This window comes from Rhizobium sp. L9, assembly GCF_002531885.1.
In the GTDB taxonomy this organism is placed as follows: Bacteria; Pseudomonadota; Alphaproteobacteria; order Rhizobiales; family Rhizobiaceae; genus Rhizobium.
Genome location: NZ_NWSZ01000009.1, coordinates 172,521 through 278,732 on the forward strand (window position 1 = coordinate 172,521; position 106,212 = coordinate 278,732).

Sequence of the window (106,212 nt, forward strand, 5' to 3'; positions counted from 1 at the left end):
CTCTCCGGTCTGCAGGGCTTCGGTAAGCGAGCCCCAGAAACCGTATAGCCGGGCATTGGCCATTTCGAGGATGCCGCCGATATAGGATGGCTTCGCCTTGTCGAGGAAGAGGTCCGCATCGGTGGCATTGCGATAGCTGCCGTCCTCGCGTTCGAGCAGCTTCAGGGCCACCAGGGCGTCGAGGAAGTCGCGGGCCGAACGGGGATGCAGTTTCAGCCTGGCCTGAAGGTCGGTCAGGTCGGCCGGGCCGGCTGCGAGCTCGGTGAAGACGCCGAGCTCGACCGCGCTGAGCAGGGCTTTGGAGGCCCAGAACCCCATGCCAAGCTGCATGATGTTGTCCGGCGTCGTTGCGCCCATCGCTCGTCTCCTCGTAGGTCGTGTCGTCGAACGGCACCTGGAATTGGTGCGATAACCGAAGTGGCCGACGGCGCTGCGAAGCCGAGGACGTTCCGTCTCGTCGAGGCACCCTCCAAGTAAAACTAAAGCGTTTTATGATGGGGGGCAATTAATCAAGATTCACTAGCCAAGAGCCCAACGGCTGAGCGGCGATACCGACAGCTGACTTTCACAGCGAAGTTGAGTCGCAATGTACGAATTCAAATTGGTGCGGTTGCGAACACCTAAACCGGCATGAGCCCGGCGCCGAGGGCGAATGCTGCGCCGTGCCTATTCCGCAGACGCCTGCGACGCCTCACAAAGTTCGTCGCCTTCTGGAGCAATCCGTTGTCTAGATTGTTCCCGCGCGGTTTCTTTTGCGCCACTCTTCGTACTCTGTGCGGGCATCGTCGTGCAGCGGATAGTAGCGCTGCAACGACCCGCCCTCCATAAGCTTCGCTCGCGAGAACTCCTCCCAATCGTGATGCTTTTGGGATTCTTCGATGACCTTCGGTGCCATTGCGACTGGAAGCACCACCACCCCATCATCGTCGGCGACGATGATGTCTCCGGGGATTACCGTGACATCGCCGCAGGCAATCGGGACGTTGACGGCGTTGGGGTAGATGCTCGTCTGTACATGGTAGTTGGGCGTCCAGCCGCGCAGCCAGAGGGCGAGATCGAGCTTCTCGACATTGGGCCGGTCGCGCATGCACCCATCGATCACGATGCCAGCGCCGCCTCTGCCTTTGAAATAGGTCGACATCATATCGCCGAAGACGCCCGAGCTCATATCGCCGCGCGCGTCGACCACGACCACATCGCCCTCCTGCACGTGATAGAGCACGTGCCGGTGCAGCTGCGTCTCCGGATCTGCATATTCTCCCTCGTTGAAAAGGTCCGGACGCTGAGGCAGGAACTGGAGCGTCAGCGCCGGGCCGACGATCGACTTGCCGCGGCTCTGCGATACCGGGCCGACCATATGCGGATTGCGGAAGCCCATGTGGCCGAGCGTACCGGCAATGGTCGCGGCGCCGATCTCCTTCAGCGCGTCGATCAAGTCTTTGGACGGTCGCGTGATATCGGGCGTATGCGTCATTTTAGGCTCCGGTGGATGAAACTACCAGTTGGTGACAGAACCGTCGCGGCGCTTCAGGTGGGGCGCCTCCCAGAAACGAAAGCTCTCCGCCTTGACCGCCTCTTCGTTGACCTCGACGCCGAGACCCGGCAGATCGCTGACCGGATAGTCCGTGCCGTCGAGCCGCGGTTGCACGGGGAAGAAGTCGGAATTGTCGAAGCCGAGCTTGGCTTCGGGCGCCCTGGTCTCCAGCCAGGCGAAATTCGGCACCGCAGCGGCGAGATGGATGGTCGCGGCCGTGCAGACTGGACCAAGGGGATTGTGCGGCATCAGGTCCACATAGTGCGCCTCGCTCCAGCCAGCGACCTTCATCGCTTCGGTAAGCCCGCCAACATTGCAGACATCGAGCCGGTTGAACTGATGGATGCCGCGCTCGATATATGGCAGGAACTGCCACTTGCTGGCAAATTCCTCGCCGATGGCGAAGGGGATGTCGGTCATCATGCGTAGGGATTCGTAAGCCCCAGGTGTTTCGTCTCGGATCGGCTCCTCGAGGAAATCAAGCACACCACGGCCGAGCTTGTTGCAGAAGCTCGCCGCCTCTGCCACCGACAGCCGATGATGGTAGTCGATGCCGAGAACGACGTCATCGCCGAGCGCCTCGCGCGCGCTGTTCAGCATCCGTGCGGTAGGCCCGATCGACTCCCGCGGCTCGAAGATGTCCTTGCTGCTTTGCCCGATGGGGAAGAAACGGATCGCCTGCCAACCCTGTGCGCGCAGTTCGCGGGCGCGGTCGATGGCGACATCGCCCTCGGCCTCGTCGCCGGTCGAGGCGAAGGTCGGAATGCGGTCGCGCTGCTTGCCGCCGAGCAGTTCGTAGGCTGGAACCCCCAGCGCCTGGCCCTTGATGTCGTGAAGGGCAATGTCGATCGCGGAAATCGCCGCCTGCAGAACGCGCCCGCCTTCGAAATATTGGCTGCGATAAATTTCCTGCCAGATCCGACCAATCTGCATCGGGTCGCGGCCGATGAGAAACTCGCGATAGTGCTCGATCGCGCCGGCCACGGCCTTCTCGCGGCCGCTCAAGCCGCTCTCGCCCCAACCGAAGATACCGCTATCGGTCTCCACCTTGACCAGCATCTGGTTGCGTGTTCCGACCCATGCAGGATAGGGCTTGATTTCCGTGATTTTAAGCTTCGCAGTCATCCACGCCTCGTTTCACACGCATCCGCCATGAGTCAGTTGGCCTTCAGCGCCATTTCCGTTTCGCCGTCAAACAGATGCATCCGCTCCTGATCGAATTCGAGCCAGATCTGTTCGTCGGGCGTGACCGCAACGGTAGGCGGCACGCTGACATTGACGATGGCGCCGGACAGGAACGCCTGCACGAAGGTGACGTCTCCGGTCGGCTCCACCGTATAGGCCTTGGCAGGGATGCTTCCAGGAACCGCGCTCTTGTGCAGCTTGACCGTCGAGTGGCGTGCGCCGAGCACGATCTTCCTCGTGGATGACCTTGCAACTTTCTGGGCGTTTTGCGGCGAAAGCTCGAGGCGCCAGCCCTCCGCGCTGGTCAACACGGTCTCGCCGCCTGCCGTGGACACCTCCAGTGGGATAAGGCTCATCGCCGGGCTGCCGACGAAGCTGGCGACGAACATGTTCACCGGATGGGCAAAGACCTGCGCCGGAGTATCGTATTGCTGCAGATAGCCGCCGTTCATCACAGCCATCCTGTCGGCCATGGTCACCGCTTCGAGCTGATCGTGCGTCACATAGATGATCGTCGCCTTGAGATCCTGATGGAAACGTTTGATCTCCGACCGCATCTGCACGCGCAGTTTTGCGTCGAGGTTGGAAAGCGGTTCATCCATCAGGAATACTGCCGGATCGCGAACGAGCGCACGGCCGAGCGCCACGCGCTGCTGTTGGCCGCCCGAAAGTTCGCGTGGCTTGCGCTCGAGCAGCTGCGTCATGTCGAGCACGCGCGCTGCTTCCCTGACCTTCTTGTCGATCTCGTCCTTTGGCAGTTTGCGCATCTGCAGCGGAAACGCCAGATTCTTGTAGACAGATTTCTGCGGATAGAGCGCGTAGTTCTGGAACACCATTGCAATGTCCCGGTCCTTGGGGTCGAGGTCGTTGACCACCCGGTCGCCGATGACGATGTCGCCGGAAGTGATGGGGATAAGCCCCGCCACAAGATTGAGCGTGGTTGTCTTGCCGCAGCCTGAAGGGCCGACGAGCGCAACGAATTCACCGTCATTGACCGTCAACGAAACATCGTTGACAGCTTTGAAGGCGCCATAGGTCTTGACCAGATCTTTGAGGACCACGTGGGCCACCGGCAACTCCCTAGTGCTTGACTGCGCCTTCGGTGAGGGCGCGTACGAAGTATCGTTGAAGGACAAGGAACAGGACGACGACGGGCACGCTCATCATGAAGCTTGCCGCCATCAGGCCCGGAAAGTCCGTCGTGTTTTCCGAGAAGAAGCGCTGGATGCCGACCGGCAGCGTCAATTGCTCGTTCTTGGAGAGAAAGGTGTAGGCGTAGATGTACTCGTTCCACGCGCCGATGAAGGAGTAGATCGCCGTGGCGATGATGCCCGGAGCCGAGAGCGGCATGACGATCAGGAGAAAGGCCTGGAACCGCGTTGCACCGTCGATGCGCGCGGCCTGCTCGAGTTGCACCGGGATGTTGTCGTAGAAGCCCTTGAGGAGCCAGATTGCCAGCGGCAGACCGAAGGTGAGGTAAGTGAGGACGAGCGACCCATGCGTGTTCACCAGCCCGATGGCGCGCATCAGGATGAAGAGCGGCACGAGAAAGATCACTGCCGGGAACATGTTGCGAAGCAGGACGGCGAAGAACAGAAAGTTCCGGCCCGGGAAGGTGAAGCGCGAAAACGCGTAGGCCGCAGGAACTGCCACGATCACCGAAAGGATGGTCGTGGCGGTGGAGACGAAAAGGCTGTTCCAGAAGAAGCGCAGGAAGTCCTGGCCGACGCTGTTTTGCGGATCGAGCAGCTTCTGGTAGCTGGCGAGGGTGGGTTGGTCCGGCCACCATTGCGGCGGAAATTGCATGGCCGCGAAGCCGGACTTGATCGAGGTGATCAGCATCCACACCATCGGTAATGCGGTGTAAAGCAACATGAACACAAGGAAGATGCGTCCGCCCCACCGCCATCCATCGATGCGCGCACGGCGACGCGCCTGGCTTCGATGAGCAGTCTCGGCAATCGCGCTCATTCGCTTCCACCCCTCTGTTCGTTACCGCTCAGAGCACGGACGTAGAAGTAGCCGAGCGCCATCAGGATCAGGAACAGCAGCACCGAATAGGCCGATGCCACCCCCCAGCGCTGGCGGCCGAAGGCAAGCTCATAGATGTGGGTGATCCAGATATGCGATGCGTTCGAGGGTCCGCCGCCGGTCATGATCCAGGGGATGATGAAAGAATTGAAGTTGGCCACTGCGAGCAGAAGGATCGTCACCGTCGAGACGTTTCTCAAATGCGGAAAGGTGACGTGCCAGAACCGCTGCCAAGCATTGGCTCCGTCGACCTTTGCGGCGCGCAGCAACTGGTCGGGAACCGTCTGCAGGCCAGCCATCATCATGATCATGGCAAACGGGAACTCGCGCCAGATGTTGACGACGATCAAGGAGGGCAGCACTGTGCTGACGCTGTCGATGAAGTTCGGCGGCCGATCGGCCCATCCGAGGCCGACCAGCACCGCGCCGATTATCCCGAAGTCCGAATGGTAGATCCACTTCCAGATATAGGACGCGGCCACAGCGCTGATGACCCAGGGGATGATCAGGATGGCGCGCAGGATGCCGCGGCCGACAAAGTCGCGATGGAGCGCCAGGGCGCAGGCAAATCCCAGGACAAATGAAATGAGAGTGGATCCCAGGGTCCAGATGAGAGTGTTCGAGGTGACCTTCCAGAACACCGCACTTGTGAGGATGGCGGTGTAGTTGTCGAAACCGACGAAGATCTTGTCCCGGAGCTGCAGGCCAGGCGGTGTGTTGAAGAACGACAGTTCGATTGTGTAGTAGATCGGGTAGGCGATGACGATGAGCATCACGGCGATCGCGGGAAGCACGTATGCATAGTCAGCGCGATGCTCCAAGATGTTTCGCAGCACGCCGAGCCGATCGGATTGCAGTCTGCGGTGAGCCTCGGCCTTGCCAGTCAAGATCGTCACTGTGCGGTGCCCCTATTCTTCGGAACAAACCGGCTGCAATCGAGGTGCAGCCGGTCAGATCGTCAGGATTGACTAGAGTCCGCCGTCCATCAGGTCGTTGACCTTCTTGGCTGCGTCGTCCGCTGCTTGGTCGACCGTCATGGCCCCGGTCAGGGCATTCTGCAGCATGTCCGGGATGATGATGTTCATGATCTCGGGCGACTGTGGCAGTGCCGGGAACGGGATGCCGTAGGGCAGCATCGAAGTCGTGACATCAAGAAACTTGATGTTATCGAGACGCTCCTTCATCCACTTGGTCTTGAAGCCGTTCAGGTTGCCGGGGTTCGAACCGGCATAGGCCATCTTCAGCGACCATTCCGGGCTCGTCCACATGCAGATGATGGCCTTTGCAGCCGGCTCGTCTACCTTGCCGCCCTCGACATATTCGGGCTTCAGGATGTGAATGTTGGAGCCGCCAAACACGACGGCACGCTTGCCGTCGGGGCCGGTCGGAATGAGGCCGTAGCGCATGTTGTCGATGACGGTCTGGGCTTTTTCCTTGTCGCTGCCCGTCGTCTTCTTCTGCAGGTCGAGCATGACGTTGTAGTCGGACGGGTGCGAGATCATCATGCCGAGCTGGCCAGCGAGGAACAGGGGCTGATTGTCGGCCTGCTGGTTGGTGAGCGCCGAAACCGGAACCGACTTGTCGCGAACATACATGTCGTAGGAGGCTTGCAAGGCCGCCTTGCTCTGCGGGCTATTGAGCTGGACCTCCTTGTAGGTCGGGTTGGCGGTCGCTTCGTCGAAGACGCCGCCGCCATAGGCCCATAGCTGCGGCATGAAGCGGTATGGCGTATTACCCGCATTCTTTCGAGCCACGAGGCCGTAACCGGCAATACCAAGCTTGTCGTGGATCTGCTTGGAATATTTGACGACATCATCCCAGGTTGCCGGAGCCTTGTCCGGATCGAGGCCCGCACGCTTGAAGACATCGGCGTTCCAGATGAATGCCATCGTCTCGTTGTTGGTTGGAATACCGTAGGTCACTCCCTCCCACGTCACCGCCTTCATGGCGCCTGGCCAGAAATCCTCGGTCGAATAGCCTACATCCTCGGGCTTGAGCGGCTGCAAATAACCCTTTGAGGCGAACTCGGTCCCGCCGAGGATTTGTAGGCGGACCGCCATGGGCGCCGCATTGCCCAAAAGTGCGGTCCGGAACTTGTCCAGAAGGTCGTTATAGGTGAGGGCTTGTTCCTCAAGCTGGATGTTTGGATAGGTTTTGCGGAAGGTCTCGAAGAAGTCCTTGTAATACTGGCGCAGGAGGTCGGGGTCGCCCTCGAACACGCCCTGATACCAGAATGTCAGCCGGCCCTTATAGTCGAGCGGGGTGACCTTGGCGCAACCGGCCGCCGTGTCGAACTCCTGCGTGCCGGCGATTGAGCGCACATATTGCGGTGACCACTGGCTCAAGTCGACCGGCGCACTGAGCGCAGGCACGGACATCAACGATACCATCAAAGCAGTGGATATAGTGCCGCGTACAACGACACCGCCGAGCGAAAGACTCGTCATAGGTACTCTCCCAGGTTTTCTCCCAAGCCGCTCTCAATCGAGGCGGTCTTGCTCCCAGGTCGTGGGATTCTCCCACTTAATGTATCCCTTCGACCTTATCATACGTTTTCACGCCGAAGATTGTCTGTCAACTCAAGAAAATCGTACATTGTTTTAGGAAGTTTTGCGTGATATCCCGGAAATGTGTGTATGGATTGGGGACAGTCTTGGCTGAAACAAGCGAATTTAAAGCACAGCCGCCCGAGGGGATCGACGCTACTGGGGCCTCGAGCGAGGGCGCGTCTGTTTACCAACTGATCAGGGACGACATCATCGAAGGGCGGCTCGCGGCCAACGAGCGGCTCGTCATCACCGATCTCGCCCGGCGCCACGGCACTTCGACCAACCCCGTGCGGGAGGCTTTGCAACTGTTGCGCGGCGAGGGCTTTGTCACCTTCGTTCCCAACCGCGGAGCGCGCGTCCGGCCCATCGATCAGGACTTTGTTCGGGATATCTACGAGATAGGCGTCTTGATCGAGCCCTCACTGACGCGCTGGTTCGTAAATATGGCGACGGTGGAGGACATTGCTGAACTCGAACGCATCCAAAGCCTCATTGAAGAGAACAACTTTGCCGACACGCTAAGGCATAGCGAACTCGACACCGCCTTTCATACCGTCATGTACCGGAAGCACTACAATCGCCATGCCGCCGAGCTTTGGTGGAAGCATCGCGAAGTGCTTCGAGCCGTGAGCCGCCGCTTCGATTTTACGCTTGCCCGGCGTGCGGCGATCCTGAGCGAGCATCGCGAGCTTATCGCGCATGTCAAAGCCGGAAGGGCGAACGAGGCAGCCGAACTTATTGCACGCCATGTCGAAGGCTCGGGGCGGCACATCCTCGAACACATGCGTGCGCGTAACGCCGCTCGCGCGGGATAAAGTGCATACCCGGAACACTTCAGGTAGAGGCAGTTGAGATGAAAATCACCAGCGTTCGGCCGTGGCTGATCAAGTCCGATGCTTCCTATTGGGGAGAGTTCCTGTTCGTCGAAGTGACGACCGACGAAGGGGTGAGCGGCTGGGGAGAGATCACCACCACGACAAGGCTCGCCAATCGGGCCCTGTGCACGATCTTGCGGCAGATCGGCGCTGCTTTGACGGGTGAGGATCCGGCCCGCATCGAGTATCTGTGGCACAAGAAATTCCGCAGCTTCACCTATATGGGCAGTCGCGGCGCCGCCGTCGAATGCGTCAGCGCCATCGACATAGCCCTTTGGGACATCCGGGGCAAAGTCCTTGGCAAGCCGATATACGAGCTCCTGGGCGGACCGGTACGCGATCAAATTGCGCTCTACACCCATCCCAACCAGGCCAAGTTTACAAGCAAGGAGGCGGTGGTCAGGGAAATTCGAGACATCGTCGAGTCCGGTCACACCGCGCTCAAGTTCGATCCTTTCCCATACCAGGGCATCGCCTCTGGTGGACTGGCTCGCGAACAACGAAACGGCTACCTCGATGGCAGCATGACGCGCAAGGATGAGCGTGAGGCCGCCGAACTCACCGCTCTGATCCGCGAAACGGCGGGTGCTGACGTCGACATCCTCATCGATGCGCATGGCCGGTTCGACGTTCCCACCGCCATTCGCCTTTGTCGGAGCCTCGAGGAAGCCGGTCAGATCGACTGGTTCGAGGAGCCCTGCCCACCGGAGAGCCTCAACGCTCTCAGGCAGGTCCGCGAGAAGGTCAGCGCCCCCATCTCATGGGGCGAGCGCGGCCACACGAAATGGGATTTCGTGCCGGTGCTCGAAAACAGGCTCGCCGACTACATCATGCCCGATGTCACCTGGACCGGCGGCATTACCGAACTCAAGAAGATTTCTGCCCTGTGCGAAGCCTATTACATCCCCGTCTCGCCGCATGACGCCTCAGGGCCGATCAACGTGGTTGCCGGAGCGCAGGTGATGATGACCGTTCCGAATTTCTACAAGCTTGAAACGTCAGAGTGGAACCTCGGCAAATACGATCACCTGATCGACACACCACTCGATGTTTCTAACGGCAGCCTCACGCTTACGTCCAAGCCGGGTCTCGGCGTTGAGATGAACCGCGAATACCTTCAAGACCATGAAATAGAGTTCGACTAGCCAGCAACGCTCTCGGCCGCCCCAACGTGCGCGGCGATGGGCTCCCCACCAGAACGAGGAACAGTCATGCCAGAGGCATATTCGGCCGACGAGGCGCTCAATCGGGTGAACACGCATTCCAGGCCGTCAGACCTTCGCATCACCGACATGCGGGTAGCCGAAATTACCGGCGCGCCTTTCGCCTCGGTGCTGCTCAAGATTCACACGAACCAAGGCATCGTCGGGCTGGGCGAAGTGCGCGACGGTGCAAGCGCCACCTACGCACTGATGCTGAAGAGCCGGTTGCTTGGCGAAAATCCTTGCGACATCGACCGCCTGTTTCGCCGGATCAAGCAGTTCGGTGGCCACGGCCGGCAAGGTGGCGGCGTATCGGCGGTTGAAATCGCCTTGTGGGATCTTGCCGGAAAAGCCTATGGCGTCCCGATCTACCAGATGCTTGGCGGGCGTTTCCGGGAGAAAGTGCGCCTCTATTGCGATACCGACGCCGCTGTGGCGAGCGGCACCGCAACCGGCAGGCGCCTCAAGCAGCGCATGGAGCTCGGCTTCACCTTCCTCAAGATGGATCTGGGTCTGATGCAGATCGCAGATGTGCCCGGTGCGGTCGTCTTTCCTGCCGGTTCACTGGAAGGGTACCGAACCAGTCCCGTTCGGGGGCCGCTGAAGACCATAGAAGAGCGGCGGATCCGCAACGCTTCGTACGATCTGCATAACGTCCCGCACCCGTTTACCGGTCTGCACTTTTCGGACAAGGGCCTCGATCTGCTCGAGCAATACATCGCCGAGGTCCGTGAGGTCATCGGCATGGATGTACCGCTGGCGATCGACCATATCGGACATATTTCGATGCAGAATGGCATCCGCCTTGCCAGGCGGATCGAAAAATATGTGCCGGCCTGGCTGGAGGATGTGATCCCATGGCAGTACACCGAGCAATACCGACAACTCCAGGACGCCACCACGGTGCCGATCTGCACCGGCGAGGATATATATCTCAAGGAGGGCTTCGAGCCGCTGCTGAACAGCGGCGGTGTCTCCGTTATCCATCCTGACCTGCTCACCAGTGGAGGCATCCTAGAGACCAAGAAGATCGGCGACATGGCGCAGGACCGGGGTGTCGCCATGGCCATCCACATGGCAGAAAGTCCGATCGCCGCGATGGCCGCCGCACATGTCGCGACCGCGACCGAAAATTTCATGGCGCTCGAATACCATTCCGCCGATGTCGACTGGTGGGACGATATCGTCACCGGCCTTCCCAAGCCGCTGGTGACAAATGGCTTCATCACTGTTTCGGATAAGCCGGGCCTGGGGATCGACGACGTCGTCGACGAGGTGATCTCGCAGCATCTGCAGCCGGGCGTCGCCGGCATCTGGCAGCCGACGGATCACTGGGATGATGAGTATTCCTGGGATCGCACCTGGAGTTGAGGCTGATGGAACTGAGATGAAGATCACCGACCTGCGCTGTGCCGTTATCGGCAGACACCCGATCGTCCGCATCGTCACCGACGAGGGCCTCTATGGCCTGGGCGAAGTCGAATTCACCAAGACCTATCTCAAGCCCTTTGTGCTGCATTTTCGTGAGGCGCTGATCGGCGAGGACCCGACCGACGTCGAAAGAGTGATGCTGAAGATCCGCCAGCGTGGCTCCTTCAAGCCGTATGGCGCGGCGGTGAGCGCGATCGAGCATGCGCTGTGGGATATCGCCGGCAAGGCTGCGGGCGTGCCGGCCTATAAACTGCTCGGCGGCAAGGTGCGGGACAAGGTGCGCGTCTACAACGGCTCGGTCCGCCAGAAACGCACCGGCGACCGGCCGGAGGATTACGCCGCTGACGTCAAATGGATGATGGAGCAGCCGCAGAACTTCTTCATGATCAAGCAAGGAATTTCTTTCCATTCCAACATGAAGGACACCATCGAGGGTTTCCACTACGGCGTGACGCAGAAGAAGGCCGGCTATCACGGTGCCATGGATCAGGGCGTGATCAGCGAGCGTGGGTTCAACCATATGCTCGACTGCGTGATCGCAATGAAGGAAGTGCTGGGCGACAAGGTCAGCCTGGCGCTCGACTGCGGCCCGGGCTGGATGCTGCCGGATGCGATCAAATTCGCTCGCGCGGTCGAGAAGTACAATTTGATGTGGCTCGAGGACATGCTGACAGGCGACTACGTGCCGTGGGTCAACCCGCAGGCCTATCGGGAACTGACAACCTCGACCTCGACGCCAATCCACACCGGTGAGCAGATCTACCTCAGGCACAATTTCAAGGAACTGATCGAGACGCAGGCGGTCCGCGTCATTGGCCCCGACCCGGCCGATATCGGCGGCATGGCCGAGCTCAAATGGGTCGCCGAGCACGCCTACATGCATTCGATCCTGATGGCACCGCACGGCACCGCCAACGGCCTGCTCGGCCTCGGCGCACTGATCAATGTCTGCGCCACGCTGCCGGCAAACTACGTCGCCTTCGAATATCCGACGGCTTCGGACCCCTGGTGGGAGGATCTGGTCATCGGCCTGCCGCCGCAGATCGTCAAGGACAGCATGGTGGATCTGCTGGAAGCGCCGGGGCTGGGGCTCGACATCGACGCCGAAGGAGCCAGGAAATATCTCATGGAAGAGGATGCGGGCTTTTTCGACTGAACCTCTCTCCACCTGCCGTGCCTATCTTGTCGGTCGCCAGGAACAGGGCCCGTCGAAGCCGCAGGACGATTGTAGGTGGCTGCCGAGTCTTCAAATCCCCGACCCGTCGAGCTCCTCGTCTTCGTCGCCTTCCCAGGGCGAAGGCATCGTGGCCGAGGGCATCGGCATCCAGCACTTCAACTCGGGTTCGGCATATTCGATGATGTGCCCGGGCGAAGAATCCGAGGCGCGCCAGCCTTCGGCGCCGAACTGGTCGCCATGCGACCAGTAGGCAAGGTCGACTTCCGCCGGCCCCTGTTCGGATGCTCGGATCGTCACCAGGATGCGGCTGCCGTCTCTCGGTGCGCTTGCCATCTGGCGCCAGCGGTCTTGCTCGTCCATCATGTTCCTCCTGCCTTGCTGCTGCTCAACTGTCGCCTCGCCGCCGAAAGCGGTCAACCCAAACTTTGCGAGCGCCCGTGGGTGCGATTTGTGCCCGCCACCGCAATACTCGTCGCCGGATCGTTTTTTCTGGCTTCGTGGGCCAACAATTCTCCCCTGCTTGCCAAAAAACCACAATTGCCTCACTTAGTTCATACATCCACCCTCGGCATTAAGAATTGGATCAAGACTGAATGCGCATAGCCTATGTTTTTCTCGGTGCATTTCTTGCACTCGCCCCGTCCGCCTATGCCGAGGTCGCAGCGCCACCCGTCTTGAAGCCGCTGACGCGGCAGGCCCAGGCGGCTGAATTGAGCGCGCAATTTCTGTCGCGATACAGCTACAAGCCGGTTCCCCTCGACGATGCTCTCTCGGCGAGGGTGATGGATCAGTTCATCAAGTCGCTTGATCCCGACCGCATGCTCTTCCTGCAGGCCGACATCGACAAGTTCATGGCTGACCGCAACGAGATCGACGACGCCATCGAGCGGCAGGACCTGAAGATCCCCTTTGCCATCTTCAACGCCTATGAACGGCGCGTCGTCGACCGCATGACCTATGCGCGCAGCCTGCTCAAGCAGGGCTTCGACTTCAGCGGCAAGGAAGATTATGCAGTGCTGCGCGACAAGGCGCCCTGGCCGCAGTCGGAAGCCGAAAGCAACGATCTCTGGCGCAAGCGCGTCAAAAACGATTGGCTGCGGTTGAAGCTCGGCGGCAAGGACGATGCGGCCATTCGCGAGACGCTCGACAAACGCTATGAGAACACGCTCGAGCGCGCTTACAAGTTCAAGAGCGACGACGTCTTCCAGTCCTTCATGGACGCCTATTCGAATTCGATCGACCCGCACACGGATTATTTCGGTGCGACTGCTTCGGCCGATTTCAACGTCTCGATGAAGCTGTCGCTATTCGGCATCGGCGCGGTTCTGCAGGAGCGGGACGATTATACGACGATCCGCGAACTCGTGCCCGGGGGGCCGGCGCAGCTCTCCGGCAAGCTCGCCGTCGGCGACCGCATCACCGGCGTCGGCCAGGGCAAGGACGGGCCGATCAAGGAAGTGGTGGGCACCCGTCTCGATGAGGTCGTGCAGATGATCCGCGGCAAGAAAGGCTCGGTGGTGCGGCTCGACATCCTGCCGGCCGATGCCGGCGCCGACGGCGTGCATCGCGTCGTCAGCCTGGTGCGCGACAAGATCAGCCTCGACAAGCAGGCCGCCAGGAAGACCGTGCTGTCGGTGAAGGCGGGCGAGACCACGCGCAAGATCGGCATCATCACCCTGCCGGTCTTTTATGAGGATTTTGAAGCCAAGAACAAGGGCGACAAGGATTACAAGAGCGCCAGCCGCGATGTCGCCAAGCTTCTCGGCGAACTGAGCGAGGAAAAGGTCGACGGCGTTCTCATCGATCTTCGCAACAATGGCGGCGGTTCGCTTGATGAGGCGATCGATCTCACCGGCCTCTTCATCGGCAAGGGCCCGGTCGTTCAGCAGCGCGCCGGCAACGGCAAGATTGAGGTCAAGAGCGCCGACCTTAAAACGCCTGCCTGGACGGGCCCATTGGGCGTTCTGATCAACCGCGGCTCGGCTTCGGCTTCGGAGATTTTTGCCGCGGCAATCCAGGATTACGGCCGCGGCGTGATCATCGGCGAGCCCAGTTTCGGCAAGGGCACGGTTCAGACGGTCGTCGATCTCGACCAGGTGGTCCACAACAGCAAACCCGAATTCGGCGAGCTGAAGGTGACGATCGCCCAGTTTTTCCGGATCAACGGCGGCACGACGCAGCTGCGCGGCGTTACCCCCGATATCAGCCTGCCGGGACTGTCGGATCTGGCGAACTTCGGCGAGACCAGTTATGACAATGCCCTGCCATGGGCGGAGATCAAGCCGGCGAAATATGCGCCGGAAGGTGATGTTACGGCATTGCTGCCGGCTTTGCAGAGCCGCCATGAAGCGCGGATCAAGGGCGATCAGGATTTCCAGCGTCTGCTGCAGGACATCGCCGATCTGAAGGCGCAGCGCGAGAAGGGCGTCGTTTCCCTGAACGAAGCCGAACGCCGCAAGGAAGCGGCCGCCCGGGAAGCACGGTTCAAGGCGCGCGCCGAAGCCGGCGATGGCGACGATCTTGCCGGCGACGACGGCCTGCAGGCGGATGAGCGCAGCCTGAGCGCCGATATCGCCATGGAAAATGCCCGCAAGAAGGCGAAGGACGTCCTGCTCGACGAGGCCGCCGCCATTGTCGGGGACGAGGCGGATTTGCAGGGCGGCGCTGTAGAGGCAGCCACGAAGCCGTCGGGAAAGGCGGAGCAGAAATAGGCGGCGCCGATAAACTGCACTATGTCGTTTGGAATGCCCTAACCGTTGATGATGCGAGATGTCCGTTTAACGACAGTTCGAATCCGCTCAACTGCAAGTCATTCTAAGGGGGCTGGAACTGGAAGCGGAAGCTTTATCAACTCGATCGATCTGCCAATCCCGGCCGCGCGGTGGTATCGTTTGCTTCATACTGTTTTCTCTTCCAGTATTCTGACGGGCCGGTCCCACTGGATGAGGACGACGCAGCCGGTTTCGCTCCAGACCGAGTGCTCGGTGCCGGGCCCGTTGACGATGTAGCTGCCGCGGCCGTAATCGCCCGCTTCATCCGATTGCACGCCGTCGAGCACGAGAATTGTTTCGAGCCCATCATGCCGGTGGCGGGGAACGCCGGCGCCGGCTTCATATTTCAGCAGCGCTACTCCTGGCTGATCACCCTCAAAGGGTCGGATCCAGTGGATCGTCACCTGATCGCGGAAGGGGCCGAACTCGAGATCCTTCCAGCCACCTGAGGTCAGCAATTCGCGGGTTGTTTCAGGCATGGGCGATGCTTTCCAATATGGCGTCGACATGAGCCGTCCAGCCGACGATTGCACCCTGGGCGCGGATCATGGCGATGGCTGCGGCCTTGAACTCCGGAAAATAGCTTTCCGTGGCCTCCTCGGCGAGCAGGCATTCATAGCCGCGGTCGTTGGCCTCACGCATGGTGGTCTGCACGCAGACTTCGGTCGTCACGCCTGCGAAAACCAGCTGTTTGATACCTTTCTGCTGCAGCACTTCGCCGAGCTTGGTCGCATAGAAGGCGCCCTTGCCCGGTTTTTCGATGACGACCTCGCCTTTGACCGGAGCAAGCTCCGGCAGAATTGCTGTGCCGGGCTCGCCGGAGATCAGGATGCGGCCCATGGGGCCTTCGTCGCCGATCCTGAGTGTCGGATTGCCGCGGTCGCGTTTCGCCGGCGGCAGATCCGAAAGATCGGGCCGATGGCATTCCATCGTGTGAATGACCGGCAGCCCGGCATAACGAAAGCCCTGGATGAGTCGTTTGACATCGGGCACGATCCTGGTGATGCGGCTGACATCATTGCCGAGGCTGGCGCCGAAGCCGCCGGGCTCGGCGAAATCACGCTGCATGTCGATGACGATCAGGGCGAGCTGGTCGTGCTTCACCGGAAAGGCGAAGGGTTCTGCCTTGATCTCCGCCATCAGTGATGCCCCGCCATATGGGCGCCGATCACGCCGATGTCGGCTGAGCGGGCCGGCGTTTCGTAGACCAGCCTACCTTCGGAAATCACCATGATGCGATCGGACATCTCCAGCAGCTCGTCGAGGTCCTCGGAGAGCAGCAACACGGCAGCGCCAGCATTGCGCGCTTTCATGATGCGGGCGCGGATTTCGGCGACGGCCGAGAAATCCAGGCCGAAGCACGGGTTCGAGACGATGAGCAGATCCACCTTGCCGGTGAGTTCACGGGCAAGCACGGCGCGCTGCACATTGCCGCCGGAAAGTGCCGCGATCGGCGAGGCAGACGAGGCTGTCTTCACCTTGAAATCGAAAATCAGCGCCGCGGCGCGCTTCCTCATCTTGCCCTTGTTCAGCCAGATCGCGTCCTTTCCATCTGCCTTGAGGTCAAACGTTCGAAAGGCGAGATTTTCGCTGACCGTCATGCGCGGCGCACAGGCATTCTGCAGCGGCTCCTCGGGAATAAAACGGACATTGTTCTTGCGCGTCTCGGGCCGTGTCGCGCGGTAGGCGTCGCCGTTGACGATAACGCGGCCGGTCTCCGTTGGGCGCTGGCCGGCGAGGATTTCGGTCAATTCCTTCTGGCCATTTCCTGATATCCCGGCGATGCCGACGATCTCGCCGGCGTGAACCATGAGCTCGTCGATTTCGATGGTCTTGAGACCCGAGCGGTCAGGCGCCTTGACCTGCTCGACCTTGAGGACCGGCTTGACGCTCTGCGGGGTGGGAACGCGGCTGTCGAGCTCGGCGAGCTTGACGTCGCCGATCATCATCGTCGCCATCTCGGCCGTGGAGACTTCCCCGACTTTTCCAGAGCCGACAAGCTTGCCGCGCCGCAGAATCGATACGGCATTGGCAAACTTCGTCACCTCATGGAACTTGTGGGAGATCATCAGCACGGTCAGTTCGCCGCGCTCCGTCATCCCGCGCACGAGGCCGAGCATCTCGTCGGCTTCTGCGGGCGTCAGCACCGAGGTCGGCTCGTCGAGGACCAGAAAGGAGCGGCCGAGATAGAGCTGCTTGACGATCTCGAGCTTCTGTTTCTCGCCGGCGGCCAGTTCGCTGACCGGGCGATCCAGCGGAATCTGAAAGGGCATGCGCTCCATGAAGGCGGCGAGATCCTTCCGCTCCTTCGCCCAGTTGATGACAGCAGGGACTTCGGCGCGGCTGATGACGAGGTTTTCGGCACCCGTCAGCGACGGGACCAGCGTGAAGTGCTGATAGACCATGCCGAGGCCATAGGTCGCCGCGTCCCTGGGCGATGCGATCGCCACTTCGCGACCATCGATGGAGAGCGAGCCCGCTGTCGCGTGATAGAAACCCATGATGCATTTGACGAGCGTCGACTTGCCGGCGCCGTTCTCGCCGAGCAGCGCATGGAAACTACCGGCTGGCACCTTGATCGAGACATGGTCAAGCGCGGTGAAGCTGCCGAAGCGCATTGTCATGTCTATCGTATCGATGCCGACGGCCTTGCCGGCCTGCGGAAGGGGCGTGTCGCGGATCGTGCTCATGGCAGCTGGCTCACGAGCGTTGCGGAATTGGAGACGGAGCCGAAGACGCCCCCCTGCATCTTCACCATCTTGATGGCAGCGAGATGATTGCCGTAATCGGTCGCGCCGCAGCAGTCCTCCAGCAGCAGGCATTCGAAGCCGCGGTCGTTCGCCTCGCGCATCGTGGTTGAAACGCAGACGTCGGTGGTGATCCCGGTGAGGATGATGTTCTCGATGCGCTTCTGGTTGAGGATCAGCTCCAGGTCGGTGGCGCAAAACGAGCCCTTGCCGGGCTTATCGATGATCGTCTCGCCTTCGATCGGGTAGAGTTCAGGAATGATGTCCCACCCGGGTTCGCCGCGTGTGAGGATGCGTCCGCACGGGCCAGGATCGCCGATGCCTGCGCCAATGCGCTGTGAACGCCAGCGCTTGTTGGCCGGCAGGTCGGCGAGATCGGGGCGATGACCCTCGCGGGTGTGGATGATGTGATAGCCCTTGGCGCGCATGGCGGCCAGCACGCGCTTGATCGGTTCGATCGGCGCCTGAACCAGCGACAGATCGTAACCCATGTGATCGACATAACCGCCCTTGCCGCAGAAATCGGTCTGCATGTCGATGATGATGAGGGCCGTATTGTCCGGGCGCAGTGCGCCGTTATAGGGCCAGGGATAGGGATCGGCGTCGATATAATGTCCTTTGGTCTCAACCATGGCGTCCATCGTCTTCTTCTCCTATTCACCCGGAAGTTTGAATGTTTTGCTGCCGCGGTTCGACCGTTTCGATCCGTTCAATGCGCCGCGGTTGGACATCAGTTGCTCCCGCCTCACTTCGTCAGCGAGAGCGCCCCCGGCGCACCGGCAAGCGAACGTGTCGGTGAGGAGGTCGCGATCATGATGGCGAGGGTGAGCACGTAGGGCGCGGCATAGAAGAGATAATAGCCCTGGGTGACGCCGATCGATTGCAACGCCGGCCCGAGCGCACCGGCGCCGCCGAATAGCAGCGCGGCGAGGAAGCAACCGATTGGGTTCCAGCGGGCGAAGATGACGAGTGCGACGGCCATCAGGCCTTGGCCCGAAGAAATGCCCTCGTTCCACGATCCGGGATAATACAGCGATAGGTAGGCGCCGCCGATCGCCGCCAGCGACCCGCCGACGGCAGTGGCCAGCAGGCGGACCCGATCCGGATTGATGCCCATGGCGCGCGCCGCATCCGTGCTGTCACCGACGACGCGCAGGATGAGGCCCAGCCGCGTATTCCGGAAGGCCCACCAGAGGGTGAAGGCCAGCAGGGCCCCCAGGATGAAGAGAACATTGATGTTCAGCGCTGCCTGGATCTGCGGCAGGCTCGACCAGAAACCGAAGGGAATCGACGGCAGATGCGGCGCTGCAGGCTGAATGAAGGACTTGCCGAGGAAGAAGGCGAGGCCCAAGCCGAACTGCATCATGGCGATGCCGATCGCGATGTCGTTCACCTTCGGCCATTTGCAGATCCAGCCGTGAACGAGACCGAAGATGGCGCCGGTCGCCATGGCGGCGAGCACGCCGAGCCAGGGCGAGTTGGTCATGACGGCTACGGCGTAGGCCGTCATCGCACCGAAGACGAGCGTCCCTTCCAGGCCGAGATTGATGCGGCCGGAGCGCTCGGTGATCGTCTCGCCGAGGCTGACGAAGATGAAGGGGGTGGATACGCGGATGGCGCCCGCCAGGATCGCGAGCGGCACGCCCCAGATGCCGATGCCCGTCTCTTCCATCAGAGGCTCCTTTTCCAGAGGTCGGGATTGAAGATCTTGAAGCGCCCGTAGAAGGTCTCGCAGAAGAGGATGATGATGAAGAGCGTACCCTGCAGCACCAGCACCGTGGCATCGGGCAGGCCCATGCGGCGCTGGATGAGGCCGCCAGAAGCATCGATGCCCCCGAGCAGGATCGCGACCGGGATGATCGCCAGCGGATTGTGGCGGGCGAGGAAGGCGACGAGGATGCCGGTATAGCCATAACCCGCGGCGAGCGAGGCATTGGCGCTCCCCTGGACGGCCACGACCTCGATCATGCCGGCAAGACCTGCGAAGCTGCCGGCGATCGCGGAAAAGCCTGCGATCAGCCTGCCGACCGGCAGACCTTGGATCTGGGCGGCGCGCACATTGCCGCCGGCGATGCGTGCCGCAAAACCGAAGCTCGTCACCTCGATCAATATCCAGGAGAGGATGCAGGCGAGCATGCCGATCACGAGGCCCCAATGCACATCCATGCCGGGAATGTTGCCGAGCATGTATTCGGGCGGCAGCGGCTTGGTCGAGGGCTTGTTGAGACTGGCCGGATCGCGTAGCGGCCCCTCGACGAACTGGTTCATCAGGGCGATGGCGATATAGGAGAGCAGCAGCGAAGAAATGGTTTCGTTGACGCCGCGGTAATGGCGCAGGAAGCCGGCAAAGCCGATCCAGATGCCGCCGACGACCATGGCGGCAATCGCCATCAGAACAAGAGCGGGAAACACGGGGGCCGCGCCGACAAGCGGCATGGCCATGGCTGCGGCGGCAACGCCGCCCAGCACGACCGCTCCTTCCCCGCCGATGATGACGAGGCCGAGGCGGGCGGGCAGGGCGACGCAGAGTGCCGTCAGGAGAAGGGGTGCGGCACGGCTTAAGCTGTTCTGCACCGAAAACCAGCTGCCGAAGCCGCCGGTATACATGAGCTGGAAGAGCATGGCCGGCGATTTGCCGATCGCCAGGATGAAGAGGGAGAAGAGCCCGAGCCCGATCAGGATGGCCGCAAGGCCGATGACCACAGGTTCGGCCCTGCGTGCGATCCATTCGAGCAGGGGGCGCAGCGCGGCTGGGTCGTCGGAAGCGACTGATATTGCGGGATCATTGGCCTGAACGGTCATGGCGCTTCTCCCTCACGCGGTTTACGCCGTGGACCCGACGACACCCTCGACCAGATAGTTCATGCTTTCGAGCTCGATCGCGTCTTCCGCGTAGCTCTTGTCGGCCGCGACGACGGTGTTGCCCTTGTTATCCTTCAGCGGCCCCTTAAAGACCGAGAAGCCGCCCTTCATCATTTCGGCATGCGTCGCCTCGAATGCCTTGCGGCCCGCCTCGGAAACGCCGGGGCCGAGCGCACTCATCTTGACGAAACCGTCCTTCAGGCCGCCACGCACGAAATTGCCGAGCTCTTCGCCGGCCTGCGCCTTCTTGACGAAGTCGCCATAGACATTGCCCCAGGCCCATTCAGCGCCCGTGAGGTATTTCTCCGGCGCAAGCGGGCTCTGATTGGCGTGGTAGCCGCAGACGAAGGCGCCGCGGCCGGCGGCGGTTTCCACGACCACCTTTGGACTGTCGACATGGCAGGTGATGACGTCCGCGCCCTGATCGACCAGCGCGTTGGTGGCTTCCGCCTCCTTGACCGCAAGCGACCATTCGCCGGTGAAAATTACCTGGCAGGTAATGGTCGGATCGACTGCGCGTGCGCCGAGGAGGAAGGCATTGATGTTCTGCAGCACCTGTGGGATCGGCTTGGCCGCGACGAAGCCGATCTTCTTGCTCTTCGTCGCATGGCCGGCAGCGATGCCATTCAGATACTGCCCCTGGAAAATATAACCGAAATAGGAGCCGGTATTGGCGGGGTGCTTGCCCTCCTGCCAAAGCCCGCCGCAATGGCGGAACTGGATATCGGGATGTTTGGCGGCCATGGCCAGCATATGCGGATCGAAATAGCCGAAGGAGGTCGGGAAGAGCAGGGTGGCGCCATCGAGATTGATCATCGATTCCATCGTCTTCTGAACGTCCACCGTCTCGGGCACGTTCTCTTCCTCGACGACAGTGACGCCGGGCACCGCCTTGACGGCGGCAGCACCCTCTGCATGCGCCTGGTTGTAGCCATAGTCATCCTTGGGACCGACATAGACGAAGCCGACGGTCAGGGCCGTCTGCGCGAGCGCGCGGGAGGAGAGGAGACCGGGCGCCGCGCCGACGAGAGTGGCGGCGGCGGAAGCCTGAAGAAAATGACGTCGTTTCATGGAAAGGAGTCTGGTCATCGGAATGCTCCCCTGACGGCGGTTTTGCCGTTTTCGATTGGTTACAGAAAAGTGTATGCAATGGTCATGCCAGATTTTATTATGTTGATTTCACGAGTGAAATTGTCACGGCTGCGGCCAACATCCAAGAAGTGCATGCAATTTCATCTTGAAATTAGATGAAAAAATATGCATAGCCTATAAAATCGTCCGACATCTCGGTCTTTGGGTCGGAAGTGCTGGGAATCCGATGGTGCAGAATACATTTTTGCTAGACAAATCAATCGTGTATACTGATGTTTGACTTTGCCAGCTTGAGCGGGCATGTGTATGCAATCATAAAAATGTAGAATCATTCCTTGAAGCAAATCAGGCGCAGAGAAATCATCAGAGCGGGGACGACCGTCGAGCAGATGGTGCGGGCGATCGCGGACATGATCGTGACTGGACAGATGCTGCCGGGCGAGAAGCTTGATGAGGTCTCGCTGGCTGCTCGTTTCGAAGTCTCGCGCACACCGGTGCGCGAGGCGCTCCGTGAACTCGGGGCGATGGGGCTTGTCGACCGGGAGCCGAACCGCAGCGCCGTCGTCACCACCGTGACCGAAACCTATCTGCATTCGATGTTCGAGGCGATGGCGGAACTTGAAGCGATCTGCGCCAAGCTCTCGGCCGAGCGTATGACAGTCGACGAGCGGCGCACGCTGGAGTTGGAGCATAAGGCCTCAATGGGGCTCGTGCATGCCGGCGCGGAAGAGGAGTATTCGGCGCATAACACGGAGTTCCACACCCGCCTTTATCGCGGGGCGCATAATGATCACATCTTTGAGATGGTGACGCAGACACGGGCACGGCTCGCCCCATTTCGGCGGGCGCAGTTTCGGCTGCCCGGTCGCTTGGCAAGGTCCTACGAGGAACACGGTCGGATCGTGATGGCCGTCATGCGAGCGGATGGCATCGCTGCCGCACAGGCAGCTTATTCCCACGTGGTGATGGTCAGCGATGCGAGCGCGGTGTTTGCAACAACCGGAGAGCCGAGCGCGCGAGGCACCTGAAATCTTGCAGATCGTCTGCGACAAGGGGACAGCGATGGCCGCCGCAACTGCAGCGGCTGGCCTTTGTCCATAACGCAGCGAACTTCTTGTTCGCGATCGTCCTCAGGCGTCGAAGCAAAAATTATAGCAAATGCGATATCGTCTCGACCCCGCCTTGTCATGAAATCCTGCGGTGGCCGAACCGCCTTGAAGCACTTCGTGCCTCAAGGCCCGCAAGTATCGCCAGCAGGATTTTTTTGAGACGATGCTTCATGCTTTTTTCATTTGATCTGAGACGTAGGCGCGCCAGCCCCCCAATTCCGTGATTTCGCGCGCGCCTTCGATGGCATGAGCCTCGCAGAGAAAACCGGGAATCTGGGAACCGTCATCGAGCGTTACCTTGCCGATGCCGAGCGGGGCCGGGATGTTCTGGACAAAGCGCCCGAAAGCCTCCGGAGTGACTTTCCACACCTCGACTTCGAGACCCTTGCCGTCAAAACCGGGTTCACGGATCAGGCCTGGCTTCGGCGGGACGGTGCCCGGCAGAACGAAGAGGCGGTAATCCGGTGCAGTACGGCAGGATTTGATGCGCCTGCCGCCCGGTCGCGTCAATTCGTGGTTGAGAGGCATGCCGCTCAGATGCGCCCCGACGACGACAATTGGCACCAAGCCGTCATCTTCCGACGGCACGCGGATCGCCTCGGGGATTGCCGAGAGGCGGTCCTTGCCCATGCCGGCGTTCGCGGCACGGTGCATGGCATCGGCGAAGGGGCCGAGAGCGTCATCGGTAAAGGCCGGACCAATCAGAGTCACGCCGGCCGGGAGATGACCGTCGGCGTCGAAGCCGACTGGAACGGCGATCGCGGCGCAGCCGAGAAGATTGGCGAAGTTGGTGTACCGTCCGAAATGGCCGTTTTTCACAATCGGATCCGCCATCATCTCGTCGACCGTGTAGGTGGTCGGCGAGGTCGGCAGCATCAGGATATCAGCCTTTTCCCATTCCTTCACGGTCTTCTGACGCAGCGCCTCGAGCTTGTATCTGCCTTCGAAAGCGGCAACGGCGTCATAGGCTTTCGCGCCCTCGATAATGGTGCGAACCGTCGGATCGAAGTCCGGGCCATTCGTGGCCAGAAAATCCTTCACCGCCGCCAGCCGCTCGGCGACCCAGGGACCGTTGTAGAGCAGCTCTGCTGCCTGCCGAAATGGTGCATAGTCGAAGGGAACGATGGTGGCACCGAGCGCGCGCGCCCTTTCGATCGCGGCGTCATAGAGAGCTTCGACTTGCCTGTTGCCGAAGAATTCCCGCTCGGCTCCGTCGAGCACACCGATCCGCAGACCGGAGGCTGGCAGGCTGGCCGGAACCGCCTTGCGCGAGAAGGGATCGGCGGCATCGTAACCTTCCATCACCTTGCGGATCGCGACGCCGTCGCCGACCGTCGGGGCAAAGATGGTGACGACATCGACGCTGCGGCAGGCCGGCACGACCCCGACATTTGGCACCAGCCCCGGAGTCGGTTTGATGCCGACGAGATTGTTGAAAGCCGCCGGCACGCGACCGGAGCCGGCCGTGTCAGTGCCAAGCGCGAAGCTTGCCAGGCCCGAGGCGACGGCAACCGCCGAGCCGGAACTCGAGCCGCCCGACACATAGTTCTTGTCGAAGACCGAGCGTGGGGCTCCGTAGGGCGAGCGCGTGCCGTTAAGACCGGTGGCGAACTGGTCGAGATTGGTCTTGCCGATGACGATCGCGCCTGCAGCCCGCAGCCTCGCGACGACGGTTGCGTCCGTCTCCGGCCGGTAGGAAAAGGCAGGGCAGGCGGCTGTCGTCGGCAGTCCCGCCACGTCAATATTGTCTTTCACCGCGAAGGGAATGCCCCAAAGCGGCAGGCTGTTGGGATCAGGCGCCCGTTCCATCAGAGCTCGTGCCTCGGCCCGCATGGCTTCATCAGGCGCCGGCGTGATGAAGATAGCGGGATCCGTCGCGTCATTGCGACGGGCAATGACGATCTCGATAATATCGAGCGGGCTTTTGCCTGCCTCATAGGCTGCGCGAAGGCTGGTCAGATCAAGAATGGTCGGCAGCATGGGTCAGCACTCCTCCAGAACAACAATGATATCGCCCGCTTTGACGTTTCGTCCGGGCCCGGCGCGCAGATCGCGGACACGGCCTGGCGCATGTGCGGTGACGTTGATTTCCAATTTCATGGATTCGATGATGGCAAGCGTGTCGCCGGCCGCAACCGGTGCGCCCGGCTCGACCAGCAGTTTCCAGATATTGCCGGGAACGGCGCTTGCAACGCCGAAGCAGCCTTCAGGGATGTCTCCAGCCGGGCTTTCGCCGGTGCCTTCGTCGGTAACGAAGCTGTCGAGACCGGCCTCCTTCCAGCGCTGGCGTTCGGCGTCGAAGGCGGCCTGCTGGCGTGCCTTGAAGGCCGCGATCGAGGCGGCATTCGCCTGCAATTCCTGCTCATAGGCGGCGTAGGAAAATTCCGTCTCCTCGATCTTGACGGGATAACCGCCATGCGGAAAGGCGCTGCGGGCTTCCGCCAATTCCTGATGGCTGACCGGGAAGAAGCGGATCTGATCGAAAAAGTCGAGCAGCCACGGCTTGCCCTTGGCAAAGACCGGCGTCTGGCGCCAGGTATTCCAGACTTGGATGGTGCGCCCGAAGAGCTGGTAGCCGCCGGGTCCTTCCATGCCGTAGATGCACATATAGGCCCCGCCGATGCCGACGGCATTTTCAGGCGTCCAGGTGCGGGCGGGATTGTACTTCGTCGTTACCAGCCGATGGCGCGGATCGACCGGGGTCGCCACCGGTGCGCCGAGATAGACGTCGCCGAGGCCGAGCACGAGGTAGCTCGCATCGAAGACGACGTCGCGCACGGCCTGTTCGTCTGCCAGCCCGTTGATGCGGCGGATGAACTCGATGTTATCAGGGCACCAAGGCGCATTCGGCCGCACGAGTTCCTGATATTTGCGCATCGCAAGTTCCGCGTCCGGGTCGTTCCAGGAAAGCGGCAGATGCACGATGCGGCTCGGCACGGTGACGTCCTGGGCCGCCGGCAGGCTCGCTTCGATTTCGGCCAGCAGGCCGAGCAGGCGCTTGCGGGTTACCGTCGTGCCGTCATAATGGATCTGCAGCGAGCGGATGCCGGGCGTGAGATCGACGATGCCGGGCAGACGGGCCTGCGAGACGGCCTTCATGAGCAGATGCACCCTCAGCCGCAGGGCGATATCGAGCGTCATCGGCCCGTATTCGACCAACAGGTTGTCATCGCCCTGGCGGCGATAAACGACGGAGACAGGCCCGTTGTCACGTTTACCGACGATAGGCGAGCCGGCATCCTGTTTCGCCCGATGCACCGCCGGGCCGGCGATGGGATCTTCGGACCGAGCGACGGGATGAAAGCGGATGCGATCACCCGGCTTGAACTGGCCCATCTTCCATTGTTCGTCTCGGGCGATCACCGCCGGGCAGACAAAGCCGCCGAGGCTCGGGCCGTCAGGCCCCAGAATGATCGGCATGTCGCCGGTGAAATCGATCGCACCGATTGCATAGGCATTGTCATGCAGGTTGGAGGGATGAAGGCCAGCCTCGCCGCCATCGCTGCGCGCCCATTTCGGCGCGGGACCGATCAGCCGAACGCCGGTGCGGGCGCTGTTGAAATGCACCTCGTAGCTGGTCGAAAACAACATCTCGATATCGCCGTCCTGAAAGAAATCAGGCGCGCCATGCGGGCCGTAGACGACGCCAACCTGCCATTCGCGCGTCAGCTCTGCCGGCTCCGTCGCCGGCTTCGGCACTTCGGCCGCCGCCTGGCGGGCAAGATGTAGCACATGCCCGGTTTTCAGCGTGCCGGTGGCATTGCCGCCGAACTGGCCGAGACCGAAAGTGGCACGCGAGCCGAGCACGACGGGGGCGGCAAAGCCGCCTCCTACGGCAAGGTAAGCCCGCTGCCCCGGTCCATCGATGCTGCCGATTGCGAGGATCTGGCCGGCGCGGATAGTCACCGCCTTGCCATGCGGCAGATTCACGCCGTCGATGCTCATCGCCATCCTGGCGCCGGCAAGGGCAACCGTCGTATCGGTATGGAATTTCAGCATCGGGCCGGAAACCGTCAGCTCCAGGGCTGCGACCTTGTCGCCATTGCCGACGAGACGGTTGGCGTGGCGGAAGGAACGCTCATCCATCGGACCGCTCGGCGGCACGCCGACATGCCAGAGGCCAAGCCGGCCCGGCAATTCCTGAATGCTCGATTGCGCGCCCGGCGCAATCACCTCGATGACATCGGGGACGAAGGAAAAATCACGTAGCGCCGTCGTCGCCACCTTGCCGCTCGCCAGAAGCTCGGAGCTGGCGATGGCCCTGAGATAGTCGAGATTGGTTTCGATGCCCGATATCGATGTTTCGCCAAGTGCCGCCTTCAGCTTTTCGATCGCCGCCGTTCGGTCCTCGGCTGACACGATCACCTTGGCGAGCATCGGATCGTAGAAGGGCGTGACCTCCGTGCCGGTCTCGATCCAGCCGTCGATGCGCCCATCTTGCGGGAAGGACACCTCCGTCAGCAGGCCGGCGCTCGGGCGGAAATCTGCATGCGGCATCTCGGCATAGACACGCACTTCAATCGCCGCTCCCTTCGGCTGCAGGGCCTCGGCGCCCGAGAGCACGTCCTCGCCGGCCGCCTGACGGATCATCCATTCGACGAGATCGATGCCGAACACAGCTTCGGTGACGGGATGTTCGACCTGCAGGCGGGTGTTGACCTCAAGGAAGTAGAATTCATCGCGCTGGGGATCGTAGATGAATTCCACGGTGCCGGCGGACTCGTAGGAGACCACGGCACCAAGATCGACGGCCGACTTATGCAGGCGGGCGCGGGTCGCGGCCGAAAGTCCGGGGGCCGGGGTCTCCTCGACCACCTTCTGGTTCCGCCGCTGCAGCGAGCAATCGCGCTCGCCGAGCGCGATGACCTTGCCTTGGCCGTTGCCGAAGATCTGCACTTCGACATGCCGTGCCTCGGCCACGAAACGCTCGATATAGACGCGTGCATCGCCGAAGCTTGCCCGCGCCGTACGCTGCACGCTTTCGAAGGACGCCTTCAGGCTTTCGGCATCGGCACAGAGCTGCATGCCGATGCCGCCGCCGCCGGCCGTGCTTTTCAGCATCACGGGATAGCCGATTTCTTCGGCCGCAGCGAGCGCTTCATCGGCGCTCGAAAGCAGGCTCGTGCCGGGCAACAGCGGCACGCCGCTCGCATTGGCGAGTTCGCGGGCCGTATGCTTCAGGCCAAAGGCAGAGAGGTGCTCGGGCCGGGGGCCGATGAAGGTGATGCCTTCGGCGGCAAGGCGCTCGGCAAAACCGATATTTTCCGACAGGAAGCCGTAGCCCGGATGCACTGCCTCGGCCCCCGTCGCCTTGCAGGCGGCAATGACGGCGTCGACATTCAAATAGCTTTCGCTGGCCGGCGCCGGCCCGAGACGGATCGCCTCATCCGCCATCATAGCGGGCTTGGCGAAGCGGTCGGCATCGGAATAGACCGCGACGGAGGCAATGCCCATCCGTCGCAGCGTCTTGATAACCCGCACGGCGATTTCGCCCCGGTTGGCGATCAGGACTTTCTTGAACATGCTCAGTCCTCGCCGTCCCAGATCAGCACCCGGATCGGCGTCGGATCGAAGCCGTTACAGGGGTTGTTGATCTGCGGGCAATTGGAGATGACGCAGAGCACGTCAATTTCCGCGACGAGTTCGACATAGTCGCCAGGCGCCGAAATACCGTCGACGATGGTCATCTCGCCATTCGGCTTGATCGGCACGTTCATGAAGAAATTGATGTTGGGCACGATGTCGCGCTTGCCCATGCCGTGTTTGCTGACCTCGAGGACGAAGTTGTCGCGGCAGGCATGCAGGTATTTCGTGCCATGGCCGAAGCGCACCGTATTGCTCTCGCAGGAACAGGCGCCGGCAGACGTGTCATGGCGGCCGCAGCTGTCAGCCGTCATGGTCAGCATAACATTGCCTTCATTCGATATGATCTTCGTGCCGATGCCGATATAGGCAGCGCCCTGCATGCGCATCGTATCCTGATTGGAATAGCGCTCGGCGAAATCGTCGGCACGATAGAAGAGCGTGTCGATCGCCTGCTGGCCAAGACTGTCCTCGATGCGGATGGTCTGGCCCTTGCGCACGACGCCGGACCATGGGGCTTCGGCCGGAATGAAATGATCCTGCACAGCATTCTGAACAGTACGGGCAGGAGAGGTCTGGATGAAATCGGACATCGTCTTCTCCTCAGGCCTGCATCAGGGCGTTGTTCTCGAAACCGCGCACGGCTTCGGCCGTTGCCGCGCGGCAAAGATCATCGGCAGCCGGGACTGCCGCCTTGTAGCGGGTGATGACGACGGGCTTCGGCTGATAGGTTGAATCGGGATCGAGCGGATGCGGGCAGGTGGAAAAGCCGACCAGCATGTCCATCTCGGCGCGCAGTTCGACGTAATCGCCGCTGTTAGAGCGCTTGCCCTGCCAGCCGAAACCACCGGCCTCGGCCAGGCGGACGGGTGCGAAGAGGTTGAGGATGCCGGGTATATCGCGCCTGTCGAGGCCGAGCTTGACGGCGATGAGGATCAGGTTGTCGCGGGTGTTGCGCGTTTTTTCGCCGGGATATTTCGCGGCGTTCGACGCCGCCGTCGAGCCGCCCATCAGGCAGTCATGGGCGCCGGAACTGTCCTCGATTATCGAGAACATGACGCGGCCCATGTCGGAAAAGATCACACGCCCTTTGCCGAGCGCCGTCGTCCACTGGATCTTGGCGGTGTCGACGAGATTGATCCGCTCGCTCGCATCCTCGGCATTCCAGGCGATGAGCGCCACGGTGGAATTGCCCTCGCCCTGGTCGATGCGGATCGCCTCGTCACGCAAGAGTTTTGTCGACCAGTACCAGCCTCCGGGGATGGTCTCCTGATGGATGATCGCGGCGGCTTCGATGGCCGGTGCCGGCAGCGGGCTTGGACCGGGCAGGGCCTTGGGCGCAAATTCCAGCCCCTTTTTCTGGTGCTCCTCGTAACGCGCGCGATTGGCGGCAATTTCTTCGGGCGAGCGTCTCACATGCATCATAGCGTCTCTCCTGATGGTGCCAGGTCGTCCCGGCTGCGCCCCAGGGAAGCGACCGGGCCGTCCCGGTCGGGGCTGAAGATCGATGGCTGCCCGGCAAGGCGCGGCGGCCAGATGGCAATATCCTTGGTGATGGTGGCGCCGTAACGCTCCTTCTCCTCCGGCCGGTCGCGGCGGCGTTCGAAGGCGACGACGCGGCTTGCGAGCGTGAAGGCCTCGCGCATGTCATGGGTAACCATGACGACGGTCATCTGCGTTTCATGCCAGAGTCGCTTCATCAGCGTGTGGATTTCGGCGCGAATACCGGGATCGAGCGCGCCGAAGGGTTCATCGAGCAGCAGCACCTTCGGCTTCATGATGAGCGCCTGGGCGAGCGCCAGGCGCTGCTGCATGCCGCCGGAAAGCTGCGCCGGATATTTGTTCTCCGAACCGGCGAGTCCGACCTCGGCAATCAACTGGCGCGCTTCTTCGATCGCATTGCGGCGTGCGGCGCCGAAGAGCCTGGCCTTGTAATGCGCCGCGGAAAATTCCTTGCCGAGCAGCACGTTGCCGAGCACCGTCAGGTGCGGAAAGACGGAATAGCGCTGGAAGACGACGCCGCGGTCCGGGCCTGGTTCCGACGGCAGAGGCTCGCCGTCGAGCAGGATCTTGCCCTTTGTCGGCTGCTCCTGTCCGAGCAGCATCCGCAGGAAGGTGGTCTTGCCGCAGCCGGAGGGTCCGACAAGGGCGACGAAGGCACGCGAGGCGACAGTCAGCGACACATTTTCGAGCACGATCTGGTCGCCATATTCCTTCCAGACCCTTTCGATCTTCAACTCGCTCATGCCTGCTTCTCCAGCTCCGACCAGGGGAAGACGGCGATGCGCAGGCGATCGAGCAGGGCATTCATGACCACGGCAAGCAGGGTAATCCAGACGACATAGGGGAAGATGATATCCATCGACAGGTAGCGGCGGACGAGGAAGATGCGGTAACCGAGACCCGAATCCGACGAGATCGCTTCGGCTGCGATCAGGAACAGCCAGGCCGGGCCGAGCTGCAGTCTGAGGCAGGTGATCAGCCGCGGCAGGATTTGCGGCAGCACGACACGCAGTCCGATCTGCCAGGAGGAGCCGCCGAGCGTCTCGGCCTTGACGATCTGTTCGCGCGGCAATTCCAGCGCCTTCAGCGCCAGATCGCGGATCATCGTCGGCGCGACGCCGATGACGATGAGGGCGATCTTCGACGTCTCGCCAAGTCCCATGACGATGAGGAGGATCGGCAGCAGCGCCAGCGGCGGCACCATGGAAATTACGGCGATGAAAGGAGCGAGCAGCGCCCTGAGATAGGGCAGCATGCCGATCAGCATGCCGATAACGAGCGCCACCGCAGTCGAAATGCCGAGGCCGGAGAGCAGGCGGATGAGGCTCGCGCCCGTGTCCGACCAGAGCAGAAATTCACCGGTACGCGGGTCGGCGACGAAGGCCAGACGGTTGATCGCGTCGGCAAATCCGGCAAGGCTCGGCAGAAGCTTGTCATTGGCGTTATCAGCCAGTCGCGCGGCCGAGCCGAAGGCATAGGCAAGGGCGAGCAGCACGAAGGGCAGCATCGTCAAGGCGAACTGGGCGCCCCGGCTCGGCCTCGTGTTGATCCAACGCATGGGAAATGCTCCGCTGATAAAGGGGAGGGAGCGCGGGCAGACCGCGCCCCCGTTGCGATCAGAGCGAACCGTCGGCGGCGGCCTTCATATAGGCCTCGGTGAAGCGCAGCTTCACGTTGCCAGTATCGCCCAGCACCTTGCCATCAGGCATTTCGATGCCGATAACGTCGGCGGATGGCGCGCCATTGCCGAGCAGTCCCTTCTCGAAGAGGAAGTTGCGCACCAGATCCATGGTCTTCGGCAGATTGGGCGAAGCGGTGAAGGCAACGGCATCGGCCGGCTGGTCGAAGAGCTTGGTGGCGGCAAGCTGGGCTTCGAAGCCGGCGAGATCGGTGCCCGACGCCGAGCCCATGGCTTCGCGGGCGGCCTTGCCCTCGGCGCTGTCTGCCCTCAGCAGAGCTGCCGTCTCATACCAGATGCCGGCAAGCGCCTTGCCGAAGTTCGGATTGTCTTTCAGCACGCTGCTATTGGCGACCATCAGATCGATGATTTCGCCCGGCACTTGCGAGCTGTCGAAAACCTTCTTGGCCGAGGGATCTTCGAGGATGGTGGAAACCAGCGGATTCCAGGTGACGACGGCTGTGACATCAGGTGTCTTGTAGGCGGCGACCATGTCGGCATCCGATGTGTTGACCACCTTCACGTCGCGCTCCGCCAGCTTGATGCTTTCGAGCGCGCGGGCGAGCAGATAGTGCGAGACGGAGAACTCGACGAGGTTGACGTTCTGGCCCTTGATATCGGCAAGGCTCGCCTTGTCCTTCAGGATCACGGCGTCATTGCCGTTCGAAAAGTCGCCGACGATCACGGCTGTCGTATCGACGCCACCGGCGGCCGGGATCGACAGGCCGTCCATGTTGGTCAGCGTCACGGCATCGAAGGCGCCGGCCGTGTACTGGTTCATCGATTCCACATAGTCGTTGAACTGGGTGACCTCGATCTTGATGCCGTATTTGTCGGCCCATTTCTTGACGATGCCGTGGTCGGCCGCGTAGCCCCAGGGCATCCAGCCGACATAGATTGACCAGGCCACCTTGAATTCGCTCTTCTGTTCTGCCTCTGCGACGGAAGCAGGCCCAAGCATCAGCGATACCGCCAGCGCTGTGGTCGAAACAATCTTCGAAAAAGTCTGCATTGAAATTCCCCTTCTGCTTTTCTTCAAAAGGGATCGGCAAAGACCATCGTGCCACCAATCCCTTGGCTTACGAGGTCTCCCGGGCTTTTGTCCCGCCGTGCACCCGGCGGGATTTCTCCTCCGCCGGTGGTGGCTCTCGGACCAGTCGCGCTTCAGAAAAGCGCCGGAACCCTAGCCACCAACTCAGCACGTCCTTTGCAAGAGGTGTGCCAGCTTGTAACTCCTTGATTTTTCTAGCCCCCGTTCCTTGGTTGCCTATTACTGTGTACACTTTGCGGCATTTGCTAAATTTTTGAGCAGTGATAGCGAAGTCATCCGAGCGGCGGCACCGTGTCTGTCCTTGGCTAGGCCGGAGCGGGTTTTTGCTTGCATCGATTACATTCGGGCAGCCCTACATTTGCATAAGCCTCGGTAATGGTTGAGATTTACTGTGGGTTCATCCTTGACGATACATTTTTTGGAAGCCTTCCAATTGCCTTGGAAGTGACCCAACTTGCTTTTTTACAGTCGCAGGAATATTTTTATTCGGTCGGTCAATACATCATCCAACCAGTACTATCTGCGGTGGAGCTATGCCCGAGTTTCACGGAAAGAACCGCCTTGCGGCTATACTGCTGATCTTCCTGACGGCATTGGTCTTTCTCGGGCTTGAACAGCCCGCTGTCGCCGCCTCCGGTGACCAAGATGGCCGGCGGGTTGCATTAATCGTCGGCAACTCCGTTTATAAGACGCTGCCCTCATTGCCCAATCCTGCAAACGATGTCCAGGAAGTCGCCAACACACTGCGCAAGGCCGGTTTCGACGTGACGATCGGCATCAATGTCGACCGCATCGGACTTGAGAACACGGTGCGCAGCTTCCTTCGTTCGGCCAATAATGCAGAAGCCGGTCTCATCTATTATTCCGGCCACGGTATCCAGGTCGGCGGACAGAATTTCCTCGTGCCGGTCGATGCCACGTTGGAAACGCCCTATGACGTCGAGACGCAGACCATGCCGCTCGACCTCATCCTGAACCATCTCAAGCAGAATTCGCGCGTGCAGCTGATCTTTCTCGATGCCTGCCGCAACAACCCGTTCAATGCGCAGAAATTCTGGATGGCGGAAAAGCTGGAACCGGTCGGCGCGACGCGCGGTCTGGCCCGCATCGACAGCGATCTCGGCAGCCTGATCGCCTTCTCGACGGAGCCGGGCCAGGTGGCGCTCGACGGCGAGGGGGCGCTCAGCCCCTATTCCGAATCCTTCATCAAGCGCGCCAGCGAGCCGAACAAGGAAATCCGCCAAGTCCTGACCGATGTGCGCCGCGACGTGATCGCCATGACCAATGGCAAGCAGGTCCCCTGGGAAAATTCCTCGCTGATGGACAGCTTCTATTTCATCCCGGCCCCGCCGCCGCCGAGCGTCGAACCGATGCAGCAGGTGAGCGTGCCGGAGGGGGCGGCCGCGACCAGGCTGCCGATCGCCCCGCCGCATGACGAAACCGGCTCGGCGCTGCTCGTTACGCTGAACCAGCTTCCCCAGACCGGCAAGCTCAGTTTCGACGGCAAGCCGGTGGAGCAGGGCGCAAAGATGCCGGCCGCGGCGCTGACGGCGCTGAGCTATGATTCATCGGGCGTTGCCGCCGGAACGGTCGGCCTGATCGGCTATACGGTCAGCGATCCCTACGGTCAGGCGACGCAGGGCGTCGTCGCCATCACCGTTTCGGCCGACGCCGGCGCCAAGCTCGCCCAGCTCGAACAGCAAAAGCAGGCGCGGCTTGCCGATGCCGGCGCCTATCTGAAAGCGCTGCCGCGCGACGTCGACACGACGATCGGCGTCGGTCCCGTCGAAGCCCGTCTGCCTGAAGTACCGGCATCGGCCGCGGAGATGACCTTCAAGGTCGCGGCCCTGCCCGACAAGGGGACACTGCGGGCCGGCGACCGGGTGATCGGCCCCGGCCACATGCTTGAAGCCGCCGATATTCTGGCACTTTCCTACGAGCCACAGATCGGCACCGAAAACCAGCCTTTCGCCCTGACGCTGCAGGCCGCCAACGACGACCTGCCGGCCGCCACCGTCACCTTCAAGCCGACGCTTGACGCCTGCGATAGCGCAGCCGCCGCACCGCTCGACCTGCAGGGGGTCACCGCGGGCAAGCTGCCGAACGAAATCGATCCGGCCGTCGCGCTACCTGCCTGCGATGATGCGGTGAAGGCCTATCCCGCGGTGGCCCGCTTCGTCTATCAGCTCGGTCGCGCCCAGCTTGCAAACCGCGACGCCAAGGCAGCCTTTGCGACGATCAAGAAGGCGATGGATGCCGGCCATATCAGGGCGATTTCCGAACTCGCCTCGCTCTATCTCGTCGGAGCCTCCGTCCCGGCAAATCTCGGCAAATCGAGCGAGATCGCCGCGATCGGCGCGAAGAAGGGGGACCCCTACGCGCTCTATGCCTATGGCAAAAGCTTGTTTTATGGACGCGGTGTGAAAGCCGACACCGAGGAAGGCCTGAAGCTTATGCTCCAGGCAGCCGACCTCGGCCACACCTATGCAATGAACGAACTGGGCTACATCTTCTCGAACGGCGTCAACGTCCCAGCCGATATGGAACGCGGCATTCGCTTTTACGAGTCAGGGCTCAAGCGAGACGACATCTATTCGATGAACAGCCTCGGGATGATCTATCGCGCCGGCAAAGGCGTGCCACAGGACCTCGAGAAGGCGCTGGAGCTTTTCAAGCAGGCGGCGGATGGCGGCCAGCCTTATGCCCCGCGGAACATCGGCCTTATGTATAGAGACGGTCAAGGGGTGCCCAAAGACGAGGCTGCAGCCCTCTCCTGGCTGGAAATGGGCGCCGAGCGCGGCGATTATTGGAGCGCGTTCGAGCGGGCCAAGATGGCCAAGGCCGAGGGCTCGGATGCCGACAGCCTGGTGACCGCCGCTCACTATTTCGCTCTTGCAAGCGCGCTCAACCGCCCCGGAACCGGCGACCCCAAAAAGCAGTCCGACAAGGAGCTCGCATCCTTGGCGGAGCCTGCCAAAAAGAAGGCCGCAGAAGCGTTTTCGGCCGAATTGACTGCACAGGAACTGAAGGCTCTGCCGAAGACGAAGTCCCTCAACGAGAAGCTGACGCTTCTTGCGAAGGCGACCTGGGCAAAGCGAAATCCGCGATATGATCTTTTTTAAACGGTGATCCGGGGGCGCCTGACATGACCAGCAAAGTCTTCATCCGTGTACTGCTCTGCTCGACCTTCATTTCAGGCTCTGGCGTCGTGCTGCAGGGCTGTATCTTTGATCCGGGCGGTAGGACGCTCTTCGCCACCGAGGAGCCCGCGCAGCCGGCCCGCAAAAAGACGCCGACCGTGAAAAGGGTCGTCGCAAAAAGCAATGACCAGGAGTCGACTTTCGCTCGATCGGACAGGAGCTCCAGCAACTCAGGCAGCAGCTCGTCCGGAATGGGCGGTGGCTCCAGCAGTGATAGTTCCGGCAGTGACTCCGGCGGCAGCGATCCTGGCGGCGGCCCTACCGGCGGGTGGAATTCGGATCGGTGTCTGAAGACGGATATTCGTCGCCTCGGCACATCTCCTGCCGGCATCCCGATCTATGCATTCCGCTACATCTGGGGCGGGCCGCTCTTTGTCGGCACGATGGCGCAGGACCTTCTGCTGATCAGACCGGATGCCGTGCATCAGGGTGCAACCGGATACTACACGGTGGACTACGCCAAGCTCGACATCAGAATGATTTCGATACCCGATGAGCTTTCGCTGGCTTCACCAGCGGCAGCCGCTGCAGTCGCAGCACTTTCGGTGGACGCTGCAAAAACGCAGCCATCGATCAGACTTCCGGATTTTGTCTTCTAAGAGGTTCATGGCACTCTGATCCAAACACCCGTGCCAGGCGCAACGCTTGTTGCGTCTGGCCTCAAGATCAGCGCCCTGATCCAGCCTTAGCCATCCAACCCCCTGAAGCGTACCGGCTGGTAGCCGCGCAGCAGCAGGATTCCCAGCGAATAGGTGTTGCGGCAGACGCGGCCCTTGCAGGCATTCGGCGTCGCCTCCATCACCTCCACCTTGCGGTCCTCGGTGAAGCGCATGAACAGCATCACATGCGAACCCGGCCGGTTCAGCGCGTCGCCGGGCTGCAGCGACCAGGGATCGGCGAGCCGCCTGGTAATGCTCGGGATCGCCCGCGTCGAGACATGCATCTTCAGCCCCCAGGCTTCGCTGACGAAACCGGAGCAGTCGACGCCGAGAATATTGGATTGCGGCGCGCTCTTGGTGCAGACGTTGCCGGCCGTCTGGCCGTCGACGACACCCTCGGTGAAGTCCTCGAGCGGCGTCTTGCAGCCCCAGCAATAGGGCACGCCCTTCACCGTCTGGCCGCGTTTGCCGAACAGGTAGAATGGCCGGCGCAGGCGGTTCATGTTGAGGCAAGCCGGTCCCGGGTCCTTGCCATAGGCCGCCGGCGTCACCAGCCAGTTCAGCGTCTCGAAGCCGATCGCCCGCTCGATGACGTCGCCGCGCGATTTCGGCAGGATGGCGACCTTAGGTCCCTTTCCGGGTTTGGCCGCAATTGCCGGCTTGGCCGGCCTGGCGACGGCAAGCTTGCGGCCCGGCTCGCGCCCCTCGAGTTTCAGCACCTGCGCCCGGCTTTCCTGCGAGCGCAGAAACAGCACGTCGCCGCGCGGGCCGATCGCCACGAAGCGCCTGGAAAAAACCGTGCCGGGTTCGATCGGCAGGTCGTAGACGCGCTCCAGCACGCCGTTCGGCGTGAAGCGCACCACCAGCATGCCCGTCCGTTCCGGCCGGTCGGCAGGCACGAGCTCGACCAGCGCATAGGGTCTGCCCGTCGTGTCGATGTCGAGCAGTTCGACGGTGCCGATGCGGTTTTCCCCGGTGAGCTGAAGGGAGAGGAAATTCTCCTCCGAGCTCGCGCGCCGCAGCAGGATCTCCGCCTTGTCGTTTGCCGCCGAGACTTCTGCAACGATATCGCCGAGCCCGCGGCTCGGCACGTATTGGACTACCGGCGGGCGGGCTGGCGGCCGGCTGGTGCTGCGGCCGATCTCCTCGATGATGCTGTTCAGCGGCCCGGGCGGCACCGATCCCATCGAGGCGAAGACCGAGCGGGTATAATCGTCGGCATCGCCGCCGTCGATGGCGCGAAGGGTCTGCGAGCGGCCATCGGCGCCGGTGGCGCGCTCGAGCGGCACGATCCCGTCGGACCAGAGGTAGAGTTCGTTATGGACGACGGCGAGATCCTCCGGCGCTGTATTCTCCGGCAGCGGCAGGATCTCGGGATCGGCCTGCGAGCGTTCGCCGTCGACGGCGAGCACGCGGCCATTGTTCTGGTCGAGGATGTAGACGGTGCCGTCGTCGCCGACGGTGATCGCCGCCGGTCCGGACGCCTCGACCTCCTCATTAGCGGAAATGATGCCGACCGAACGGGCGCCGTCGCCGCCCGGAAGCTCGATCATCACAGTGTCTTTGGCGAGGACAGGCCAGGCGATTGCGATCGCTGCGGCCATCAGAATATGCGAGCTGAAACTGCGCATTGCCGTGAACCCCGAAACAGGATCATTTTAGCCATGGGGGCCTCAATCTGAAGCCTGTTCACAATTAGAGAGCGAGAGAATGATGTCGTCGGAAAACCGTTCACAACTTTCGGCATCATGCCCCAAGTCCTTAAAATGTTAGGATAGAAGCGGCTCGTCAGCAAGGCGTTGCTTTCCAAACGATTTGGAGATCGGCGTCGGCAATAGTACAAGTTTATCGTCTTGAAGTTTTACTGGCAGGGAAGCCTATGCTGGACTGGAACGGTGACGAACTGGCGCTCGATGTCAGCCTGCTGGAGCAGGTGCGCGCGGCAAGGATCGGGTTTTCCGATCGCGTCTGCGCCGCCTCGGCCAGCAAGGATGAGAAACATCTGGCGCAGTTGCGCTCGGAGCCCACCTATCTGATGGCGGAATTTCTCTATTCGATGAAGGTCTTCGGCATCAACACGGCTGAAGATGTGGAGCGCTTCGCCGATCTGCACAATGATTATGTCGTGTCGCTCACCCGCGATCCGGCCAAGCTGCAGCGCCTCGGCCTTTCGCAGGATCGCGCGCTCGCCTCGATGTTCACCGCCGACACCAAGCCGCGGCTGATCCAGAACTGGGCTGAAAAATCAGGCGCCATCGACCAGTCCAATCTCGCCCGTTTCCTGGTCGCCGTCATGTCGAGCGAGACCTGCCGTAAAACCCTGATCGATTTCGAGACGGCCGGCTTCATGCAGCGCAAACGCTCGCCCTATGGCACGATGGTGGTCTGGTCGACCGGCAGGATCGAGGAAATCTTCGGCGAAATGCTGCGCAATCTCCGGCTCAGCCTGCAGCAGCTGAAGATACTCTGACCTCTCTCCAGCCGATTTCAACCCTCCCAATCGATTGGCGCCGAGCGCCGTTGCCTTCCATCCGGCCTCTCCCTATTGTCGTTCCAGTGCAATTCCAGCAAAAGTGTGCAGCGGTTTTGCGCTCGGAATTGCGTGAAAACACAGAGATAGAGCAATTCCGTGATTCGAAGAAAAACGGAATTTCTCTAGTCGCGCGATGGCGCCCCCTTGGACGGATGTGACGACGATGAAGAAATCCCGGCTCATAAGCTTGTCGATCGGCATGGCTCTGACGCTTGCGACGCCAGGCCTCGGGTTTGCCGGGCCGGTCGAGGATGCGCTGGCGGCGCGAAACCCGACGCTTGCGGCGCTGCGCCAGCACGATGAAAAGGCCTTTGCCGCCGCCGTTGCTATCATCGCCGACCATGAACGCGCCGAGGGGCTCACACCCGGCCAGAGCAAGCTGCCGGAGACGACCTCGCCCGGCCGCGACATGGGCTCGGGCTCCGGCAAGGAATTCACGTCGGACAATCCGGATATTCTCTGGCTCTACAATTCCTCTCCGGAAGGAATGAGCGACCTAATCTCGATTCTGAAATCCGCCGGCCAGAAGCCGAAGAACTAACGCCCTCCCTCCAGTCCAGTCCGACTATAAACGGACGCCGGATATTTTCGGCCGCGAGTCTTGTCGCGTCTCTGCCTTGGCGCAATCTTCCCGGCTCCAAATAATTTGTAACCCTCCCTCAAGCAAGACAGCCAAAACCATCCCAATTTCGCCGGTCAGTGCTATTCTCATCTTCAGCACAGTGTGAGATTGTTCGAAGGGGGAGGTTCCGATGCTCAGCCGCAAAGCCATCCTAGCCGCAGCCACGTGTCTTTCGCTTTTTTCGCCGATCCCCGAGGTCGGGGCGCAGAACGAACGCACGCTGACGGAAGCGCCGGCTCAGAGCGGGCCCGTCAGCATCACCTTCGACCGCGCCGAGGCGAAATATGCCATCGGCGAAGTCGTCGGCCTCTTCATCCAGTCGACTGAGAACGCCTATGTCACGGTGCTGAACGTCTCGCCGAACGGCTCCGTCACCAAGCTCTTCCCGAACAAGTATCAGACCGATGCCCTCGTTGCCGCCGGCAAGCGCGTGCAGGTGCCGGATCCGGCAAGCGGCGCCAGGCTGCAGGTGTCCGGCCCGGTCGGGCAGGAGCAGATCAAGGTCTTCTATTCCTCCAAGCCGCTGACGATCTTCGCCGATCTCGGCAGCAGCGGCAGCGGCATGTTCCGCTCGATCGACGGCGGCATGGATGCCGTCTCCCGCAGCCTCGAAGAAGCCCGCAGCCTCGGCACCAAGATCAGCAGCAAGACGCTGACGCTGACCACCGTCGACAGCACGGCGGCCCTGCCGCCCTCCGCGGTGCCCCCCGTCGCCGCCGTTCCCACCGCAAAACCCGCGCCGGTCGAACAGGCGGCAAAGCCGCCCGTTGCACCGAAACCGCCGGCCGCTCCCAAACCGAAACCGGCCGTCAAACCCGATGTCGCCAAAAAGCCTGAGGTGATCGAAAAGCCGAAGCCGGCGCCCAAACCCGTCGAACAGGCGACCACACAGCCGCCGAAGAAATACAAGATCGTCACCAATCTGGCGCCCGGCCAGGAGCTCGCCGCCGACGAGCTGCAGCTGATCGGCCCCGCCGACACCACCGCCTCCACCCGCCCCAACCAATATAAACAACCGAGCCAATATCAGCAGCCGTACAAGCAGCCGGCCCAGTCTGCCCAGACCAATATGCCGAAACTGCCGATGCCGCAGATCAAGATGCCGCAATTCAAGCTTCCCGGCGGTTTCAGCATCAAGATGCCGCCGTTGAGCTTCGGCCGTTCGGCCGAACCCGGCCAGGCCGGAGAGGAGATCGAGGTTGCCAATGCCGATACGCCGGCCTGCAACGCCCTGCTCGACAAGCTGAACACCGCCGTTGCCGCCAAGGACATCACCGCTGCCGCTTCCGAGGCCGATGCCATCGCCGTCAGCGCCGAATGCGGCCAGTTTCAGGTGAATGCCCAGCGCCGCGTCGCAGCCCTGAGGCTTGCCGCCGCTCAGGAGATGATGGCGGCCGACAAGCCGGTCGCCGAGTATGAGCCGCTGCTCGTCGCCGCCGACAGCCCGCAGGTGCTCTGGCAGGCCTCCGCCACGCTCGGCGAGATCTATTTCTCCGCCCGCCGCTTTGCCGATGCCGCCGCCGATTACCAGCAGGCGATCGAAATCATCAAGAACGAGACCCGCACGCCGAAGGCGCCGCCGGCCGATACGATCTCCGATCTCATCCAGCGCGCCGCCCAGGCCCGGATTCTTGCCGCCAACCCGACTAGTGACAACCCGCAGGGCAGCTTCGTGCCGGCCGAGAAGGATCACCGCAGCGGCGTGCTCGGCGGCATCTATTCGGAAAATGTGCGCGGCATCGTGCCGGTCTCCATCCCGGTGCCGATCACCTTCGATTTCGACAAGTCGACCTTCACCTCGATCGGCACCGAAGCCGCTGAGGAATTGCTGGAAGCGCTGAAGGAGCAGAAGCCCGGCCGCATCATCCTCATCGGCCATACGGATCGCAAGGGCGGCGACGATTATAATCAGAAGCTTTCCGAGCGCCGCGCCCAGGCCGTTGCCGATTTCCTGAAAAACCACGGCATCGACGCCACGATCGATGCCGAAGGCCGCGGCGCCTCCGAGCCGGTTGACGTGACCGCCACCGCCAACCTCACCGAAGACGATATCGACGCGCTCAACCGACGCGTCGAATGGCGCCGCGAATAGAGGGGGCGAGGGGGAACCGGCCATGTCCACATTCGCTCCCATGGCCGCCGCACTCGCCCTTCTTGCCCTGGCGGGCACCGATGGCCTTGCCAGGACGATCGAAGCTCCCGAGCGCGGCACGGTCAGAGCCGTTCTGATCGGCATCGATCTCTATCGCAATGTCCCGCCGCTGCACGGCGCCGTCGCCGATGCCGAGGATCTTTCCCTGTCGCTGCGCTCGCTCGGCGTTGATGACATGACGCTCTTGAAGAACGGCGCTGCCGACCGCCAGGGCATCTTCGATGCGATCGGCGCCGTCACGGAAAGGGCAGGCGAGGGCGATCTCGTCGTGCTCGGCATTGCCGGCCATGGATCGAGCGAGCCGGAGCGCGTCAAGGGCTCCAAACCGAGCGGCCGCGACGAAGTCTATGTGCTGGCCGGCTTCGATACGAGGCTGCCGGGATCGCGCGAGCGCATCTTCGGCGACGAATTCAAGGCGCTGATCCACAAGCTGGAGGAAAAAGGCGCCGAGGTGCTGTTCATCGCCGATACCTGCCATGCCGGCGGCATGACCCGCAATGTGGATCCGCGCGGCGCCGAGATCACCTGGCGCCAGGCGCCGTCCTATACGATCGAGGAGGATGACCTCGCGCCGATTTCGACCACATCAGATGCACTCTCCACCGGCTTCGATTACAAGCGGCTGACCTTCCTGGCCGCCGTCGACGACAACACCAAATCGCCGGAGATCTCGATTCCCGGTATTGCTGAGAAGCGCGGGGCGCTGAGCTATGCCACCGCTCGCGCCTTCGAAGGGGCGGCCGACCGCAACGCCGATGGCGCCGTGACCCGCCGCGAGCTGTTCGAATATGTGCGCCAGTCGGTCTATCAGTTCACCGACCAGCGGCAGAACATCTTCACGCAAAGCTCGCCCGGGGCGGATCTCGACCACGCCGTCGTCTATGCCTATGACACGGCAGGCCCGGCGGAAGCGCAGACATCGAACGTGCCGCCACCGCCGCCCGAGCCAGCCCCGATCACCGTCGCCGCCCTCGGTTCCGAGCCGGTACTGCAGGGTATCGATCCGGCCGTCACGCCGTTCAACTTGACGGATAGCGCCCATGCCGAACTCGTCTTCGATCCGCAAAAACGTGAGGCGATCGCCGGCGGCGATGTCGTCGCCTCCGAAGTCGGCGCCGCCGACATGCCCTTCGTCGTCGACCGGATGGCCGCGCTCGACACGCTGAAGCGGCTGTCGGAGATCAACCCGCAGACCGTGCGGGTGACACCCTCCGACAAGGTCCACCGCGATGGCGAGCGCGTCGGCGTCACGGTTTCCGATCTTGCCGGGCGCAAGCTCGTGCTGTTCGACGTCACCGGCGACGGCACGGTGCAGTTCCTCTATCCCGGCGACAGGGAAGCCGATGCCGACATGTCCGCAACCTTCGATCTCGACCTTTCCGTCGTCGCCCCCTTCGGCACAGACCTGCTCGTCGCCGTCACCGCCGATCAGCCGATGCCTGGTCTGGTCGAGTTCCTGAAACAGAACGACAGGCGGCGCACCGCCGGCAACATCGCCAGACATCTCGGCGAGCTTCTGCCCGAGGGCGCGCGCCTCGGATTTACGGTCCTCTATACCTCCGCCGGAGCCAGGCTATGAGCACGTCGATCAGCAGGGTCCTCAACATTGCGGCCGTCCTTCTGCTTCTGGCCACTCCCGCCCTGGCGCAGCAGGACACGGATTTCGCCGGCGAGGATGGCGGGCGGGTGATCGGCGGCCAGGCGGCGAAGAAAGGCGAATGGCCCTGGCAGGTGAAGATCCTGGCGCCCGATCCCGAGCAGCGCGGCCGCTTCGGCGGCCATTGCGGCGGCTCGCTGATCTCGCCGCGCTGGATCCTGACCGCCGCCCATTGCGTCACCAGCGGCCGTTCGGGCAAGCAGGATCTCTTTGCCCGCGACCTCTTGATCGTCGAGGGAAAGCAGAAGATCGACAAGGTGATCTCGGTCGACGGGCCTGATAAGCCGGGCCTCTCCGTCGAAGACGTGATCATTCACGAGGATTTCGATCGCAAGGTCTTCGCCAACGACATCGCCCTGATCAAGCTCGCCGAACCTGCCGTCTCGAAGCCGGCAATCCTTGCCTCGGTTTCGGATGAGGCCGTGGAAGCCCCCGGCCACACGGCCGTCGTCACCGGCTGGGGGTACACAAAGGCCGATCACGGCTGGGATGACAAATACCTGCCGACCGAACTGCAGGAGGTCGAGCTGCCGCTCGTCTCGCGCGAGGATTGCCGCGCCGCCTACCGCGAAAGCTCGATGCGCATGAACCCGATCGACGAGCGCAATGTCTGCGCCGGTTATGCCGAGGGCGGCAAGGACGCCTGCCAGGGTGACAGTGGCGGACCGCTGGTCGCGCAGCGCCCCGACAAGCGCTGGATCCAGCTCGGCATCGTCAGCTGGGGCGCCGGCTGCGCCGAGGCTGAACATTACGGCGTCTACACCCGCGTCGCCGCCTTCCGCGACTGGATCGCCGAGAAGACCGATGGCGACGTGCCGAACGCGCCCAACACCTCAGGCGCTTCCGCCGGCGACCAGGTGGCGGCGATTGACACCAAGCGCCGTCCTGCGGCGAGCGAGCCGACGGGCGGAACGACGCAGAAACAGGCGCCGGCCGATGAGCTCGAGGCCAACCTTACGATCACCACGCCGCCCGACGCCACGAAGGCGCCTGCGGTAACGACGGAGACTCCGCCCGCCGCTACGCCCGAGGGCAACAAGCCCGAGATTCAGGCGCCAGCCGCCGAGCTGCCGATCACCGTGCGTTCTCCCGGCGACCGCGCGCTGCTGATCGGCATCGACGATTATGAGATGCGCGAGGCGAAGCTGACGGGCTCGGTCGACGATGTGAAGGCGATGCAGCTCTTCCTCGTCAAGACGGTCGGCTACCGTCCCGAACAGATCCATACGCTCACCAATCGCAAGGCCAGCCGCGCGGCGATCCTTGCCGAAATCGACGACTGGCTGGTGCGCCAGTCGCAAGCCGGCAGCCGCGTCTTCCTCTATTTCAGCGGCCAGGGCTCCGAGGAAATGGGCGCCGAGGCGACGACGAGCCCGACACTGGTTGCCGCCGATGCCAAGCTGGTGCGCGAGGGGGGCAAGGTCACCGTCACCAACCAGATCCGCGAGACCGAAATCGCCGCCCGGCTGAACAGCCTCAAGGACCGCCGTGTCACGCTGCTGATCGATGCCTGCCATGTCGGTCCCGGCAGCCGCAGCGCGGTGGCCGCACCCGCCGGCGGCACGGTGCGCTGCCTCGGCCCGGCTTTGGCGTCGCTGCAGCCGCCGAACCGCTCCGGTAAGGAAGCCAAGTTCTCCTTCGGCGGCGAAACGGCGATGGTCTGGTCGGCCGTCAACGCAGGCCAATGGGCGCTGGTCGATACTGAGGCCAAGCCGCCGCTCGGGGTCTTCACCCGCCGCTTCATCGAAGGCGTGCAGGAAGGGGTGGCGCGCGCTTCCGATAAGCCTAATGTCAGCAACGCCGCCCTGCTCGATTATGTCAGGCGCAAATCCGACGAATATTGCCGGGCGCACTCCGAGGACTGCCGCTTCACGCCGGTGCCGCAATTCTACGGCCTGCCGGACGCGCTCGGACGCGATGTCGTCACCGGCGAGGAGGCAAAGACGCCAGTCGCCGCCGTCGAAAACACGTTGAAGACCGACAATGAGGCGGGTGTTGCCGTCGATGTGCTGCCCGGCACCTCGGTCAGCATCGGCGACAAGGTGGCGATGCGCGTCTCCACCAAGAAATCAGGCTATCTGATCCTCGTCGATATCGACGCCGCCGGCAAGCTGACGCAGCTCTATCCGAACAAGCGCTCGATGGGCCTGAAACCGACGGCCAAGGGCGGCGACAACAGGCTCGATCCGGCACGGCCGGTGGTCGTGCCCGATGCCCGCAATCCATATATCGGCTTCGAATATGTGGTCGAGGGGCCGGCCGGCGTCGGCATGGTCGTGGCCATCCTCAGCGACAAGCCGATCGAAGTGCTCGACCTGCCTGACGTGCCGACACCGCTCGTCGGCCAGCGCGCTGCCTTCAACTATGTCTACGACCTCGCCCGCAGCCTCAGGATCGTCGGCGACGACGAGACCGGCGTCCAGGGCAAATGGTCGTTCGATTCCAAATTCTATCGCATCCGCTGAAAGAGGAGCGAATGATGTCGAAATCCATTCTGCTGGCGGGCCTTGCCGCTTCCCTGATGACGCTGGCGCCGGCCCATGCGGGCGACGCCACTGACACCAGGGCCGTGCTTGCCGCCCAGGCCGGGCTTGCCGTCGACCTGATCGACCGCACGCTGGCGAAGGAGGGGGCAGCCAACATCATGGTGTCGCCGGCAAGCCTTGCCGCCGCTCTCGGTCTCGCAGGCCTCGGCGCCTCGGACGCGGGCAAGGCCGCCATCGCCCGGGGGCTGGGTTTCGGCGATGCGGTCAAGGGGCCGGAGAAGGTGCTCGACGAGATGAACCCGAAGACGCCGCCGGCGGCCGATGCGCCGTTGGCTTCAGGCGTTGCGATCGTGTTCGACGACAAGCTGGCGCTCGTTCCCGATGCTCTCTCCATGCTGGCCGGTCACCGCATCAAGCCGTCGATCGAGGATCTCGATCAGCCGAAATCCGTCGAGCATATCAACGGCTGGGTCAGGCAGGCGACACGCGACGCCATTCCGGTGATCCTCGAAACGCCGCCCGGAGGCGGTTTCATCAGCCTCGGGGCGCTCTCCTTCAAGGCCCGCTGGAAAACCGCCTTCGAGGCAGAGAGCCCGGCAGCCCCGTTCCGGCGGCCGGATGGCTCGACGGTCTCCGTGCCGATGATGCATCTTGCCGGCGACGGCCAGAAATTCCGCGTCGACGATCGTTTCGCAGCCGTCGACCTCGCCTATGCAGGTGAAACCTACCGCATGGTGGTGATCGCGGCGCGCTCCGAAAAAGGCGTCGGCGGCGCCGATCTCAAAACCCTTGGCTCCTGGCTTCAGGGTGAGAAATTCGAACCCGCCAAGGGGGAAATCTTCCTGCCCCGCTTTTCCCTCAACGACGGGCGTGATTTGATGCCGATACTCCATGCCATGGGCCTTTCGCCGGATAAGGCGAGCGATGCGGCTTTTCCCGGGTTCACCACGGAAAACATCAGCTTGTCGCGCGTTCTGCAGAAGACGATGATCAAGGTCGATGAAAACGGCACGGAAGCGGCGGCGGCAACGGCCGTGGTGACCGAGCGCAGCATCGATCCGAAACTGGTGCGGGTGAGCGCAGATGCCCGTTTCGCCTTTGCGCTGCGGGATACGAAGACCGGGCTGTTTCTGGCCGCCGGCCTGATCGGCGATCCGCTTCTGGCGGGTGAATGACATGCGCTTTGATGAAGACAAAATGGCAGGGGGACACGTGCATGAGAAGTGATCTGATCGCCCGCTACACGATCGGCGAGCCGGTCTATGAGAACGAGTTCATCGTCTATCCGGCGCAGGACAAGCGGATGGATCGTTCGGTCTTCATCGTCGCGCCTGACGTGGCGCTGAAACTGGACAAGGCCCGCTTCGAGCGGGTCTGGATCTCGGTCAACGAGGCCAAGTCGCTGACGGCGCGGCGCTTCGTCGAAATCGAGGACCTCATCCCGCCGTCGCCGGAAGACGACAACTTCTACATCGTCGAGAAGCGGCCGTCGAAGACGCTGCACCAATATCTCGAGGAAACCGAGATGGTCGCCTATGACCGCGCCATCGAGATCGGCCGCCATATCCTGGAAGGGCTGGCGACGCTGCACGGGGCGGGTTATGCCCACAACGCGCTGACCGACCAGTGCATCTACGTGTCGGAGGATTATTCCGGCCTCTCGGTCAGGATCGGCAACCTGCACCTGATCTCCAAGATCGGCGAGCACATCATCCCGCCCTATGCGCCGGAATTCGGCGCGCCGGAGATCTATGCCAGCGGCACCTTCTCGGCTTCTGCCGCGCTTGACATCTATGCGATGGGCATGATCGCCTACAAGCTCTTCCTGCCGCGGCAGACCTATGCCAGCGTCTTCGACAGCGTCATGGTCTGGGAGGACGAACACCAGCGCGAGCAGAGCTGGAAGAACATCCATCTCGACCCGTCCAACATTTTCCCGCGCCTCGACGTGCTGATCCCCGGTTTTCCCGAGGGACTGGCCAGCCTGGTCGAGAGGATGCTGAGCCGCGACCCGGCCCAGCGGCCGCGCATGGGCGCCGATGCGCTCGGCGAATTCAGCCGCGTGACGACCGGCATCCAGCCGATGGCCTGGGATCCGCGCGGCGGCATGCCGCAACAGCCGGAAGCTCCGAAGCGGAAGAAGTGGACGCTGGCGCATTTCTCGATGTTCGCTGCGCTACTCCTGATCTGCATCGGCGTCGGCGTCGTCACCATCCCTAAGCTGCTGCGCCCGGATCCCAAGCTCGTCGCCGATGTCGGCACCTGGAAGAAGGAGGCCGAAAGCCGCAGGGAGAAAGCCATCGCCGCCAAGGCGCCGGAACGTCCATCGGGCGATGAGGCGAAGCTTTCCTATGATGCCGGCGCCGCCGCGCTGACAGAGGCCAATGCCCTGCTCAAGGACGAGGACTATAAGAAGGCGCTTCCCGGTTACCAGAAGGCCGCCATCAGCCTCGGCAAGTCGCTAATCGCCATCTCGAAAGAAAATGCCGAAAAGGCCAAATCGGCCGCTGCCGCCGCCGGCGGCGACAAGGCGCCGAGTTTTGCCGAGGCCGACAGCAAGATGAAGGCCGCCGCCGAAAGCGCCGCCGCCCAGCAGATGCACGGCGCGGTCGATAATTACGAGGCGGCGAAAACGGCTTACGACGATCTCGCCAAGGCGCTGGCGGCGCTGACGGCAGCCGAAAAGGACGCCACCGCAAAACGCGAAACCGTCACCCGCATCGGCGCCGGCGACAGCCCCGACGTCGCCAAGGCGAGCGGCCTGATGACTGAGGCCAAGGCCAAGGCCGAGCAATGGCTGCTGCCGGCCGCGACCTCGGGCTACGCCGACGCCGCCAAGCTCTTCGCCGCGCTGATATCGGATGTGATGGCCGCCAAGGACGAGGCGACGGCGCTGAGGCAGAAAGTCACTGATCTCCACGCCTCGCTGACGACACGCGCCGGCCCCACAGATCCGACGCTGGCCGGCCTGGCGCCGAAGCTCACCGAGGCCGACGGCCGCTACACCGCTGAAGCCTACAAGCTCGCAATCGCAGCCTATCAGCCGATCCTGACCGATCTCGAAGCGCTGTCGGCGCGCGGCTTCTGCCCGGTTGCGCCGAATGTCGCGTTCGAGACTATCCCGGCCGGCAGCTATTCGCTCGACAATGTCCGGCTGATGACCTCGTCGTTGAAGGAGCTCGGCGGCATGCTCGGCGTCGCCAATGGCGCGGTGAAGGTCGAAAAATCCTTCTGCATGCAGGCGAAAGCGGTCACCCGCGCCGAGATGGCGCAGTATTACACCGCCAACGCAGACCCGGCCTCGGCCCAGGCCTATGCCGGCAATCCCGAGCAGCCGGCCGACGACGTGCCGCTCGCCGAGGCGCAGAACTATACCGCCTGGCTGTCGAAACAGCTGAACGCCCCCGTCCACCTGCCGTCGGCGACGGAATGGATGGCAAGTGCGGTCAAGCTGATGCCGGAGAAACTGCCCGACAATGGCGACATCATCCTGCAATGGAGCGCCACCCCCTGCGAAGCCGGCGGCAACGTCGCCTTCATGGCGCAGGAGGGCTCCACCTTCGTCGTCTGCTCGGATGCATCGGCCGGTGGGATTTTTCGGGTGAGCGCTGAGTTGCGGTGAGCGGGCAGAGGCCTTGAGTCGAATTGTCCCCCGATAGGCGTGGGATTGTTGGGGTTCGGTATCAACAAGGGGTACCGGTTTTGCTCGCGCATCTCAGGCTCGGAGAGCTCCTTGATGCTGTCGGAGCGACTGAACACCATTCACGTCTTCACCTATATTTCGTCTTATGGGCGCGATTGAGCGGTTGGGAGCTCGAAACTTGCTATCCGCCTTTTCATTTGCCAATGGTATTATTCGAAACGTTTAGGAGGCACCGCGATACATTCATCATCGCGAAGATGGCGGCGTCGAAGGGGAATAATATGCTTTCAGTAGAGAGATATTTCTATGCCGATGGCGTCGTTGGCGGCACAATAATATTGTCGTTTGTATTCTTATTTTTGGCTATCGAGGAAGCGCGAGAAATTCTATTTTATATTAGAAATAACTGGAACTTTGACATCGACAGCAATATTGGAGGAAAGATTTATAAGGGAGACCCAACCGACGATCGAGATCTTGTGACAAACAGATTAAGGGTTTTATATGGAAGACCATTCCTTATTGTGGTGTTTTTGGCGTTTCTTATTATTCATATTGCCGTTCTTTTCTCGAAATAAATTTCGTTCTTAGCGAGTGACGATGTTGGCCTTAGGAGCTTGCTGATTAGTCTGGGGTTCTCAGCTAAAGGCAAAAATTGAGCATCCCTACAATCGGCGAATGGTAGCCACCGTCTGTGGAAGGTCCGCAAACCGCTGTTGCCGCGCGTCCCCGCTACGCTCGTATGCTTCAAACCGCCTTCTCACGATAAGCATGAATAGCGCGTGCCAACGCTTCTCCTTTGGCTCGGGCGGCTGCGGTGCGGCCAAACATGACGCCCGCTGCAATGCAATACCAGCCAGAGAACCAAGGTGTGACGAAAAGCAACAGGACAATGGTCGATATTCCTCCGAGTAGGAGACCAAGGGTACCCAAGATCTGCGAAACAAGCAGGGTTGGGATCAAAACCGATAGTCCAGCAACGCCCCACCAGAAGAAAACCACTGCTCCAATCAGATGCATGGCGAGAAGCGGCACTCGCAATGCCAGGCGAAGCGCTGCCAATTCGCTCCGATGGCGATAATACGTGACTTTCTCCCAGAGCTGGCCCATTGCGTTGTCTCCGCTACCGCAGTGTATCAAAACTCGGGTTAACCAATGTCATAGAGCTATTCTCACCGCGACGTCAGCCAAATGCGGGCTCCGTCTGTGAACGCCCCCGTTTTCTTCTCAATTCACGATCCTCCCGTTTAAGCAGCGTCTATCCAAAGATTTCAATTCCAAATTTCTAAATACGCGCGTACATTGAACATGGGGACTGCAGTATCCGTGCGTTGAGGGGTCGGGGAAAATGTGCTGGAATACATCATCAGCATTCACGCCTGTCGGGTTTGCTTTGCGGGGTCCGAAATCTCGCAAGATCGTGTGGACATTGGGCGACGCGGCGCGCCTCCTGATGAACGACTGGCCGTGCGACGACGGCGAGGAATATATGGCTGCCGTCAAAGCCTGCGTCGACGCCATCACCGGCAAAATTGCCCCCGAACAATTCCGCGAAGTGCTTCTGCGTGCGGCCGACGAGGCGGGCATCCGTACTCTGTCGCTCGTTCCGCAGGGAATGGGTGAGCGGCGGCCGGACGTGCCTGCGAGGATGTGAAGATAGTTCTTTCTCAGGGCTTATCGTGATCATTACGCACTGCGACTGATGCGGTCAGCAAGCAAAAGCTCTTCCAGCTTCAGCAATTAGCCCGGATTAATGGATGATCGTCATTGCCAACACGGACTACATCGGGGAGCCGAGCATTCCGGTGAAGCCGTAGGAGCTGGCGTCGCATACCTCAGACTGCCCACACACGGCGGGACCAACGCCCGGGAAATCGAAGAGGACGGCAAGAGCTCAGGTCCGGGTGTGCTGTCAGACCAGCAACGGCATCAGGCAAATATTAAATTCCGCGGTCGATGGCTACGGATTGGATTCGTGCCGGGGGCGTGGCGAATCCGACATCGAAGCTCGACGGCTGGTCCAAGTGCTTGCCGACTGGTGCCCGTCCTGTCCCGGTTACCACCTCATTGTTGCAGCCGCCATGGGCCTTCAAGGTGGGCCTATAAGCCTAGCGCGCCGTTCTTGTTTCCTTCCGATTACGGCTGCGCCATGGACGACACCGCGGTTGTACGCCGAAAGCACGGGCGCGACGAAGATTCGTGTCGTTCCTGATGGCATCTCCAGCGACCTTTTGATCGTGTCGAACTTCCCATTGCAGAAAATTAACAATGCTGTTTTGGGAAAGGATCGTCCGCCGCGCACTTTTCGCGAGAAAGATCTCTGCGTGAAAGGGCTCGCTAGCCCGGGCCGGGCTGATGCCGCAAGTCTTGTTTAATCCCCGCCTAACAACTGCTGCACCACCACCCATAAGTTGCCCTGTGGGAATAATTGTGAATTAAGATCGCGCAGAATTGTTCACTTATTGTTCTTCCGTCATTTTACGGCTAGCATACCGGTGTTGCACGTGCTGCAATGCCACTCTTTGCAATAAAAGGCGAATCAATGGATGCAACATACAATCTGAACGGGAGCTTCAAACCGACACTGAAGCGGTTTGCCGACTTAGACGGCCCAGATTTTTTCCCCACGCCGGCTTGGGCCACACATGCGCTCATGGACAATGAGAAATTTGACGGAAATGTCTGGGAGCCAGCATGCGGTGACGGTTCGATGTCGGAGGTCATTAGAAGCTACGGCAACGATGTCAACGCCTCGGATCTCTTCGATCGCGGGTACGGGGAAGCAGGGATCGATTTTTTGGCCACTGAGCGGATAGCCGATAACATTATAACGAACCCGCCTTACAACGCTGCAGAGGGATTCATAGCCGCCGGGCTACAAAAGTCACGGCACAAATTCGCACTTTTGCTTCGGCTAGCGTTTCTAGAAGGCGCCAACAGACAGCGGACAATCTTTAATGTGACGCCACCGACGCGCGTGTGGATATTCAGCGAGCGGATCACATTCTACCCAGCAGGGAGCGTCAAAAAGGGGTCGGGCACGACGGCTTATGCTTGGTTTGTTTGGGACCGCTCTCATGTTGGCTCAACGGAACTGAAATGGTTGCCCCTCGGGTACAAGGCTAGATTCTCCGCTCAATCCGAAGAAAATCCAATGCTTTTCAAATAGAGGATTCCGGCAGCGGTGACTCTTATTCCGTCTGCCGTTCTCTCGGCCCAGCCGCGCGAGAAAATGCTCGACGCACCGGCGTGATGAACTTTCACGTTACCCACAATCTGTTGCCACATCTGCTCGTTTTTCCGCGTGGCTGACCACTCAAGATCCCGGGAAGAGAGCTGGTAAAAATCTGGAACCTTCTTTTTAATCGCGCTGGTGGGAGCGGTATGCCCTTCAAACGAAGCTGCAATTTTGAGCACGAGTATGCGAGCTTCGGACTCCCTCAGGCGATCATCGGGTCTTCTGCTGAGCCCGCCGAAACTGAATTCTTCACCTCTTTGCCACGCAACGGCAGCCTTTGGAACAGCCAGAACTTTGATCGCTTCGGCGACCTTCGATTGGATGACAGCTTCAGCGTCAATATCACTCGGCAGATATAACGTGACTGTCATTTCAGGATGCTGAAGATAAACGCGCAGGTCGAATACGTCATTGTTCAAGGCATACGACGCGAATTTGAAATGATCGAGATCGTCGTCATCTTCTGACACCTCATTCGTGAAATAGCGAATGGGCCGCCATATTATTGCTTGAGGGGATACATCTGGCCCCAGATGGTGTTTTCTTCGCTTGATCATAATTACGGTTGCAGGTTCGTTACAATAGCGGGGATACAAGCCATTTCATCGCCTGCTGAATTAACTCTCTTAAGCACACCTGGCGTTTTTGTCAGATACCAACGAACTTCAAATGGCGAGCTACCGTTCGGCTCGGGCGCTATAGTTGTTAAAAACTCTATACCCCTTCGGCCATTAAGTGTTCCCACGTAGGCTTTTACTGCTGGCCACATGCTGCCTCGTGCAATGCCTCCCCAGATTTCACCGGAAGCTACCTGAAGCAACGCATCATCGGTAGTTTGTGTGGGTGACTCAACTCTTGAAAATGACACTCTCGATGCACCTCCACTTCCAGGCGAACATTTCTTATCGAGAATTGGAAGTCAACATTGCGCGAAGCTGGCCTTTGTGTTCATTCAAACAATCGCCGTGTTAGTTCTCGAGATCTAATGGCAGCCAGAACACAGACGCAGATCGCTTGCGGAACTACCCAACAAACCAATAAATCGCCATGGGTCAGCGCGAGAGGCTGCTTAACAGCAAGCCGACGGGCAGCTGCTCGCCACGACGAGCAATGCCAGCCACTACCGCCCCGAATACAGCAACCCAAAGCCGCTGGAGCGATTCAAAACGGGGTAAAGCTTGGGGGCGAGGTCACGAGCCCTATCACCAGTCGTCAAGTAAAACCTTGCCAGCGTACTTCTTGCATGACGATTAGCCTGTGCACATCGAGCGTTGGCGCGTCCTTCGCTTCGCGTTCCTCGTATGTGTCACTCCGGGTGACGGCGATTTAGCGGTTGGCAGCAAGATGTTCCGCCATTCGCACCGTAAACTTCGTGAGTGACCGAAGCTTTCTTATCTGCAGAACCTACCACCGCTTGGCGGCTCTTAAGTTCGTTTTCGCCTGTTCAGTTCAAGCTGACTTTATCGCCGATCCACTTAATGAAATACGGGACGGCAGTATAAATTCCGTACTTCTTGGGGGCACCACATCCCTCCCCAAAACTTACCACTCCTAGTAGACGTTGCTCGCTGCCCGTACCTATCGTCGCCGGCCCCCCACTGTCACCAAGGCAAGAGTCAGAAAGACCCGCTGCCGTGCCTGCACACATCATGGTCTCCGTCACGGCACCATTGTACGCATCAATAGCGTTACAAGAGTCGTTGCTTTGTACAGGAAGGTAAACCTTCAGCAAATCCTCACTTTTGCTCTGCGCGCGGAAAGGATCAGTCAGCCCCCATCCGCTAACCTCGATACTTTTTCCCGCAACGCTTTCAAGGACGGAAGCATTCGCAAGTCCGACGCCTGTGAGGCCTTGGGGCGGGTCGATTTTCAATAATGCAATGTCGACCTTAGGCGGCAGGCTGCTGTCGTTATAGGCGTCGTGCACTACAATCTTTACAACTGAAGAGACATCCCCCCCGATGGACAGATTTCGAGTGCCAGAAAGAACAAAAAAATTGTCAGGAGACAGCCCGAGGACACAGTGCGCGGCCGTAAGCACGAAGCCGGAGCCAAGATACGAACCACTGCAAAATTGGGATAGCAATCGATCGTCGCTTCCTGCCGCAACCAAAGCAACCTGCCATTGTTTTTCGCTGCTGGAGACTTTCTCACCCCCGACTATCTTTTGGGAGAGCGTACCAACCTTCTGCCTCTGCTTGGCAGCCAAATACTCCTTAGGTTCAGTCGCCAATGCCTTCAGGGGCTGGAAGAATGTCATCACCATCAACGCTAATGTTGTGGCCTTGGACATACTGCTTAAGCCAGTTTTCAGTCGCCGCAGCGTAGAGGCCATTTCGATATCCCCACAAGTAGTTATACATCTTCCGGTAACTTGGGAGTGCGACGGTCTGCTTCCATTCGTCGCGGATTCGCTGGTTCAGAGAGTCTGGAAAATAGATATATACTTGACCAAACATGTTACCCGTTTTGACGGGATCGTGGCCTATGTGTAGTCCCTGAATGTATCTCGTTACATAATCGAATTCTTGCTCGAATGGCTGGCCTTGGCCAAGATTATTCAGCAATCCGTCTACATACGGACTGTTTCGGTGGTTGGATTGAGTATTCGCGTTAACTCCGAACCCCAAATCATTTGCGTAAGCGATCCAGTAGTCACCAGATCTCTTATTCTCGGCAGATCCGCGATCACCCTTTGAGGCCGAAGCGGACAGGAAATTCAAGCCGAAGGGTTCGAGGGCTTTTGGAGTCACAACTGAAGGTGCGTAGTCGGTGCGGCAAGCGTCAATAAGACCAATTAATAGAGATGTGGGAGCGATCTCGTCGATGGCCCGATCAATTGAAACGCTTTTCGCATCCAAAACCTCACCGTTTACTCCAGCATCTGTACCCGTAATGAACTGCCTGCCGTCCTCGGAGAACCCATGCCCGGAGAAATAGAAAACGGTAAGCGGACGTGCCGTGTTCCTGTAGGCACTCGCGCGGGATCGCGCCTTCAAGTTCAGTATTTCATTGTATAGATCTGCGTGGCTCAGATCCGTCCTAGCTACTACATCGAACCCTTTAGAATATAGAAGATCCGCAATAAGTTTTGCATCTTGCAATGCGGGTGCAATTTTAGCAAGTGCCTTATAGTTTGTATTCCCGACGACCAGTGCGAGTTTATCAGGCGCCTTTTCCGATAGATCTATGCTCGACGATGAAGACGCGAGCGCTAGTCCGGTTGGATCCGTCAAGACTGACCCCAACATGAGACAAACGAAAAAAAACCGGGGGAGGGCTTTCGTCAAAACCGGGATCCCCCTGCAATAGCGTCAAATATTCTGACCGGCGCAACCGAAATTAAGTAAGATCCGTGAGGTCCATCCGTTCCAGGCGGCTGTGACTCCCCATCGACAGCGCCATTATTCCCATTCGGCCCGGGAGTACCCGCACCACAGAAGCTACTTGCAAATCCGCCGGACCCGCCGCGTCCACCCATTCCGGGCTTGCCCGGAGTTCCATTTGGCCCCGCACGCCCGCCAGGGCTTACAAGGACAACTTGTTTCCCGTACTCAATATGAGGGGAAATGAGTATAAAATCTCCGCCGGCCCCCCCGGGACCGCCTTGTCCTCCGGTGCCGCCGCTCCCGCCTTTACCGCCCGGCCCCCCGCTTGCGCCGCCTCTCTTGCAGCCAAGAGGCGAAGAAACCCCCTCTGCTCCAGCCCCCCCGGAGCCGCCGTTGCCACCATCTTGACCAATCCCTCCCGGACCTCCGTTCCCGCCCGGTAAAAAGATGGAGAGCCGCCCCTGACCTTCAATCTTAAATACTAACGCTGAAAGACGGGGTGCAGAAATACCAGGATATCCAGGATTGCCGGGTTCACCCGGCGCTCCATTCTCACCCGGTAAGCCTTGCCCCCGTCCGGGCGCTCCGTCCGCAGCCCGTATCCGATTTGGCGGTGCAAAAGGAGTGGCCGGCACTTGCCAGGTCACGGAAGCGTCTCCTTTCAACACGATCGTGTTCGCTAACAGAGAAAGTCCCGGTCCAGCGCCAGCGTCGTATTGCGGATATTCAAACACAAGCTGGGAGTTTGGTTCAAACACAAGCCTGTCTACAGCTAGTACGGAGCCAGCAAAATATCTCCGACCTTCAACTGTAAACTCGTTGCCTCGCAGCATGAATGCCCTAGCTGATGCGTTAAGGAAATCATAAAGCGCTGCCGCGTCTGTTATTTGTGGCTCTACTGCATCCGGAGCAGGTGACGCCGCCGGCTCCGCCCGAACTTGATCTGGGAGGCACCCAATAAGACAAGCACTTGGATATATTGTTGCTGCAACTGTGAAATAGATACTCCGCAGAGCAGCCGACCAATGTTCCCGTGATAACCGCATGCGCATCCCTTCAATTAGAAAAAATAGACTCCAGCGTCGCGCTCTTGTCTAATATCCTGTTTGTGTCCACGCTGTTCCCAATTCCTGGCACTGCTCCGCGGTCACTTAATTGCCAAAGAACTCCTTTGCTACCTTCGATGTGTTGCGGCTTCTCTGCATCCAGGCTTTTCCTGCTATAATCTGCGATCCAAATCTTATACCCAGACAACTTATCGCCCGCCTTACCAACGCGCGCCTGCCACCAATGAAAGTTTGTGTAAATTATAGGCTTCTTGCCGGTAGCGCCTTGAACTTCCTGAAGCCAAACGGCAGCCTTTTCTGCGATCTGATCGGGAGCAAGTTCCTCCCATCGATCAACGGGCTTTCCGCCGTCACCTCGAACCACCCTTCCGTGATCTATTTTGAAGTCCCACTCCAGGTCGAGACAAGGGGGAAGATCCGACTTCCGAAGCTTCCCAACAGTGTTCGAAAAGTTTTTTGCTTGAGGGATGGCATCGTCCAATGCCGACATGAAGTGATAAGCACCCCGGATAATCGGAATCTTTCCGTTTACAAGCCCGGCTGTCGAATTCCAATTCCTTGCGAACTCACCGTCCTTGTATCGCGATCCCTGGGTGGCCTTGATGTACACGAATGACACTTTCTGATTTGCAGCTTTAGCCCAGTCGATTCTGCCTTGATGGTGAGACACATCGATGCCAAAAACCTGACCGCTTGGGACGTGATCAGGAAAATGGAACATTAACGGTAACGCTCGTTCACCATCGAATTCTGTAAGAGCATATATTGCGAGGTCGCCCCGCGACAGGTCATCTACGAGTAATTCGTCTTCTGCGTGTGCAGTGGCATCGACAAAAAACGCTGTAAACAGCGTGAGTACTAGGCCTAGGCCCAATCTACTATCGACCGGATTTCCCATCGTAAACCTCCACGAAGATCTCTTTTACTTAGAATAAGTTCGCGACCTTGAATACTCGAGCAACTAGCGATGCAGGCACACAGCTACATCCAGTAGTTGCGGCCAAGCGCACGCAATCACCACCGGCGCTTTGTTGCGATAAGTTCACCGTGGGTTCAAAGCCACATCTTGCGTCCGAGTCACCGGACACGCTGCCTCACCACTGTGAGCAAGTACAAGGGTTATCAAGGGTGGCCGACAAAGCGACCTATTCTTGTGCCACTTCGCGTCTGCTGCATATAATGACACAAATAATTTTCAATCGGCGCATCAGGTACTTTATCAGGTATAATACTACCTATTATTGCGGAGTATGTCAAGCTTCTACACGTCGCGTGCTTCAAACGCTCCAAGTCTATTATGTTTAGCGTCGATTCCATTTGGCGGCAGTTTGACAAATCCTTCGGGCTGCGGCGGTGACTTCACCTGAATACTTCGCGAAACACGGTAACCTGAACCTCCGGACGACCTCACGTAGCACCGCTGTATCCATCTGAGGCTTCCTACGTTCGGTGGCATCTATGCATCGGAATTCGCGAAGGATGGTCGCGAGTTCCGGTATGCTGTCACGGTCGAAACTCTCGAAGGTCGGCTCGAGCACGTGTTGCCGGAATGGTCCTACAGGCCTGTGCCGATGTTCCTCATCTACGCCCCGAACCGGCGCTCGACAGCGATGTTGCGGACGGTGATCGATTTCCTGGTGGAACGGTTTGGCTAAGCCGATCGACGTCGACATAGCGACAGGGATGTCGGCACATCGTCCACACGGTGAGACTCTTCTCACCGGATCAAAGCCCGTGATAAAAGCGCTCATGGGCATCAAGAACTATTTGATCGAAGGCAGTTCGGGCACTGGAAAAACGTCTGTCGCTTCCGAACTGGAGCGGCGGGGCTACCATGTTGTCCATGGTGACCGCGTCCTGGCATATGTGGGCGACCCCGAGACAGGCCAGGCACTCGCGGGACCACCCGAAGGCGCCGACCGCATTGCCTGGGGATACGCGCATTGGATCTGGCCTGCCGAAAAGGTCCGAGCCATTGCTGCCGACACCACCCACCCTGTTACTTTCTTCTGTGGCGGCTCGCGCAATTTCCACAAATTCCTGCACCTGTTCGATAAGGTTTTCGTGCTCGACATCGACGTTGAAACTTTGAACCGCCGATTGGATGGGCGGCCCGATGAGCCGGGCTTCGAGCCGGCCGAGCGGGCTCTGGTGCTCCGTTACCACAAGGCCCGGGAGTATCTTCCCGTCGGCATCACTGTCGACACGGCGGGTAGCGTTTCGGGCGTCGTCGACGATATCCTCGCTCAACTCACCTGATGTCTTGAAGCTGAATTGGATGCGAGGCGCTCGATCACTGGTGGAAATGCGCTAGGGCGCGTGAGCGCTGATCGGCAGCATGTCCGTTCGTAGCCACTGGCAGCTTTCAGAGCTGCAAACGGCGTGTCGTCGTGCCTGCAATGCTGGGCGCGAAGCTGCGCGACAGCAATCTGGCCACAGCAGCAGTCGAATAAAGTACGGCTCCGCCGAAACGGAATCGCACAAGGCTAGATTTCGGTGTGCTCTGCCTAAGTTCGTTAAGTAGTTTAGTGGCAACATTTCACATCTACGGAGATTGTTTCTGCAATGGCGCTTTCAGAATTATACGCAAACACCGGCGCAACAGGTTTCACCATCAATTTCTTTATGAACGCAGGACCGCACCCCAGATTGGCGCTACTAGCTGCGCCGTTCTTCTCGACAAATGAAGCCATCAAGGCTCTGACAGACAAAGGATGTGATGTCCGGCTGATCATCCGATTTTCGCCGATCACAACGCCGGAAGCGCTACGGCAGGCCCTTGAGAATCCTCGGGTCAAAACCCGCTATTTCACCGACGCCAAGTTTCACACGAAGCTCTATATCATCGACGATATCGCGATCGTCGGCTCCGCCAACCTCACTGATAGCGGCCTGAAAGCAAATCGGGAGCTTTCTGTCCTACTGAAGCAGGATCGCGATGAGGCCTTCTATGCGCTACCCGGCCTATTTGACGAGCTGTGGAACGACGCAGACGTTTTGAACGAAGAGGTGCTCCGCGAATATGGAAAAGCGTTCAAATCCAAAGAGAAGCCGCAGGATGAGGACGCCTTCGAGAAGTTCATCCACAAATTCGTAAAGCCTGCGGCCCCCAAGAGCATCGTCGTTGGCAGCGAAAAGAAATCGAAAGAGCGCGCCTTCATCCAAGGGTTTCGCAGAAAATATGATGAAATTCTGGTGCCTGCGCACCATGAAATCCTCGGGGCCGCCCAACAGCACGGCTTTGGGCGGCCAGAATATGCCGGTCAGGATCCGCAGATCGAGATGGGAAGGTTCCTCGGGTGGCTACGTCTTACACAAGGCAGCGGCGATGGTTGGCGTGAGACATCGTTGCTCAGCGACTCGAAGAGCCGGGCCTCGCGGATTGCCGAATATGTGCAGCTCTGGCAGTCCACTGACGATACCGTAAAAGGCGATATGTATCACGCTTCGGCAGAGATCGAGAACATCGCGAACATCCGGACTTACCTCTGTGATCCGAACGAGTTGGACCGGCTGAATTTTGACGAACTGTTCCGACACCTCACGGGCTGCCACGCCTTTCTCGAACGCTTGCGCTTTGTTTCGAAGGATATCGGGGAGAACCTGTCCGGCCTTGAACGGCTGCGCATCGATTTCCAGAAGAGAAATACGCTCGAGGCCGTTGTGCGAACCGTTCGTTATCTTCTGGCAGGCTCTGGCGATGCGATTGAGCGTGCCTATGACTGCGTATACGGCAGCTATAAGCTCAACGGCTTCGGTGAAGCTTGTGTAATGGAGTTGCTCGGCTGGGGAGACGCCAAACGTCCTCCGTTCAATAATCGCTCCATTCGCGGCATCCGCTTGTTAGGGTTTGACGTCGAGCACTTGGTCGCTGGTGAGTAGCGAAAACCTATGTGGCTGCTTGCTACACGTAGGTGACAATGCGCCACAACAATATCATGTCCACTTTGAGGAAAGGAAGAAAGCGGACACAATGTCCGAAATGGGCGCGCGAAGCCGCCGAGGCACTTCGGCAGCTGTCGGCCCGCGCCAGACGATCTCTTTTCCGCCGCCGAGGTGCATGACCTCGAATGACCGTTCTAGGGCAGGGAGCTCGGGACGCTTGCGCTTCCTGCGCGAGCGGGTTATACACTGAACCATATGGTTCAGTATTTAGATCCTCCCCTCGATCTCTCGTTCGCGGCGCTGTCCGATGCGACCCGTCGCGGGATCATCGATCAGCTTGGGCGAGGGGACGCGTCGATCACCAGTCTCGCGGACAAGTTCCAGATGACGCTGACCGGCATGAAGAAGCATGTCCAGGTTCTCGAGCGGGCGGGGCTCGTCGTCACGCAGAAGGTCGGACGGGTGAGAACCTGCAAGCTCGGGAAACGCGGCCTCAAGGCAGAGGCCGAGTGGATCGAGGCGCATCGCAGGCTGTTCGAGGCCCGCTTCGAAGCATTGGACGAAATCATCAGCGAAATGAAACGGGAGGAAAGCGATGACTGAGCAAGTTGAGAGGGCAGGTGGCGCGCAGAACCGCACGTCAGTCGAGCGCAGAGGGGATCGCGAACTCGTGGTAACCAGGATATTCGATGCGCCGCCGAGCACGGTTTACAGGGCGTGGAGCCGGCCCGAGTTGTTCCAGCGCTGGTGGGTGCCGAAATCGGTGCCCGGCATTTCGCTGGTATCATGCGAAATGGACGTCCGCACCGGCGGCAAATATCGGCTGGAATTCGGCGCCGGCGGTTCGGATACCATGGCCTTCTATGGCAAGTATCTCGAGGTGGCGCCGAACGAGCGCATCGTCTGGACCAATGATGAGGGCGAAGAGGGCGCAATCACCACCGTGACCTTCGAAGACCAGGGCGGGAAGACACTTGTGGTTTTCCACGAAGTCTATCCGACCAGGGAGGCGCTTGAGGAAGCACTGCAGGGCTCGGCTGTCGCATTGCCGGAGCAGTTGGAACAGCTCGACGAATTGCTTTCCAGCCTGACCGAGTAGCGCACGGCCTTCAGGCCGCCTTTGCCACCATCCACGCACATCTGGAACGCAACTCGTCCTGTTTCATTACCGTGGAGGCGGTAAGCAAGGGGAGTTATGGCAATGCTGATCCAGGGAATCTACGCCGCGCTCGCAACGGCAGACATGGATAAAGCGGAGAAGTTTTACACGCAGCTGTTTGACCGGGAGCCCGATGATCGTCCGATGGAGGCGTTGATCCAATGGCGCAACGTCGCCGGAGCGAACATTCAAATCTTCCTCGACAAGGAGAATGCTGGTTTCGGCAGGCTGACCATTGTGGTGCCGAAAATGGATGAAGCCCGCAGAGCGCTCGAAGAGATTGGGGTGACGCTCACAGGTGAATCCGAGGGTGACTACGGAAGGATTGCCCAGATCGCGGACCCGGACGGCAATCGCATCACCCTTGCGGAGCCGCCCTCCCGTCCATTCGATACGCAGCGAAGATAGCGCCGCTGCTTGACGCTCTGGTTTGCGCGCGCCTAACGGCAATGGAACCTTCGGCAGCGCCGAAGTGTTGTGCTCGGCATGATTGCGGGAGGCATGACCGATGTACATCATTGTCGGAGGGACGGGGCGCGTCGGCTCCGCGGTGGCGAAGACGCTGCTCGACCAGGGTGAAGCCGTCACCATCGTCACCAGAACCCCTGAGAAGGCGGGCGCATGGCGACAGCGGGGCGCAGAAGTGGCGATCGCCGACGTCCACGACGTGGCCTCGTTGAGGAAGGTGTTCCGCCGCGGGAAGCGGGCCTTCCTGCTGAACCCGAACGCTGACATCGCGAGCGATACGGACCGGGAGGAGCGCGAGACCGTGTGCTGCCTGCTCGAGGCGATCGAAGGGTCCGGGCTGGAGAAGGTGGTGGCGCAATCAACCATGGGCGCGCAGCCGGGCGAGCAATGCGGCGATCTCAATGTCCTTTACGAACTGGAGACGGGCCTGAGAGGCCAGCCGATTCCCGCCAGTGTCATCCGCGCAGCCTATTACTACAGCAACTGGGACACGATGGTGGGACCTGTCGCGAAGGACGGGGTGCTATCAACCATGCTCCCGGCCGACCTCACGCTGCCGATGGTCGCGCCCGAGGATCTGGGAAGTGTGGCTGCACAGCTCCTGCGGGAGCCGATCGACCGGATCGGCATATACCCAGTCGAAGGGCCGGAACGATACTCTCCCAATGACGTTGCCGCAGCCTTCGCCGCCGCCCTCGGCCGGGCCGTTCGCGTCGAGGTGATCCCGCGCGAAACCTGGGAAGACGCATACCGCAATTTGGGCTTCTCCGACGCGGCGGCGCACTCATATGCCAGGATGACGGCTCTCACCGCCGATGGCCCCGAATATCCCGAGGACTCAATTCGCGGATCGATCTCGCTCCAGACATACATAGATGGGCTCGTTCGGGACTCGTCCTGACGCGCCTTCGTATGGGACTTGTGCCGGGGCAGGCGCCTCGTCTTCAGGTGGCGACCTCCATGGGATCGCTGAAGCCGCCACGGCGTTTTCATCAACCGCGTTCGACCAGTTTGCGGATAGCGGTCTCAAAGGTCGTTGTGCCCTTGCGCGATCGGGCCTCGCCATTTTCGAACTCGATCCAGCCTTCGTTGAAGCCGTCAAGCATGCGCATACGGGGTCGGGGGTTCTGCATGCCCTGGTTCAAAAACAGCGCTTCCCATGTCTCCCTTGCCACCGGCTCGGCACGGACCCTCTTGCCGAGCACGGCAGAGAAGGCCTCCGCCATCTGCAGCGGCGTGATGCGGAGCGGACCCTCAAGCTCGACGATGCGTTTACCGGTCCAGTCCTCCTGCAGCATTTCAGCCGCAGTTGCGCCGACATCGCGCACGGAAACCATTGGCACCGGTTTGGTGACCGGCTGCAGAAAGCTTGGCATGATGCCGCTCTCCCTTGCCGGCGCGATGTCCCAGGCTGAATTCTCCATGAACCAGCAGGCGCGCAAGAACGCTACCGGCATCGGGAGTGTCGACATTGCCCGCTCGACGAGGCCGAGCTGGCTCAGCAGATTCTCCTGCTTTGCCTGCGCGCCGATCGTCGACAGGCACACCACCTTCTTCGGTGACGCCTTTGTGAGCGCCGTCTTGAGCACTTCTATGATTGCTTTCACCTCCGGGAAACCCGGCGCAGGATCGAAGCTTGGCGGCAGAAGCAGGAAGACGCCCTCGGCGCCTTCGAAGGCTTGGGCGAGACCCGCCGCGTCCGTCATGTCGGCAATGGCGACTTCCGCACCTCGATCCCGCCAGGCGCCTGCTTTTTCCGCGTTGCGCAGGACTGCACGGACAGCAAGACCCTGATCTATCAGTTTCGCGCCGACCACGGCGCCGACCTGACCTGTTATTCCAGTGACAGCAAACATTATCGGACTCCTTTTGTCAGCGGCTTTCGCCGCGCCGAGTGAATGATGCGCCAAAGTCGCCTTTGACTGAATTGCCCTTTTGTCAGATAGTTCATGACAAAATATCAGGAATTGGATGATGTTCGACGGACGATTGCTGAATGGGGTCAGCGTGCTGGCCGCCGTCGTTGAGAGCGGCAGTTTTGCGCGGGCGGGCGAGGCGCTGGGGTTGACAGCTTCCGGGGTCAGCCGGGCGGTGGCGCGACTTGAGAGCCGCATCGGCGTGCGGCTGCTCGAGCGGACGACCCGTTCCCTGAGGCTCACCGATGACGGCACGCGTTTCTACGAGCAGGTCGTGCCGTTACTCGGTGGCATCGAAGAAGCCGCTGCCTATGCGGCCGGGACGACGCAGACGGTGCGCGGGAGGCTGCGGATCAATGTAGATCCCTATTTTTCGCGGCTGATCCTCGCGCCGAAGCTCGGCACCTTTCTCGACCGCTATCCCGATCTTCAGCTCGAGGTGGTTACAAGGAACGAGATCGGCGATCTTGTCGCCGACGGCATGGATGTGGCGGTGCGCTTCGGCGAAATCCCGGCCAAGAGCTCGCTGATTGCCCGGCAACTCTTTCGCACGAGGGTGATCACGGTTGCCGCGCCGTCCTATCTCGCACGGCATGGCACGCCGACGCTGCCTGCCGACCTGACCGATCATACCTGCATCCAGTATGAGGACCCCTTGACGGGCAGGCCTTTCGAATGGGAGTTGCGGCGCGGAAAGAAGGTGGTGCCGATCCAAACGCATGGGCGCATCCTCGTCAATGATGCCGGTACGGCCCTTGCCACCTGTCTCGCCGGGATCGGGATTGCCCAGGTCTTCTCGCTCGGAATGAAGCCCTATCTTGACAGTGGCCAGTTGGTCGCTCTCTATCCGGATTGGCCCGATGAGACCTTTCCGTTGCACTGCTTCTACACCTCCCGCCATCATGTGCCGGCCAAGGTTCGCGCCTTTATTGATTTTTGCTTCGAAATCGTCAGCTAGATGCCGCTGCGAGGATCGGCTCGGAGGCTTTTACCGGGCATCTTCAGCGGCTTCCAAAAGCGCCATAAGTCGCATTACAATTGCCGGCGATGTGGCCTTGCCTCAGGCGACGGACCAGCCACCGTCCACCAGCAGGTTCGCGCCGGTGATCAGGCTCGCAGCCGGCGATGCCAGGAAGACGACGGCGCCCACGACATCATCGGTTTCACCGATCCGGCCGAGGGGAATGTGATCGAGCGTCGCTTGGCGATTGGCGGCGTCGGATAGAAAGGGTGCCGTGCCATCCGTATGGATGAAGGTCGGCGATACGGTGTTGACGGTGATATTGTAGCGTGCCCACTCGGCCGCAAGGCAGCGCGAGAGGTGATTGATGGCCGCCTTGCTCATGCAATAGATGGCCTCGCCGCGCAGGGCTACGGTGCCGGCCTGTGAGCTGATGCTGATGATCCGGCCGCCATTCTGCTTGATCATCTGGCGCCCGACCGCCTGGGTCATCAGGAAGGTGCCCTTGACGTTGACATCGAGGATCTCGTCGAGGTCCTTCTCCTCGACGAGCTCGGCGAGATTGCCGGGAGCCACGCCGACATTGTTGACGAGGACGTCGATCCGATCAAACGTCGTCAACGCCGCGTCGACGGCTTGTGCGATATGGGCTTTGTTGGGAATTTCCAGTTCAACAGCGAGGACTTTTCGTCCCGTGCCCTCGAGCTCGGCGACCAGGTCCGCCGAGGCTGCGACGTCACGGACCCCCAAGACAATATCGGAGCCTGCCGCGGCACAGGCAAGCGCGCAAGCTCGCCCGATGCCACGGCTCGCGCCTGTTACCAAAGTCACTTTGCCCTCAAGGCTGAAGTCCGGCGCGTTCCTCTGCATCATGGTGCCTCCCTTGATGAAATCAATTTATGCCAGAGTCGGCGCGGCTGCCAGATACTCTGCGCATGTGCAGCGGCCTCCCCGCCGGACCGCAGCGCCGGGGTTCAAGAGAGCCTCATCATGAGTTGCCCCGCAGGGGGCCTCGAAGGACGAGGCGGGTGCTCAGCCATTGTTACCTGCAAGAAGCAGCGTTGCGGCATTCGGTGGCAAACGCCACCATCGGTTCTCGAGGACAATCCGACCCGTCAATTCAGGCCGGCACGGGTAAGTCCTTCGATCAGACGCGCCCGATCCTCGGCGCGGACGAAAGAAGATGTTGCTCCGACCGCGTCCCGTGAGATATCAGGAACCAGCGATTTAAGCCGTCCGAGCAAGTCCATGGCAGCCTCCCGGTTGTCGAGAAGTCCGGCACAGGCCGTGCCAATGATCAGCGGAACCGCATGGCCGGACCGCAATCGATGCGCCTCCCGTGCGTAACTCAATCCAAGTTCGTAATTCGCGCCCTGGAAATGAGCCATGGCGTAGTAAAACTGAAAGTCGCCGAGAAAAGCCTCGCGCGGGCTCAGTCTGAGGGCGTAGTCGATGCAACGAATGGCGTCCGCCGCGCGGCCCCCGTTGGCATGCGCAAGTCCCAACTGGCCGTGTGCAAACGCGGAGTTGGGGTTGATCGCGACAGCCTGGCTGATCGCTGCCACCGCCAGGACATTGTCGCGCGTCCCAAAGGCTATCATCGCCTGCGCAAGGTAAGTCCACGGTTCCTTATCGTCCGCGGCCATGGCTTGTTGAACGACATCCCTGGCAAGGCCCAAGGCATATCCCATGTCCTCCCACCCCTGGAACGCGCGCCACATGGTAATCCAACCTTTCATGGCGAGCGCCTGGGCATAGCCGGGGGCCAGTTCGATTGCCCGATCGAGCAGCGGGAGCATCTTCCTGCTGCTCTCCTCAGATAGTTGGGAACACAGGAACACCGCCCGCACGACACATTCCCAGGCATCAAGGCCATGATGCGGCTTGGGGCTTTCGCGAGCATGCTCCGCCGCCAGGAGTTCCGGCCCGATGCGGCCGACGACGCTTGCGGTAATTTCGTCCTGAATGGCGAAGATGTCGCCGAGGTCGCCGTCGTACCTCTCGGCCCAGAGATGGACGTCGGAGGCCGCATCGATGAGCTGCGCGGTCACCCTCATCCGGTTGCCGGACTTGCGGACACTCCCCTCGAGAACATAGCGGACCCCGAGTTCGTGCCCGATTGCGCGCACATCCACGGGCTTTCCCTTGTAGGTGAACATCGTGTTGCGGGCGATCACGAAGAAGCCCTTGAGCTTGGATAGCGCGGTGGTGATGTCCTCGGTCAGCCCATCGCTGAAGAAGTCCTGCTCCGGTTCGGCGCTCAGGGCGTTGAACGGCAGCACGGCAATGGATGGCCGCTCCGGAAGTGCAGACCTCAACGATGCCGTTCCTGCGGCCGTCCTTTCCTGAAGGGGGCGGTACAGTCGCACCGGCCTTTCCATATTCTTCAGCGCGCGCTCGCCGAGGTATTCGTAGTCGCAGTCAAGCTTGCCCGGGAGGTGATCGTAGGCCGTGCCGGAAATGCAAATGCCGCCCGGATCCGCCAAGGTCTGGAGGCGGGCCGCGATGTTCACGCCATCGCCGTAGAGATCCCCATCGAGTTCGTGGACCACATCACCCAGATTGACGCCGATCCGGAAGACGATGCGTCGCTCCGTCGGGATATCGGCCTGGTTCTCGGCAACCCCCTTCTGGATGGCGACCGCGCACGCGACGGCATCGACGACCGAGCCGAACTCCACGAGCGCACCGTCGCCCATCAGCTTGACGATACGGCCCTGATGCTCGGCCAGCAGCGGATCGATCACCTCCCGACGCAGAACCTTGAGGGCCGACAACGTCCCAGTCTCGTCATGTTCGACGAGGCGGGAATAGCCGACGACGTCAGCGGCCAGGATCGCGGCCAGCCGCCGCTCTGCTCTTGCGGTTGCCATGGCTGTCTCCCCTCAGGAGATGCGCCGATTGAAACCCAGGCGATTGACGCGACATGCACCATCCGGCTGCCCGACACCGCGACCGTGCCGGTTCATGATACCACTGAGACGGTCATATGGCGACGATTCACAAGGGTGCCGCCTGCAACGGAACAGGGGCCGCGAAGCGGTCAACGCAAAGGTCTGTTGCCGCCCCATGGAAGAACGGCTTAATTCGAAGGTCCGTTTCGGAATTTGGAACCCACTGGCGCGGCGTGCTGAGCAGATCCTCGATCCGGGCATCGATCTCACCCAGGTTCGCTTTCAATTCGTCTACGACTTCGACCATACGCGACGCTCCCGAGGCACCCTTAGGAGATAACATCGGCCTTCATCGGAAACTTGTGGCACTTGCTCATAATGCCGCAGCGTTGCGGCGCGCTTCGGGGCTTCGCCGTTTCGGGCTTTGCACCTCGGCGTGAGGGACGTTGGAGGATGCCGCGCTCCGATAACAGGCTCTTGGAGATGCATATACAAATCACGCGGTGGGAGAATGTAGCGCCGGGTTTCAAGAGAGCCTCATCCTGAGGCGCCCCGAACCGCCAATCACCGCCGCGCCGGCGGCTTGGTGGCGGCGCGGCGCTGCAGCGCAAAACGCGCGGCCGAGCAGTTGACGTCGGGAACGAGATCGTAGGTCTGCTGATAGAGGCTCTGGGCCAGCGTGTTGTTGCCGCGGTTTTCAGAGGCGAGGGCGGCGAGCGCCGTGCGCTTGTAGGCCTCGACGATCGGCGCTGCCGCCTTTGCCAGCGCCGCTTCGTCGGCGGGTTCGGTGCTAAGCGCCAGTGCGGCATAGGTGACATCGCCGTCCCTACCGACGCGGCCGCCGACGGCGCCGTTGAAACTCTGCTCGGAAACCTGGCGCATCCGCCGGGCGTTCTTGATGCAGGTCGGAATGCGGGCGGCTTCGGCATTGATGCGCTCGGCCGTCGGACCGGCCTCCGTGCTGCCGCCGCCGGAAAGGATCACATAGCCGATGATGCCGACGACCGCGAGGTAGACGAGGCCCATGCCGGCGAGGAAGGCCGGCTGCTTGAAGAGCGGCTTTTTCGGCTTGCCGTCGTCTGCCTTGGCAGCAGCCTCCTTTTTCGGCGCCTCCTTGGTCGGCGCCTTCTCCACGAACTGGAATTCGACATCCTTGCCAAGGCGGAAGCTGTCGCCTGTTTTCAGTGAGGCCGTCTGCAGCAGCGCCTCGCCGCGCAGCATGATCGGGTTCAGCCCCATGCGGCGGATGATGAAGCCGCCGTCGCTCTGCTTTTCGATGCGCGCATGGATCGGCGCCAGGAAGGGATCGTCGACGACGATATCGGCATTGGCTGCCCGGCCGATCGACATTTCCGCCCGGTCGAGCACATGGCTGCGGCTCTGGCCGCCGGGGCCGGTCTGCAGAAGGCTGGGTTTGTTGCCGCGAAAGAAGGAAAACACCATGATCAGAACATCCCACTCGACATCATCTCGACGATAGCCGGCGCCAGCACCAGAAGCAGGATCGAGACGACGATCATCATCGCCGGCATGACGATCTTGGCTTTCAGCTTTTCACTGGCCCTGTCGGCCTTCTCCCAGCGGCGGAAGCGCAGGTCGCGCGCATGCTCGCGCAGCAGCTCGACGCGGTTGCTGCCCTCGACCTCGCCCTGGATGACGGCGCGGATGACGCGCACCACCTCCTCGGCCGTCATGCGTGCTTCCAGGCGCTGCAGCGCCTCGATCATGCCGGTGCCGAGCGCCACGTCCTTCAGCGTCTGCTCGATCTCCTCGCTCATCACGGTGCCGGGCGCGGCCTCGGCATAGAGCCGCAGGCTTTCCGGCAGGGTCGCCTGCGCCTGCTGCGTCATGACGACGAGATCGAGGAAATAGGGAAATTCGCGCGAGATGCGTTCCTTGCGGTCCTGCATCTTGTCGTCGGCGACGACCCAGAAATAGATGGCGGGGATGAAGCCGAGGATCAGGCCGGCGGCCAGCCCGCCGATGACGCTGCCGCTCGCAATGCCGAACAGCACGCCGAGCAGGATGAAGCCGAAGAGGCTGAGGACGAGGAGAAGGGCGATATATTCACGCCCCGTCACGCCGCCGAAGGGCCGGCCGCCATAGATCAGCTTCTTTTCGAGCTGCGCACCGAAATCGGCCAGAAGCGGCTCGAACTGCCTCAGCACGAATTCGACCGGCGTGCGCATGCCGATGCTGTCGACGATATTCGGCGGCGGCCCGTCGCCACCGGCCGAACGCCGCACCACCTGGATGCTGCCGAGGAGATCGCCGATCCACCAGACGATGAGCGCCGCGGTGATGCCGGCAAGGACGATGATGATCGGGGCGAGCGGGATTTGCGACATCATACCGACACCTTCATCATCGAGCGCATCCAGAAGAAGCCGGTGGCGTAGAGAATGGCGCCGACGATCGCGATAACGATGCCGATGGCGTTGCCGAACACCTTGTCGATCAGCTCCGGCTGGCCGAAAAAGATCATCAGGATCATGAACAGCGCGCCGCCATTGACGACGCGGAAGTTCATCCGCGCCTGCGACGACGAGGTGCTGATCTTCTGGTCGAGCTTCCAGATCTCCTTGAAGGATTTCGACATTTCCGTCAGCGGCTCGGATATGTCGCCGCCCTGGCGGGCAAACAGGCCGAGGGCGGCGTCGACCATCTTGAAATGCAGGCTCGGCACGGTGCGGCCGTGGCGGTCGAGCGCCTCGACCAGGCCGATGCCGAGCTTCTGCTCGCGGGCGATGCGCTCGAACTCGCGCGAGGACGGCATCTGGCCGGTGTCGGCGACGGCATTGACGGCGACGGCGAGCGGCTTGCCGGTGCGCACCGCCGAGACGATCTGGTCGACGGCATAGGGAAGCTGCGATTCGATCTGCAGCCAGCGGCGCTGCAGAAAGTAGCGGATCGTCGCCTTGGGCAGGAAGAAGGCGACGGGAATGGCGACGACGATGCCGACGATCGGCCCGAAGATCAGCGAGATCAGAGCGAAGACGACGATCGCGGTGATGGCATAGGCGAGGATCATCGTATAGGGCGGCACGGCATCGCGGCCGAAGACCTGGGCTGCCTCGCTGGCGAGCGCGATATCGCGTTCGGTGGCGCGCAGCAGCGGTGCCGGCCATTGCACCGGCGCGCCCCAGACGAACAGTCCCGCCGTAACCGCGCCGAGGGCGATCGTCAGGATCTGCAGAATGCTGATGTCCATGGTTCCACCCTCAAACGAACATATCCAGGTTCTTGATCTCGCCGTCTTCGCCGAAGGCGACGAGCTCGGCGACGAAGCTCGGCAGATAGCCGGTGAAGGCGTGCACCGCCTGGCCGCCGGCGCGGCCGACGAGATTGAAGATCGGCTCGACGATGATGAGGCCGGTGTCCGGATCGATGCCGATCACCTCGGATATTTCGGTGACGGCGCGCCGTCCGCTTTCCAGGCGGTTGAGCTGGACCACGAGCTCGACGGCGGCGACGATCTGCTGGCGGATCGCCGTCACCGGCAGCGAGCTCTGGCCCTGCAGCACCATCACCTCCAGGCGGGTCATCATGTCCTGCGGCGTGTTGGCATGCGCCGTCGTCATCGAGCCGGCATGGCCGGTGTTCATCGCCTGCAGCATGTCGATTGCTTCCGCACCGCGGCACTCGCCGACGATGATGCGGTCGGGACGCATGCGCAGCGCGTTGCGCACCAGGTCGCGGATGGTGACGCTGGTCTCGCTCTCCGCCGTCTTCGGCCGCGATTGCAGGTAGACGACGTGAATGCCGTCGAGCTGCAGTTCGGACGTGTCCTCGACGGCAACGACGCGCTCGCCGACCGGAATGAATTGCGACAGGCTGTTCAGCAGCGTCGTCTTGCCGGAGCCGGTGCCGCCGGAGACGACGATGTTCTTGCGGGCCCGCACCGCCGCCTCGAGGAAGGCGCGCATCGGCTCGCTGAGCGCGCCAGCGGCCACCAGCTTGCTGATGTCGAGCCGCGACTTGCCGCCGAATTTGCGAATGGTGAGGCAGGCGCCCTTGACGGCAAGCGGCGGGATGACGGCGTTGACGCGCGAACCGTCCGGCATGCGGAAGTCCGCCATCGCCTCGCTCTCGTTGATCGAGCGATTGGAATCGACGGCGATGCGCTCGATCACCTTCATCAGCTGCCGCTCATTGGCGAAGGCAAAGGGATAGCGCTCGAGCAGGCCGAATTTTTCGACATAGATCTCGTCATACCGCGTCACCATGATTTCCGAGATGACGTCGAGATCCATCAGTTCCGAGATCGTGCCCCAGCGATACATCAGCTCCTCGATATTCGAGCGCAGGTGCATATGGGCGATCTCGTAGCGGTCGCCGGCGTTGAACAGCGCCTGCCGGGCCTGGAAGGCGGCGCCGAACTTGGTGTCGAGCTGGGCGAAGTCGGAACGGGTGGATTCGAAGTTCAGCTTCAGTTGCAGCGCCGAGATCAGCGCCTTGCCGACGTCGAAGAGCCGGCGGTTGTCCTGCTCTTCGCGGGCGAGGCTTGCCGCATTGGACGCGCCGTCGCGCCGTCCGGTGCGGGCGATGCGTTTTGCCAGCCACCGGTAGACGGCGTTCTTGATGACGAGGATGACGAGATCCTGCGGCGCTGCATCAAGCGCCTCCTTGATGAACAGGTCGAGGCGCTCGCGGATGCGGCCGCGCGTCTCCTCGCGGCCGAAATCGGAGGATTTCACCAGCCGGTCATATTGCGTGTCTTTTAGCAATCGCTCATGTATTTCCATCTGCAGCGCCAGCACCCGCTCCTGGTCCGGAAACTGCGTCACCGCTTCCGGCGCCGCCGCCGGCTCGACCAGTTCGATCGTGACATTCGGCACCCAGATCGACATGCCGGCCGAGACCGCCACCGGCGTGCCGGCCCTCAGCGGCTGGTCGTCGACCCGCGTCGGGTTGCGGCCATGATGCTGCACCGACCAGCCCTGGCCTGACTTGCGCAGCACGAATTGCGGCGACGACACGTGGCTGCCGCGCAGCCGCACGACGCCGGCGCCGGCGGGCAGCGAAAGCGTGCTGCTTTCGCCGACGAAATAGGTCTCGTTCGCCGAGAGCGGGATCACTTCCCGTCCGCTGCCGTCCTCATAGGAAATCTTCAACAGCATGGCTCAATCCCCGAAACGATCACATCCGCGTCCAGTTGATGCTCGGCAGGTCTTCGACGCTATTGTCCGTCGGATTGCGCAGCACGAGGTTGAGGCTGCCATTCGCCTGGCCCATGGCGAAGATCAGCATCTCGGCTTCCGACGGCGTCACTTCGACCGTCACGTGATTATAGCTGCTATTGGCCTTGGTGACCGCACCTTCCGGTGTGGTCGCCGCGCCGACGGCGAGCACCTTGACGTTTTGCAGGAAGGTGCGGGTGACGACGCGGGTGCGTGAGCTGATGCCGAGCTTGTAGTCCTGCGCCTGCTTCCGGTAGGCGTTGATGTCGTTCTCGTCGGCGCCGGGATATTGGGTGAGATAGTTCTTCAGCATCTGCTCGACCGGCGAGGGCGGCTGGGCCGGAGCCTGCGGCTGCGTGGTTGCGGCGGGCGTCTGGCCGGGTGCGGCCGGTGGCTGCCCGGGCGTTCCCGGCTGCACCGCGGCGGGCGGCGCCACCGGTTCGACCGGTTCGTCGACCGTGCCGAGAATATCGACATAGCTGCCCGGCTCGACGAAATGGCCGACGGCCTCGGCGGCATTGACCGGCAGGGTCAGCGCCCGCTTGCCGGGCGCGATCATCGTCGTCAGCCGACCGCCGTCGGTATCGTCGAAATACTGGAAGAGCAGCACCGAGCCGGCCGGAATGTCGGCCGCCGCCGTCCGGTCCTTCAGCCATTCCTGATAGGCGCTGGCGGCAGGCACGGCGAGCTTGGCGAGCGCCCCGAAGCTTTCCGGCAGCATCACCGGTTCGGCGAGCATGTCGGGGGTGATCGCCTGTCCTCTCGTCACCTTCTTGTCAGGCTGGAGCCGCATGAAGGCATAGGCCACCTGCTCGTTCTTGACGCTCTCTGTCCAGAAGTAGAGGAGAACGCCGGTGATCAGGCCGACGATGACAGCGGCAATGAGCTTCCAGTTCATGGTGTTGTTCCTTCGACGAAGGGTTGCCTGATTTGAATGACCTCAACGGTCCTGCCGTCGGTTCTGCTTCTGGTGTAGAGAACATTGGCTTCGACGCTGCCGCGCCGGCCGTAAAGCGCGGTGACGCCGCCGCGCTCAGCCGGCGGCGTTTCGATGGTGAAGCCGTCGCGGACGAGCAGGTCGGCGCGCTCACCGGACCAGCGCGCGGCGGCGAGCGTGCCCTTCGACACGACCGTGCGCGACATATGGCCTTTGTCATGGTCGCCGATATCGCTCAGCACCTCGACGCCGGCCGGCGGACGCAGCGACGTCGGCAGCTTGGCGACATCGGCAGGGGCGGCGAAGGCCGGCAGCGTGGCGGCGACATTGTCGAAGCGGCTCATCAGCACTTCGGTCATCGGCGCATCGGCAGGCCGGCGGATCATGATCGAGACGCCCGGAATCGGCGCTCTCGCCGAAGGATCGTTCGGATCCTGCTGTCTCATATAGTCGAGCGCAGCCTCGCCGTCGCCGTCGAAGAAGCGCACGACAACGGCGAGATCGTCGCGGATGCGGCTGACCTTCGGGACGATCATCATGTTGGCAGCGATGACGGCGGTCAGTTCCTCCCGGTCACTGCTTTTCGGCATGGCCGGCCTGGTATTGGCGGCCAGCACCCGCAGCCACTCGTCGGTAATATCGGCAATGCTGCGATCGCTCTGGTAGGGCGTGAACTCGAGCGGCTGGCCGTTGATGACGAGATCGCGCGGCGCCCGTTCCGGCGTCCCGAGGATGCCGGCCAGCATCGAATTCAGCGTCACCCGGATATCCTTGTAGATCTCGGCGCGGCCCGGTGTAGCCATCACGGCGAGGCCGACGATCAGGGCGGTGCCGAGGAGATGAACGGAGATGCGTGATCGCTGTGCCATGTCACTTCGCCCCCGGAAAGACGCCGTCGAAGAGATCGCCGGAATCGCTGGCGACATCGCGGATTTCCCGGCGCAGCGTCGGGTCGTAGCCGCGCCGCGTGGTGTCGTTGTTGTGCGAGATAAACAGCGTCGAGTCGTCGACTGTGAACGCATCCTTCCAGCGGATGCTGCGGATGGTGTCGAGATCGTCGGAATCCCTGAACTTGTAGACGCGGTCGGCGGTCGCGGTGACGAGCTGCGGCTTCTCGTCGGCAAGCTCGCCGACCATATCGCCGAAGTCGCGACCATTGCCTTTGAGGGTTTTCTGCACGTCATCCCAGATAAAGGTCCGCTGAGGATCGCCGTCGCCTTCATGCGAAGGGGTGCGCGAGCAGTTGATCGCGTCTCCCCCGGGCAGGGCCGGCAAGGCCGGGATCGGGAAAACGTTGGAGAAATCAGAGGTGCAATTCAGGCCGCTCGCCTCGGCGAAGGCGGCATTGCGCATGGCAAGCATGGTCGCGACCTTCTTGGTGGAGATCTTGTTGGCGTGAATGACGAAGATCACGATCAGCAGGATAACCGGCGCGGCGAGCACGAATTCGATCGAGGCAAGACCGCGCCGATCGCGGTGCAGCCTCATCATGAACCCGCCGGCCGGAGCGCCGCCGGCCTGCTCAGTGTGTGTTGACGGCAGCCCAGGCATTGGCTCCTCCATTGTCGAAGACGCGCGTCAGGCCGGTGAAACTGTCGGCGGCCGGGCTTTGCTTGATGGTGCTGGAAACCGCGCCGGTATCGTCGGCGAGTGTCGCCGGCGCCAGAGAGGCAAGCCAGTCCTGCGTGTAGAGATCGAAGGCCGTGTAGTTATGGACCCAGCTCTGCGCCAGCGCATAAGCGGACGGCGTCTTGTCCTTGAACAGACGAACCTGGAGCCTGGCGCGCGGCGCACGCGAAACGATCGCCAGCGTCTGGTAGTCGGTAAGCTGGTCGCCGCCGAAGGGCGTGAAGTTAAAGGGAATGCGTCCCTTCAGCCAGTAGGGCTTCGGAAAGGAGAGAAGGGGCAGACTGACACCGGTCACCGAGATCGCCCCGCCCCCCGGGCCGCAGACCTGGTTCCAGATCATGTCGAACTTGCGGGTGAAGTCGTTCTCGTCCTTCGTCTGCGAGTCGGAGTAGCGCGGCGGCACGTCGATCGGCAGCTGGAAGGGGTTGGTGATGCCGAAGCCGACGCCGAAGACTTTGTCGGCGATCCAGAAGCTGGCATCGAGCGCCAGTTCCTGCCACCAGCTGAGATCGCCGGCATATTGCTCGACAATCGCCTTGAACGGGACCTTGCTCAGATAGGCCGGCCCAAAGGCTTCGTAGAAGATGTAGAACTCCACCAGCTGATCGTCGATGCCGCTCTCGTGGTTGACCCAGTCGCGGATATGGCTGCCGTCGACGCCGCCTGCCGTCAACGGACCCTTGCCGTTGGGGAAGCCGCGATTGGCGTATTCGCCGCGCATCAGGAACGGATCCTGTCCCTGGGTGCCATAGGACATGGCAAGGCACATTTCCGTATAGGCGGCGGCTGGATTGACGCCGTCGCGATCCACCGGCAGGTTGCCGCCGGCGCCTTCTCCGGCTTGACCGCAGGATTCGCAGGGCGGATGGAAGACGACGTGATCCGACTTGTTCAAACGAACCAGATGCAAGGCGTCGTTGCCGACCCGCTCGGGAAAGCTTTCGACCAGATAGTCGTTGAGATCGTTCATCGCGTCGATGATGTCGCTCGACTTGTTGATCAGACCCAGCGGATCATATTTGACCTGCGCCGCCACCGTATAGGCGATCGCCTTGGTGGCTTCGGTCGCCCGGAATCCCTGGAATGCCAGGCAAGCGCCGTAAATGATGCCGCCGACGATCGGAACCTTCTGCCAGCCGGGGCAGTAGGGCATCGGCGGCAGCGGCGGCAGGAGCGATGCCGGTCCGAAGCCTTCGGTGAAGGAATATTGAGCGAGTTTCGCCAGAATGGCGGCCGAGCGCAGGGCCAGTTCCGCGGTGGTCAGCTGGTAGGCGACCGAGGTCGCCATGACCACGGTTGCCTGCGAGGAGGCGACGTTGTTCATCGCCATGATGTTGAGATAACGCGCCTCCCAGTCGGCATGGACGAGTGCGGCGGCATCGGCGGTATCCTGCGTGCGCTGCTTGTCGTAGATCATCTGCCCGGTGTTCAGGATCCAGACGATCATCAGCGCCAGCGCGATCGTCATGTAGAGGATGATCGGAGACAGGAAGCCGCGCTGGTCGCGGTGCAGGCGATGGATGAAGGACGGTGTCATAGCAGGTTCACCTCCGCCGTCGAAATCGTATAGTAGCGCCCGTCCTTCCGCTGGCCGCGGGCAAAGACCCAGCCGGCATATTCGAGCAGCAGGAAGCGCGCTTCGACCTTGGCCGTCACGGGCACATGCGGCGAGCGGTTGATGGCGGCAAAGAGCGCCATCGGGGCGCGGTCGACGGTGACCGTGACGTTCTGCGGGTCGAACATGTAGCGCGCCTGGTTGCGCATCGCGCGCCAGTTCTTCGAAAGGCCCGAGGCGTCGGCAAGGCTCTTCAGCGCCTCTTCCGGCGGCTGGCAGGCGCCGACGCATTTCAGCTGGTCGTAGGGAGCGGCCGGGATCAGCGCCAGGCGGGCGGCAAGATCGGCCTTGCCCGCTGCAGCGTCGTTATCGCAGGTCTTGGGGCCGATGAAGCTGTGGATGGTGATCGGCAGGGCCGGGCAGAAATAGACGCGGGCGCTGCGGGCCGCCGCATAGGCGGCATAATGGGTGAAGAGATGGTTCTTCGCCAGGATGGTGAACTGGAAGACCACGAACATGAAGAAGACGAAGATCGGCGTGACCAGCACGAAATCCATCATCGTCGTGCTGCCTGAGATATCGCCGTGAAGCTCCGATATCCGCCGCCGGCGGGCGGAAAGCCGCGGCAGCAGCAGCATCGAGGTTAGCAACAGCATGGCGATGACAAAGGTGCCGAAAAGCGCGCCGTGATCCTGAGGGATCCAGAAGGTCCGCGAGTGCAGGATCGAACTCCAGAAAGCACCGTCGAAAGTGGGGCGTTCGAGTTCCGCGCGCATTGCCGTTACCTCACGAGGGCAAGAGGGGTGAAATCAGGCATGAACAGGCACCAGAGAAGTCCGAGAGCGGCGGCGACGCCGAAACGGACGGTATGATGGGTTTCGCGCGGCTTCAGCACCGAAGCGGCGCTTCGAATGCCGACAGGCAGAAGCAGGGCGAACAGTCCGACGTTCCGGGCCAGCGCGCCCCATTGAACCCGCCGCGCCATCGACAAAACCGCAATCATGCCGCCGATCATCAGCGATGCGAGCATCACGTCGATGGCGGGCCAGAGGCCGAGAACGGCGCCGAGCGCCGCCATCAGCTTGACATCGCCGCCGCCGCAGCTTCCGGCTGCGAAGGCGATAATGAAGATCGTGCCTGCAGCAAGCAGGCCGGCGAAAGCCAGGCCGATCCCTGCCAGACCGCCGCTGATCGCTGCCAGCATGAAGCCGGCAAGCAGGCAGGGATAGGTCACGGCGTTCGGGATGTGACCATGGCGGTGATCGAACACCGCCGCGGTCGTGGCGCAGGCGACGGCAAGAGCCGCCGCCGCTGGCGTCTGGGTCAGATCGTAGGTCATATCCATGACACGGATCCGCTTATTGGCCCGGCTCGGGGATCCTCTCGGCGCTGGTAAGGGCCTCGTTCTTCTCGTTGAACCATCCGGCGATCTTGGTGCCGAATGCGAGCAGGATCAGCATGAGTGGAATGACGATGAGGGCGACGGCCAGGACGATCTGGGCCATGTCGCCGCGTTCGTCCTTGTGAAGTGCAATTGCGAGAGTCTTGAGTTTTCCAAACATCTGCGTATTCCTCGTTCCTTGGTTTGTTTCGGATCGAAGACCTTAGTGAAGAAGAAGCAAGCATACGCTATCGATCCGAACCAGCACGTTGCTCGTTCCAATGATTTTTTCTGCTTCTGCTTTTCTTCCCCGGTCGCCAACGCTTGTTGAGCAACATCATTAAGACCCAAGAGTGCGCCCAAGGCCAGCCCTCCGTCAAGCAAACGGAAGGCAGGGTTCCAATTGTCTTGGAGGCGTCGCTTGAAGACATGCGGTTGACGGTGACGTTTTCACGCTAACAGGCTGATTAAGCATTAATTTTTTCGGGTGAGGCATGCAGTGAAGCCGTTTTTGCAAATATCGTCAGCTGCTCCATTATTGGCCAATTGTTTCAAGGTGATAGAAGAGACGGAGGCAACGCGCCCATAGTGGCGGGCGGGCGAGGGCGCCCCCATGGCATTGCTTGCCGATCTGGATTAAGCTTGTCTTCAATATTGGCTATGGCCCGTTAGTCGTTCCGGAGACAAAACCATGGAAACGATGAGCAGCGTCTTGATACTTGCATTGGTCCTCATTCCACTGATGCTGTTCTTTCCGACTGCGGTTCAGATGATGGTGACGCTGTTCGGCATGAGCTCCGTCCTCGTCGGGATGCCGCTCTGATGAAAGCCGTTTCCGACGACGCTGCCGAACAGGCGACCTTCCAGGTTCTGACCCGGGCGTTGGACAAGCTTTTGGCGCCCATCCGCTTCCTGCTCGAGGATCCGAGCGTTTCCGAAATCCTGATCAACGGAACCTCCGACATCTTCGTCGAAAGGCGAGGCAAGCTCGAACGCGCCGATACGCGCTTCGCCAGCCGCGAGGATCTGGAATCGGCGGCGCGCAGCATCGCGCAATTCTCAGGCAAGCGCCTGACGCCGGAGGAACCGAGCGTCGAAGCCCGCCTGCCGGACGGTTCGCGCGTGCAGATGATCCAGCCGCCGGCCGCCCGCACGGGGCTCTGCATCTCCATCCGCCGCTTCCTGAGAGAACATCGCAGCATTCGCGACCTCGTCACCCAAGGCAGCCTGACGGAGGAGTCGCTGTCCTTGCTGCAGGCGGCGGTCGGGCTGCAGAAGAATGTCATCATCTCCGGCGGCACCGGCACCGGCAAGACGACGATGCTGAACGCGCTGTCGGAAGCCTTCGCCGATCATGAGCGCGTCATCGTCATCGAGGACACCTCGGAGCTGCAGATCCGCAAGGAGCACGTCGTCTATCTCGAAGTCACCAAGCCCGACAGGTTCGGTCGCGGCGGCGCCAGCATTCGTGAGCTGTTCCGCTCTTCCTTGCGAATGCGGCCGGACCGCATCATCGTCGGCGAGTGCCGCGGCGGCGAAGCGCTCGATATGATCCAGGCGATGACATCAGGCCACAGCGGCAGCCTTTCGACCGTGCATGCCAATACGCCCTATGACGCGCTGCACCGGCTGGAAACCCTGGCGCTAATGTCGGATATCGATATGCCGCTGCGGCCGCTGCGCTCGCAGATCGCTTCAGCCGTCGATGTCGTCGTCCAGATTGCCCGGTTCAAGCGCACCGGGCGGCGGCGGGTGATCGAAATTTCCGAGATCAAGGGCCTCAATGAGGACGGCCAGTATATCGTCGAGAGCATCTACAAGCTCGACGGCGGCGGTCATTCCAACGCGGATGGCGAGCTGCGCTGGACAGGCGCCGTTCCGAGCTTCGCCGCGGAAGCCTTTGAGGAGCTGGGAAGCAGCCAGGCGGAGCTGCCGGGCTGGATGAAACCCGTGGCGACCGCTCACCGGCCTGAGTAAAGCGGAGATTGGTCTGGCCGAGCTCGACACGGTCGCGAGCGACCTCGCCATTCATCCCCTGGCCTAACCTGCGATCTTCTGCCAGACGGAGACATGTCGATCGCTGAGCTTTGTGAACGGCTCCTTTTTCCACCCGCCCCATCGGTCTTTGAGTTTCAGGCCGGCCAGCCGCGCCATAAGGTCGAATTCCGCTGGCCATGCATAACGAAACGGGACCGAGAAGCTTCGGTAGTTCCCGTCCCGCATCCGGATGTGATGGGACGTGAAGTTCTGGCTTACCACGTCGTATTCGTCGACGCCCCAATGCGTCTCGCTGCGGTCGAACGCCAGGATCGTCTCGCCGAGCGGAAGCCGCTGAAGCGGCGGGACGCCAACCTCGATCAGGAAGCGCCCGCCAGTTTCAAGATGCGCGGCCGCGTTCTGAAAGCAGGCGACCTGCGCTTCCTGCGACGTCAGATTGTTGATCGTGTTGAAAGCGAGATAAACGAGGGAAAAGCGCCGCTCGACACGGGTTGTCGCCATGTCGCCGATCACCACCGGAATGTCCGCGCCGCCCTCTTTGGCGCGAAGGCGAGACACCATCGCTTTCGAAAGCTCGATGCCTTCTACCTCCACCCCTTTCCGCGCAAGAGGCAGCGCCAGGCGCCCGGTTCCGATCGCGAATTCGAGCACCCGCCCGCCGCCTGCGACCTCGGCCAGGAGATCGACGGCGGGATCAACGACCTCCGGGGCCGAGATGCCGTCAGCGTCATCGTAGGTAGCCGCGACCTCATCGTCAAAAAAACCATCGTCGTGCATCTTGCTTACCTCTCTGAGAGCGGTTGCCTGAGGACCGGTCGTGCCATCACCTTGCCCGCCGCTTCGCGGGCAAGGCATCAATTGGTCCTAGCGATCGCGCCAGCTCGCCAATCTCGTGGCGGGCGACGCCTATGTCTTCCAGATCGCGGTCCGACAGCCACTGGAGTGCCTGTTCCGTTTCGCGCCGTTGCCACCAGCGAAGGAGGGCGGGCGCTGCAAACCGCAAAGCCGCCATCTTCGTCAGAAGGCTGGGAGCAAAACGATCCGAAATTTCAATGTGCCGGAGTTCGAATGTCATAACCTACGTCCAAGTTGTGTTGCGGTGATATCAATCTAGTGAACTGCCATCCGACGTGTTATCGGTAGTCTGTCAAATTATGTCTGTGAGACGCCATGATCGCCCGCGACAACCTGACCAATGTTCATCTGCCGGAAGACGCATTTGGAGACTATCCGCACACCGCCGTCGCTCAGGGTGGAGCAGAGCCCGCCGGGCGAACCTATTCTTTCCACGTGCACCACCGCGCCCAACTCTTTCAGATCGTGCGCGGTTCGCTGCGGCTGGAGACCGAGCGGGGCTACTTCATCGTTCCGCCTGAACGTGCCGTATTCGTGCCGTCAGGCGTCCTGCACGAAGTGACATACCTGCAGGAGACGGAGCGCAGCTACCTCTTCTTCCGGCCCGACGCTGTCGTGAACCTGCCGGCCCAGGTCTCAGTGATCGGTACGACGCCGCTCCTGCGCGAACTGATCCTGGCCTTCCTGGAAATACCGCGCGCGGAGGCCGGCAGTGCCCCTGCCGAACGGCTCGTCGCCGTCATTCTCGACCAGCTTCAGACGAGTCCGGTCGCGCCGCTATCGCTTCCCTCGCCGGCATCCGAACGCCTCCGGAGCATCGCTTCGGACATCCGCAACGAACCGGGTGCCGATTGGCCACTCGATGAACTTGCCTCGCGTGCGGCCATGTCCGCCCGCAGCTTTCAGCGCCATTTCCAATCCGAGACCGGCATGAGTTTCCGCGCCTGGCGTCAGCAGGCGAAACTCCTCAAAGCAGTGGAGTGGCTCGCCGCCGGCCGAAGCGTCGGCGATATCGCCTTCTCGCTCGGCTACTCGGGCCCCAGCGCCTTCATTGCGGTGTTCAGGACGGCCTTCGGTGTCTCCCCCGGACAATATTTTCAGGGAGCCTTTCCGGGTCATGGTGCCGGAGCTTCCGCGGGGCCGGCGCAATGACGCGTCCGCTGGCGCAAAACGGCAAAGCCAGCATCAGCGCCTGACGGTCAACCGGACCGTGTCTCCAAAGACGCAGCGAAAACGGCTCAGGCCGTCTCCGCCGCCATGGCCCGCCCGCCCGTGCCGCGGGTCATCGCTATGCCGCCCAGCAGGTTGCGAAGCTCCGCTGCGGTTCTGTTGGCGATGATGCCGAGCGCCAGGCCGCCTGATATCGCCAGCAGATGGAAGAGCGGAGCCGGCAGCACGGCCGCGGCTTGCGGCATCAGCAGTTCCGGCACGAAGCGGTGCAGCAGGTAGGTCGGAAAGGCGGAGACGGCGATCAGCGTCACCAGGCGCCCCAGCCGCACGGGCAGGGGAATGCGCGGCAGGTAGAGAAGCGCCATCAGCGCGGCGAAGATCGTCAGATATTTGACCGTCGTTCCGATCCAGAGCGTTTCCCAGAAGGCGAGATAACCGAGCACGGCGGCGGCAATGACCGTCAGGATGATCCGTTGCGCCGGCTTGCCGGCAAGGCCCGCGCACCAGCCGAACAGGCCGAGATGCAGGCCCCAGTAGAGGGTGAAAATCTGCCGCTGGCCGATATCGAAGACATGCGGCAGGGAAAAGCGCGCGGTGACCGCCAGCGCCAGCAGCGCGAGCGAGAAGGCGAAGGGGTGCGCCCGCGCGAGCCTGCGCACCATAGGCACGGCGAAGACAAGCGAGAAGACGAGAAGCGTCTGCGCATAGGCTTCGATGAACCAGTAGAGATAGGGAAGCATCTCGTGACGCTCCGGCTCGGCATAGCCGAAATTGCCGGTCAGCGTCACCGAAGCCCAGGGAATGGTGCGCCAGGCGAGCCCATAGGCGGCGACGATCAGGAAATAGGGAATGAGGACATTGATGGCAGGCCGCAGCGCATGGCGGAAATTGCCGGCGAGGAAATGGCCCGATTGGAAGCGCGCCAGGCTGAAGCCGACGAGGAGCAGCATCACGCCCGATCCGCCGGGAATGGGCCAGAGCATCTGGTGATGGATCACGACGAGCAGGATGGCGATCGCCCTCAGAACCAGATCGGTCGGCAGCGCCCTCAACTCTGCGCTCCGGCCGGACGCGGCGTCCCGCGGGCCGATATCGAGCTCGGCGATCCGCTTTTGCTCCCAGCCTTCCGGCAGCTCGATGCCAAGCCGGTCGAGCGCCATCGTCAATTGCAGGAAGCGCAGCGAATCGCCGCCGAGCGAGACGAAGCTGTCGTTGCGGCTGACCGTGTGGGGGTAGAACACTCCCGCATAGGCATCGAGCACGCTGGCCGCCACCGCGCGGCTCGTCTCGCGTGCCGCCAGCATCTCAGCGCTCAGGGCCGCATAGTCGACCTTGCCGGAGGCAAGCCTCGGCAGCGCGCTTCGCGCCCTGACGCTAACCAGGTTCGCCGGAAGATGGCTCGCCTCGACCAGCATCTGGAGCGCCCGGTCGGCCTCACGTGCATCGCTCACATTGGCCTGCAGACCGTGATCGTCGCCGACGACGGCAGCCGCGATCCCCGCTTCGGCCAGAACCTGCTCCATGATGTCGAAGCCGATGCGCAGCCCCGCAACCTTGGCGAAACGGCTCTTGCGGCCAACGATCCGGAAAAAACCGTCCGCGTCGCGCATGGCGATGTCGCCGGTCATCAATGCCGCGACCTCGGCCCCGCGCTGAAGATCGGATCGATCGGCGCCATAGCCCATCATCACGTTCGGGCCGGCATAGACGAGTTCTCCGGCGACACCGGGTCCGTCGAGCGGCTGCCCGTCATCGTCGACCAGGCTGAGGCTGCCGCCGGGAATGGCGATGCCGATCCGCTCTTCATGGTCGCCCAGGCTTTCCGGCGGCACGAAGGCGATGCGGGCGGCGGCCTCGGTCTGGCCGTACATGATGAAGAAGCGGCCGCCGTTCGCGCGCATATGGTCACGGTAGAGGCGGATCAGTTCGGGCGCCAGCCGGCCACCGGCCACCGTCATGAAGCGCAGCGCCTTGAACGCGTGGCTTCGAAAGCCCGTCTTTTCCATCAGCTCATAGGAATAGGGCACGCCGGAAAGATTGGTGCAGCCGCTTTCGCCGAGCAGCCGTGCAAAATCCTCGCTCACCACGGAGACGCCCGGCATGAAGATGCTGCCGCCGGCAACCAGATGCGAATGGAGGACGGAGAGACCGTAGGAATAGTGAAGCGGCAGGACGAGCGCGGTTCTATCGGCAGCGGAGAGCTCAAGATAGGAAGCGATCGCGCGCGCATTGGCGTCAAGATTGGCATGCGACAGGCGAACGGCCTTCGCCAGCCCCGAACTGCCTGACGTCATCAGCAGCAGAGCGAGGTCCGGATGCAGCGGCGCAGCACTTTGCCCGAGCCGGCTTTCTTCCACGAGCCGCCAGCGGCCATCGGCCAGGCGGTAGGTGAAGTCGGGCTGAAAGGCCGACAGAAACTCGCGCCACAGCCTGTCATCGCAGGGCGGCAGCATCGCCACCGCATGGCCGGCGCGCAAGGCGCCGAGATAGGCGACGATCGCATGTTCCGAGATCTCGGCAGCAATCGCCACGAGCCGCTTTTCCCCGCCTCCCAGCCGATCGGCAAAGCGCCGCGTCCGGGCGTCGAGCTCGGCGTAGGAGAGCGTCCGCCCGTCCGGGAAGATCAGGGCAGGGCGATCGTCGGCGCGGGCGATTTCGGAAAACAGGTTGTCGGGGATCATGCTGACGCTTCGAATTGGCAGAAAACTGGCCGAAGCGCGTATAATCCTTGACTATCGCAGTCAACTAATTTCCAGGTGCATATCTGCGGCGCGCCAACTGCTGCGGTCCTCGCCCGCGCTGGGGGAGCGGTGTCGTCACCACCGCAGCGGCTGTTTCATCGGGGCGGCGAGTGCAGCTTGCAACGTCGGATGGCTGTTCGTTTCAATCCGGTCGCAGCCGATGTCAATCACCAGCGCGCGTGGCGGCGCGTTGACGTTTCCGTAATCACGGCAAGCGCCTTTGCTTGCCGGGTGGCTCTTTTCTCATAGGATTTCTGCGCCATCTCTTGCCGGGGCAACCAGACAGGGTGCTTTATGGACGAGACAATCGAACAGCTTCTCGATCTTTCCGCACAGACGGAAACGCTGATGGCGGTCTATGATGGCGATGACCGGCTGCGCTATGCCAACAGCGCCTTCCGCTCAGCCTTTTTCATCGAGCCGGAGGAAACGCCGCTCTGGCCGGATCTGATGCGGCGCAATTTTGATCTCGGCCGCGGCACCGTCATCCGCACGGATAATTTCGAGGAATGGCTGCGCTCGACCCAGTCGCGCCGTGGCAAGATCGGCTATCGCGCCTTCGAGACGGATCTTGCCGACGGCCGCTGGCTGTGGATGACCGAGGCGGTGCAGAAGAACGGCTGGATGCTCTGCATCGCCAGCGACATCACCCGTCTCAAGGTCCATGGTCGCACAGTCCGGCAAGATCGCGACCAGGCGATCAAGGCCTCCTACACCGACGAACTCACCGGCGTCGCCAACCGCCGCTTCGTCATGGCGCGCGTCGAAGACATGCTGGCCGCCGTCCGGCATGGCGGCAGCGGCTGCCTCGCCGTCTTCGACATCGACAATTTCAAACGCATCAACGACCGGCTCGGCCACCACGCCGGCGATCTGGTGCTGCGCGATTTCGCCCACCGCATCCACCAGAATGTCCGCCGCAACGATTGCTTCGGCCGGGTCGGCGGCGAAGAATTCCTGCTCGTCATGCCGGCCACCGGCCCGGAAGACGCGCTTGCCATGGTCGAGCGCATGCTGACGGTGATCCGCTTCTCCCGGCCTCTGCCGGACTCGCCCGACTTCAGCTACACGTGTTCTGCCGGGATCGCGGCGTGCGTGCCGACGGACAGTGCATCGGAGCTTTATCGGCGGGCGGATCAGGCGCTTTATGATGCGAAGATGAGCGGGCGGGATCGGGTGCGGGCGGCGTAGGGGCCGGACAGCAATGCCTTGCCCGCTGAGGCGGGAACCGAGGTTGTTAGATGAGATTTACTAAATTCCTGAACTGTTGAGCTGGGGCTGTCGTCATCTTCCCAGGGCGAGGGTATCGAGCTGCGATCGAGCTTGGCCAAGGGTGAAGCATGACAATTTACTTTCGAGCTTCACAATAAAAGGATTTGTATTCCAGTTATTGATCATCCGGGCCAGGGATGTTTTTTATCTGCATCAAGCCTTTACCGATCATCTTCCCCTCGGCACTGCGGTTTGGACTTCCTCCGGGGCCCGGCGGTGAACTCAACTCCACCTTGTTGTCGTTAAGTTCCAACTCCGTGCCACCTGGCCTAAGCGAAAGCGTTCTTGTATTGTCTCAGCTCAAGTTCCAAACCCAACTTACATCAATTAAATGGACCTCTAATGAGTGCGCGCCTATCGACAGCCATTAGAATCGGAGAGGCTGCAAGGGGAATTTTTCGAAAAACTCAGAGCTTTCCAGGCCCAGAATTCGGAAAGCACGGAGAACTAGGTGAAAGCGAACACGTCGGTGTTGAACCGATGCTTTTGGCGCTTTCCATGGAATTGGCACTCAAAGCCTGGTTCGTTTTCGACTACGACGATCCAAAAGTTGTCAAATCGCACAACCTGATGAGGCTATTTGATAGCCTCAAGCCCGAAAGCCAAGAGAAACTCGACGCGGAGTTCAAAAGGTCAGTGCTCCCGTATCATCCCATCGGGTTCTCCATCGACTACAGCATTCGTCACATTCTGTATCAGCACCAATATGCCTTTACTGACTGGCGCTACCTTCACGAAGCAGAGAAATCGATGATGTTCGACCAGGGTGCTTTTGAGGCAACGCTCGAAATGGTGCTTCGTGAGTTCGAGAAAAGATATCGCATTGAACGGGTGATGCCGATTTGGCAATCCTGAATACAGTCTGGACCGGAGAAGTCCCGATGCGGCCTTAAACATTCATTCTAAGCGTAGCTTCGGCACAGAAGCTTTCCTCGTCGGAGCGGAAGGCTAATGACTGCATCAGGTCGACAGCGGCCGGGCGGCTATGCGCCCCATTCCGGCCACAGCTTGCATTCTAGCAGCCTCCCGGCGCATCGGTGAGAGGCCAGGGTTGCGTCGAAAGCAGCTTGAATCGAAGCTCTCTCAATTTGCCCCGCCTTGCTTTGAACGATGGCTGCTCTCAATAATCATTGTGTGGAAAAGCATCAGCCATCCTGGTGGTGCGTTGGCCAGGCAGCCCATAATCTGCCGATGATTCAATGCCCTTTCTGCACCGCCGAATTGAGCCGCATCGCCTTTATGGACGATCAAGTCGTCGCGCTTTGGGATTCCTTTCCGGTGTCACCCGGACATCTGCTCATCGTTCCACGACGGCATGCGGCGACATGGGACGATCTCTCCGCGGACGAGAAGCAGGCTATCTGGCGAAACATCGACAGGGCAAAATCCGACATCGAACGAAAGCACAAGCCGGATGGTTACAACGTCGGTTTCAATCTGGCTGAGGCTGCAGGACAAACTGTCTTCCATTTCCACCTGCATGTCATTCCGCGCTACTTGGGTGACATCGACGACCCGAGAGGCGGAGTCAGACACGTTATCCCGAACAAGGCCAACTACCTAGCCCAAGAGGTCAGCGGCACCGAAGAGGTAAAGCGACTGGTCACTGGCGGAAGCGACCATCTTCTGCCCCATCTCATCATGCATATGGACCAGGCGAATGCCTGCGACATAGCGGTAGCATTTCTGCTGGATAGCGGCGCAAGACTGATCGTGGAACATCTGAAAGATTTTCTGGCCCGCGGCGGACGTGCCCGCATTCTCGTCGGCGACTACATGGAAGTGACCGAGCCGATCGCACTGCGGCGTTTGGCCGATCTCGGCGGCGACCTGATGCTCCGGGTCTTCGAGGCTACGGCGCAGGGATTTCACCTCAAGACTTATATCTTTCTGTCGGACAAGGAGGGCGTGGCATTTGTCGGCAGCTCCAATCTGTCAGAGGCGGCCCTGACCACATCGATCGAGTGGAACTACAAGGTCATTTCGAGCCACGACCGAACGGCCTTCCCCGAGATTAGCAATGGATTCGATGACCTCTTCAATTCCTATAGCGCCGTCTCCGTCACGCCGGAGTGGATCGACCGCTATGAAAACCGAAGAAGCCCACTAGGCTTTAAGGAGGCTGGCATGGCATACGAGCCGCCGCTGCCTCCTCCCGAACCCCACGCGATCCAACGCCAGGCTCTCGCAGCGCTCGAGCAAACACGGCAGGATGGGTACACAGCGGGTCTGGTGGTGCTTGCTACGGGTCTCGGCAAGACCTGGCTGGCGGCCTTCGACAGCGATCGCTTCGAATATCGTCGCATCCTCTTCGTCGCCCATCGCGAGGAAATCCTCAATCAGGCGATCGAGACATTCCGGCGCGTGCGGCCGACCGCTCGGATCGGAAGATTGTCGGGCGATCACAAGGACACGGATTCCGATCTCCTTCTCGCCTCCGTTCAAACTCTCGGCAAGCCGAACCAGATCAGGCAATTTCGGCCGAACACCTTCGACTATATCGTCATCGACGAGTTTCATCACGCAGCCGCAAGCACCTATCGACGCATCATCGATTATTTCGAACCGAAGTTCCTCCTCGGTCTCACGGCGACACCGGAGCGAAGCGATGGAGCTGATCTCCTCGGTCTGTGTCAAGAGAACCTCGTTTTCCAGGCCGGCATCCATCTGGGGATAGAGGGCGGGCATCTCTGCCCCTTTCATTACTTCGGCGTCCCGGACACTGTAGATTACCGAAACATCCCCTGGCGAAGCGCGCAGTTTGACTTGACAGAACTCACCGCTGCTGTCGCCACGGAAGCACGCGCGCAGAACGCGCTCGAACAGTACCGACTACGCGGCGGGACGAAGTGCATCGGCTTCTGCTGCTCCCAGACACACGCGGATTTCATGGCCGATTTCTTCAACCGCCATGGGGTGTCGGCTGTCGCCGTCCATGCCGGCATCAATTCGGCACCTCGGGCTACGTCTCTGCAGAGACTGGAAGCGGGCGAACTCGAGGTAGTGTTTTCCGTCGACATGTTCAACGAAGGTGTCGACGTCCCGAGTATCGATACCGTGTTGATGCTACGGCCAACGGAATCGACGATTATCTGGCTGCAACAACTCGGCCGCGGGTTGCGAAAATCAGCAAACAAGAACCGTCTCGTCGTCATCGACTATATCGGCAACCATCGTATTTTCCTCACGAAGTTGCGTGCGATCGCATCCATTGCGAATGTCGATGCGTCGTCCGGCGGTCATGTCCGCGAGTTTCTGGAAAGGCTGCAGGGCGATCAAATCGCTTTACCCACCGGCTGTGAAGTGACCTACGATCTCGAGGCAATCGAAATACTTCGCATGCTGGTGAAGCCGGCAAGCACAGAGAATGCTCTGGAAGACTTTTACCGCGACTTCCTAGAGCGGCATGGCGTTCGGCCCACGGCGTCAGAGGTTTTCCACTCGGGTAACAATCCGAGAAGCAGCAGCGAGCGCTCGTGGCTCGGATTCGTGGAACGAATGCGTGGGTTGAGCGATCTGGAGCGATCGATCTGGTTGGATCATCGAGATTTCTTTCTCGAGATGGAGAAGACCGAACTAACCCGAAGCTACAAGCTCATGACGCTTCTCGCGCTGTTCGATGAGGAGACCGTGCGGGACAGTTGTGCCGTCGATGAGATCGTCGAGCGCGTCGCGCAGTTGGCCTCTCGAGTGCACAAGCTGCAGCAGGACTTCTCTGTCGATCTCGCGGATCGGAAAGCGCTCAAATCGCTGCTGCTAAGGTTTCCGATCGATGTCCTAACGAAGCTGCGGGATAGCGAGGGCGCCCCCTATTTTACTTTGACGGAAAATCAATTTGGGCTAGTAAGAGCGACAGGGGACCGAGAGACGTTCAGCCAGATTTTGCGGGAAATCCTCGATTGGCGTCTTTCGCAATATTTGACCAGAAGCGGTGTTTCCAACGAGCTGGCAGATGCTGTTTGTCGCGTCGCCCGAAACACGAGCGGACAACCTATCTTATTCCTCCCGACGCCGTCCGGTGCAGGGCAGCTGCCGGAAGGTCCTCTGGATGTTTTTGTAGACGATCAGCCGATGGAGGCTACAGTTGCCAAGATCGCGATTAACGTTGTGCGAAGAGCCGGCGATCCGTCCAACCGCTTGCCCACCATTCTTCGCGGATGGTTCGGCGACGATGCCGGACTTCCGGGCAAAGGCGATCGTGTCCGCTTCCGGTTCCAGAGCGATGTTTGGCGCATGGAACCGATGGGCCTACAGAGTCAGGCACAGGCAGGCCTTCGGCTGTGGGAACGCTATTCGCGTGAGATGATCCCTCAAGCCTTCGGCCTAAACTTCGATCAGGCGACATGGAACGCTGGTTTCGTGCCAAAACCGCCTCACATCTTTCTGCTCGTCACCTTGGAGAAGGAGGGGATGATGGACGAGCATCGCTATGCTGATCACTTCACCTCAGCCACGGAATTCTCCTGGCAAAGTCAGAACAGAACCAAGCAACGATCGAAGCACGGGGAGATGATCCGCGACCATCAAGCATTGGGTCTTCACATCCACTTGCTGGTCCGCAAGACGAAGAAGATCGGACCAAAGCCGGCACCGTTCATCTATTGTGGCGAAGTGGATTTCCACACGTGGACAGGCGACATGCCGATTACCGTGACATGGCGACTGCGGCAGGCGGTCCCTTCGATGCTTCTGTCACAGCTGAAGAGCTGAACTGTTGATGCTTGTACCTTCATCAGAACGCTGATGGCCGATAAACGGCGGGCTGTGTACGTCAATGCGGTGGTGATTTCCGTCTTTAGGTCAACTTGCCGAGATGCCGCGGCGGCTAAGCGCCCTGGTAAGGGTCATCCAGAATAGCTTCACGACGCCTGCAAGCGGTCGTCGATAACGGTCGGGTGAGGCTTCGAACAAAATATTGTTGAGGAATACCTGCCGGAGGTTGTGCGGGGTAACACGGCAGGTAAATTCGAACATCAACAATGATGAAAAGGCTATTCGGTGAGCCACGAGATCGAAGATCGCGTAATCTCTCTCGGAAGTGAGCTTGCTGCAATACCTGAACGCCTTCTGTTGGCTCATGCTCGTGGCGAAGTCCTGTTCATTTGCGGCGCAGGGATTTCCAAACCAGCAAATCTTCCAGATTTTCGTGAACTCGTGATCGACGTTTACGCGCGTCTTGACACCAGCGTTCATGCCGTTTTGGCTTGTTTGCCTGCTGGGGTGTGCAACCACTGGCACACAGATTGCAATGGATTGACGGAACGCCAGACAGCTGAAGTCAAGCGATTCATAATCGGTGACTATGACGTCGTTCTTGGCATGCTTGAACGGCGTTTAGACGATCAGACTAGAGGCGACAGCCAGGTCCGGCGTGTAGTGGCCGAACGTCTTCGATCTGGCCCCAACAATCCGGCACGAATCCATCGGGCACTCATGCGCCTCGCCGATCGAGGCGGGGCGAGGACTATAGTTACGACAAATTTCGATCTGCTGCTCGAAATAGCAGCCCGGCGGCTTCGATCGTCCGTCCAGACCTACGCGCTGGGCTCCATCCCTCGACCTTCAAGACACGCAGATTTCTCAGGTGTGCTTCACATACACGGCGCCCTCGATAGAAACCTGTCTCGCTTTTCCGAGCTCGTGTTGTCGGATCAGGATTTCGGTGAATTCTATCTGCGGCGGCGTGTCGTGCCAGACTTTATCTACGATGCGGCGCGCCTCTTCCACCTCGTTCTAGTTGGATATAGCGCAAACGATCCACCGATGCGCTACCTGTTAAATGCTGTCGCTGCCGATGGGAGTCGCTTTGACGACCTGAAAGAACGATTCACCTTCTTCGGCACGGGTTCGCCCGATCCGGTACCATTGGAGGATTGGAAGGCGCGCGGGATTACACCAATCCACTACGATTCGAATGGCAGCCACACTGCGTTGCTGGCAACGCTTGAGCGATGGTCCGAATTATCTGCCGTTAATGGGAAGAAAGAAACAATTGACGCTGAGCTTCGCCGGATTGTTAGGGCTACCCGGGCGGCAGCCACGGACCATGACCGCGACTTGTTCGATCACCTTTTCCGCCGAAGCAATGCGAGTGAACGGACACGATTGGCCTCGCTAGTGTCTGATGCAAAGGCAAACATCGACTGGCTCGATGCCATCGTGAAAATTGGTGGCGAAAGAGAGCGAGGGTGGAAATGATCCGACCCATCGCCCATCTCGACCCACAGGATCGCGACACGTTCCGAACGACGATCGCCTTTCTGCATAAGCGCCTAGCGGAGCAAGGCACGATTGACTGGGCGCTTCGCCTAAAACCAGGTCAGCGTATTGAACGCGTCGCGATTGAGTACTTGCTAAGCAGTCCAGGCGCGAAGGACCTGCGAGGACCGTGGGCAACGGCTTGGCGCCTGATTGAAGAAAGCTGGTCTTCACGCGTTGCCGAAGTAGGCGATGGAACGGCGATCTACGATATTCAAGCACGCCTGAGCGGCGGCGATCGTTCTGGTGCCATTGTTGCCGCCATCGTGAATCTTGTTGCTCCACGCCTCAAGGTCGAGCCGATTGAATCCTGGCGCTGGCAGTTCGTGAAAAAGCCGCGGAGCCCTAAGACCTTCGAACACCTTATTTCAGCGGGTCTGACGAGTGGGGATCTGATCGACCTTAACGTCCTTGGACTTGCCAACATCACAGACATTCAATTCCTGAAGTCGTTGGCGAACGCTCTTGAGGCTGCTGTGAATCACGGTCTCGATATCGCTGGCCGCACAGGTTGGGACGAGAAACGCTCATTCCTCGGACTGGGATTGCTCAACCGTGTCCACTACACACAGGCCGGGAGGGGAGCAGGCGATGAGCAGGAGCCAGATGCCTATCATCGCGGCATTGCCCCCTCAGTGAAGCTCCTGCATGCCGTTGTTGCGCGCATTGCTAACCTTGACCCCAGCTCCGCCCAACCATTTCTCTTGCGATGGAGCCTAGATGGTTGCCCATTACATGTTCGCCTCTGGGCCGCCTTGTCCCGGAACAGTCAGTTGACCTCGCCTGAGAGGGCTGGGGCCTTTCTCTTGGCGCTCGATGATCGCAAGTTCTGGGACTTGCATTTGTTTCCTGAGATCGCGGAGCTGCGGGCAGCACGTTTCGGCGATCTGGACACGAGAACGCAGAAGGTTATCGTGAAACGCATCCAAAAAGGTCCTCCGCGCAATCATTGGCCAAAGAAAGCCGAGACGGCAAAAGTCAAGCATGCACGTCTTTACTGGGCGGTTCGCGAGCTGAAGCGTATCGAGGTTGCCGGTGGCCAACTCCCTACAAGCTCAAAGTCATGGCTTGACGCTCATATTGTGCAGTTTGCCGATCTCGCCGCAATGACAAGCGATGAAGGTTTTCCAGAGGGGGCGACTGTCAGATCGGTTCCTAGCAACCCCGATGATCGTTACGACGCACTCGAGGGTACAGCCCGACTGCGCGCGCTTGAGTCGGCGCTCTCTGCGAGCCGCGGCGGCTGGGATGACGATCCCGCGGAACGGGCGAACGATTGGTTGCAGCAACCGGAAAAGGCAGCGCTTATCCTCGGCGATTTCGAGGTAGTCGGAAACGGCGGAGATGAGTTCCCCAAAGTCTGGAACCGTTTCGGTTGGGCACATTCTCCAAGGCCGCCAGAGCCTACCGGCAATGCACCGCGCGATCTTGAAGACGAGGCAATAAGAGTCCTGGCACTTCTGAACCAACTCTCAGTAGAAACGCTGTCGGTCGCGATTGAAGGCATTAGCGCTTGGCTGGACGCGTGGAAAAAGCAGATTGTGGCCGCACCGTTGGGGCTACTCATATGGCTGCGGGTTTGGCCGATCGCTGTTGAGGCGACCAATATCAGACCGGAAAAGGGCGACGACGTCGATCTCAGTGTCACAGCCCGTTCCATCGACGATGATCGAGAGCCGATGGATCTCGACACGCTCAACACGCCTGCCGGAAAACTCGTCGGTGTGTTCTTGGCGGCATGCCCGACCCTCAGCCCCGCTTCACAGGCATTTGCGGTAGGATCGACAGAACGGCAAATGCGCGACGCTGTGATTGCCTCAACGGGGCGAAGCAGCTTGATTGCTCGGCATCGTTTAATCGAGGCGCTGCCGTACTTCCTCCGCACTGATCCTGAGTGGACGCAGCAACATCTCATTGCCCCTCTGTTGAACGACGATGGCGCATCACTCACGCTCTGGCGCGCTATTGCTCGGCGGACCCATTTCACCGATGTCTTGAAGATTATCGGCGGTGCGATGGCGGAGCGAGCGACAGATCGGCGGCTCGGGCGGGAAACTCGGCGAAGACTGGCCTTCAGCATCGTAATCGAGTCGCTTCACGCTTTCCGAGAAAGACGCGATCCCGCCGTGCCCAACTCGCGAGTTCAACAAATGTTGCGCACGCTCGACGACGAAGTTCGTGCATCGGCGGCGAACGCAATCCAGCAATTCGTCCGCGAGCTTTCTGCGAAGGCACCTGAGGAAGGCCAGGCTGACGGTGAAGAACCTGAAATACCTACAGCCGCGGCGGCACTATTCCGGTCGGCGGCTGCACCCTTCCTTCGTGACGTGTGGCCACAAGAACGCTCTCTGGCAACGCCTGGCGTCAGCGGCGCTCTTGCCGATCTTCCTGCGACCTCAAGAGAAGCTTTCGCCGAGGCCGTCGATACAATCGCGCGCTTCCTGGTGCCTTTTGAATGTTGGTCTATGGTGGACTACGGTCTTTACGGCGAGAACAATGGAGAGAAAAAGCTCGCGCTCATAGACGATGAACCCAAAGGGAAGGCTTTGCTGCGTTTGCTTGATCTCACCGTCGGAACCTCTGAGGGAGCCGTGGTCCCACGTGATCTAACTGACGCACTGGATCAGATTAGAGAGGTCGCGCCTGTTCTTGTGGATGCACCTGCCTTCCGCCGCCTTTCGACCTCCGCTCGTCGGTAGATTTGCCCCGCATTGGGATCGCATTCGCTGTTTTACTTCCAGAAGCTGCCAATCCGCGATCGGCTCCAAATCAGACGGTGCATCTAAACCAAGCCGATGTCAGCTAGTGGCGAACTACCCCACCTCACCAAAATCCGCCGCCAACACCGCATCCTTCAGCGCCCGCGAATACGCATGCTGCGGATCATCCAACACCGCCCGCGCCCGTCCGCGCTCAACAATCTCCCCCTTGCGCATGATGATAATATTGTCGCTGACATAATAAGCCGTCGCCAGATCATGGGTGATATAGATGATCGAGAGACCCAGCTCGTTTTTCAACCGGCCGAAGAGGTTGACGATCGCCATGCGCAGCGACGCGTCGACCATGGAGACCGGTTCGTCGGCGACCAGCAGGCGGGGCTCAGGGATGAGCGCGCGGGCGATGGCGACGCGTTGCAGCTGGCCGCCGGAGAGTTCGTGGGGGAAGCGGCCCTTCACCTCTTCCAGCGTCAGGCCGACGTGGTGGAGGGCGGTGTCGGCCATCTTCTCCACCTCCCGCCGGTCCGGCCGCTTGCCGGAGGCGGAAAAATTGCGGGCGGTCTCGAAGAGGTAGCGGTCCACCCGCTTCAGCGGGTTGAAGGCTTCGAAGGGGTTCTGCAGTACCGGCTGCACCTCCTTCATGAAGGCCTTGCGCTCGGCCCGGCTGTGGATCGCCACGGTCTTGCCGGCAAATTGCAGCTCGCCTTCCGTCGGCTCGGTCTGGCCGAGGATCATCGCCGCCACCGTCGATTTGCCCGAGCCGGATTCGCCGACGATCGAGAGGATCTCCGGCTCGTCGCCGATTTCGAAGCTGACATCCTTGACGGCGGTGATCAGCCGCCGGCCGAGCATGCCGCCCTGGCGGTAGATTTTCGTCACATGCGAGAGGCTAAGCAGAGTCAAACCTGATCCCCCGTAACCGCAAAACAGGCCACCCGCCGCTCGGGCGCGACGGTGACCAAGGGCGGAACCTTCTGCGAGCAGATCTCCATGCGCTTCGGGCAGCGCGGGTGAAAGCGGCAGCCTTCCGGCGGCATGGCGAGGTTCGGCGGCCGCCCCTCCAGCGAGGGCCGGGTGGTGGGGTCGCCGATCTTCGGCAGGCTGCCGACGAGGTGCTGCGTATAGGGGTGGAGCGGCGCGCTGAAGAGCTTCGCCGTCGGCGCCTCCTCGACCAGCCGCCCGGCATAGACGATGCCGATGCGGTCGGAGACCGTCGCGTGCACGCCCATATCATGGGTGACGAACAGGAAGGACGAGCCCATCTCGCGCTGGATGTCGCGGATCATCGACAAGACGTCGCGCTGCACGATGACGTCGAGCGCCGTCGTCGGCTCGTCGGCGATGATGAACTCCGGCGTCAGGATGGTGGCGAGCGCAATGGTCATGCGCTGGCGCATGCCGCCGGAGAGTTCGTGCGGATAGGCATCGAGCAGCTGCGGATCGAGCTTCAGCCGCTGCAGGTGGTTGGCGACCTTCTCGAAAAACACGGGCTTGCTCACCTTCACGTGGCGGAAGGCGAAATCGGTGAAGGAATGGCGGATCCGGCGCACCGGATTGAGCACATTCATCGAGCCCTGCATGATGTAGGAGAGATGCTTCCAGCGCAGCGCCACGCGCTCCTCCGGCGTCATCGCATAGAGATCCTGGGTGCCGCCGCCGAAATGGAATTTGACGCTGCCGGAAACGACACGGAGCGGCGGCCGGATGGCGCCGGCAATGGTCTTGATCAACGTCGTCTTGCCGCTGCTCGATTCGCCGGCCACGCCATAGACCTCGCCGCGGCGGATCGTCAGGCTGATATCGTCGACAGCGCGCACCTCGCGATCGACGCCATAGAGGAAGGCGCGGTAATAGGCTTTCAGGTTCTCGATTTCGACCAGATTCTCCATGCTAACTTCCCATCCGGTTCAGCCGGCTGCGCGGATCATTGTATTCGTTCATCGACATGGAGAGCAGGAACAGCGCCAGGAAGAGAATGACGATGACGGCGACGGGGGCGGCGACCCACCACCAGATGCCCGAAATCAGCGCCGAATGCGCATTGGCCCAGTAGATCATCATGCCCATGGTCGGCGTCTCGATATCGGTGAACCCAAGCACCGAAAGCGTGATCTCCATGCCGATCGACCAGATCATGTTGTTCATCGTCGTGGCAAAGACGATCGGCAGCACATAGGGCAGGTGCTCCTCGACCAGGATCTTGCGCATCGTCATGCCGGAATAGACGCTCTGGGTGGTGAAGGGCCGGCTCTTCAGGCCGAGCGCCACGGAGCGGATCAGCCGCGCATCATAGGACCAGCCGAGCGAGGCCATGATGACGATCAGCGCCACCCAGGTCATGTTGTCCTTCAGCACGAAATAGAAAAGGATCAGCAGCGGAAATTGCGGGATCACCATGACGCTGTCGTTGATCGCCATCAGCACCCGGTCGACCGCGCCGCCGGCATAACCGGCGACGAGGCCGACAACGAGCGAGATGATGCGCGAGAGAAAGGCGACGCCGATGCCGAAATAGAGGGTGTTTCGAAGGCCGATCGTCAGCTGCCAGAAAACGTCCTGGCCGCGCGATGTGGTGCCGAGCCAATATTCGCCGTCCGGCGGCATGTCGGGCGGCAGGAGATAGATGTCGGTCGCGCCATAGGGCGAGAAATAGGACAGGATCACCAGGCCGACGATGACGGCAAAGAGCAGCAGGCCGCAGAGGAATTCCATATTCTGGCGGGCGAGGTCGCGGATGATGGTAAACATGGCCTATTCCACCTTGATGCGCGGATCGATCAGCGGGCTCAGCACGTCGATGATGAAGACGGCGGCGGCAACGCCGACGATCGAGAGTGCGCTGAGGCCGAGCACCAGGCTGTAGTCGCCGGCATGCACCGCTTCGATCAGCAGATTGCCGATGCCGGGATAGCCGAAGACGATTTCGGTGATGACGGTGCCGTTGAAGATCGCGCCGAGCGACATGGCAAGCCCGGTGAATTGCGGCACCATGGCGTTGCGGGCGATGTAGGAGCGCAGGATCTTGCCCTTCGGCACGCCGCCGAGCTCGGCAAAGACGACATAGTCGTCGGTGATGATGTTGGAAACCAATGCCCGCATGCCGATCAGCCAGCTGCCGGCTCCGACCAGGATCAGCGACAAGGCCGGCAGGATGGAGTGTTTGAGGATATCGACGACGAGCGCAAAGGAGAGGTCCAGATTGGCGTTCATCTCATAGCCGCCATTGATCGGCAGCACCGGCCAGATGAAGCCGAAGACGATGAGCAGCACGAAGGCGAGGATATAATAGGGGATGGGCAGCATCGCGATGAAGACGAGGCTGACGGCCTTCAGCACCATGTCCTTGCGATAATAGCCGGCAAGCGCGCCGATCGCATTGCCGAGCACGAAGGTGATCAGCGTCGAAACCGTCATCAGCCCGATCGTCCAAGGCAGCGAGCGCAGGATGATGGTGGAGACGGGGGTCGGAAAGGCCGAGAGCGAGGGGCCGAGATCGCCGGTCGCCAGCCGCAGCCAGAAATGCAGATATTGCTGCCAGATCGAGCCCTGCATGCCGTAAAGCTCGCGCAGCGACTGGCGCATCAGCTCGATCGCGTTGGGATCGGACTGACCCATCTGGGTAATGGCGCCTATGCTTTCTTCGACCGGATCGATCGGGGTCAGGTGGGTGACGAAGAAGGTGATCGTCACGCCGAGAAAGACGACGAGCAGGAACTGACCAAACCGCTTCAGCACAAAGATCAGATAGGGCGTCATAAGGCGGAAGTTCCTTTCTGCTTCCCTTCTTGAAAGGATCGACGAGCATGGCAGCTGGGGCTCATGCCCGCCGATGAGGGGGCCGGCGCGATGGCTTACGCGCCGGCGTTGGGAGGGTTATTGCGGTTGAGCCGGCTTCAGCTTGACCATCATCAGCCGCGAATTCGCCCAGTTCGGCACCGGATCCGTATAGGGGTCCTTGATGGTGGGATAACCGGTCCAATAGGTCGTATCCATCGAGGTGAAGACGTTATAGGACATCAGCGGGATCGTCGGCATTTCGCGGGCGACCAGCTTCAGATAATCCTTGCCGAGCTCCATGCCCTTCGGATCGTCGGCGCTGATGCCGCGGATGCTCTCGATGATCTTGTCGAGCTCCGGATTGGACCAGCGCTGCCAGTTGCGCGGCGGCTGAACCTCGCCCTTCTTGGCGACGAACTGCGAGTGCCAGCTGTCGAGGAAGAAGGAGAGGTCGGGATCGCCGCCCCAGGTTTCGACGCTCCAGGCGATCGCCACCTGGAAATCGCCGGGCTGCAGCGCCGTCTGCCACAGTTTCGCGGCCGGCACAGCTTTGGCGTCGATGCCGAAGGCCGCCCATTGCTGCGCGATCAGCGTGCCGGCGCGGGTGAAGACCGAGCGCGTGTCGCCTTCGACCGTCATGCGGATCTTGAAGGGCTGTCCATCAGGGGTCAGCCACTTGCCGCCTGACTTTTTGAAGCCGGCCTTCTCCAGCAGTTCACCGGCCGCTTTCGGGTTCGGTTTCCACCAGCCGTAGCCGAAGGCACCGCTGATCGCTTCCGGATCGGTCGGGATCTGGTCCTTGAACTTCGGCTGCTTGCGCAGGATATCGGCGATCTGCTGCCCGACCGTCGGGTCATAAGGCTTGATCTTGCTCTTGCCGGTATCGATCTCGAAATCCTTCAGCCAGTCCTGCATCGGCGCCTGATAGTCTTTCATCGTCGCCGCCGTCGGCGGCACGCCGAGTGCCGAAAGCGTCGCCGCGCCGCGATAGCTCGCCATGTCGACGGCCTTGATGTCGATCAGGAGGGCCAGCGCCCAGCGCACGTCGGCTTTGTCGAAGGGCGCTTCCTGGGTGTTGAAAATCACCGCCGGCAGCGTCGGATCCGGATGGGCGAAGGGAAAGCCCGGGAACCAGGTATCAACAGTTTTCGACTTCTCCTTGAGGGTGAACATGCCCTCCGGCGTGTTGTCGTGGATGATATCGAGATTGTGCTCGAGCTGGGCGATCGTGCGTTTATCCGGCGGGCCGGGATCGGTATAGGTCACATATTTCGGAGCCGGCTCGCCGAAGCGGGCAAGCGAGGTGCGCTGCCAGTCGTCGCGCTTCTCCCAGGTATACCATTTGCCCTGCGGATCGTAGGCCTTCAGCTTGTAGGCGCCGAGCGAGACGGGATTGGCGAAATCGTAGCGCAGCGGATCTTCGACCTTCTCGAAGACGTGCTTCGGCATGATCCAGGCGCCGTTCCAGCGCACGGTGAAGATCGCATGGAAGCGCGAATTCGGCTTCTTCAGCTTGAACACCACGGTCTGCGGATCGGTCGCCTCGACACTTGCCACCTGCACCGAGAAGGCCGCACTCCAGATCATGCCGGGGTGGTCCATCTGGGTCTTGACGGTATAGACGACGTCATCGGCAGTGAATTCGACGCCGTCGCTCCAATAGAGCCCCTTGCGCAGTTTCACCGTCATTTCGGTGAAGTCGGCATTATATTGCGGCTTGTCGGCGGCGAGCGAATTGTCCCAGGCCGCACCGCCAAGCCCCTGTTCGGGGTCGATATACCAGAGCGTATCCATGGTCAGCTGCTGCAGGCCGGTGGAAACCCCGCCGCCGCCATTGACCCAGATGTTGAACCAGCCGGGATTCTTGATCGTCCCTTCCGGATTTTCAACGATGAGCGTCTCCTTGCGCGGCAAGGAGGTATAGTCTTGGGCTCCGGCCACCGCGGTCAGGCCGAGCGTGGCCAGCACGAAGCCGAATGCAAACCTCTTCCACTTTTGCATGAACTCCTCCCTTGTAAGCGACGATGCGGCGGCCTTCGAGGCACGCAGGGCCATGTCGCGGTTGTCGGTTCCCAGAAGCGGGCTTGTGAGCCTGACGCTTCGGCGAACCATCCTCCGGCCGCCTGCCTCCTCGCAGGGGGCCGATTTCTCAGCCGGGCCGATCGGCACCGGCGGCGGCTGTCACACCGACAGCCGGATGACGTTGTAGGACAGCGGTTTCAGCGCCGCCCGCACCCGTCCATCCTCGATCCTTGCCGTCTCGACCTTGGCGGGCACGACCGTCTCCGGCCGCCGCGCCGTGTTGACGGCTTCGAGATCGCCATGGGTCATCTCCACCTGCTCGATCAGCCGGGCGCCGCCGAAACCTTCCAGCCGCACGTCGAGATCGAGCGCGCTATCCGGATGGCGGTTGACGGCAAAGAATGTCAGCGTCCTGCCATCCTCGGAATGCACCGCCGAGACGTCGAGATAGGGAACCTCGTTCTCCTCGTCGCTGTCATAGGTCGGGCCGTCGACGACGAGCTGCAGGGCCGATCCGCGGCCATATCGGGACGCGTAATAGAAGGGATAATAGATCGTCTGGCGCCAGGCCGCACCACCATCCTCGGTCATGATCGGGGCGATGACGTTGACGAGTTGGGCGATGCAGGCGATGCGCACCCGGTCGGAGCGGCGGATGAAGGTGTTGAGGATGCCGCCGACCTGCAGCACGTCCTCGAAATTATAGACGTCCTCGAGCAGATGCGGCGCATCCGGCCATTCGTCGCGCGCCAGGATCTCCTTGTCCTGCTGGTTGGAATGATACCAGACGTTCCATTCGTCGAAGGAAATGCCGATCGTCTTCTTCGAGCGCTTCTTCGCCTTGATGTAATCGATGACGCCGCCGATCGTGGTGATGTAGCGGTCGAGCTTGGTCGCCCGGGCAAGGTAGTTCAGCGTGTTCTTCTCGCGGTTGGCGAAATACATATGCAGCGAGATGTAGTCGGCGCTGTCATAGCACTGGTCGAGAACCTCGGCCTCCCATTGCGGATAGGTCTTCATGTCGGAATTCGACGAGCCGCAGACGACGAGCTCGAGCGACTTGTCGAAGCCGCGCATGGCTTTGGCCGTCTCATCGGCCAGCCGGCCATATTCATAAGCCGATTTGTGACCGACCTGCCAAGGGCCGTCCATCTCGTTGCCAAGGCACCAGAGTTTGACATCATGCGGATTGGACCAGCCGTGCTTGCGGCGCAGGTCCGACCAGTAGGTGCCGCCGGGATGGTTGCAATATTCGAGGAAGTTGCGGGCAGCGTCGAGGCCGCGTGATCCCAAATTGACGGCCAGCATCGGCTTGGTATTGGCCTTCTTGCACCAGTCGACGAATTCGTTGACGCCGACCTGGTTGGCCTCGCGGGTGCGCCAGGCAAGGTCGAGGCGCACCGGGCGTTCCGAGCGCGGACCGACACCGTCTTCCCAATTATAGGCCGAGACGAAATTGCCGCCGGGATAACGGCAGTAGGGCGTGTCGAGCTCGCGCACCAGATCGAGCACGTCGCGGCGGAAGCCGTCTTCATCGGCCGTCGGATGTCCGGGCTCGTAGATGCCGCCGTAGATCGCTCTGCCGAGATGCTCGAGAAACGAGCTGTAGAGCCTGGCGTCAATGGTCGCGATGCGGAAATCGCGGTGGGCAACGACATTCGTCTTCAACGGATCCTCCCCGTTTATGTATCAGGATTTTTGTTTTCGTGCCTCTAACTTGATATCAGGAATGTCGTGATGTCAACCGAAAGGCGGATTTAATCATACTAATGCCAATCCGAAGGAAAAGTATTTAGAACCAATAACTTGATTAAGTTTAGCGACCGCTGAAACACGAAATAAATGCGATTTTTAAATCAGGATATCCGATATTAAGTTTTCAGACATGCAGCCGCATGGTGATGTCGCGGCCGTGATTGCCGAAGCCGCGGCCGAAAATATTGACGCCGCCGGTATGGCCGGCATTTTCGGCGATGCCGACGCGCAGGCGGATCGACGAATGCTGGCCGAGCGCCAGATCGCTGAGCGTGATATTCGATGCGGCGATACCGTCGATGAAGGTGCCGCGCGTCGAGATCCGCCAGGTCTTCATCGTCCCGTATTGCGAACCTTCGAGCTTCCACCAGGCCGGCGTGAAGGCGCCGCGCTTGTCGCCGTAATCGCCGGGCGAGGTCCAGGTGCCGATCGCCATGCCGTTGACCCAGAGCGTGATGTCGGAGGGCCAGTCCGGATTGGTGCCGGGCACTTCGGATGACAGCTCCAGCGAAAATTCGATAGCGCGAATATCCTTGTTCAACACCTTGGCATTGTTGGGGAATTTATACTCGACATAACCGCGGCCAAACCACACCAGCCCGGCCTGCATGCGCTGCGGATCGAGGAAATAATCCGGCACATCGAGCGGTCCGATGACGCTCTCGGTCGAGCAGAGGCCGCAGGGCGCATGCACGTCACAGCTCGTATAGAGCCCGACCGGCATCTCGACCTCGATGATATTGTTGGCCCGCTGCGCCGCGCTTTCCTCGAAGCTGATCAGGATTTCGCTATAGACCGCCGAGCAGATCTTCTGGTTGCCCTTGCGCGCCTTGGCCAGCCGGGAATCGACGAGTCCGGCATCTTCCAGGATCTGGATGCCGGTGGCGACGGTGGACTGCGGCAGGGAAAGCGCCTGGGCGATATCGTTGATATTGAGCGGCCCCTTGGCGCAGAGCAGCTTCAATATCTCGATCCGCGCCGGCGCCGACAGCGCCCGAATGGCCTCACTATTCTCGCCGGCGGCAATAGTCAAAAACGAGCGTTCCATCATTTCCCCATAGTTTCCGATAGAATGATGTATATCGGAAATTATGATGCAGCAAGTGGGCGGCGCGGAAAGAGACCCCTCTGCGAGAGGACAATGCCTCACCGACCTCGTTGCGAGAACGTAGCTCAGTTGAGCAGGCAGCGACCAGGCATGTCAGCGACGGTATGCGCGATCCTGGATAGGGTCGGCAAAAGTGCGGAATTAGGAATATTTCATCCACGGCAAACGACGCTTGGCTTGTTACAGTCTAGCGTGGCGAGCACCGAATTCTTGCAATAATTGCTTTGTGTGGTTGTTGACGACGATTAATTTTCATCTTCTTGGCGAAGTTCCTACTTGCAATTAGAAATATTTGCGACCTTAAAACGCGTAAATTTTCAGCACGTCTTCATCTGGGGATTCATGCGTCAGTTTCGTTCGGGTGTTGCAGCTTTCGCTGCAGCGGTTCTTTGTGCGTTGTTTGTTGCGCCGGGCATAAACTCTGCAGTGGTCGGAACCGCGGCTGCGGCCGAGACCGGCAAAGCCAACGGCAGCGGCCTTGGCAATGGAAGCACGGGCGGCCTCGGCGGGACAGCCACCCAGCCTCCGGCGACGTCCGATCTTGGTTCCGATTCCGCTGTAGCTCATTCGCAACCAGACAAGGCCATCGACCGAACCACGCTCGGCAAGGATGGTCAGGCGCCGGCCGCAGGCGCCGCCGAGGGTGAGACGCTGACGGTTGACGGACAGGACAAAGGCGCTGCTTCGTCGGCTGAGTCGAATGCGACGCAAGCTGCGGGCGCCACCACGCTTGCTGCGACGGCCACGACAGTCCAGCCGGATTCGGCTGCCGTCAATGCGCCTGAGAAAGCATCGGTGCCGCAGATCTCCAGCAATGGGTCGCTAACGCACCTCATCGAGCTAGGCACGCCGGAATATCGCGACATCGCGCCGAAGTTCGCGCTTCATTATGATTCCGCCCGCAGGTCTCGGCTCGGCGGCCTGTACCAAGGCTGGCTGGGATATGGCTGGGGTCTCGACGGCCTTAACGTCATCGAACGGGAAAGTGGTGGCGGCGGCGTGCCGGCATTGAGTAACCCCGTTGACGTCTATGTGCTGAACGGCGAAACTCTGGTTGCCTGTTCGGCTGCATCCAGCTGTCAGCCCGGGTCGACGCACACGACCGAACATGAGTCGGCGCAGCGGATCATTTTAGACTCGACCACAAATCGGTGGACGGTCACCGACTCCAAAGGGGTCGTGACCACGTTCCAATCTGTGGCGGAAATTGCCGGCACGCCTGCCGCTTATCCAAATCGGATCTTACGCTATCTGCCGACCTCGGTGGTGGATCCGAACGGCAATCGGGTGGCTTACTTCTATACCTGCCCCGACGTTCCAATGTGTTATCCCACACGGATCGAATACGGACGCTCCTTTATTACGTTCGGCTATGAGCCGCGGCCCGACTACCAGCCGGTAGCCAACGGTTCCGGTATTACATGGAACCGCTACCGGCTCAAATCCGTCGCTTACAGTGTGGCTGCCGAGGCCGGCCTCAGTGGCGGCTACGCCCTGTCCTACAATCAGGCGCCATTCTCGAATGCATCGTAAGCGACAAGCAGACCCCATCTGGCGAAGCAGCTTAGCGGTCGGCTATCGGTAGCGGACACGATGAACTGCTGT

The 106,212-nt window shown here is 60.9% G+C and carries 85 protein-coding genes, 2 pseudogenes and 1 riboswitch (1 of these 88 cut by a window edge); of the genes and pseudogenes, 34 read left to right on the top strand and 53 right to left on the bottom strand.

Features of this window, described 5'->3' with window-relative positions:
* From CO660_RS11995 to CO660_RS12025, 7 genes are all read right to left on the bottom strand, one after another.
* Positions 1–357, bottom strand: partial view of a methyltransferase gene (locus CO660_RS11995; protein WP_097598860.1) — the 5' portion only. Its footprint begins 657 nt before the window's first position; only the first 357 of its 1,014 coding nucleotides appear in the window; its start codon is at positions 355–357; the stop codon falls past the left edge of the window.
* A 370-nt stretch (positions 358–727) separates the two neighbouring features.
* On the bottom strand, positions 728–1,474 hold the full coding sequence (locus CO660_RS12000; protein ID WP_097598861.1) for a ribonuclease activity regulator RraA: 747 nt from the start codon (positions 1,472–1,474) through the stop codon (positions 728–730).
* A 21-nt stretch (positions 1,475–1,495) separates the two neighbouring features.
* Entirely contained in the window at positions 1,496–2,659 is a 1,164-nt protein-coding gene (locus CO660_RS12005; protein WP_097598862.1) for a mandelate racemase/muconate lactonizing enzyme family protein, read from the bottom strand.
* Positions 2,660–2,691: 32 nt separating this feature from the next.
* The gene (locus CO660_RS12010; protein WP_097598863.1) at positions 2,692–3,789 is read right to left on the bottom strand and encodes an ABC transporter ATP-binding protein; all 1,098 of its coding nucleotides are present in this window, start codon (positions 3,787–3,789) and stop codon (positions 2,692–2,694) included.
* Positions 3,790–3,799: 10 nt separating this feature from the next.
* Positions 3,800–4,690, bottom strand: coding sequence for a carbohydrate ABC transporter permease (locus CO660_RS12015; protein WP_097598864.1), 891 nt, complete (start codon positions 4,688–4,690; stop codon positions 3,800–3,802).
* Positions 4,687–5,646 carry a sugar ABC transporter permease gene (locus CO660_RS12020; protein WP_097598865.1) on the bottom strand — a complete coding sequence of 320 codons (960 nt, stop codon included), beginning with the start codon at positions 5,644–5,646 and terminating at the stop codon, positions 4,687–4,689. Before CO660_RS12020 ends, CO660_RS12015 begins: the two co-directional genes overlap by 4 nt.
* Before the next feature lie 72 nt (positions 5,647–5,718).
* Positions 5,719–7,197: a sugar ABC transporter substrate-binding protein gene (locus tag CO660_RS12025; protein WP_097598866.1), complete on the bottom strand. Its 1,479-nt coding sequence runs from the start codon at positions 7,195–7,197 to the stop codon at positions 5,719–5,721.
* Positions 7,198–7,403: 206 nt separating this feature from the next.
* Here CO660_RS12025 and CO660_RS12030 point away from each other — a divergent pair, with 206 nt between their 5' ends.
* The 4 genes from CO660_RS12030 (at position 7,404) to CO660_RS12045 (ending at position 11,963) form a co-directional block, all read left to right on the top strand.
* Positions 7,404–8,114, top strand: coding sequence for a GntR family transcriptional regulator (locus CO660_RS12030; protein WP_097598867.1), 711 nt, complete (start codon positions 7,404–7,406; stop codon positions 8,112–8,114).
* Between the two features lie 38 nt (positions 8,115–8,152).
* On the top strand, positions 8,153–9,319 hold the full coding sequence (locus CO660_RS12035) for a mandelate racemase/muconate lactonizing enzyme family protein (protein ID WP_097598868.1): 1,167 nt from the start codon (positions 8,153–8,155) through the stop codon (positions 9,317–9,319).
* A gap of 66 nt (positions 9,320–9,385) precedes the next feature.
* The gene (locus CO660_RS12040; RefSeq protein WP_097598869.1) at positions 9,386–10,747 is read left to right on the top strand and encodes a mandelate racemase/muconate lactonizing enzyme family protein; all 1,362 of its coding nucleotides are present in this window, start codon (positions 9,386–9,388) and stop codon (positions 10,745–10,747) included.
* A 16-nt stretch (positions 10,748–10,763) separates the two neighbouring features.
* The gene (locus CO660_RS12045; RefSeq protein WP_097598870.1) at positions 10,764–11,963 is read left to right on the top strand and encodes a mandelate racemase/muconate lactonizing enzyme family protein; all 1,200 of its coding nucleotides are present in this window, start codon (positions 10,764–10,766) and stop codon (positions 11,961–11,963) included.
* A 90-nt stretch (positions 11,964–12,053) separates the two neighbouring features.
* On the opposite strand, the gene CO660_RS12050 is transcribed toward CO660_RS12045, so the two are convergent.
* Complete coding sequence (locus CO660_RS12050; protein ID WP_097598871.1) at positions 12,054–12,344, bottom strand: hypothetical protein; 291 nt, start codon at positions 12,342–12,344, stop codon at positions 12,054–12,056.
* A 233-nt stretch (positions 12,345–12,577) separates the two neighbouring features.
* On the opposite strand from CO660_RS12050, the gene CO660_RS12055 reads away from it, so the two are divergent.
* Positions 12,578–14,695, top strand: a complete 2,118-nt coding sequence (locus tag CO660_RS12055; RefSeq protein WP_097598872.1) for a carboxy terminal-processing peptidase — start codon at positions 12,578–12,580, stop codon at positions 14,693–14,695.
* Positions 14,696–14,880: 185 nt separating this feature from the next.
* Here CO660_RS12055 and CO660_RS12060 read toward each other — a convergent pair whose 3' ends face one another.
* The 7 genes from CO660_RS12060 to CO660_RS12090 form a co-directional block, all read right to left on the bottom strand.
* A complete protein-coding gene (locus CO660_RS12060) occupies positions 14,881–15,234 on the bottom strand; it encodes a cupin domain-containing protein (RefSeq protein WP_097598873.1) in 354 nt (117 codons plus the stop codon).
* Entirely contained in the window at positions 15,227–15,895 is a 669-nt protein-coding gene (locus tag CO660_RS12065) for a cysteine hydrolase (RefSeq protein WP_097598874.1), read from the bottom strand. Before CO660_RS12065 ends, CO660_RS12060 begins: the two co-directional genes overlap by 8 nt.
* Positions 15,895–17,445 carry an ABC transporter ATP-binding protein gene (locus CO660_RS12070; protein WP_097598875.1) on the bottom strand — a complete coding sequence of 517 codons (1,551 nt, stop codon included), beginning with the start codon at positions 17,443–17,445 and terminating at the stop codon, positions 15,895–15,897. The genes CO660_RS12065 and CO660_RS12070 overlap by 1 nt, the downstream gene beginning before the upstream one ends.
* Positions 17,442–18,143 carry an isochorismatase family cysteine hydrolase gene (locus tag CO660_RS12075; RefSeq protein ID WP_088682443.1) on the bottom strand — a complete coding sequence of 234 codons (702 nt, stop codon included), beginning with the start codon at positions 18,141–18,143 and terminating at the stop codon, positions 17,442–17,444. The genes CO660_RS12070 and CO660_RS12075 overlap by 4 nt, the downstream gene beginning before the upstream one ends.
* Positions 18,144–18,247: 104 nt before the next feature.
* Positions 18,248–19,174 (bottom strand): ABC transporter permease, encoded by a 927-nt coding sequence (locus CO660_RS12080; protein ID WP_097598876.1) that lies wholly within the window; start codon positions 19,172–19,174, stop codon positions 18,248–18,250.
* On the bottom strand, positions 19,174–20,304 hold the full coding sequence (locus CO660_RS12085; protein WP_097598877.1) for an ABC transporter permease: 1,131 nt from the start codon (positions 20,302–20,304) through the stop codon (positions 19,174–19,176). Before CO660_RS12085 ends, CO660_RS12080 begins: the two co-directional genes overlap by 1 nt.
* A gap of 21 nt (positions 20,305–20,325) precedes the next feature.
* The gene (locus tag CO660_RS12090) at positions 20,326–21,453 is read right to left on the bottom strand and encodes a BMP family ABC transporter substrate-binding protein (RefSeq protein ID WP_097598878.1); all 1,128 of its coding nucleotides are present in this window, start codon (positions 21,451–21,453) and stop codon (positions 20,326–20,328) included.
* Between the two features lie 338 nt (positions 21,454–21,791).
* On the opposite strand from CO660_RS12090, the gene CO660_RS12095 reads away from it, so the two are divergent.
* Positions 21,792–22,484 (top strand): GntR family transcriptional regulator, encoded by a 693-nt coding sequence (locus CO660_RS12095; protein ID WP_097598879.1) that lies wholly within the window; start codon positions 21,792–21,794, stop codon positions 22,482–22,484.
* Positions 22,485–22,733: 249 nt separating this feature from the next.
* Here the strand turns inward: CO660_RS12095 and atzF are convergent, their stop codons facing one another.
* Genes atzF through CO660_RS12130 form a run of 7 tightly spaced genes read right to left on the bottom strand, consistent with a single transcriptional unit; the run spans position 22,734 to position 32,341 of the window.
* The gene (gene atzF, locus CO660_RS12100; RefSeq protein WP_097598880.1) at positions 22,734–24,545 is read right to left on the bottom strand and encodes an allophanate hydrolase; all 1,812 of its coding nucleotides are present in this window, start codon (positions 24,543–24,545) and stop codon (positions 22,734–22,736) included.
* A gap of 3 nt (positions 24,546–24,548) precedes the next feature.
* Positions 24,549–28,088: an urea carboxylase gene (uca, locus tag CO660_RS12105; RefSeq protein WP_097598881.1), complete on the bottom strand. Its 3,540-nt coding sequence runs from the start codon at positions 28,086–28,088 to the stop codon at positions 24,549–24,551.
* A gap of 2 nt (positions 28,089–28,090) precedes the next feature.
* Positions 28,091–28,741 carry an urea amidolyase associated protein UAAP2 gene (locus CO660_RS12110; RefSeq protein WP_097598882.1) on the bottom strand — a complete coding sequence of 217 codons (651 nt, stop codon included), beginning with the start codon at positions 28,739–28,741 and terminating at the stop codon, positions 28,091–28,093.
* 10 nt (positions 28,742–28,751) lie between these two features.
* Entirely contained in the window at positions 28,752–29,573 is an 822-nt protein-coding gene (locus CO660_RS12115) for an urea amidolyase associated protein UAAP1 (protein WP_097598883.1), read from the bottom strand.
* A complete protein-coding gene (locus CO660_RS12120) occupies positions 29,570–30,394 on the bottom strand; it encodes an ABC transporter ATP-binding protein (protein WP_097598884.1) in 825 nt (274 codons plus the stop codon). The genes CO660_RS12115 and CO660_RS12120 overlap by 4 nt, the downstream gene beginning before the upstream one ends.
* Entirely contained in the window at positions 30,391–31,209 is an 819-nt protein-coding gene (locus CO660_RS12125) for an ABC transporter permease subunit (protein ID WP_097598885.1), read from the bottom strand. The genes CO660_RS12120 and CO660_RS12125 overlap by 4 nt, the downstream gene beginning before the upstream one ends.
* A 58-nt stretch (positions 31,210–31,267) precedes the next feature.
* Positions 31,268–32,341, bottom strand: coding sequence for a putative urea ABC transporter substrate-binding protein (locus CO660_RS12130; RefSeq protein WP_097598886.1), 1,074 nt, complete (start codon positions 32,339–32,341; stop codon positions 31,268–31,270).
* 74 nt (positions 32,342–32,415) lie between these two features.
* Positions 32,416–32,527: riboswitch (guanidine-I (ykkC/yxkD leader) on the bottom strand.
* Between the two features lie 386 nt (positions 32,528–32,913).
* On the opposite strand from CO660_RS12130, the gene CO660_RS12135 reads away from it, so the two are divergent.
* Both CO660_RS12135 and CO660_RS12140 read left to right on the top strand, forming a co-directional pair.
* Positions 32,914–35,502: a caspase family protein gene (locus CO660_RS12135; RefSeq protein WP_097598887.1), complete on the top strand. Its 2,589-nt coding sequence runs from the start codon at positions 32,914–32,916 to the stop codon at positions 35,500–35,502.
* Between the two features lie 23 nt (positions 35,503–35,525).
* Positions 35,526–36,179: a tail fiber domain-containing protein gene (locus tag CO660_RS12140; RefSeq protein ID WP_097598888.1), complete on the top strand. Its 654-nt coding sequence runs from the start codon at positions 35,526–35,528 to the stop codon at positions 36,177–36,179.
* Positions 36,180–36,265: 86 nt separating this feature from the next.
* Here CO660_RS12140 and CO660_RS12145 read toward each other — a convergent pair whose 3' ends face one another.
* Positions 36,266–37,870 (bottom strand): hypothetical protein, encoded by a 1,605-nt coding sequence (locus CO660_RS12145; RefSeq protein ID WP_097598889.1) that lies wholly within the window; start codon positions 37,868–37,870, stop codon positions 36,266–36,268.
* A gap of 248 nt (positions 37,871–38,118) precedes the next feature.
* Between CO660_RS12145 and CO660_RS12150 the strand changes: the two genes are divergently transcribed.
* The 8 genes from CO660_RS12150 to CO660_RS12190 all read left to right on the top strand — a co-directional run bounded on the left by CO660_RS12150 (position 38,119) and on the right by CO660_RS12190 (position 49,910).
* Positions 38,119–38,709, top strand: a complete 591-nt coding sequence (locus CO660_RS12150) for a hypothetical protein (protein ID WP_097598890.1) — start codon at positions 38,119–38,121, stop codon at positions 38,707–38,709.
* A gap of 226 nt (positions 38,710–38,935) precedes the next feature.
* Positions 38,936–39,313 (top strand): hypothetical protein, encoded by a 378-nt coding sequence (locus CO660_RS12155; protein WP_097598953.1) that lies wholly within the window; start codon positions 38,936–38,938, stop codon positions 39,311–39,313.
* A 211-nt stretch (positions 39,314–39,524) separates the two neighbouring features.
* A complete protein-coding gene (locus CO660_RS12165) occupies positions 39,525–41,486 on the top strand; it encodes a DUF4384 domain-containing protein (RefSeq protein ID WP_097598892.1) in 1,962 nt (653 codons plus the stop codon).
* Between the two features lie 22 nt (positions 41,487–41,508).
* Positions 41,509–43,125, top strand: a complete 1,617-nt coding sequence (locus CO660_RS12170; protein WP_097598893.1) for a caspase family protein — start codon at positions 41,509–41,511, stop codon at positions 43,123–43,125.
* Positions 43,122–45,668 carry a trypsin-like serine protease gene (locus CO660_RS12175; protein ID WP_097598894.1) on the top strand — a complete coding sequence of 849 codons (2,547 nt, stop codon included), beginning with the start codon at positions 43,122–43,124 and terminating at the stop codon, positions 45,666–45,668. Before CO660_RS12170 ends, CO660_RS12175 begins: the two co-directional genes overlap by 4 nt.
* 14 nt (positions 45,669–45,682) lie before the next feature.
* Positions 45,683–46,864, top strand: a complete 1,182-nt coding sequence (locus CO660_RS12180) for a serpin family protein (RefSeq protein WP_097598954.1) — start codon at positions 45,683–45,685, stop codon at positions 46,862–46,864.
* 41 nt (positions 46,865–46,905) lie between these two features.
* Complete coding sequence (locus CO660_RS12185; protein WP_097598895.1) at positions 46,906–49,311, top strand: serine/threonine protein kinase; 2,406 nt, start codon at positions 46,906–46,908, stop codon at positions 49,309–49,311.
* A 302-nt stretch (positions 49,312–49,613) separates the two neighbouring features.
* The gene (locus CO660_RS12190) at positions 49,614–49,910 is read left to right on the top strand and encodes a hypothetical protein (protein WP_141504836.1); all 297 of its coding nucleotides are present in this window, start codon (positions 49,614–49,616) and stop codon (positions 49,908–49,910) included.
* A 169-nt stretch (positions 49,911–50,079) separates the two neighbouring features.
* Here the strand turns inward: CO660_RS12190 and CO660_RS12195 are convergent, their stop codons facing one another.
* Positions 50,080–50,442, bottom strand: coding sequence for a hypothetical protein (locus CO660_RS12195; protein WP_097598897.1), 363 nt, complete (start codon positions 50,440–50,442; stop codon positions 50,080–50,082).
* Between the two features lie 238 nt (positions 50,443–50,680).
* Here CO660_RS12195 and CO660_RS12200 point away from each other — a divergent pair, with 238 nt between their 5' ends.
* On the top strand, positions 50,681–50,986 hold the full coding sequence (locus tag CO660_RS12200; RefSeq protein WP_097598898.1) for a DUF982 domain-containing protein: 306 nt from the start codon (positions 50,681–50,683) through the stop codon (positions 50,984–50,986).
* Between the two features lie 888 nt (positions 50,987–51,874).
* Positions 51,875–52,501, top strand: coding sequence for a hypothetical protein (locus CO660_RS12205; protein ID WP_097598899.1), 627 nt, complete (start codon positions 51,875–51,877; stop codon positions 52,499–52,501).
* On the opposite strand, the gene CO660_RS32775 is transcribed toward CO660_RS12205, so the two are convergent.
* The 4 genes from CO660_RS32775 to CO660_RS12230 form a co-directional block, all read right to left on the bottom strand.
* A complete protein-coding gene (locus CO660_RS32775; RefSeq protein ID WP_141504838.1) occupies positions 52,468–53,127 on the bottom strand; it encodes a hypothetical protein in 660 nt (219 codons plus the stop codon). The two genes, CO660_RS12205 and CO660_RS32775, sit on opposite strands and share 34 nt — an antisense overlap.
* A gap of 887 nt (positions 53,128–54,014) precedes the next feature.
* Entirely contained in the window at positions 54,015–54,863 is an 849-nt protein-coding gene (locus tag CO660_RS12215; protein ID WP_176536277.1) for a serine protease, read from the bottom strand.
* Positions 54,793–55,806 carry a caspase family protein gene (locus CO660_RS12220; RefSeq protein ID WP_176536278.1) on the bottom strand — a complete coding sequence of 338 codons (1,014 nt, stop codon included), beginning with the start codon at positions 55,804–55,806 and terminating at the stop codon, positions 54,793–54,795. The genes CO660_RS12215 and CO660_RS12220 overlap by 71 nt, the downstream gene beginning before the upstream one ends.
* Positions 55,807–56,955: 1,149 nt before the next feature.
* On the bottom strand, positions 56,956–57,864 hold the full coding sequence (locus CO660_RS12230; RefSeq protein ID WP_097598904.1) for a GH25 family lysozyme: 909 nt from the start codon (positions 57,862–57,864) through the stop codon (positions 56,956–56,958).
* Positions 57,865–58,486: 622 nt separating this feature from the next.
* Between CO660_RS12230 and CO660_RS33795 the strand changes: the two are divergent.
* From CO660_RS33795 to CO660_RS12270, 7 genes and pseudogenes are all read left to right on the top strand, one after another.
* Positions 58,487–58,621 (top strand): annotated as a pseudogene (locus tag CO660_RS33795) (LysR family transcriptional regulator); the annotation flags it as partial.
* Positions 58,622–58,715: 94 nt separating this feature from the next.
* Positions 58,716–59,225: a nucleoside kinase gene (locus CO660_RS12240; protein ID WP_097598905.1), complete on the top strand. Its 510-nt coding sequence runs from the start codon at positions 58,716–58,718 to the stop codon at positions 59,223–59,225.
* Positions 59,226–59,531: 306 nt separating this feature from the next.
* Positions 59,532–60,848: a phospholipase D-like domain-containing protein gene (locus CO660_RS12245; RefSeq protein WP_097598906.1), complete on the top strand. Its 1,317-nt coding sequence runs from the start codon at positions 59,532–59,534 to the stop codon at positions 60,846–60,848.
* A 258-nt stretch (positions 60,849–61,106) separates the two neighbouring features.
* A complete protein-coding gene (locus CO660_RS12255; protein WP_097598908.1) occupies positions 61,107–61,454 on the top strand; it encodes a helix-turn-helix domain-containing protein in 348 nt (115 codons plus the stop codon).
* A complete protein-coding gene (locus tag CO660_RS12260) occupies positions 61,447–61,950 on the top strand; it encodes an SRPBCC family protein (protein ID WP_097598909.1) in 504 nt (167 codons plus the stop codon). The genes CO660_RS12255 and CO660_RS12260 overlap by 8 nt, the downstream gene beginning before the upstream one ends.
* Positions 61,951–62,052: 102 nt before the next feature.
* Positions 62,053–62,418, top strand: coding sequence for a VOC family protein (locus CO660_RS12265; protein ID WP_097598955.1), 366 nt, complete (start codon positions 62,053–62,055; stop codon positions 62,416–62,418).
* 100 nt (positions 62,419–62,518) lie between these two features.
* Positions 62,519–63,379, top strand: coding sequence for an NmrA family NAD(P)-binding protein (locus CO660_RS12270; protein ID WP_097598910.1), 861 nt, complete (start codon positions 62,519–62,521; stop codon positions 63,377–63,379).
* 91 nt (positions 63,380–63,470) lie between these two features.
* Here the strand turns inward: CO660_RS12270 and CO660_RS12275 are convergent, their stop codons facing one another.
* Positions 63,471–64,334, bottom strand: coding sequence for an NmrA family NAD(P)-binding protein (locus CO660_RS12275; protein WP_097598911.1), 864 nt, complete (start codon positions 64,332–64,334; stop codon positions 63,471–63,473).
* Positions 64,335–64,452: 118 nt separating this feature from the next.
* Here CO660_RS12275 and CO660_RS12280 point away from each other — a divergent pair, with 118 nt between their 5' ends.
* Positions 64,453–65,352, top strand: coding sequence for a LysR family transcriptional regulator (locus CO660_RS12280; protein ID WP_097598956.1), 900 nt, complete (start codon positions 64,453–64,455; stop codon positions 65,350–65,352).
* Between the two features lie 102 nt (positions 65,353–65,454).
* Here CO660_RS12280 and CO660_RS12285 read toward each other — a convergent pair whose 3' ends face one another.
* The 14 genes from CO660_RS12285 to CO660_RS12350 all read right to left on the bottom strand — a co-directional run bounded on the left by CO660_RS12285 (position 65,455) and on the right by CO660_RS12350 (position 79,112).
* Positions 65,455–66,225, bottom strand: a complete 771-nt coding sequence (locus CO660_RS12285) for a glucose 1-dehydrogenase (RefSeq protein WP_097598957.1) — start codon at positions 66,223–66,225, stop codon at positions 65,455–65,457.
* A 245-nt stretch (positions 66,226–66,470) separates the two neighbouring features.
* On the bottom strand, positions 66,471–68,228 hold the full coding sequence (locus CO660_RS12290) for an adenylate/guanylate cyclase domain-containing protein (RefSeq protein ID WP_097598912.1): 1,758 nt from the start codon (positions 68,226–68,228) through the stop codon (positions 66,471–66,473).
* Positions 68,229–68,355: 127 nt separating this feature from the next.
* Positions 68,356–68,556, bottom strand: coding sequence for a hypothetical protein (locus tag CO660_RS12295; RefSeq protein WP_097598913.1), 201 nt, complete (start codon positions 68,554–68,556; stop codon positions 68,356–68,358).
* A gap of 257 nt (positions 68,557–68,813) precedes the next feature.
* Positions 68,814–69,692, bottom strand: a complete 879-nt coding sequence (locus CO660_RS12300; protein WP_097598914.1) for an FHA domain-containing protein — start codon at positions 69,690–69,692, stop codon at positions 68,814–68,816.
* A gap of 2 nt (positions 69,693–69,694) precedes the next feature.
* On the bottom strand, positions 69,695–70,600 hold the full coding sequence (locus tag CO660_RS12305) for a type II secretion system F family protein (protein ID WP_097598915.1): 906 nt from the start codon (positions 70,598–70,600) through the stop codon (positions 69,695–69,697).
* The gene (locus tag CO660_RS12310; protein WP_097598916.1) at positions 70,597–71,460 is read right to left on the bottom strand and encodes a type II secretion system F family protein; all 864 of its coding nucleotides are present in this window, start codon (positions 71,458–71,460) and stop codon (positions 70,597–70,599) included. Before CO660_RS12310 ends, CO660_RS12305 begins: the two co-directional genes overlap by 4 nt.
* A gap of 10 nt (positions 71,461–71,470) precedes the next feature.
* Positions 71,471–73,369, bottom strand: a complete 1,899-nt coding sequence (locus tag CO660_RS12315) for an ATPase, T2SS/T4P/T4SS family (protein ID WP_097598917.1) — start codon at positions 73,367–73,369, stop codon at positions 71,471–71,473.
* A 19-nt stretch (positions 73,370–73,388) separates the two neighbouring features.
* On the bottom strand, positions 73,389–74,327 hold the full coding sequence (locus tag CO660_RS12320) for an RcpC/CpaB family pilus assembly protein (RefSeq protein WP_085780996.1): 939 nt from the start codon (positions 74,325–74,327) through the stop codon (positions 73,389–73,391).
* Positions 74,324–75,235, bottom strand: a complete 912-nt coding sequence (locus CO660_RS12325; protein ID WP_097598918.1) for a hypothetical protein — start codon at positions 75,233–75,235, stop codon at positions 74,324–74,326. The genes CO660_RS12320 and CO660_RS12325 overlap by 4 nt, the downstream gene beginning before the upstream one ends.
* Before the next feature lies 1 nt (position 75,236).
* Positions 75,237–75,917, bottom strand: coding sequence for a hypothetical protein (locus CO660_RS12330; protein WP_097598919.1), 681 nt, complete (start codon positions 75,915–75,917; stop codon positions 75,237–75,239).
* A complete protein-coding gene (locus tag CO660_RS12335; protein WP_097598920.1) occupies positions 75,889–77,532 on the bottom strand; it encodes a Tad domain-containing protein in 1,644 nt (547 codons plus the stop codon). The genes CO660_RS12330 and CO660_RS12335 overlap by 29 nt, the downstream gene beginning before the upstream one ends.
* Positions 77,529–78,326: a TadE/TadG family type IV pilus assembly protein gene (locus CO660_RS12340; protein WP_097598921.1), complete on the bottom strand. Its 798-nt coding sequence runs from the start codon at positions 78,324–78,326 to the stop codon at positions 77,529–77,531. The genes CO660_RS12335 and CO660_RS12340 overlap by 4 nt, the downstream gene beginning before the upstream one ends.
* A 5-nt stretch (positions 78,327–78,331) precedes the next feature.
* Entirely contained in the window at positions 78,332–78,895 is a 564-nt protein-coding gene (locus CO660_RS12345) for a prepilin peptidase (RefSeq protein WP_097598922.1), read from the bottom strand.
* Positions 78,896–78,908: 13 nt separating this feature from the next.
* Positions 78,909–79,112 (bottom strand): hypothetical protein, encoded by a 204-nt coding sequence (locus CO660_RS12350; protein ID WP_085781002.1) that lies wholly within the window; start codon positions 79,110–79,112, stop codon positions 78,909–78,911.
* Positions 79,113–79,591: 479 nt separating this feature from the next.
* Between CO660_RS12350 and CO660_RS12360 the strand changes: the two are divergent.
* A pseudogene (locus tag CO660_RS12360) lies at positions 79,592–80,908 on the top strand (ATPase, T2SS/T4P/T4SS family).
* 63 nt (positions 80,909–80,971) lie between these two features.
* Here the strand turns inward: CO660_RS12360 and CO660_RS12365 are convergent.
* Positions 80,972–81,706: a class I SAM-dependent methyltransferase gene (locus CO660_RS12365; RefSeq protein WP_097598924.1), complete on the bottom strand. Its 735-nt coding sequence runs from the start codon at positions 81,704–81,706 to the stop codon at positions 80,972–80,974.
* Between the two features lie 46 nt (positions 81,707–81,752).
* The gene (locus CO660_RS12370; protein WP_097598925.1) at positions 81,753–82,004 is read right to left on the bottom strand and encodes a DUF1127 domain-containing protein; all 252 of its coding nucleotides are present in this window, start codon (positions 82,002–82,004) and stop codon (positions 81,753–81,755) included.
* A gap of 95 nt (positions 82,005–82,099) precedes the next feature.
* On the opposite strand from CO660_RS12370, the gene CO660_RS12375 reads away from it, so the two are divergent.
* Entirely contained in the window at positions 82,100–82,936 is an 837-nt protein-coding gene (locus CO660_RS12375) for a helix-turn-helix transcriptional regulator (RefSeq protein WP_097598926.1), read from the top strand.
* An 86-nt stretch (positions 82,937–83,022) separates the two neighbouring features.
* Here CO660_RS12375 and CO660_RS12380 read toward each other — a convergent pair whose 3' ends face one another.
* Positions 83,023–85,635 carry an AMP-binding protein gene (locus tag CO660_RS12380; protein ID WP_097598927.1) on the bottom strand — a complete coding sequence of 871 codons (2,613 nt, stop codon included), beginning with the start codon at positions 85,633–85,635 and terminating at the stop codon, positions 83,023–83,025.
* A gap of 354 nt (positions 85,636–85,989) precedes the next feature.
* On the opposite strand from CO660_RS12380, the gene CO660_RS12385 reads away from it, so the two are divergent.
* The 5 genes from CO660_RS12385 to CO660_RS12410 all read left to right on the top strand — a co-directional run bounded on the left by CO660_RS12385 (position 85,990) and on the right by CO660_RS12410 (position 95,924).
* Positions 85,990–86,886: a GGDEF domain-containing protein gene (locus CO660_RS12385; RefSeq protein ID WP_097598928.1), complete on the top strand. Its 897-nt coding sequence runs from the start codon at positions 85,990–85,992 to the stop codon at positions 86,884–86,886.
* 423 nt (positions 86,887–87,309) lie between these two features.
* Entirely contained in the window at positions 87,310–87,822 is a 513-nt protein-coding gene (locus CO660_RS12390) for a hypothetical protein (protein ID WP_176536279.1), read from the top strand.
* 255 nt (positions 87,823–88,077) lie between these two features.
* Positions 88,078–91,677, top strand: coding sequence for a DUF3427 domain-containing protein (locus tag CO660_RS12395; RefSeq protein ID WP_097598930.1), 3,600 nt, complete (start codon positions 88,078–88,080; stop codon positions 91,675–91,677).
* A 288-nt stretch (positions 91,678–91,965) separates the two neighbouring features.
* Positions 91,966–93,165, top strand: a complete 1,200-nt coding sequence (locus tag CO660_RS12405; protein ID WP_141504840.1) for an SIR2 family protein — start codon at positions 91,966–91,968, stop codon at positions 93,163–93,165.
* A complete protein-coding gene (locus CO660_RS12410; RefSeq protein ID WP_097598933.1) occupies positions 93,162–95,924 on the top strand; it encodes a hypothetical protein in 2,763 nt (920 codons plus the stop codon). Before CO660_RS12405 ends, CO660_RS12410 begins: the two co-directional genes overlap by 4 nt.
* Positions 95,925–96,038: 114 nt before the next feature.
* Here CO660_RS12410 and CO660_RS12415 read toward each other — a convergent pair whose 3' ends face one another.
* The 7 genes from CO660_RS12415 to CO660_RS12445 all read right to left on the bottom strand — a co-directional run bounded on the left by CO660_RS12415 (position 96,039) and on the right by CO660_RS12445 (position 104,550).
* On the bottom strand, positions 96,039–96,797 hold the full coding sequence (locus CO660_RS12415) for an ATP-binding cassette domain-containing protein (protein ID WP_097598958.1): 759 nt from the start codon (positions 96,795–96,797) through the stop codon (positions 96,039–96,041).
* Between the two features lie 47 nt (positions 96,798–96,844).
* The gene (locus CO660_RS12420) at positions 96,845–97,834 is read right to left on the bottom strand and encodes an ABC transporter ATP-binding protein (protein WP_097598934.1); all 990 of its coding nucleotides are present in this window, start codon (positions 97,832–97,834) and stop codon (positions 96,845–96,847) included.
* A gap of 1 nt (position 97,835) precedes the next feature.
* Positions 97,836–98,693, bottom strand: a complete 858-nt coding sequence (locus CO660_RS12425) for an ABC transporter permease (RefSeq protein WP_064808333.1) — start codon at positions 98,691–98,693, stop codon at positions 97,836–97,838.
* 3 nt (positions 98,694–98,696) lie between these two features.
* Positions 98,697–99,701 carry an ABC transporter permease gene (locus CO660_RS12430; RefSeq protein WP_097598935.1) on the bottom strand — a complete coding sequence of 335 codons (1,005 nt, stop codon included), beginning with the start codon at positions 99,699–99,701 and terminating at the stop codon, positions 98,697–98,699.
* 117 nt (positions 99,702–99,818) lie between these two features.
* Positions 99,819–101,723 carry an ABC transporter substrate-binding protein gene (locus CO660_RS12435; RefSeq protein ID WP_097598959.1) on the bottom strand — a complete coding sequence of 635 codons (1,905 nt, stop codon included), beginning with the start codon at positions 101,721–101,723 and terminating at the stop codon, positions 99,819–99,821.
* Between the two features lie 180 nt (positions 101,724–101,903).
* Entirely contained in the window at positions 101,904–103,412 is a 1,509-nt protein-coding gene (locus CO660_RS12440) for an alpha-N-arabinofuranosidase (RefSeq protein WP_097598936.1), read from the bottom strand.
* 211 nt (positions 103,413–103,623) lie between these two features.
* Positions 103,624–104,550 carry an ArsR family transcriptional regulator gene (locus tag CO660_RS12445; RefSeq protein ID WP_170965829.1) on the bottom strand — a complete coding sequence of 309 codons (927 nt, stop codon included), beginning with the start codon at positions 104,548–104,550 and terminating at the stop codon, positions 103,624–103,626.
* A gap of 333 nt (positions 104,551–104,883) precedes the next feature.
* Here CO660_RS12445 and CO660_RS12450 point away from each other — a divergent pair, with 333 nt between their 5' ends.
* Positions 104,884–106,140, top strand: a complete 1,257-nt coding sequence (locus tag CO660_RS12450) for a SpvB/TcaC N-terminal domain-containing protein (RefSeq protein WP_141504842.1) — start codon at positions 104,884–104,886, stop codon at positions 106,138–106,140.
* Positions 106,141–106,212: the final 72 nt, after the last annotated feature.

Excerpts from the sequence above, each read along its gene's own strand:
- CO660_RS12000 (WP_097598861.1), bottom strand. The coding sequence starts at position 1,474 with ATGACGCATACGCCCGATATCACGCGACCGTCCAAAGACTTGATCGAC.
- CO660_RS12005 (WP_097598862.1), bottom strand. The coding sequence starts at position 2,659 with ATGACTGCGAAGCTTAAAATCACGGAAATCAAGCCCTATCCTGCATGG.
- CO660_RS12015 (WP_097598864.1), bottom strand. The coding sequence starts at position 4,690 with ATGAGCGCGATTGCCGAGACTGCTCATCGAAGCCAGGCGCGTCGCCGT.
- CO660_RS12025 (WP_097598866.1), bottom strand. The coding sequence starts at position 7,197 with ATGACGAGTCTTTCGCTCGGCGGTGTCGTTGTACGCGGCACTATATCC.
- CO660_RS12035 (WP_097598868.1), top strand. The coding sequence starts at position 8,153 with ATGAAAATCACCAGCGTTCGGCCGTGGCTGATCAAGTCCGATGCTTCC.
- CO660_RS12040 (WP_097598869.1), top strand. The coding sequence starts at position 9,386 with ATGCCAGAGGCATATTCGGCCGACGAGGCGCTCAATCGGGTGAACACG.
- CO660_RS12045 (WP_097598870.1), top strand. The coding sequence starts at position 10,764 with ATGAAGATCACCGACCTGCGCTGTGCCGTTATCGGCAGACACCCGATC.
- CO660_RS12050 (WP_097598871.1), bottom strand. The coding sequence starts at position 12,344 with ATGGACGAGCAAGACCGCTGGCGCCAGATGGCAAGCGCACCGAGAGAC.
- CO660_RS12055 (WP_097598872.1), top strand. The coding sequence starts at position 12,578 with ATGCGCATAGCCTATGTTTTTCTCGGTGCATTTCTTGCACTCGCCCCG.
- CO660_RS12060 (WP_097598873.1), bottom strand. The coding sequence starts at position 15,234 with ATGCCTGAAACAACCCGCGAATTGCTGACCTCAGGTGGCTGGAAGGAT.
- CO660_RS12065 (WP_097598874.1), bottom strand. The coding sequence starts at position 15,895 with ATGGCGGAGATCAAGGCAGAACCCTTCGCCTTTCCGGTGAAGCACGAC.
- CO660_RS12070 (WP_097598875.1), bottom strand. The coding sequence starts at position 17,445 with ATGAGCACGATCCGCGACACGCCCCTTCCGCAGGCCGGCAAGGCCGTC.
- CO660_RS12075 (WP_088682443.1), bottom strand. The coding sequence starts at position 18,143 with ATGGACGCCATGGTTGAGACCAAAGGACATTATATCGACGCCGATCCC.
- CO660_RS12080 (WP_097598876.1), bottom strand. The coding sequence starts at position 19,174 with ATGGAAGAGACGGGCATCGGCATCTGGGGCGTGCCGCTCGCGATCCTG.
- CO660_RS12085 (WP_097598877.1), bottom strand. The coding sequence starts at position 20,304 with ATGACCGTTCAGGCCAATGATCCCGCAATATCAGTCGCTTCCGACGAC.
- CO660_RS12090 (WP_097598878.1), bottom strand. The coding sequence starts at position 21,453 with ATGACCAGACTCCTTTCCATGAAACGACGTCATTTTCTTCAGGCTTCC.
- atzF (WP_097598880.1), bottom strand. The coding sequence starts at position 24,545 with ATGCTGCCGACCATTCTTGATCTGACCAGCCTTCGCGCAGCCTATGAG.
- uca (WP_097598881.1), bottom strand. The coding sequence starts at position 28,088 with ATGTTCAAGAAAGTCCTGATCGCCAACCGGGGCGAAATCGCCGTGCGG.
- CO660_RS12110 (WP_097598882.1), bottom strand. The coding sequence starts at position 28,741 with ATGTCCGATTTCATCCAGACCTCTCCTGCCCGTACTGTTCAGAATGCT.
- CO660_RS12115 (WP_097598883.1), bottom strand. The coding sequence starts at position 29,573 with ATGATGCATGTGAGACGCTCGCCCGAAGAAATTGCCGCCAATCGCGCG.
- CO660_RS12120 (WP_097598884.1), bottom strand. The coding sequence starts at position 30,394 with ATGAGCGAGTTGAAGATCGAAAGGGTCTGGAAGGAATATGGCGACCAG.
- CO660_RS12125 (WP_097598885.1), bottom strand. The coding sequence starts at position 31,209 with ATGCGTTGGATCAACACGAGGCCGAGCCGGGGCGCCCAGTTCGCCTTG.
- CO660_RS12130 (WP_097598886.1), bottom strand. The coding sequence starts at position 32,341 with ATGCAGACTTTTTCGAAGATTGTTTCGACCACAGCGCTGGCGGTATCG.
- CO660_RS12135 (WP_097598887.1), top strand. The coding sequence starts at position 32,914 with ATGCCCGAGTTTCACGGAAAGAACCGCCTTGCGGCTATACTGCTGATC.
- CO660_RS12140 (WP_097598888.1), top strand. The coding sequence starts at position 35,526 with ATGACCAGCAAAGTCTTCATCCGTGTACTGCTCTGCTCGACCTTCATT.
- CO660_RS12145 (WP_097598889.1), bottom strand. The coding sequence starts at position 37,870 with ATGCGCAGTTTCAGCTCGCATATTCTGATGGCCGCAGCGATCGCAATC.
- CO660_RS12150 (WP_097598890.1), top strand. The coding sequence starts at position 38,119 with ATGCTGGACTGGAACGGTGACGAACTGGCGCTCGATGTCAGCCTGCTG.
- CO660_RS12155 (WP_097598953.1), top strand. The coding sequence starts at position 38,936 with ATGAAGAAATCCCGGCTCATAAGCTTGTCGATCGGCATGGCTCTGACG.
- CO660_RS12165 (WP_097598892.1), top strand. The coding sequence starts at position 39,525 with ATGCTCAGCCGCAAAGCCATCCTAGCCGCAGCCACGTGTCTTTCGCTT.
- CO660_RS12170 (WP_097598893.1), top strand. The coding sequence starts at position 41,509 with ATGTCCACATTCGCTCCCATGGCCGCCGCACTCGCCCTTCTTGCCCTG.
- CO660_RS12175 (WP_097598894.1), top strand. The coding sequence starts at position 43,122 with ATGAGCACGTCGATCAGCAGGGTCCTCAACATTGCGGCCGTCCTTCTG.
- CO660_RS12180 (WP_097598954.1), top strand. The coding sequence starts at position 45,683 with ATGTCGAAATCCATTCTGCTGGCGGGCCTTGCCGCTTCCCTGATGACG.
- CO660_RS12185 (WP_097598895.1), top strand. The coding sequence starts at position 46,906 with ATGAGAAGTGATCTGATCGCCCGCTACACGATCGGCGAGCCGGTCTAT.
- CO660_RS12190 (WP_141504836.1), top strand. The coding sequence starts at position 49,614 with ATGCTTTCAGTAGAGAGATATTTCTATGCCGATGGCGTCGTTGGCGGC.
- CO660_RS12195 (WP_097598897.1), bottom strand. The coding sequence starts at position 50,442 with ATGGGCCAGCTCTGGGAGAAAGTCACGTATTATCGCCATCGGAGCGAA.
- CO660_RS12200 (WP_097598898.1), top strand. The coding sequence starts at position 50,681 with ATGTGCTGGAATACATCATCAGCATTCACGCCTGTCGGGTTTGCTTTG.
- CO660_RS12205 (WP_097598899.1), top strand. The coding sequence starts at position 51,875 with ATGGATGCAACATACAATCTGAACGGGAGCTTCAAACCGACACTGAAG.
- CO660_RS32775 (WP_141504838.1), bottom strand. The coding sequence starts at position 53,127 with ATGATCAAGCGAAGAAAACACCATCTGGGGCCAGATGTATCCCCTCAA.
- CO660_RS12215 (WP_176536277.1), bottom strand. The coding sequence starts at position 54,863 with ATGTCCAAGGCCACAACATTAGCGTTGATGGTGATGACATTCTTCCAG.
- CO660_RS12230 (WP_097598904.1), bottom strand. The coding sequence starts at position 57,864 with ATGGGAAATCCGGTCGATAGTAGATTGGGCCTAGGCCTAGTACTCACG.
- CO660_RS12240 (WP_097598905.1), top strand. The coding sequence starts at position 58,716 with ATGGGCATCAAGAACTATTTGATCGAAGGCAGTTCGGGCACTGGAAAA.
- CO660_RS12245 (WP_097598906.1), top strand. The coding sequence starts at position 59,532 with ATGGCGCTTTCAGAATTATACGCAAACACCGGCGCAACAGGTTTCACC.
- CO660_RS12255 (WP_097598908.1), top strand. The coding sequence starts at position 61,107 with ATGGTTCAGTATTTAGATCCTCCCCTCGATCTCTCGTTCGCGGCGCTG.
- CO660_RS12260 (WP_097598909.1), top strand. The coding sequence starts at position 61,447 with ATGACTGAGCAAGTTGAGAGGGCAGGTGGCGCGCAGAACCGCACGTCA.
- CO660_RS12265 (WP_097598955.1), top strand. The coding sequence starts at position 62,053 with ATGCTGATCCAGGGAATCTACGCCGCGCTCGCAACGGCAGACATGGAT.
- CO660_RS12270 (WP_097598910.1), top strand. The coding sequence starts at position 62,519 with ATGTACATCATTGTCGGAGGGACGGGGCGCGTCGGCTCCGCGGTGGCG.
- CO660_RS12275 (WP_097598911.1), bottom strand. The coding sequence starts at position 64,334 with ATGTTTGCTGTCACTGGAATAACAGGTCAGGTCGGCGCCGTGGTCGGC.
- CO660_RS12280 (WP_097598956.1), top strand. The coding sequence starts at position 64,453 with ATGTTCGACGGACGATTGCTGAATGGGGTCAGCGTGCTGGCCGCCGTC.
- CO660_RS12285 (WP_097598957.1), bottom strand. The coding sequence starts at position 66,225 with ATGCAGAGGAACGCGCCGGACTTCAGCCTTGAGGGCAAAGTGACTTTG.
- CO660_RS12290 (WP_097598912.1), bottom strand. The coding sequence starts at position 68,228 with ATGGCAACCGCAAGAGCAGAGCGGCGGCTGGCCGCGATCCTGGCCGCT.
- CO660_RS12295 (WP_097598913.1), bottom strand. The coding sequence starts at position 68,556 with ATGGTCGAAGTCGTAGACGAATTGAAAGCGAACCTGGGTGAGATCGAT.
- CO660_RS12300 (WP_097598914.1), bottom strand. The coding sequence starts at position 69,692 with ATGGTGTTTTCCTTCTTTCGCGGCAACAAACCCAGCCTTCTGCAGACC.
- CO660_RS12305 (WP_097598915.1), bottom strand. The coding sequence starts at position 70,600 with ATGATGTCGCAAATCCCGCTCGCCCCGATCATCATCGTCCTTGCCGGC.
- CO660_RS12310 (WP_097598916.1), bottom strand. The coding sequence starts at position 71,460 with ATGGACATCAGCATTCTGCAGATCCTGACGATCGCCCTCGGCGCGGTT.
- CO660_RS12315 (WP_097598917.1), bottom strand. The coding sequence starts at position 73,369 with ATGCTGTTGAAGATTTCCTATGAGGACGGCAGCGGACGGGAAGTGATC.
- CO660_RS12320 (WP_085780996.1), bottom strand. The coding sequence starts at position 74,327 with ATGAACTGGAAGCTCATTGCCGCTGTCATCGTCGGCCTGATCACCGGC.
- CO660_RS12325 (WP_097598918.1), bottom strand. The coding sequence starts at position 75,235 with ATGGCACAGCGATCACGCATCTCCGTTCATCTCCTCGGCACCGCCCTG.
- CO660_RS12330 (WP_097598919.1), bottom strand. The coding sequence starts at position 75,917 with ATGCCTGGGCTGCCGTCAACACACACTGAGCAGGCCGGCGGCGCTCCG.
- CO660_RS12335 (WP_097598920.1), bottom strand. The coding sequence starts at position 77,532 with ATGACACCGTCCTTCATCCATCGCCTGCACCGCGACCAGCGCGGCTTC.
- CO660_RS12340 (WP_097598921.1), bottom strand. The coding sequence starts at position 78,326 with ATGCGCGCGGAACTCGAACGCCCCACTTTCGACGGTGCTTTCTGGAGT.
- CO660_RS12345 (WP_097598922.1), bottom strand. The coding sequence starts at position 78,895 with ATGGATATGACCTACGATCTGACCCAGACGCCAGCGGCGGCGGCTCTT.
- CO660_RS12350 (WP_085781002.1), bottom strand. The coding sequence starts at position 79,112 with ATGTTTGGAAAACTCAAGACTCTCGCAATTGCACTTCACAAGGACGAA.
- CO660_RS12365 (WP_097598924.1), bottom strand. The coding sequence starts at position 81,706 with ATGCACGACGATGGTTTTTTTGACGATGAGGTCGCGGCTACCTACGAT.
- CO660_RS12370 (WP_097598925.1), bottom strand. The coding sequence starts at position 82,004 with ATGACATTCGAACTCCGGCACATTGAAATTTCGGATCGTTTTGCTCCC.
- CO660_RS12375 (WP_097598926.1), top strand. The coding sequence starts at position 82,100 with ATGATCGCCCGCGACAACCTGACCAATGTTCATCTGCCGGAAGACGCA.
- CO660_RS12380 (WP_097598927.1), bottom strand. The coding sequence starts at position 85,635 with ATGATCCCCGACAACCTGTTTTCCGAAATCGCCCGCGCCGACGATCGC.
- CO660_RS12385 (WP_097598928.1), top strand. The coding sequence starts at position 85,990 with ATGGACGAGACAATCGAACAGCTTCTCGATCTTTCCGCACAGACGGAA.
- CO660_RS12390 (WP_176536279.1), top strand. The coding sequence starts at position 87,310 with ATGAGTGCGCGCCTATCGACAGCCATTAGAATCGGAGAGGCTGCAAGG.
- CO660_RS12395 (WP_097598930.1), top strand. The coding sequence starts at position 88,078 with ATGGCTGCTCTCAATAATCATTGTGTGGAAAAGCATCAGCCATCCTGG.
- CO660_RS12410 (WP_097598933.1), top strand. The coding sequence starts at position 93,162 with ATGATCCGACCCATCGCCCATCTCGACCCACAGGATCGCGACACGTTC.
- CO660_RS12415 (WP_097598958.1), bottom strand. The coding sequence starts at position 96,797 with ATGCTCGGCCGGCGGCTGATCACCGCCGTCAAGGATGTCAGCTTCGAA.
- CO660_RS12420 (WP_097598934.1), bottom strand. The coding sequence starts at position 97,834 with ATGGAGAATCTGGTCGAAATCGAGAACCTGAAAGCCTATTACCGCGCC.
- CO660_RS12425 (WP_064808333.1), bottom strand. The coding sequence starts at position 98,693 with ATGTTTACCATCATCCGCGACCTCGCCCGCCAGAATATGGAATTCCTC.
- CO660_RS12430 (WP_097598935.1), bottom strand. The coding sequence starts at position 99,701 with ATGACGCCCTATCTGATCTTTGTGCTGAAGCGGTTTGGTCAGTTCCTG.
- CO660_RS12435 (WP_097598959.1), bottom strand. The coding sequence starts at position 101,723 with ATGCAAAAGTGGAAGAGGTTTGCATTCGGCTTCGTGCTGGCCACGCTC.
- CO660_RS12445 (WP_170965829.1), bottom strand. The coding sequence starts at position 104,550 with ATGATGGAACGCTCGTTTTTGACTATTGCCGCCGGCGAGAATAGTGAG.